The organism is Flavobacterium sp. ABG, assembly GCF_001027725.1.
Classification (GTDB): Bacteria; Bacteroidota; Bacteroidia; order Flavobacteriales; family Flavobacteriaceae; genus Flavobacterium; species Flavobacterium cupriresistens.
Genome location: NZ_LEKS01000018.1, coordinates 1 through 110296 on the forward strand (window position 1 = coordinate 1; position 110296 = coordinate 110296).

At 35.2% G+C, this 110296-nt stretch carries 98 protein-coding genes, 3 tRNA genes and 1 pseudogene; 54 read left to right on the forward strand and 48 right to left on the reverse strand.

From position 1 onward, the window contains the following. Positions 1-471 precede the first annotated feature (471 nt). The 5 genes from rpsT to proS all read right to left on the reverse strand — a co-directional run bounded on the left by rpsT (position 472) and on the right by proS (position 2738). Complete coding sequence (gene rpsT, locus AB674_RS16765) at positions 472-723, reverse strand: 30S ribosomal protein S20 (RefSeq protein WP_047778428.1); 252 nt, start codon at positions 721-723, stop codon at positions 472-474. Between the two features lie 155 nt (positions 724-878). Continuing rightward, a tRNA-Glu gene (locus AB674_RS16770) sits at positions 879-950 on the reverse strand. A gap of 44 nt (positions 951-994) precedes the next feature. Continuing rightward, a tRNA-Glu gene (locus AB674_RS16775) sits at positions 995-1066 on the reverse strand. Positions 1067-1109: 43 nt separating this feature from the next. Next, positions 1110-1181 (reverse strand) — tRNA-Glu (locus tag AB674_RS16780). A 78-nt stretch (positions 1182-1259) separates the two neighbouring features. After that, entirely contained in the window at positions 1260-2738 is a 1479-nt protein-coding gene (gene proS / locus AB674_RS16785) for a proline--tRNA ligase (RefSeq protein ID WP_047778429.1), read from the reverse strand. A gap of 102 nt (positions 2739-2840) precedes the next feature. Here proS and AB674_RS16790 point away from each other — a divergent pair, with 102 nt between their 5' ends. From AB674_RS16790 to AB674_RS16810, 5 genes are all read left to right on the forward strand, one after another. Continuing rightward, positions 2841-3935 (forward strand): hypothetical protein, encoded by a 1095-nt coding sequence (locus AB674_RS16790; RefSeq protein WP_047778430.1) that lies wholly within the window; start codon positions 2841-2843, stop codon positions 3933-3935. 50 nt (positions 3936-3985) lie between these two features. Next, on the forward strand, positions 3986-5488 hold the full coding sequence (locus AB674_RS16795) for an OmpP1/FadL family transporter (RefSeq protein ID WP_047778431.1): 1503 nt from the start codon (positions 3986-3988) through the stop codon (positions 5486-5488). Between the two features lie 214 nt (positions 5489-5702). Continuing rightward, a complete protein-coding gene (gene rimO, locus AB674_RS16800; RefSeq protein WP_047778432.1) occupies positions 5703-7016 on the forward strand; it encodes a 30S ribosomal protein S12 methylthiotransferase RimO in 1314 nt (437 codons plus the stop codon). Between the two features lie 42 nt (positions 7017-7058). Then, entirely contained in the window at positions 7059-7610 is a 552-nt protein-coding gene (locus tag AB674_RS16805; protein WP_047778433.1) for a hypothetical protein, read from the forward strand. Positions 7611-7643: 33 nt separating this feature from the next. Next, positions 7644-8549: an N-acetylmuramoyl-L-alanine amidase gene (locus AB674_RS16810; protein WP_047778434.1), complete on the forward strand. Its 906-nt coding sequence runs from the start codon at positions 7644-7646 to the stop codon at positions 8547-8549. A gap of 602 nt (positions 8550-9151) precedes the next feature. On the opposite strand, the gene AB674_RS16815 is transcribed toward AB674_RS16810, so the two are convergent. From AB674_RS16815 to AB674_RS16825, 3 genes are all read right to left on the reverse strand, one after another. Beyond that, complete coding sequence (locus tag AB674_RS16815) at positions 9152-10639, reverse strand: T9SS type A sorting domain-containing protein (protein WP_047778435.1); 1488 nt, start codon at positions 10637-10639, stop codon at positions 9152-9154. Positions 10640-11950: 1311 nt separating this feature from the next. Further along, complete coding sequence (locus AB674_RS16820) at positions 11951-13024, reverse strand: outer membrane beta-barrel protein (protein WP_047778436.1); 1074 nt, start codon at positions 13022-13024, stop codon at positions 11951-11953. Between the two features lie 719 nt (positions 13025-13743). Continuing rightward, positions 13744-14700, reverse strand: coding sequence for an aldo/keto reductase (locus AB674_RS16825; RefSeq protein ID WP_047778437.1), 957 nt, complete (start codon positions 14698-14700; stop codon positions 13744-13746). A gap of 110 nt (positions 14701-14810) precedes the next feature. Between AB674_RS16825 and AB674_RS16830 the strand changes: the two genes are divergently transcribed. After that, a complete protein-coding gene (locus AB674_RS16830) occupies positions 14811-15041 on the forward strand; it encodes a DUF433 domain-containing protein (protein WP_047778438.1) in 231 nt (76 codons plus the stop codon). Positions 15042-15137: 96 nt separating this feature from the next. Further along, the gene (locus tag AB674_RS23105; protein WP_316931893.1) at positions 15138-15350 is read left to right on the forward strand and encodes a DUF5615 family PIN-like protein; all 213 of its coding nucleotides are present in this window, start codon (positions 15138-15140) and stop codon (positions 15348-15350) included. Between the two features lie 80 nt (positions 15351-15430). Here the strand turns inward: AB674_RS23105 and AB674_RS16835 are convergent, their stop codons facing one another. After that, a complete protein-coding gene (locus AB674_RS16835; protein ID WP_047778519.1) occupies positions 15431-17014 on the reverse strand; it encodes a murein L,D-transpeptidase in 1584 nt (527 codons plus the stop codon). Positions 17015-17180: 166 nt separating this feature from the next. Then, positions 17181-17597, reverse strand: coding sequence for a DUF1573 domain-containing protein (locus AB674_RS16840; protein WP_047778439.1), 417 nt, complete (start codon positions 17595-17597; stop codon positions 17181-17183). Between the two features lie 162 nt (positions 17598-17759). Here AB674_RS16840 and AB674_RS16845 point away from each other — a divergent pair, with 162 nt between their 5' ends. The 3 genes from AB674_RS16845 to AB674_RS16855 are packed head-to-tail and all read left to right on the forward strand — an operon-like array spanning position 17760 to position 20521. Next, positions 17760-19022 carry a sensor histidine kinase gene (locus AB674_RS16845; RefSeq protein ID WP_047778440.1) on the forward strand — a complete coding sequence of 421 codons (1263 nt, stop codon included), beginning with the start codon at positions 17760-17762 and terminating at the stop codon, positions 19020-19022. Continuing rightward, positions 19019-19702 (forward strand): response regulator transcription factor, encoded by a 684-nt coding sequence (locus tag AB674_RS16850; protein ID WP_047778441.1) that lies wholly within the window; start codon positions 19019-19021, stop codon positions 19700-19702. The genes AB674_RS16845 and AB674_RS16850 overlap by 4 nt, the downstream gene beginning before the upstream one ends. Before the next feature lie 54 nt (positions 19703-19756). Further along, positions 19757-20521 carry an MBL fold metallo-hydrolase gene (locus tag AB674_RS16855; protein ID WP_047778442.1) on the forward strand — a complete coding sequence of 255 codons (765 nt, stop codon included), beginning with the start codon at positions 19757-19759 and terminating at the stop codon, positions 20519-20521. Here the strand turns inward: AB674_RS16855 and AB674_RS16860 are convergent, their stop codons facing one another. Then, complete coding sequence (locus tag AB674_RS16860) at positions 20522-22726, reverse strand: B12-binding domain-containing radical SAM protein (protein ID WP_047778443.1); 2205 nt, start codon at positions 22724-22726, stop codon at positions 20522-20524. 144 nt (positions 22727-22870) lie between these two features. Here AB674_RS16860 and AB674_RS16865 point away from each other — a divergent pair, with 144 nt between their 5' ends. Beyond that, positions 22871-26932, forward strand: a complete 4062-nt coding sequence (locus AB674_RS16865; RefSeq protein ID WP_047778444.1) for a T9SS type B sorting domain-containing protein — start codon at positions 22871-22873, stop codon at positions 26930-26932. 197 nt (positions 26933-27129) lie between these two features. Here the strand turns inward: AB674_RS16865 and AB674_RS16870 are convergent, their stop codons facing one another. The 5 genes from AB674_RS16870 to AB674_RS16890 form a co-directional block, all read right to left on the reverse strand. Continuing rightward, a complete protein-coding gene (locus AB674_RS16870) occupies positions 27130-28410 on the reverse strand; it encodes an MFS transporter (protein ID WP_047778445.1) in 1281 nt (426 codons plus the stop codon). A 586-nt stretch (positions 28411-28996) separates the two neighbouring features. Further along, the gene (locus AB674_RS16875; RefSeq protein ID WP_047778446.1) at positions 28997-29515 is read right to left on the reverse strand and encodes a hypothetical protein; all 519 of its coding nucleotides are present in this window, start codon (positions 29513-29515) and stop codon (positions 28997-28999) included. A gap of 36 nt (positions 29516-29551) precedes the next feature. After that, on the reverse strand, positions 29552-30241 hold the full coding sequence (gene prfH / locus AB674_RS16880; protein ID WP_047778447.1) for a peptide chain release factor H: 690 nt from the start codon (positions 30239-30241) through the stop codon (positions 29552-29554). Between the two features lie 15 nt (positions 30242-30256). Further along, positions 30257-31648 (reverse strand): RtcB family protein, encoded by a 1392-nt coding sequence (locus tag AB674_RS16885; protein WP_047778448.1) that lies wholly within the window; start codon positions 31646-31648, stop codon positions 30257-30259. Then, the gene (locus tag AB674_RS16890; protein WP_131701555.1) at positions 31648-32322 is read right to left on the reverse strand and encodes a hypothetical protein; all 675 of its coding nucleotides are present in this window, start codon (positions 32320-32322) and stop codon (positions 31648-31650) included. Before AB674_RS16890 ends, AB674_RS16885 begins: the two co-directional genes overlap by 1 nt. 892 nt (positions 32323-33214) lie before the next feature. Between AB674_RS16890 and bshC the strand changes: the two genes are divergently transcribed. From bshC to AB674_RS16905, 3 genes are all read left to right on the forward strand, one after another. Beyond that, positions 33215-34804 carry a bacillithiol biosynthesis cysteine-adding enzyme BshC gene (gene bshC / locus AB674_RS16895; protein ID WP_047778450.1) on the forward strand — a complete coding sequence of 530 codons (1590 nt, stop codon included), beginning with the start codon at positions 33215-33217 and terminating at the stop codon, positions 34802-34804. Positions 34805-34922: 118 nt separating this feature from the next. Next, positions 34923-36194: an acyltransferase family protein gene (locus AB674_RS16900; RefSeq protein WP_047778451.1), complete on the forward strand. Its 1272-nt coding sequence runs from the start codon at positions 34923-34925 to the stop codon at positions 36192-36194. A gap of 231 nt (positions 36195-36425) precedes the next feature. Next, entirely contained in the window at positions 36426-36845 is a 420-nt protein-coding gene (locus AB674_RS16905; protein ID WP_047778452.1) for a nucleoside-diphosphate kinase, read from the forward strand. Positions 36846-37129: 284 nt separating this feature from the next. Here the strand turns inward: AB674_RS16905 and AB674_RS16910 are convergent, their stop codons facing one another. From AB674_RS16910 to AB674_RS16920, 3 genes are all read right to left on the reverse strand, one after another. After that, positions 37130-37849, reverse strand: a complete 720-nt coding sequence (locus AB674_RS16910; protein WP_047778453.1) for a hypothetical protein — start codon at positions 37847-37849, stop codon at positions 37130-37132. A 176-nt stretch (positions 37850-38025) separates the two neighbouring features. Beyond that, the gene (locus AB674_RS16915; RefSeq protein ID WP_047778454.1) at positions 38026-38322 is read right to left on the reverse strand and encodes a DUF721 domain-containing protein; all 297 of its coding nucleotides are present in this window, start codon (positions 38320-38322) and stop codon (positions 38026-38028) included. Then, on the reverse strand, positions 38303-38746 hold the full coding sequence (locus AB674_RS16920) for a lipocalin family protein (protein WP_047778455.1): 444 nt from the start codon (positions 38744-38746) through the stop codon (positions 38303-38305). Before AB674_RS16920 ends, AB674_RS16915 begins: the two co-directional genes overlap by 20 nt. Before the next feature lie 222 nt (positions 38747-38968). Here AB674_RS16920 and AB674_RS16925 point away from each other — a divergent pair, with 222 nt between their 5' ends. Continuing rightward, positions 38969-40033 carry a serine hydrolase domain-containing protein gene (locus AB674_RS16925; protein WP_047778456.1) on the forward strand — a complete coding sequence of 355 codons (1065 nt, stop codon included), beginning with the start codon at positions 38969-38971 and terminating at the stop codon, positions 40031-40033. Positions 40034-40220: 187 nt separating this feature from the next. Here the strand turns inward: AB674_RS16925 and ftsY are convergent, their stop codons facing one another. From ftsY to AB674_RS16980, 11 genes are all read right to left on the reverse strand, one after another. Next, on the reverse strand, positions 40221-41174 hold the full coding sequence (gene ftsY / locus AB674_RS16935) for a signal recognition particle-docking protein FtsY (RefSeq protein WP_047778458.1): 954 nt from the start codon (positions 41172-41174) through the stop codon (positions 40221-40223). 242 nt (positions 41175-41416) lie between these two features. Next, positions 41417-41569 (reverse strand): DUF4295 domain-containing protein, encoded by a 153-nt coding sequence (locus AB674_RS22390; protein ID WP_082210668.1) that lies wholly within the window; start codon positions 41567-41569, stop codon positions 41417-41419. Positions 41570-41576: 7 nt separating this feature from the next. Continuing rightward, the gene (gene rpmG, locus AB674_RS16940; RefSeq protein ID WP_047778459.1) at positions 41577-41759 is read right to left on the reverse strand and encodes a 50S ribosomal protein L33; all 183 of its coding nucleotides are present in this window, start codon (positions 41757-41759) and stop codon (positions 41577-41579) included. Positions 41760-41786: 27 nt separating this feature from the next. Beyond that, positions 41787-42023 carry a 50S ribosomal protein L28 gene (gene rpmB, locus AB674_RS16945; protein ID WP_008468080.1) on the reverse strand — a complete coding sequence of 79 codons (237 nt, stop codon included), beginning with the start codon at positions 42021-42023 and terminating at the stop codon, positions 41787-41789. Positions 42024-42094: 71 nt separating this feature from the next. After that, entirely contained in the window at positions 42095-43348 is a 1254-nt protein-coding gene (locus tag AB674_RS16950) for a CinA family nicotinamide mononucleotide deamidase-related protein (protein ID WP_047778460.1), read from the reverse strand. 208 nt (positions 43349-43556) lie between these two features. Then, complete coding sequence (locus AB674_RS16955; protein ID WP_047778461.1) at positions 43557-43901, reverse strand: Hpt domain-containing protein; 345 nt, start codon at positions 43899-43901, stop codon at positions 43557-43559. After that, the gene (locus tag AB674_RS16960) at positions 43901-44512 is read right to left on the reverse strand and encodes a fumarylacetoacetate hydrolase family protein (protein ID WP_047778462.1); all 612 of its coding nucleotides are present in this window, start codon (positions 44510-44512) and stop codon (positions 43901-43903) included. The genes AB674_RS16955 and AB674_RS16960 overlap by 1 nt, the downstream gene beginning before the upstream one ends. 235 nt (positions 44513-44747) lie before the next feature. Further along, on the reverse strand, positions 44748-45518 hold the full coding sequence (locus AB674_RS16965; protein WP_047778463.1) for a 3'-5' exonuclease: 771 nt from the start codon (positions 45516-45518) through the stop codon (positions 44748-44750). A gap of 164 nt (positions 45519-45682) precedes the next feature. Further along, positions 45683-47032, reverse strand: coding sequence for a dihydrolipoamide acetyltransferase family protein (locus AB674_RS16970; protein WP_047778464.1), 1350 nt, complete (start codon positions 47030-47032; stop codon positions 45683-45685). A gap of 84 nt (positions 47033-47116) precedes the next feature. Further along, positions 47117-48280, reverse strand: a complete 1164-nt coding sequence (locus AB674_RS16975; RefSeq protein ID WP_047778465.1) for a glycosyltransferase family 2 protein — start codon at positions 48278-48280, stop codon at positions 47117-47119. A 30-nt stretch (positions 48281-48310) separates the two neighbouring features. Then, complete coding sequence (locus AB674_RS16980; protein WP_240478104.1) at positions 48311-49495, reverse strand: hypothetical protein; 1185 nt, start codon at positions 49493-49495, stop codon at positions 48311-48313. A gap of 238 nt (positions 49496-49733) precedes the next feature. Between AB674_RS16980 and AB674_RS16985 the strand changes: the two genes are divergently transcribed. Then, entirely contained in the window at positions 49734-50297 is a 564-nt protein-coding gene (locus AB674_RS16985; RefSeq protein WP_047778467.1) for a hypothetical protein, read from the forward strand. Between the two features lie 7 nt (positions 50298-50304). Then, positions 50305-50706: a hypothetical protein gene (locus AB674_RS16990; protein ID WP_047778468.1), complete on the forward strand. Its 402-nt coding sequence runs from the start codon at positions 50305-50307 to the stop codon at positions 50704-50706. 117 nt (positions 50707-50823) lie between these two features. Here AB674_RS16990 and AB674_RS16995 read toward each other — a convergent pair whose 3' ends face one another. Next, positions 50824-52014 carry a DUF5009 domain-containing protein gene (locus AB674_RS16995; protein WP_047778469.1) on the reverse strand — a complete coding sequence of 397 codons (1191 nt, stop codon included), beginning with the start codon at positions 52012-52014 and terminating at the stop codon, positions 50824-50826. 136 nt (positions 52015-52150) lie between these two features. Here AB674_RS16995 and AB674_RS17000 point away from each other — a divergent pair, with 136 nt between their 5' ends. Then, the gene (locus AB674_RS17000) at positions 52151-52888 is read left to right on the forward strand and encodes a tyrosine-protein phosphatase (RefSeq protein ID WP_047778470.1); all 738 of its coding nucleotides are present in this window, start codon (positions 52151-52153) and stop codon (positions 52886-52888) included. On the opposite strand, the gene AB674_RS17005 is transcribed toward AB674_RS17000, so the two are convergent. Further along, entirely contained in the window at positions 52889-54307 is a 1419-nt protein-coding gene (locus AB674_RS17005; RefSeq protein ID WP_047778471.1) for an undecaprenyl-phosphate glucose phosphotransferase, read from the reverse strand. Positions 54308-54904: 597 nt separating this feature from the next. On the opposite strand from AB674_RS17005, the gene AB674_RS17010 reads away from it, so the two are divergent. Then, positions 54905-55873, forward strand: coding sequence for a hypothetical protein (locus AB674_RS17010; RefSeq protein WP_047778472.1), 969 nt, complete (start codon positions 54905-54907; stop codon positions 55871-55873). Between the two features lie 205 nt (positions 55874-56078). Here the strand turns inward: AB674_RS17010 and AB674_RS17015 are convergent, their stop codons facing one another. After that, entirely contained in the window at positions 56079-56810 is a 732-nt protein-coding gene (locus AB674_RS17015; RefSeq protein ID WP_240478105.1) for a DUF4386 domain-containing protein, read from the reverse strand. 43 nt (positions 56811-56853) lie between these two features. Further along, the gene (locus AB674_RS17020) at positions 56854-57288 is read right to left on the reverse strand and encodes a DUF6326 family protein (RefSeq protein WP_047778473.1); all 435 of its coding nucleotides are present in this window, start codon (positions 57286-57288) and stop codon (positions 56854-56856) included. 209 nt (positions 57289-57497) lie between these two features. Here AB674_RS17020 and AB674_RS17025 point away from each other — a divergent pair. The 4 genes and pseudogenes from AB674_RS17025 to AB674_RS17035 all read left to right on the forward strand — a co-directional run bounded on the left by AB674_RS17025 (position 57498) and on the right by AB674_RS17035 (position 61730). Continuing rightward, positions 57498-58075 (forward strand): annotated as a pseudogene (locus AB674_RS17025) (zeta toxin family protein). Next, complete coding sequence (locus AB674_RS22870; protein ID WP_165579390.1) at positions 58072-58227, forward strand: hypothetical protein; 156 nt, start codon at positions 58072-58074, stop codon at positions 58225-58227. Before AB674_RS17025 ends, AB674_RS22870 begins: the two are co-directional and overlap by 4 nt. A 424-nt stretch (positions 58228-58651) precedes the next feature. Beyond that, a complete protein-coding gene (locus AB674_RS17030; RefSeq protein ID WP_047778474.1) occupies positions 58652-60514 on the forward strand; it encodes an ABC-F family ATP-binding cassette domain-containing protein in 1863 nt (620 codons plus the stop codon). 286 nt (positions 60515-60800) lie between these two features. Beyond that, positions 60801-61730, forward strand: coding sequence for a DUF898 family protein (locus AB674_RS17035; RefSeq protein ID WP_047778475.1), 930 nt, complete (start codon positions 60801-60803; stop codon positions 61728-61730). Between the two features lie 464 nt (positions 61731-62194). Here the strand turns inward: AB674_RS17035 and AB674_RS17040 are convergent, their stop codons facing one another. Next, entirely contained in the window at positions 62195-63745 is a 1551-nt protein-coding gene (locus AB674_RS17040; RefSeq protein WP_047778476.1) for an SDR family NAD(P)-dependent oxidoreductase, read from the reverse strand. 221 nt (positions 63746-63966) lie between these two features. Between AB674_RS17040 and AB674_RS17045 the strand changes: the two genes are divergently transcribed. Both AB674_RS17045 and AB674_RS17050 read left to right on the forward strand, forming a co-directional pair. Then, positions 63967-64746 carry an O-methyltransferase gene (locus tag AB674_RS17045; protein ID WP_047778477.1) on the forward strand — a complete coding sequence of 260 codons (780 nt, stop codon included), beginning with the start codon at positions 63967-63969 and terminating at the stop codon, positions 64744-64746. Between the two features lie 193 nt (positions 64747-64939). Further along, on the forward strand, positions 64940-65341 hold the full coding sequence (locus AB674_RS17050) for a helix-turn-helix domain-containing protein (protein WP_047778478.1): 402 nt from the start codon (positions 64940-64942) through the stop codon (positions 65339-65341). A gap of 83 nt (positions 65342-65424) precedes the next feature. Here the strand turns inward: AB674_RS17050 and AB674_RS17055 are convergent, their stop codons facing one another. Continuing rightward, positions 65425-66081, reverse strand: coding sequence for a DUF6565 domain-containing protein (locus AB674_RS17055; protein ID WP_047778479.1), 657 nt, complete (start codon positions 66079-66081; stop codon positions 65425-65427). A gap of 309 nt (positions 66082-66390) precedes the next feature. On the opposite strand from AB674_RS17055, the gene AB674_RS17060 reads away from it, so the two are divergent. The 13 genes from AB674_RS17060 (at position 66391) to AB674_RS17120 (ending at position 81417) form a co-directional block, all read left to right on the forward strand. Continuing rightward, the gene (locus AB674_RS17060; protein WP_047778480.1) at positions 66391-67077 is read left to right on the forward strand and encodes an ABC transporter ATP-binding protein; all 687 of its coding nucleotides are present in this window, start codon (positions 66391-66393) and stop codon (positions 67075-67077) included. A gap of 135 nt (positions 67078-67212) precedes the next feature. After that, a complete protein-coding gene (locus AB674_RS17065; RefSeq protein WP_047778481.1) occupies positions 67213-67782 on the forward strand; it encodes a cob(I)yrinic acid a,c-diamide adenosyltransferase in 570 nt (189 codons plus the stop codon). 206 nt (positions 67783-67988) lie between these two features. Continuing rightward, positions 67989-68210, forward strand: coding sequence for a DUF2795 domain-containing protein (locus AB674_RS17070; protein ID WP_007138072.1), 222 nt, complete (start codon positions 67989-67991; stop codon positions 68208-68210). Between the two features lie 87 nt (positions 68211-68297). Then, a complete protein-coding gene (gene secA, locus AB674_RS17075; RefSeq protein WP_047778482.1) occupies positions 68298-71639 on the forward strand; it encodes a preprotein translocase subunit SecA in 3342 nt (1113 codons plus the stop codon). A gap of 268 nt (positions 71640-71907) precedes the next feature. Further along, positions 71908-72252 (forward strand): hypothetical protein, encoded by a 345-nt coding sequence (locus tag AB674_RS17080; RefSeq protein WP_047778483.1) that lies wholly within the window; start codon positions 71908-71910, stop codon positions 72250-72252. 111 nt (positions 72253-72363) lie between these two features. Beyond that, a complete protein-coding gene (locus AB674_RS17085; protein ID WP_047778484.1) occupies positions 72364-73173 on the forward strand; it encodes an MbnP family protein in 810 nt (269 codons plus the stop codon). 150 nt (positions 73174-73323) lie between these two features. Then, a complete protein-coding gene (locus tag AB674_RS17090; protein WP_047778485.1) occupies positions 73324-74370 on the forward strand; it encodes a cytochrome-c peroxidase in 1047 nt (348 codons plus the stop codon). An 11-nt stretch (positions 74371-74381) separates the two neighbouring features. Continuing rightward, positions 74382-75341 carry a transporter gene (locus AB674_RS17095; protein ID WP_047778486.1) on the forward strand — a complete coding sequence of 320 codons (960 nt, stop codon included), beginning with the start codon at positions 74382-74384 and terminating at the stop codon, positions 75339-75341. Between the two features lie 71 nt (positions 75342-75412). After that, positions 75413-75757: a hypothetical protein gene (locus AB674_RS17100; protein WP_047778487.1), complete on the forward strand. Its 345-nt coding sequence runs from the start codon at positions 75413-75415 to the stop codon at positions 75755-75757. A gap of 94 nt (positions 75758-75851) precedes the next feature. Continuing rightward, positions 75852-78011 (forward strand): TonB-dependent receptor, encoded by a 2160-nt coding sequence (locus tag AB674_RS17105; protein ID WP_047778488.1) that lies wholly within the window; start codon positions 75852-75854, stop codon positions 78009-78011. 2 nt (positions 78012-78013) lie between these two features. Next, positions 78014-79618, forward strand: a complete 1605-nt coding sequence (locus AB674_RS17110; RefSeq protein WP_047778489.1) for a PepSY-associated TM helix domain-containing protein — start codon at positions 78014-78016, stop codon at positions 79616-79618. 321 nt (positions 79619-79939) lie between these two features. Further along, the gene (locus tag AB674_RS17115; RefSeq protein ID WP_082210669.1) at positions 79940-80506 is read left to right on the forward strand and encodes a DUF2306 domain-containing protein; all 567 of its coding nucleotides are present in this window, start codon (positions 79940-79942) and stop codon (positions 80504-80506) included. After that, positions 80503-81417 carry a YARHG domain-containing protein gene (locus AB674_RS17120; RefSeq protein ID WP_047778491.1) on the forward strand — a complete coding sequence of 305 codons (915 nt, stop codon included), beginning with the start codon at positions 80503-80505 and terminating at the stop codon, positions 81415-81417. The genes AB674_RS17115 and AB674_RS17120 overlap by 4 nt, the downstream gene beginning before the upstream one ends. A gap of 583 nt (positions 81418-82000) precedes the next feature. Here AB674_RS17120 and AB674_RS17125 read toward each other — a convergent pair. The 5 genes from AB674_RS17125 to AB674_RS17145 all read right to left on the reverse strand — a co-directional run bounded on the left by AB674_RS17125 (position 82001) and on the right by AB674_RS17145 (position 85269). Beyond that, on the reverse strand, positions 82001-82663 hold the full coding sequence (locus AB674_RS17125; protein WP_047778492.1) for a TrmH family RNA methyltransferase: 663 nt from the start codon (positions 82661-82663) through the stop codon (positions 82001-82003). A gap of 53 nt (positions 82664-82716) precedes the next feature. Continuing rightward, positions 82717-83691 (reverse strand): sulfotransferase family protein, encoded by a 975-nt coding sequence (locus AB674_RS17130; protein WP_047778493.1) that lies wholly within the window; start codon positions 83689-83691, stop codon positions 82717-82719. Positions 83692-83693: 2 nt separating this feature from the next. Continuing rightward, positions 83694-84263 carry an adenylyl-sulfate kinase gene (gene cysC, locus AB674_RS17135; protein ID WP_047778494.1) on the reverse strand — a complete coding sequence of 190 codons (570 nt, stop codon included), beginning with the start codon at positions 84261-84263 and terminating at the stop codon, positions 83694-83696. A 104-nt stretch (positions 84264-84367) separates the two neighbouring features. Beyond that, positions 84368-84928 carry a helix-turn-helix domain-containing protein gene (locus tag AB674_RS17140; RefSeq protein ID WP_047778495.1) on the reverse strand — a complete coding sequence of 187 codons (561 nt, stop codon included), beginning with the start codon at positions 84926-84928 and terminating at the stop codon, positions 84368-84370. Next, positions 84925-85269: a type II toxin-antitoxin system HigB family toxin gene (locus AB674_RS17145; RefSeq protein WP_047778496.1), complete on the reverse strand. Its 345-nt coding sequence runs from the start codon at positions 85267-85269 to the stop codon at positions 84925-84927. Before AB674_RS17145 ends, AB674_RS17140 begins: the two co-directional genes overlap by 4 nt. Positions 85270-85498: 229 nt before the next feature. Between AB674_RS17145 and AB674_RS17150 the strand changes: the two genes are divergently transcribed. The 3 genes from AB674_RS17150 to AB674_RS17160 all read left to right on the forward strand — a co-directional run bounded on the left by AB674_RS17150 (position 85499) and on the right by AB674_RS17160 (position 90419). Further along, the gene (locus AB674_RS17150) at positions 85499-86188 is read left to right on the forward strand and encodes an SIR2 family NAD-dependent protein deacylase (RefSeq protein ID WP_047778497.1); all 690 of its coding nucleotides are present in this window, start codon (positions 85499-85501) and stop codon (positions 86186-86188) included. 429 nt (positions 86189-86617) lie between these two features. Next, positions 86618-87964 (forward strand): adenylosuccinate lyase, encoded by a 1347-nt coding sequence (gene purB, locus AB674_RS17155; protein WP_047778498.1) that lies wholly within the window; start codon positions 86618-86620, stop codon positions 87962-87964. Positions 87965-88184: 220 nt separating this feature from the next. Further along, positions 88185-90419, forward strand: coding sequence for a cation:proton antiporter (locus tag AB674_RS17160; RefSeq protein ID WP_047778499.1), 2235 nt, complete (start codon positions 88185-88187; stop codon positions 90417-90419). A 175-nt stretch (positions 90420-90594) separates the two neighbouring features. Here the strand turns inward: AB674_RS17160 and AB674_RS17165 are convergent, their stop codons facing one another. The 3 genes from AB674_RS17165 to AB674_RS17175 form a co-directional block, all read right to left on the reverse strand. Next, positions 90595-91233 carry a peroxiredoxin gene (locus tag AB674_RS17165; protein WP_047778500.1) on the reverse strand — a complete coding sequence of 213 codons (639 nt, stop codon included), beginning with the start codon at positions 91231-91233 and terminating at the stop codon, positions 90595-90597. Between the two features lie 87 nt (positions 91234-91320). Beyond that, positions 91321-92535 (reverse strand): MFS transporter, encoded by a 1215-nt coding sequence (locus AB674_RS17170; RefSeq protein WP_047778501.1) that lies wholly within the window; start codon positions 92533-92535, stop codon positions 91321-91323. 18 nt (positions 92536-92553) lie between these two features. Beyond that, positions 92554-93465 carry an AEC family transporter gene (locus AB674_RS17175; RefSeq protein ID WP_047778502.1) on the reverse strand — a complete coding sequence of 304 codons (912 nt, stop codon included), beginning with the start codon at positions 93463-93465 and terminating at the stop codon, positions 92554-92556. A gap of 117 nt (positions 93466-93582) precedes the next feature. Here AB674_RS17175 and AB674_RS17180 point away from each other — a divergent pair, with 117 nt between their 5' ends. The 4 genes from AB674_RS17180 (at position 93583) to AB674_RS22630 (ending at position 96581) form a co-directional block, all read left to right on the forward strand. Further along, positions 93583-93990 carry an RrF2 family transcriptional regulator gene (locus AB674_RS17180; protein WP_047778503.1) on the forward strand — a complete coding sequence of 136 codons (408 nt, stop codon included), beginning with the start codon at positions 93583-93585 and terminating at the stop codon, positions 93988-93990. A gap of 57 nt (positions 93991-94047) precedes the next feature. After that, a complete protein-coding gene (locus tag AB674_RS17185; RefSeq protein ID WP_047778504.1) occupies positions 94048-94689 on the forward strand; it encodes an NAD(P)-dependent oxidoreductase in 642 nt (213 codons plus the stop codon). Between the two features lie 543 nt (positions 94690-95232). Continuing rightward, positions 95233-96330 (forward strand): methylmalonyl Co-A mutase-associated GTPase MeaB, encoded by a 1098-nt coding sequence (gene meaB / locus AB674_RS17195; protein ID WP_053004312.1) that lies wholly within the window; start codon positions 95233-95235, stop codon positions 96328-96330. Positions 96331-96416: 86 nt separating this feature from the next. Further along, complete coding sequence (locus AB674_RS22630) at positions 96417-96581, forward strand: hypothetical protein (RefSeq protein WP_410471212.1); 165 nt, start codon at positions 96417-96419, stop codon at positions 96579-96581. Positions 96582-96659: 78 nt separating this feature from the next. On the opposite strand, the gene AB674_RS17200 is transcribed toward AB674_RS22630, so the two are convergent. The 3 genes from AB674_RS17200 to AB674_RS17210 form a co-directional block, all read right to left on the reverse strand. Next, positions 96660-98594 (reverse strand): LTA synthase family protein, encoded by a 1935-nt coding sequence (locus AB674_RS17200; protein WP_047778506.1) that lies wholly within the window; start codon positions 98592-98594, stop codon positions 96660-96662. Positions 98595-98703: 109 nt separating this feature from the next. After that, positions 98704-98931 carry a hypothetical protein gene (locus AB674_RS17205; protein WP_047778507.1) on the reverse strand — a complete coding sequence of 76 codons (228 nt, stop codon included), beginning with the start codon at positions 98929-98931 and terminating at the stop codon, positions 98704-98706. 143 nt (positions 98932-99074) lie between these two features. Further along, entirely contained in the window at positions 99075-100460 is a 1386-nt protein-coding gene (locus AB674_RS17210) for an MATE family efflux transporter (RefSeq protein WP_047778508.1), read from the reverse strand. A 189-nt stretch (positions 100461-100649) separates the two neighbouring features. On the opposite strand from AB674_RS17210, the gene AB674_RS17215 reads away from it, so the two are divergent. Continuing rightward, positions 100650-101183 (forward strand): hypothetical protein, encoded by a 534-nt coding sequence (locus AB674_RS17215; protein ID WP_047778509.1) that lies wholly within the window; start codon positions 100650-100652, stop codon positions 101181-101183. Between the two features lie 276 nt (positions 101184-101459). Here AB674_RS17215 and AB674_RS17220 read toward each other — a convergent pair whose 3' ends face one another. Further along, positions 101460-102335: a PPK2 family polyphosphate kinase gene (locus AB674_RS17220; RefSeq protein ID WP_047778510.1), complete on the reverse strand. Its 876-nt coding sequence runs from the start codon at positions 102333-102335 to the stop codon at positions 101460-101462. 131 nt (positions 102336-102466) lie between these two features. Between AB674_RS17220 and AB674_RS17225 the strand changes: the two genes are divergently transcribed. The 8 genes from AB674_RS17225 (at position 102467) to AB674_RS17260 (ending at position 110024) form a co-directional block, all read left to right on the forward strand. Next, positions 102467-103306 (forward strand): DUF6929 family protein, encoded by an 840-nt coding sequence (locus tag AB674_RS17225; RefSeq protein ID WP_047778511.1) that lies wholly within the window; start codon positions 102467-102469, stop codon positions 103304-103306. Between the two features lie 154 nt (positions 103307-103460). Continuing rightward, the gene (locus tag AB674_RS17230; RefSeq protein WP_047778512.1) at positions 103461-104072 is read left to right on the forward strand and encodes a hypothetical protein; all 612 of its coding nucleotides are present in this window, start codon (positions 103461-103463) and stop codon (positions 104070-104072) included. 147 nt (positions 104073-104219) lie between these two features. Further along, a complete protein-coding gene (locus tag AB674_RS17235) occupies positions 104220-104720 on the forward strand; it encodes an RNA polymerase sigma factor (protein ID WP_047778513.1) in 501 nt (166 codons plus the stop codon). Positions 104721-104722: 2 nt separating this feature from the next. After that, a complete protein-coding gene (locus tag AB674_RS17240; RefSeq protein WP_047778514.1) occupies positions 104723-105694 on the forward strand; it encodes a hypothetical protein in 972 nt (323 codons plus the stop codon). A 35-nt stretch (positions 105695-105729) separates the two neighbouring features. Next, a complete protein-coding gene (locus tag AB674_RS17245; RefSeq protein ID WP_047778515.1) occupies positions 105730-107892 on the forward strand; it encodes a vWA domain-containing protein in 2163 nt (720 codons plus the stop codon). Between the two features lie 74 nt (positions 107893-107966). Continuing rightward, positions 107967-108554: an LURP-one-related/scramblase family protein gene (locus tag AB674_RS17250; RefSeq protein ID WP_047778516.1), complete on the forward strand. Its 588-nt coding sequence runs from the start codon at positions 107967-107969 to the stop codon at positions 108552-108554. A 111-nt stretch (positions 108555-108665) separates the two neighbouring features. Further along, entirely contained in the window at positions 108666-109382 is a 717-nt protein-coding gene (locus AB674_RS17255) for a 3-ketoacyl-ACP reductase (RefSeq protein ID WP_047778517.1), read from the forward strand. Positions 109383-109514: 132 nt separating this feature from the next. After that, complete coding sequence (locus AB674_RS17260; RefSeq protein WP_047778518.1) at positions 109515-110024, forward strand: hypothetical protein; 510 nt, start codon at positions 109515-109517, stop codon at positions 110022-110024. The last annotated feature ends 272 nt before the right edge of the window (positions 110025-110296 follow it).

The following is a 110296-nucleotide window of genomic DNA, read 5'->3' on the forward strand; positions in this document are numbered from 1 at the left end:
TTTGCTGAGCTTGTTTTTACGGAGTTTCTTGCGGAGATTTCTCCTTCGTCGAAAGGACAAACTGTGTGTGTGTGTGTGTATGTGTGTGTGTGTGTGTTAGATAAACTAAATTCTCACATCTATTCGTCCTTTTTAGATTAACGAATATATAAGCTTAATTTTTGATACTCCACAGGTTTTCGTGTCGATCCATTATTTCTTTGCCACAGATTTTTAAGATTAAAATGGATTTCTTTTTTTTTATTTAATTCAACAATCTTTGTGTTTATGTAGCGCAAACTAAATCTAAAATGAACTTACATCACTTATATGGTTTAGACACACTTTTACTTAATCTCAATTTTCACACCTGATCCATTAAAACTTTGCGATTTTGCGACTTTGCGAGATTTTTACTTTTTTTAAAATTTCACCAAACAAAAAAAAGCCCTCCAGAAGAGGGCTTTTATATTTTTAAAAAATTGTATTTAATTACAATTTAGCAACATGTTTCGTTAATTTAGACTTCAAGTTAGAAGCTTTATTATCATGAATGATGTTTTTCTTAGCTAATTTATCAATCATAGAGATTACAGTTGATAATTTTGAAGCTGCATCAGATTTCTCAGTAGACAATCTTAATGCTTTAATTGCATTACGAGTAGTCTTGTGTTGGTATCTGTTAAGAACTCTTCTTTTTTCGTTACTTCTGATTCTTTTTAATGCTGACTTATGATTTGCCATTTTTTCTTTAATTTTAGATGTAATAATTATTATAAATACTAGTTAAAAAAGAAAAACCTCCCACAATTGTAAAACAATCACTTTGGTTTTAACTAATAAAATAAAAATCGAGACACCAACTCTTATTTTATAAAACTAATTTACAACTAATTTTGTAGTCTGTAAGGGAATCGAACCCCTGTTACCAGGACGAAAGCCTGGAGTCCTAACCCCTAGACGAACAGACCAGCTTCCTTCTAAGTTTTCTCCAATTGTAATCAATTGAAATTTGTAGCCCGTAGCGGAATCGAACCGCTCTTACATGGATGAAAACCATGCGTCCTAACCGATAGACGAACGGGCCATAATAACATCAAGTTAAATAACTTATTTCGCAAAAAAAGTAGTAGCCCGTAGCGGAATCGAACCGCTCTTACATGGATGAAAACCATGCGTCCTAACCGATAGACGAACGGGCCTGCTTCTCTAATGCGGATGCAAAGATACAACTATTTTTAAGTTGCACAATAGCTGAAGCAAAAAAATGTTATTTTTTTTTAATAAGCCTTAGCAAACAGTACTCTTCGGGCCGATTTCTCTCCTGTTAAAACACAGATTCCCAGCTCCTCAACAGCGTCCAAAGGAATACAACGAATTGTTGCTTTTGTCAGGTCTTTTATTTTCTCTTCAGTAGCCGCAGTTCCGTCCCAATGAGCCGACACAAAACCACCTTTACCATCTAAAACTTCTTTAAACTCCTCAAAGCTATTTACTTCCGTAATATGCGTATTACGATATTCTAAAGCTTTATTGAATAAATCGTTTTGAATCTGCTCCAAAAGATCATTTATATAATTCACGATTCCTTCAGCAGCAACCACTTCTTTAGTCAAAGTATCTCTTCTTGCAACTTCAAAAGTACCATTTTCCAAATCTTTTGGTCCTACAGCAATTCTAACCGGAACTCCTTTCAATTCCCATTCTGCAAACTTGAATCCTGGTTTTTGGGTTGTTCTGTCGTCATATTTAACCGAAATCTTTAATTTTCTAAGCTTAGCTGTCAATTCATTTACAGCAGTAGTAATTTGCTCTAACTGTTCATCTGTTTTATGAATAGGAACAATAACCACTTGTATTGGCGCTAAATTAGGAGGCAAAACCAATCCTTGGTCATCAGAGTGCGTCATAACCAACGCCCCCATCAAACGAGTAGAAACTCCCCAAGAAGTCCCCCATACATGCTCTTGTTTCCCTTCGGCGTTAGCAAACTTCACATCAAATGCTTTTGCGAAATTCTGACCTAAAAAGTGTGATGTACCAGCTTGTAAAGCTTTTCCATCTTGCATTAATGCTTCAATACAATAGGTTTCATCTGCACCCGCAAAACGTTCTGTTTCGGTTTTTATACCTTTAACAACCGGAATTGCCATGAAGTTCTCTACAAAATCAGCATAAACAGTCATCATTTTTTCAGACTCTTCTAAAGCTTCTGCTTTTGTAGCGTGAGCTGTATGCCCTTCTTGCCATAAAAACTCAGCTGTTCTTAAAAACAAACGCGTACGCATTTCCCAACGCACCACATTAGCCCATTGATTAATCAACAAAGGCAAATCTCGGTACGATTGCACCCATCCTTTATAAGTAGACCAAATAATAGCTTCACTTGTTGGACGAACGATAAGCTCCTCCTCCAGTTTCGCATTTGGATCAACCATTAGTTTTCCGGGTTTATCCGGGTCATTTTTTAATCTATAATGTGTTACGATTGCACATTCTTTTGCAAATCCTTCTGCATTTTTTTCTTCAGCCTCAAACATGCTTTTAGGCACGAATAGAGGAAAATAAGCATTCTGATGCCCTGTCTCTTTAAACATCCTGTCTAACTCAGCCTGCATTTTTTCCCAAATGGCGTATCCGTAAGGTTTAATAACCATACATCCTCTAACTCCTGAGTTTTCAGCTAGATCTGCTTTTACAACCAGCTCGTTATACCATTTCGAATAATCTTCTGATCTTGTAGTGAGGTTCTTACTCATATTGAATAGTTTGGCACAAATTTTGTTTTATTATTTTTTAACTAAATAGTTTGACAAAACTAACTATTTTTGTAATGTGCAACAATAAAAAACACCACAGATATGAAAACTTCTCTTTCACTCCGCCAAAACTCAAGTTATTTTTACCTAATCGGATTATTGAGTTTTCTACTAACATCGTGTGGTTCTTACCAAAATACGTCTTATCAAGATAATGACGGTGTTTACGGTACTACACGAAGCACCTACGCACAAACAACCACCACTAATACGAATAATCAATATAAAGATTACTTTAAGTCGCTGCAAGACGACAATCAGTCTACCGAAATTTTTACAGACGTAGATAATTATGGTAATTATGCTGAAAATGACAGCACACAAACTGCGGCTACATCATACCCAGCCTGGGGAAGTAGCACCACAGAAGTAGCCATCAACTATTACCCTGACACTACATGGTCATGGGGTCTTTCTATGGGATGGGGTTACCCTTACTATGGATTAGGATGGGGTTATGGTGGCGGTTATTGGGGTTATCCCGGATATGGATGGGGCTACCCTGGATATTGGGGACCTGGTTACGGATGGGGAGGCTATCCCGGATACTGGGGCGGCGGATACGGATATAACAATTATGCTTATAACTACGGAAGAAGAGGTTCTGCAGCTTACTACGGCGGAAGAAATTATGGCGTAAACAGAGATTACACCAACAGAGGTTATACTGACAGAAGCTACAGCAATAGAAACTACACCAATAGAAGTTATACTGACAGAAGCTACAGTAACAGAAACTTCACCAACAGAGACAATAGCAGCCGAAATTTTACAAACAGAAGCTATAACACGGACAGAAGCTACTCTAACACAAACAGACAAAATAACTATACCGACTATAGAAGAAGTTCTACTGTAAACGGAAGAACAACAACGAATCCTACTTTTACAAACAGAACGTACTCACAAGGTCAGAGTAATAGCTACGATAATTCAAACAGAAGATCGTATAACAACAACAACAACACAACAACCCGAAACTACAATTACAATAACGGCAACAACAGCGCTCCAACGAGAAGTTATTCTCCAAGTCCATCACGCTCAACGAATAGTGGTGGTGGAAGCATGAGATCTTCTGGCGGCGGTGGCGGTGGCGGTAGATCGTACGGCGGTGGCGGTGGCGGCAGAAGATAATTTCTCTTCTGTTTTTAACACCCCTTCAAAATCATCTAAAATTAAACCAAATGAAAAAAATATTCTTCCTATTTATAGCAGGACTATCTGTTAGCGTCTCACATTCTCAAGAAGTTTCAGATGCAATGCGTTACGCACAAGACAACATTACCGGAACTGCCCGATTCAGAGCAATGAGCGGCGCTTTCGGAGCAGTTGGAGGCGATCTGTCTTCTTTGACAGTCAACCCTGCAGGATCAGCAATATTCTTAAACAATCAAGCTGGAGTAACTTTCAGCAATCAAAGTAAAAAGAACAACTCCAATTATTTCGGAACCCAAACAAGTGACAACGAAAACTCTTTCATCCTGAATCAGGCTGGAGCTGTTTTTGTTTTTCACGACAGAAATCCTAACAACAACTGGAAAAAAATAGCAATTGGAGCTACTTATGAGAACACAAACAATTTTGACAACAATATTTTCTCTGCCGGAACAAATCCAAGAAATTCAATTGATAAGTATTTTTTAGCTTATGCTAATGGAATTCCTTTAGGAGACATCACAAACATCAACTACGGCGATCAGTTCTATGACGAACAACAAGCTTTTTTCGGATATAACGGTAAAGTTATTTATCCCGTAACCCCAAACAACAGCAACACATTATACACCTCAGGAGTACCTTCTGGTGGTAATTATGACCATAAAAACGAAGTTTACACCAGTGGATACAACAGCAAGGCAAGTTTCAATATCTCGACATCATACAAAGACCGTCTTTATATAGGTGCAAATCTAAATGTACACGTTACGGACTTCAGAAGATCAAGTAGTTTTTATGAAAGCAACCGCAACGCACTACAATCTGGTGAAACAATATCAGACCTGCGTTTTAACAACAATCAGTACACTTACGGGAATGGCTTCTCTTTTCAACTTGGAGCCATTGCAAAAGTTACCGAATCGTTCCGTCTTGGTTTTGCTTACGAATCTAATACCTGGTACGAACTTAATGATGAAATATCTCAAAGTCTATACACTACCAGACAAGCAGCAGGAGGACCAGAAAAATATGAATCTGTTAACCCAAATGTTGTAAACGTTTACAAACCTTATACCTTACAAACTCCGGGAAAAGTAACTTTTAGTGGTGCTTATGTATTCGGAAAATCTGGTTTAATCAGTATTGACTACGCCATTAAAGATTACGGAAACACAAAATACAAACCAACAAGTGATCAAGGTTTTAGAGGTCTAAACAACGAAATGAGCAACACTTTAACCAGTGCCGCAGAATTAAGAATCGGTGCAGAGTACAAAATTAAACAATTAAGTCTCCGTGGCGGATACCGCTATGAAGGCAGCCCTTATAAAAACAAGACAACAATTGGCGACCTAAACAGTTACTCAGGTGGTTTAGGCTATAATTTCGGTAGCACAAAAGTAGATTTAGCCTATTCTTATTTAGAAAGAAAAACAAATCAGGGGTTTTTCGCCACCGGATTTACTGACGGAGCCAACATCACATCGAAACTAAATAATGTTTCTTTGACTTTATTATTTGAATTGTAATTAGAAATAAAATAGAATGCTTTAATTTCCGTTAGGTTTATACTTAACGGTTTTTTTTATTCAAAATTAGAGCTAAATCATTTTTTAAACCTCTATAAGTAATACAGATCCTATTTAAATAGCGCAATCCGGTTCACAAAAATCACCTAAAACAAACCGAAACAAGCGGTGTTTGAATAAAAAAGTGTAATTTTGCACTCCAATTTATAAAAGTATGAGAACCAAGTCTTTAAAAAAGAACAAAATTAACGTAATCACTCTTGGGTGTTCGAAGAATGTATATGACAGTGAAGTCTTAATGGGGCAACTTCGTGCAAGCGGAAAAGAAGTTGAGCATGAGGCTCCTGCAGAGAGAGAAGGAAACATCATCGTAATTAACACTTGTGGTTTTATTGATAATGCAAAAGCAGAGTCAGTAAATATGATTTTGGAATATGCTGATAAAAAAGACAAAGGACTCGTAGATAAAGTTTTCGTAACCGGATGTTTATCTGAGCGCTACAGACCTGATTTAGAAAAAGAGATCCCAAATGTAGATCAATATTTTGGTACAACAGAATTACCACAATTATTAAAAGCCTTAGGAGCCGATTACAAACACGAATTGTTAGGAGAACGTTTAACTACAACGCCTAAAAATTACGCTTATTTAAAAATCGCCGAAGGTTGCGACAGACCTTGCAGTTTCTGCGCTATTCCGCTTATGCGTGGTAAACACGTTTCTCAATCCATTGAAAAATTGGTTAAAGAAGCTGAAGGTTTAGCAAAAAATGGCGTTAAAGAATTGATTTTAATTGCTCAGGATCTAACGTATTATGGTCTTGATTTATATAAAAAGAGAAATCTTGGTGAACTTCTGGAAGCCTTAGTAAAAGTCGAAGGAATTGAATGGATTCGTTTACATTATGCTTTCCCTACCGGTTTCCCGATGGATGTTTTGGAAATCATGAAGCGCGAGCCTAAAATCTGTAATTATATTGATATTCCGCTACAACACATTTCAGATTCTATTCTGAAATCAATGCGTCGTGGAACTACACAGGCAAAAACAACTCAATTATTAAAAGAATTCCGTGCTTCTGTTCCGGGAATGGCGATCAGAACAACCTTAATTGTTGGATATCCTGGTGAAACTCAGGAAGACTTTGAAATTTTGAAAGATTTCGTTCAGGAAATGAAATTTGACCGAATGGGATGTTTTGCATATTCACACGAAGAAAACACACACGCCTATTTACTTGAAGATGATGTACCGGATGACGTAAAACAAGCCAGAGCAAATGAAATCATGGAATTACAATCTCAAATTTCATGGGATTTGAACCAGGAAAAAGTTGGAAAAGTTTTCAAATGCATCATTGACAGAAAAGAAGGCGCTCATTTTGTTGGAAGAACTGAGTTTGATAGCCCTGATGTTGATAATGAAGTTTTAATTGATGCCTCAAAACATTATGTAAAAACGGGAGATTTTGTTAATATCAAGATAATTGAAGCAACAGAATTTGATTTATACGGAGAACCTGCTTAAATTTACATTATATATTTGCTAACTTTTGACAAAAATACTTTTATGAAATCTATTCAATCTTTATTTCTTTTAGTTTTTACGTTACTATGTGTTACTTCTGTTTCTGCTCAATACGGAAATGGATACAACAATGGTTACGGTGGTGGTGGTAATGGTTATGGAAGAGGCGGCGGAATGGGAATGGACAGAAGCATGATGCAGGCAGGCCCGCAAGGCTCTCCCAGCAAACCCAAAGAAATTCCTGCCGAAGAAACTGCAGCTAAAATTACAGAGCAGATGAAACCGGTTGTAAATCTTGATGAACTTCAGGTTATTGCAATTACAAATGTTTTTGCTGACAGCTTGAGAGAGCAAGGGATATTGCTGAAAAACGAAAGCAGTAGTCAAGATCAGAAAATTGAACAAATGAAAGCATTAAAAGAGAGCACAACAAAAAAAATAACTGCTTTCCTTAATCCTGATCAGATTGAAAAATACAACTCCTTTATGACTGATTTTAAAGAGGTTAAAAAATCAAAGTCAAAAAAGAAAAAAGAGGCTAAAGAACAGAAAGAAGCAAAAGAAGGTATCGAAACAGAAAAAGTTCAAGAATAACTAGCTTAACTTAATTCCAAAATGTAATTGATTATGATGAAAAAACATTTATGTTATCTGCTTTTAGCACTTATTATCTGTTCCTGCTCGACAAATCCATATAAAAACACAGAAAAAGCATACGATCAGCAGTTAAAAACTTTAGAAAATCAAATTACAAGCAAAGAAGCTAAACCAATACCTCCGGTTAGCCCGGTAGTGATTGACACCACATATGCGCAACAACTGGGCATTGTAAAAGATACCTTATCAAAAACAGGATCTACAGTTTTACTGAATGGCATCAATACAGAATGGATTGGCACGGTTAATTTTAACTTAAGAAAACCAAGTTTTATAGTTATCCATCATACTGCACAAGATTCTCTGCAACAAACAATTAACACTTTTACGAAGACAAGAACACAGGTAAGTGCTCATTATATAATTTCGGAAAACGGAAAAGTTGTTCAAATGCTGAATGACTATTTAAGAGCTTGGCATGCCGGATCTTCTACCTGGGGAAAAAACACTGATTTAAACTCCAGTTCAATTGGTATTGAACTTGACAATAATGGCTTTAAACCTTTTACAGAAGCTCAAATTGGTAGTTTGGTAGCTCTTTTGACTAAATTAAAAAAAGATTACAATATTCCAACTCAAAATATACTGGGACATGCTGATATTGCACCGGGAAGAAAACAAGACCCAAGCGCCTTGTTTCCGTGGAAAACATTAGCAGAAAAAGGATTCGGAATCTGGCCGGATCAAATACTGGAAGAAGCGCCTTTTGATTTTAAGATTGAACAGGCTTTACGTATTATTGGATACAATACAAAAAATCTTTCGGCAGCAATAATGGCTTTTAAACTACATTATATACAGACGGATACAACTTCTGTTTTAGATAGAAAAACGATAGATACTATTTACTCTATTTACAAAAAACAGATTCAATAATTCATCTTTGTACTTTTCGAATAATTCTCAATAATCAAAATAAACTATTCCTAAGCCATCTAATCAGTTGCCTGAATTACAATAATCTATAAATCAATCATTTAAACTGGTCGCAGATTTCAAGAAAGCGCATTTAGGATTTTGGGGCAAAGAGTTGCTAACTTCACAGGCCTATGAGTAAAAAAAAGCCACAGATTAAAGGATCAAAATGATTTCTTTTCCGCACGAATTACACTAATTTTCGCAAATTGTTTCTTTGTTGTTGCGGGGTAAATCATCCTAATCCTTTAATCTTTGGCAATGATTCTCTACCTATAATTTTAAAACTTAATTCGTGGAAAATACTAAAAAACAAGAAACACTAACGACTTATTCATCACTAACTTTAAAAAAGAGTTAGATAGAATTAAAATGGTTTCTTTTCCGCTACAAATTACATGAATTATTTCTTTGCCTTTGAGGTTAAATCATCCTAATCCTTTAATCTTTAGCAATTCTTCTCCATCAATAATTTTAAACTTAATTGGTGTAATTCGTGGCAAAATGATAAAAAACACAAACGACTTCTTTCATTAACTTAAAATAGAATTAAAAAGTTTAATTTATTTTTTAATTATTTTTATATTTTTTGATTCACCCGCAACTGTAACATTTAGAAAATAAACACCAGGCTTAAAATTTGACATATCAATACTTCCTTGAGTTGAATGAATAAATTTCTCAACAACGACCTGACCCTGCAAATCGACAACAGCTATACTAGTAATTTTTCTATCATAAGAAATAAACAATTCACCTCTAACAGGATTTGGATAATACCTAAGATTAACTAAATTAAAATCATCTGCTCCCAATTCGGAATTACCCTCTGTATAGGTGAATTTACTGGTTTTCAAATCAGATAAATCAAACGCCCTAACCTGACCTACCAAATATAATTCTTTAGTCGTAGTATTATAATGAGGCGACCCAATTGCCAAAGTACTACCATCACTAGAAATAAAAACACTTTGACCGGTTCGATCACTAGGTGTTTTTTCGTTGACAACTCCTTTTCGCCCCCAAGAAGTTCCTGAATTATATTTATACACCTGAACTTGATTTAAATCCGGAGCACCAACAGCCAAAGTGTTACCATTATTAGAAAGCGAAATACTAGAACCGAATGAAGATGTCCCCTCCGTAATAACCGGTCCCATCTGTCCCCAGAATCCTGCAGCGCTGCACTTATACACTTGAACCTGACCAGAACCTGCACCAAAATAGGGTGATCCGACAGCCAAAATAGTACCATTTGCAGAAAGTGAAACACTATAACCGCTTTGAGCATCAGCTCCTTTCCCATCAATATCACCTCCAAGCTGTGTCCAGACCCTTCCTTTGTTTTTAAATACCCGCACCTGACCCGAATTCCTCCCCTTTACACTACTACAAGAGGACCCGATTGCCAGAGTATTACCATCTGCAGAAAGCGAAACACTTTGACCACACAAATCAAACCTTCCCTTTCCATAGATTGGATTTCCAAGAGACACCCAAGCACCTCCCTTATTTTCATATACCTGAACCATCCCCGAAGCAAACTGAACATTATCATCATGGGGCGCACCAACAGCCAAAATAGTACCATCTGCGGAAAGGGAAATACTCGTACCACTCCAACTATTATCACTTCCGTAAATAACATTTCCTATCTGCTTCCAGACTCCTGCATTATTTTTATATACCCGCACCGCACCTGCATTTATCTCTTTTATATCATTACCTGGCGCTCCAATAGCTAAAACACTACCATCTCCGGATAGAGAAACACTAGTACCATTATTTTCATCATCATCAATTCCATAAAAAGAATCCCCTAACTGTGTCCAAACTCCTTCCTTATTTTCATAGACCCGAACCACCCCTGTATAGTCTCCAGCTGCATCTACTCTATCCGGTGCTCCGATAGCCAAAATTCTCCCATTAGCAGAAAGCGAAACACTGGAACCACTTTCACTGGCAATTTCCTTCCCATTAATATCACCTCCAATTTGCACTTGTCCAAATCCAAGTATGGGAAACAATAAAACAAATAATTTGATTTTCATAATAAAAATTTTAAGGTTAATAAAGCTATTTCTATAAATAATTAAAATTGTTCGTTAATTGATTTGTTTAATTGTAGTCCAAATACAAACTGAGTAAGTTTTATAAAAAAACTTCTGAAATTACTGCATGTATGGTTCTTCGAAAAAGTTTCTAAATAGCACTAATACTTGTTTCTGTCCTCTTGGAATATGATTTTCATTAAATCCTCAAAAAACACTTATCTTCTTAAAAAAACAGTATCTCCTAAATAGTAATCTAAATAAAACTATTGTTCTAAATAAAAGCTTCATGAGGTAACTTATCAATCAATTTTCCAAGAACTTTTGCAACGGCTGCTATTCCAGGAGTGAAATTAAAAGCTAATTACTATATCATCTTTTTTTGGTTGCGAACTGCACCTCAACACCCTAAAATTATTTTTTCATAAAACCTGAATAACCACACCATTTTCTATGCTAAACTATATGTGCGATTTTCCTATAATTGCATACAGCAACCGGGAAAAATAGATGACATACTGCATTTCACAGCAGAAGTCTTTAAAACTGAACTTAAAATCTCAAATAAACAGTATTAAAATATACTCATCTTTATGTAGCCAACTGTTAATTCTGTTTTATCAAGCCTATTGGCACTAAATCCATACTACTTCCTGAACTTTATCGCCAAAAAATGCTTACCATAAAAATTGGCTAAAAAACAATTCAGTCAAGATGACTTCACTACACACATACCTGTATTACATGATTTTGTATATGATTAATTCTTTTTTTTAAATATCATCTATTAAACAAAAAATTATATAATTTCATCTTTACAAAACATTGGTAAGATTTATTGGTTCGTAAAACAAGCTTACCATACTTCTCTTGTATTTTTTATGCTTTTGGAACTACCATCTTGAATTAAGTTATCAAAATACATCATTTTCCTACATTAAATTATAATCTTCTTTATTAATGCCTTGAATCGAATTATACTTGTTTATTATTAAAAAACTATCCTCTAATTTATTTAAAGCTAATAAGTACATTTAAACAGTAAGTCTGTAAAGCGCTTGGAAAATCAACAACTAAAAATTTAAAAAAATCAAATTACAAGCAAAGAAGATAAACCGATACCTCCGGTTAGTCCGGTAATACCAAGCGACTTGCCTCATAGAGAAGCAAAAGCTCTATTTTTAACAATCATGTCTTGTAAAATAAGCCAAGTTAATCAAGCTCTCAACACAAATTAAATAAAAAAGCTGCCAAAACATTTGCACGTTTTGACAGCTCCAAAAAAAAAAAAAAAATATCAATCTTTATCTCTTAGAAAGAGTATGTTGTAGCAAGTAGAGCAAAAAACATTCCACCAGTTGGAAGAGCGTCAGTGTCTTTAAAAATATCTTCAGAGGCGGCATCATATCTCAACTCTGGGATAATAGTTAACTTTCCAACTTTATAGTTTAGTGAAACCGTGTTCGCAAATACATTTGACCCTGTAAGTGTTCCTAAACTTGGAGCAGCATCTTTGGCGTTAAAAAATTCCATTCGATAAGCCAAACTTAAAGTTTCCTTGAAAGCATAATTGGCATACCCTACTAATGAAAACCACTCTCCGTCTAATGTACTGTTAAAATCATTTGTTGTTTTAGCATAAGTAGCATTAAAGCCAAGTCCAAAACTGTCGCTTATTGTTTTTGAAGCTACAAAATCAAATTGCGTTTTATTTTCGTCTGATGCTGGATTAGTACTTCCGGAAGTAAAATTCAAATAAGCACTTCCCGTATCGCCTACATATCCCAATTGTCCTATATACGTTTTCTGTTTTGTCCCTGCATCCATTGCTGATTTAAAATCGGTCGGATTTGTTATTCCGAACATAGCCGAAAATTTCCCTGTTGTATATTGCGCTTTTACACCTGTATTGAAAAACGGCCCATAAGAGAAAGCATAAGACATACTGTAGTTTTTATTGTCTACCGCATCTACCAATTCATAACCGATATGAGTACCAAAACTACCTGCGACTACTTTAAATTTATCTGTTATCTCATACGTAAAATACAATTGCTTGATTAAAAATTTAGCCGTAATATCTTTATCTGTTGTTTCATTGTATGAAAATTCACCTGCTCTTTTTCCGAAACCTAAATCTACAAAAACGGATCCTTTTTTGAATGAGTGAGAAGCTTCAATAGAGGCCATCCCTAACTCGAATGAATCTTGAGAGTTGGTGAAGCTTGTTAAGCCATTCAATTGTTTCGAAAAATCATATTTATAATAGGCGTCTGCAGATCCGGCAAAAGTAGTTGCAGGAGATACTTGTTTTTCACTATCATCTTGGGCAAATACAAAGGAACTGGTTAACATGGCGGCTAAAATGTGAAATGTTTTTTTCATGTTTTTAATTGGTTTTTAGTTGTTAATTGATTTTGGTTAGTTATTCTTTTCTATATCTATTTGCTAGTATATGTCATCTCTAAAACCTCAAATTTATCCCTCAAACCTCTTCATTTTCCTTAGCGAATTTATTAACTTTTGTATGAGTAGGAGAATCAAAATCTATTTTTTTGATGTTTTAAAGCAAGAATTACGGATTACAAAAATTTACTTCTCTAAAATCACTATTTGATATTTACAGCGATTTATTTTTAAAAATTCAACAACACAAAAAACACGAATAGCCACTAAAAAATAGCAGTTATTAGAAAATTACTTATAAAAAATATTAAAAATTGACGTTAAAATAAAAATAAAAACACATAACCCCTTAAAAAAATAGGGTCAATTAAATTTTATAAAAAACTAAAGAAAAACAAAACTCAATTACAACACTAAGAAGCGAAAACAAATAAGAAGCAAAAATTCTTACAATTACAAACAACAAAAAAGCCCGTTCAATTTATGAACGGGCTCAAGAATAACGTATAAAAAAGAATCAAATTCTACTTGCTATAGTTTTACAAAATTGCTTAGTTAATTCCGCATTTTTTTCATTATTAAGCGTATCGTTTTTACAGCGACCTTAATCCGACAAAAACAATACATATAAATTTCTACTTATGGTCTTCTATTGCAAATTCATGCTTAAGAGGATCAAACATAGAAAAGCTATTGAATTATTTCAGGACCAATTCGATTGCATTTAATTCGTCTGAAGAGAAATCTTGTTTTTGCAGGCACTCGATATTGTTATTCAATTGTCTGACAGAACTTGCACCGATTAAAACGGAAGTAATTCTTTTGTCTTTTTGGAGCCAGGCCAGTGCCATTTGTGCCAAAGACTGGCCTCTATTTTGAGCAATTTCATTTAACTGAACTAATTTCTGAATGCGTTCCTGAGTCACCTCATCTTCTTTTAAATGTCCGTTTGGATTATGTGCTCTGGAATTTTCCGGGATTCCGCTTAAATACTTATCGGTTAAAAGCCCTTGCGCTAATGGTGAAAATGCAATACATCCTACTCCCTTTTCTTCCAAAACATCCAACAAACCATTCTCTACCCAACGTTCTAACATTGAATATTTGGCTTGGTGAATCAAACAAGGTGTTCCCAATTGCTGCAGGACATCAACGGCAACTCTGGTTTGTTCTGCGGAATAATTACTGATTCCGACATACAATGCTTTTCCGCATCTTACGGCATGATCTAGAGCCATCATGGTTTCTTCAATTGGTGTTTCAGGATCGGGGCGGTGAGAATAAAAAATATCTACATAATCAATATTCATGCGTTTTAAACTCTGATCTAAGCTAGACAACAGATATTTACGGGATCCCCAATCTCCATAAGGTCCATCCCACATGGTATAACCGGCTTTGGTAGCGATCACGATTTTATCACGTAGATTTCCTTGAAAATTATGCCATAGTATTTTACCAAAATTTTCTTCGGCAGAACCCGGAACCGGTCCGTAATTATTTGCTAAATCAAAATGCGTTATCCCTTTATCAAAAGCTTCTTTGGCGATGCTTTCCGCATTTTCAAAGTTATCAACTGACCCAAAGTTATGCCATAACCCTAGAGAGATTTCAGGTAACAGTAGTCCGCTTTTCCCACATCTGTTGTATTTCATTGTTTTGGTTTAATGGTTAAAGTATATAGGTTTTAAAGGTAGAAACAATCTCAATTATTTTAAACGCAAATAGTCCTTTATTTTTGTAAATTTGTTTAAAGCATAAAATTATGAATACTAACTGGCAAAACTTGATTTCTATAGATCCGGATATCCGATTTGGTAAACCTATTATCACAGGAACCAGAATTTGCGTTTCCGATATCCTTTCTTGGTTATCTACAGGAATGTCTTATGATGATATTATAGAAGACTTCCCTGAATTAAAAAAAGAACATATTCTTGCGTCTCTGGCATTTGCGGCCAATAGAGAGAATATAACAAAAATAATTGCTGCCTAATGAAATTACTATTAGATGCAAATATTTCATAGAGAATAATCAAACTAACTTATTGAAAATGATTTTTCTAATTGTTTACATTCTAAAGACATTCAAATAAATCAACCCGCAAAAGATATTGAAATTTGGAATTTTGCTAAACAAAATGACTTTACGATTCTCACTCTTGACGATGATTTCGAAAAATTATCACTTTTAAAAGGAGCTCCTCCAAAAGTTATAATTTTAAAAACTTTTAACAAAAACACAAAAGAAATTATTAAATCATTTATTTTAAATAACGAATTGATGATTTTGGAAGTTTATTAATTATTTCCGTTTGAATAAAAAAACAAACCCAACAGGTTTCAAAAATCTGTCGGGTTTAGATAAACGGTTAGTTCAATCCTTTACCCCTCCGTTAATAATTTCAGAAGGCTTTCGTCTCTTTGATAGACATCTTTATAGAAATTCAATCGTCCTTTTCGATCTACCCATGCGGTAAAATAACCGATATAAACCGGAACTTTCTTTTTTAACGTGTACCAGCTTTCTTTTCCGGCGTGCATGGCTTTCTCAATTCGTTGTGGTGTCCATTTTGGATCATTTTTTAGAAGTTCAATCGCTAGCTCTCTTGGTTTTGCTACGCGAACGCATCCGTGACTGAAGGCTCTGTTTTCTCTTTCGAACAAACTTTTTGCCGGTGTGTCATGTAAATAAATGTTGTTTGAATTTGGAAATAAAAACTTCACCAAACCAAGCGAATTATTTACTCCGGGTACTTGTCGCACCGCGCCATTATTCCATTCTAAGTGTTTTTCAGCCAAGTAATTCTTGTTTTTAGCCATTCCGGGTTTAATCTCTTTATTGATAATACTTTGCGGAACATTCCAATAAGGACTAAAAACAATATTATTCATCATACCGCTAAAAATAACGGTTTTCGTCATTGCTTTACCAACTACCACCTCTGAAACAAAAGTAATTTCATGATCCCGAATCAGATATAATTTAAACTCCGGAATATTAACTTCAATGTATTCTTTACCTTTTTCCAATCCCGGGTCAATCCACCTGCAACGCTCCATATTTACTATAATCGTCTTGATGCGATCTGAAACCGGAAGATTCAATTCATCAATATGTTCTTTTAAGATTGTATTTTTTGGTGTATTGCCATGATGCATTTGGTAATCTTTCATTGCTGAAATTAGAATCGAATCACATACCGCACTTTTATTATTTTCTTTTAATTCTCCGGTGATAGCAAGTCTCTCTCTAATTTGAGCAATTGCAGTTGCTGAATCTCCCACTTTAAAACTTTTAAAATCCTCGTCGACTTCAATCGTTTTCCATCCTCCTTTTTTCTCAATTGATCTGTATTTTTTCAGTGCTTCACGCAGTTTATAATACTGACTGAACATTTTACTTTTATTATCATCATTAATGGTAGCATGTTTGAAAATAGAATCCGAAAAGACCTGATAATTCAGTTTTTTTCGCGGCAAAAGCCATTCTAAAGAAGTTGTTGTTTTTTCATCGACTCCACCGTATACTTTTTCTGCATAATAGAAATACAAATTCGTGATCATTAAGTCCGTATCAACCTGTGATAATTTATTGTCACCCAGACGTTCGAAAATTGGATTTATCTTTTCGTTGTACGGAAAATTGGTTTTCAATCCTTCGTCTCCCAAATTTTTGTATTTATTAAACAAGGTGCTGCCAAACTCTACTACTCCTTTATTATCTAACCACAATTGAGTGTCGTTTTTTTTCTTGTACAACGAGGAAACGTCTCCCTGAAATTTAACTAATTTAGGATACGTTTGATAAAAAATGGCAATGTCTGTACTGTCAATAGAAATCTTAAGTTCGGGCACTTCTGCTTTTAAAGTCTTTTTGTGTTTTTCTTCTTTATCATTTGATTTAGAATTACAGGAAACAGCAATAAAAAGAATGATAACTGCGGCAAGCGGATACAAAATTTTCATAATGATATTTTTAATAAAAATAAAAAAGTTTTCATGAAAACCGCTCTTTTGTAAAAAAATAAATACGGACCTAATCACAACATTATTAACCTTTAAAAACGCAAAAAACTCCGGATACATTACATATCCGGAGTTTTCCTCTTTATAACTAATCTATTTAAAACTCTTAGATAACAGTCCCTTTTAAAGTAAGGACTTTAGGCGTAGTTTCGGCACTGGTAGTTACCGTAACCGTTTTTGTAAAACCACCTTTGTTTGCTGCATTATAAGTTGCCGTTACTTTTGCCGATTTACCAGGTAAAATTGGCTCTTTAGTATAATCTGTTGCAGTACAACCACAAGATCCCTGAACATTAGTAATAACTACTGCAGTTTTTCCTGTATTTTTAAATTCATAAACAATTGCTTTTGGAGTTCCTTGTGGAATTTGACCAACATCAATTGTTTCTGCTTTCCAAACAATTACTGAAGCTGTAGCTTCCTCCATTTTTGGAGTAGAAGTTAAAGATTCAACCGGTGCGATTGCAGAAAAAGACATTAATCCTAAAGCTAAAACTAACATCGAAATTTTAATTATTTTCATAGTATTTTTATTTAATGGTTACTGGTTCAATTTTACATTTCAAAAGTACTTTAGAAGAAAACAATTCGCTGTTAAGCGGTTTCAAATCTTTGTTAACAACTTGTTAATGGGTATTTTTGATTTAATTTTTGATTAATATTACACTTGTAAATTGCATTTCCCTTGAAAATAAACAAACTAAATAGTATCATCCTTCTTGGATTAGTTGCCATCATCAGTATATTGGTAGCACAATTACTATGGACAAAAGAAGCTTTTAGCTTGGAACAAAAAAAACTGAGCCAAAAAACGCATATTGCTTTATTGGAAGTTGCCAAAAAACTTTATGAAGGTACCAGTCACGACTTACCTTCTCAAAATCCGGTTCAGAAAATTGCGAATGATTATTATATTGTAAATGTTGAAAATGATTTTGAACCTGATATTTTAGAGTTTTACTTAAAATCAGAATTCAAAAAAATGAATATCACAACTGATTTTGAGTTTGCCATGTACAATTGTCAAAGTGATGAAATGGTTTACGGAAATTACATATCTTTAACTCAAAAGGGAAATACGAAACAAACCGTTCATTTTCCGAAACATAAAAATCTGGTTTATTATTTTGCCGTTCGTTTCCCAAATGAGACCACTTACCTATTCAGTTCAATGCGTTTTTGGTTTGTGCTTTCAACTGTCATGATTCTTATATTATTGATTTATGTTTATTCGATTTTTACGCTTTTACAGCAAAAGAAATACTCTGAATTGCAGCGTGATTTCATCAATAATATGACACATGAATTTAAAACACCTTTATCTTCTATTTTAATTGCTTCCAAGTACCTTATCGAACAAAATCCGATTAAAGAGGACAAAAAACTGTACACTTATACAGATATAATTATCAAACAAAGTCACAAACTGAACAATCATATCGAGAAGATCTTAAACGTAGCCAAGTCGGATCATACACCTTTGGAACTAAAAACGGAATCTGTTTTGATCGTTCCCATTATAGAAGAAATCATTACGAATATTCAGTTAAAATGTCCGGAAGCCGTTATTAAAATTGAGACAGCTTCTGCCGATTATCAGTTAGAAACAGACATTTTTCATTTTTCTAACTTAATATACAATCTGTTGGACAATGCTGTAAAGTATTGTAATGAAAAACCTGAAATCCTAATCCGGATTTCGAAGGAAAACCAAACTTTAAAATTAGAATTCATTGACAATGGAATTGGAATTGCGTCTAAAAATATCTCTTCTATCTTTGATAAATTTTACCGCATACAAAATGAAAAGAGTAACGAGGTAAACGGTTTTGGTCTTGGTTTGTATTATGTGAAAGAAATTTGTACCTTACAATATTGGAAAATAAACGCCACAAATAATACAGAGAAAGGCATCACCATAACGTTGACAATTCCATATAAAAAATGAAAAACTTTAGAATTCTGTACTCCGAAGATGATGAAACATTAGCGTTTCTGACTAAAGATAATTTAGAGCAAAACAACTATGAGGTTACGCATTGCTCTAACGGAAAATCAAGTTTAGAAACTTTCAAAGAGGAAGATTTTGATATTTGCATTTTTGATATCATGATGCCAAAAATGGATGGTTTTGATCTGGCAACTGAAATCAGAAAAATTGATACTGATGTTCCTATTATTTTTCTTTCTGCGAAAACATTAAAAGAAGACCGCATAAAAGGACTGCGTCTGGGCGCTGATGATTATCTCGTTAAACCCTTTAGTATTGAAGAATTACTTCTGAAAATTGAAATTTTCCTCAAACGATCGCAAAAAAACAATGTCATCAAAAAATCTGTTTATGAAATTGGTAAATACCAGTTTGATACCGAAAATTTCATTCTTTTTAATGAAACCGAAAAAATTAGTCTGACACAACGCGAGGCAGAACTTCTGAAACTTTTTGTCGACAATAAAAACTTAGTTTTAAAAAGACAACAAATCCTTACGTCACTTTGGGGAGATGATGATTATTTTATGGGGCGTAGTTTGGATGTTTTTATTTCGCGACTGCGTAAAATTTTGGTTAACGAAAAAGGAATATCAATTGAAAACCTACACGGAATAGGTTTTCGGTTTACCATGTAATCCACCAAATTAAATTTATATAATTTTGTATTTTTAATATCAAATCTATTCGATATGAAATTACATCATTTGCGCAACGCTACTTTAGTTATTGAAACAGAAAAGCATGTCATCTTAATTGATCCAATGTTGGGCAAAAGGAAAACCATTGCTCCTTTTACGCTTTTCCGTTACAAGCCAAAAAGAAATCCGCTTAAGGCACTGCCCAAAAACAGTCGTGAAATCCTTAGTAAAGTAACCCACTGTTTAATTACACATTTGCATCCGGATCATCTTGATAAAGCCGGAGAAGTCTTTTTAAGAAGAAACTCAATTCCGGTAATTTGCAATGCCAAAGATGAAAGTGTCCTGACAAAAAGAGGCTTAACTATTGTTCAAACTTTAGACTACTGGCAACCTCAAGATTTCCTGGACGGAAAAATTACCGGTATACCAGCCCTACACGGCTACGGATTGGTTGCCAAACTAATGGGGAATGTAATGGGTTTCTATATCGAACTCGAAAACGAAAAATCGGTTTATATTAGCTCCGACACTATTTTTACAAAAGACGTAGAAAAAGTGCTGAAAGAACTAAAACCTGATATTGCAACTGTTGCCTGTGGAACTGCAAGATTAGATTTCGGACAACCCTTATTAATGAGAATGAGCGACATTTTGAAATTTACAGCTTTAGCACCGGGAAATGTTTTTGCGAATCATTTAGAAGCTTTAAATCATTGCCCTACTACAAGGGAGGAGTTAAAGTTAGCGTTGGAAAACAGTGATCTTTTATCCAAAACGGCTGTTCCTAATGATGGTGAATGCGTAGAATATTAATTACAAAACCAGCAGACCAAATTCGCGCAACGTATTGATTGGCTTTGAATACCAAAACAATTCGAAATCCTCTAATTCCGTTTCAAAATCATTTTTCACCTCTTGAAAAGTATAATTTTTACCACTTGAAACGGTTATTTTTTTTAGGATTTCGACAAGCCATTCTCCTTCATTTTTATTGGTTTGAATGGTAAAGCTTTCTTTTTTATCATGAAAAACAAACGCTACCATTTCCCAAGTTTGTCCTTTTTTAGATTTTGTAAAATGTTCTACAGCCGGCTTCCCACCTAACCAGACTACTTTTGCATTGGGTTTGGTAGTAAAATCGTTTCCTTCTTCAAGAGCATTAAAAATAAAATCGGGATCTATTTTTGTTTTCGGAATTTTAAAGTCAAACCAATCCTGCAATTCGTAATCAAAACAGATTCCGTGCATGAAATTGAAGAGTGATTTTTTTAATCCAAAACTAAACTTATCGTGATTGATTCCTGTAGAATCGGTATAGTCGATATCATTATTCGCAAAAGTTCCAATGGCTTCTGTTGCTTTGGTTACGCCAAATTTCTCCGGATACAATCCAACGGGACTGTGTGCTGTCATGGCAAACTGATGCCAAAATCCGGATTGCAGAATTCCTGCTTCAAATAACTGTCGCACCATTTCCAGACTGTCAACTGTTTCCTGAATGGTTTGTGTCGGATATCCGTACATCAGATACGCATGCACCATGATCCCGGCTTCCGTAAAATTTCGGGTTACTTTTGCTACTTGTTCTACGGTTACTCCTTTGTCAATTAATTTTAATAATCGGTCGGACGCCACTTCTAAACCACCCGAAACGGCAATACAACCCGAGGCTTTCAGCAATAAACATAAATCGGCAGAAAAACTTTTCTCAAAACGAATGTTCGTCCACCAGGTAACCGCAAGTTTTCTTCGCAAAATTTCCAGCGCTAAAGCACGCATCAGAGCTGGTGGTGCCGCTTCATCCACAAAATGAAAACCATTCTGACCGGTTTGCTGCATCAGATCTTCCATTCGATCACAAAGCAGATTTGCTGCAACGGGCTCATATACTTTTATGTAGTCCAGCGAAATATCACAAAACGTACATTTTCCCCAATAACAACCGTGTGCCATAGTCAGTTTATTCCAACGACCGTCGCTCCACATTCGGTGCATTGGATTTACAATTTCGATCACCGAAATATATTTATCCAAAGGCAAATCCGAATAGTCCGGCGTCCCTACGTAGGCTTGCTTGTAATCGTGTTTCAACGAATTATTCTTGTAAACAACTTTTCCCTCTTCCAACAAAAAAGTTCTCTTATAAGAATTGGAATTTGGATTTTCAAGATTGAATATTAACTCTTCTATTGGCACTTCGCCATCATCTAAAGTAATAAAATCGAAAAACTCAAAAACACGTGCATCAGAAAGCGAACGCAATTCGGTGTTTGGAAAACCGCCACCCATCGAAATTTTAATTTCGGGATGATTTTCTTTTACCCATTGCGCACATCGGAAAGCACTATATAAATTCCCCGGAAAGGGAACAGAAATCAAAAATAAAGTTGGTTGTACCGCTTCAATCTTAGTTTTCAAAAGTGAAATTAAGATCGAATCAATGTAGGTTGGTTGCTGTTGCAAGGCTTCATACAACTCATCAAAGGAATTCGCGCTGCGGCCTAAACGTTCGGCATATCGGCTAAAACCAAAATTCTCATCGACACATTCTACGATATAGTCCGAAATGTCTTCGAGATATAAGGTAGCTAAATGTTTGGCTTTGTCCTGCGTTCCCATGGTTCCGAAAGCCCAATCGAGTTCTTCCAATTGCGCAAAACGAGAAGCTTCCGGCAGAAAATCCTCCTGACAAATCTGTAAAGCCAACGTTGGATTTTTTCCTTGTAAAAACTGAATTACAGCATCAATCGTTTTGATGTATTCGTCTTGCAAAGCAAAAATACGTTTAGAATTATCTGAAATTTCAACACCTGAAACCTCAAACCTGAAACTTGAAAATTCAAACAAATCAACAAGACCTTTCTTCGAAAACAACTCCAGAATCACATCAATCCCCAAATCTGCCTGAACTGATGCTACATTTTTTGTGTTCAGAAACCCTTTTATATAGGCGGTTGCCGGATACGGAGTATTCAGTTGGGTAAATGGAGGCGTGATTACAAAAAGCTTAGTTTTCAAAAGGAAATATTTTCTGCAAAAATACGGGATATTTCTAATCTTTTCAGGAAAAGATTTCGACGGTTTTTCGATTGGCAGGAGCTGGGATTTTTGATTTTATTTTGTAGATAATTAATTACATTTGCCTAGCACTAATAACTCCCCATGAAGCGAATTTTATTTTTTCTGTTGTTACTAATTTTTATTCCTGTATTTTCTCAGAACAAAAACCAATCTATCGGTTTTAAAGAAAACAAGGGTCAGATTTTAGATCAGAAAGGTAAGCCGAACCAGGCTGTGAAATTTTTATTAAACACGGGAGGATTAAATGTTCAATTGAGAAAAAACGGCTTTTCTTATGATGTCTATGAAGTAAAAAAGACACCGATTGTCAGTCGGAAAACATCCAAAACGTTACCATACAGAAATCCAAAGGAAGATATCCCGGAAGAACCGGAATATGGTTTAGAGTATAAATTTCACAGAATAGACATTGACTTTGTAAATTCAAATGCTAACGTTGAGTTCATCACGGATCAGGAAGCAAAAGATTTTGATAATTATTATAATATCCCAAACAAACCTGAAGGCGTTGTTGGCGTGTATCAATACAAACAAATCACCTATAAAAACATTTACCCCAATATTGATGTCGTTTTTACCATTCCAAAGGATCCTAAAAAAACAGTGGAATACAATTTTGTTGTTCATCCAAAAGGGGACATTTCTGCTATTAAATTAAAATTTAGCGGCGCAGCAACAGAACTGGTTGATAACAAAATCCAGATGAAGGTTCGTTTTGGAAAAATGGAGGAAACACTTCCCGCAAGCTGGACTGAGGAAGGCACAACTAAAAAAGAAATAGCTGTTGGGTATAGAAAAATAAAAAAAGATGTTTACGGTTTTGAAACTTCTGATCCTGTTTCTGATAAAACGGTGATTATTGATCCTGTGCCAACAAGACTTTGGGGAACTTTTTATGGGGACCAAACCGGGGTACATTTTACTCTTAGATCATCGAGTATTAGTACCGATTCTTTTGGAAATGCCTATGTAGCAGGAAGTACAAGCGCCTTAAATTCATCATATGCTACAGCAGGAGCACATCAAACGACACAATCTTCTTCCTTTTCAAATGGATTCATAGAAAAATTTAATCCTAATGGAATACGTTTATGGGGTACTTATTACGGCGGACAAAATTACTGTGATATAAATGATATAAAAATAGATTTTCAGAATAATGTTATTGTGACAGGTACCACACAAGATCAGACAAATATAAGTACAACTGGTTCTTACAAACCTAATTTATCAGGATATCAGGACGCTTTTTTGGTAAAATTTAATGGTTCAGGTGTTAGATTATGGGGAACTTATTTTGGTGGAGAATATGATGATCTGGGTCATGCTTTAGATATTGATATTAACAATAATATTTATATGATTGGAACTACTACTAGTACAACTGGCATTGCTATAAATAGTAATTTCCAAACACATATAAATCAAGATCCAAATTTCTCTAATACTATTGACGGATATTTAACTAAATTTGAATCTGGAGGTAATGTAATGTGGAGTACTTATGTAGGAGGTGAAAATCGTGATCAGCTTAATGCCATTAAGGTAAAAAACAATTACTTAATTATTGGAGGTACGACATATAGCTTTAACAATATTTCTACTCCTGGCGTTTTTCAAGAATTACATGATCCAATTACTCATCCGGATGGAGTTATATTCAAATTTTCATTAAATGGCCAAAGAATATGGTCTACCTATTACGGAGGGGAACAGATTGATGACATATATGCGGTTGAAGCTGATGATGAAGATAATATCTATATCGGTGGGCAAACGGCGAGTGATAATAATATGACCACTCCGAATAGTTTTGACAGTGACAATACCTCTTCCTACCGAGGTCTTTTTGCAAAATTAAATACTAATGGGAAAAGAATTTGGGGTACTTATGTTGGTCAAGCCCATGTTTATTCTATTGTTTTTAGAAACAACTCCCTATATCTTGGTGCAACAAATACTGGATTTGATCTTTCTAAATTAACTACTGCTTGCTCCTATCGATCAAACAAAGATTCTGAAAACTATCTTGCCAAGTTTTCTAAAGAAGCCGATTTTATATGGGGAACATATCTGGGTGCAGATGGTCACAATAATCAAACAAAAATAGCGCTTGACATAAATAATGACATATTTATCAGTGGGACCTCAAGTAAAAATGATGGCATTGCAGATGCTAATTCTTATCAATCTAACATTCTCGGATTTTATAATTATTTTTTAATGAAATTTCAAGAAACCACTATACTAGGTATTCCTAAAATAGAAAGTAACTCTCCAATCTGCATAGGAAGCTCATTAGAACTTAAAGCCTCTGGTGGAACTAATTACTCCTGGACAGGACCAAATGGTTTTACATCAACAGATCAAAACCCAATTATAACTGGTGCAGCTACCTTAAATAGTGGCGAATACAGCTGTACAATTACAGGAACAGGTGGTTGTGACGATACTAAAAAAACCACTGTTGTTGTGGGTGATTTTGTAGCCCCAATTCCGGATTTAGCAACTCTACCAACGATTACCGGAGACTGCCATACAACAATAACTGTAACTCCAACTGCTACCGATGCCTGTGCAGGAGCAATTACAGGAACAACTATAAGTCCATTAGCCTATACATTACCCGGAACATATACCATTGTGTGGGACTACAATGACGGAAATGGAAATAATGCAACCCAAAATCAAACAGTCGTTATAAACAGTCAGCCATTACCAACTGTAACTTCCCCTCAGAACTTCTGTATTCAGGATAATGCGACTTTAAATGCCATCAGCATTTCAACTGGTCAAAACATAAAATGGTATGATGCACTCACAGCCGGAACCCTTTTACCCAATACCACATTACTCCAAGAGGGCACAACTTATTACGCCTCACAAACCATAAGCGGATGCGAGAGCGAGAGAACTGCTGTAACAGTAAAAATTTACGATACCCCTGCTCCAACCGGAGATACCAATCAACCTTTTTGCACGGGTCAAAATCCAACTTTACAGGATATTGTAGTTACCGGAGAAAGTCTAAAATGGTATGATGCGCTTACTAATGGAACCAGTCTCTCAAACACTACTACCCTGCAAAACGGAATTACTTATTATGTTTCGCAAACGTTGAATTCCTGCGAAAGTAAAAGATTAGCCGTTACGGTTTCTGTCCAAAATACACCCGGAATTCCTACCGGCGATTTAAGTCCTGAGTTTTGCAAAAGCCAAAATGCTACTTTGAGCGATATCATTCTGAATGAGACAAATTTAAAATGGTACAATACGATGATCTCCGCAGCACCATTACCGAATACTACAGTGTTGCAAAACAATACTACTTATTACGTTTCACAGGCTATAGGGTGCGAAAGTGATAGAATAGCAGTATTGGTAACGATCCATGATACCGCTCTGCCAACAGCCAATACCGCGCAAACTTTTTGTATTGATGACAACGCTACTATAAATGATATTGCAATTCTCACAGGGCAAAATCTAAAATGGTATGATGCGGAAACAGCAGGAAGTGTTTTAACCAGCACAACCACTCTTGAAAACCGCACTTATTATGTAAGTCAAACAAACACGAACTGCGAAAGTCAAAGACTAGGGATTGTTATAAAAATTCAGGATACACAAGCTCCAACTGCCCATGCAAATCAGACTTTTTGTATACAGGAAAATGCTACCATCGGCAAAATAGAAATTAACGGTCAAAACATAAAATGGTACAATGCGATAACAGCCGGAGTAACTTTATCTGAATCAACTCCGCTTAAAAACGGAGTTACCTATTATGCTTCTCAAACCATTAGTAATTGTGAAAGTGAACGAACTCCAATAACCATAAAAATCGATGAAGCCACAGCTACTCCATGTACTAAATATATAAATGAACTTCCTTACCCAAAGTTCTTTACCCCTAATAATGATACTTTTCATGATACCTGGACCATCGATTTTGATTACTTAGCGCCCAACACCGGAATCCGAATATTTGATCGCTATGGAAAATTCATCAAAGAATTAACCGTCAATACTTCCTGGGATGGAACTTATACGGGACAGGACATGCCAGCATCTGATTATTGGTTTAGTGTCACTCGCTTGAACGGTACAACATTTACAGGTCATTTTACCTTGAAACGTTAAGAATAAAAAAGGTTGTCCAAATTTATATTTAGACAACCTTTTTATCGTTTTGATCTTTTGCCAAGAATTGCACCAATTTACATGGATTATTTCTTTGCCACAGATTTTTATAATTAAAATGAATTTCTTTTTTTCTCCATCAATTCAATACTATTTGTGTTTAGTTTTTAGTGCTCCCAACTTTTGGAATTGATTCTTTAAAACTTATGTTCTTTTTTACTGATGACCAATAGCGAGAATAAAGAAATACAGGCTGCACCTGTCAAATAAAAACCTACATAGGTCAAACTGTAATGAGATGCCAGCCAAATTGCAATCATGGGTGCAAAAGCTGCACCAAAAATTCCCGCCAGATTAAAGGTTAAGGAAGCACCTGAATAACGAACATTGGTAGGAAATAATTCCGATAAAAATGTTCCTAAAGGGCCATAAGTAAATCCCATCAGAGTCATTCCGATACAGGTAAAAATCGATACCAGAGCCATACTTCCCGATTTCAAAAAGAAGGAAAAGAAAAAACCAAAAACAGCTATAGCCGCCGTAGCAATAATTAGCATTTTACGACGTCCGATTTTATCTGCAACCACAGCCGATACCGGAATAAAAAGAGCAAAAAACAAGACCGAAAACAACTGTATCAATAAAGCATCTCTTTTTTCAAAACCTAAATTAGACGTTGCCCAACTCAAAGTAAAAACCGTCATCAGATAAAAAACCAAGAAAGTCGTAACGGCTGCCAGAGTTCCAAAAATCAATTGATTTTTATATGATTTTATCAAAGTTAAAAAAGGAACTTTTACTTCTTCCTGTTCTTTTTTTGAATTTTCGAAAGAAGGTGTTTCCGTGATTTTGGTTCGAATATAAAAACCTACTACCACCAAAAGAGAACTGGCTATAAAAGGAATTCGCCAACCATAATCCATAAAATCCTCGTTGCTCATCGAATCGGTTAACAATAAAAAAGTACCTCCCGAAAGCAATAACCCAATTGGAGCTCCCAACTGTGGAAACATTCCATACCAGGCACGTTTGTTTGGCGGTGCATTTTCTATTGCCAGCAAAACAGCGCCTCCCCATTCACCTCCTAATCCGATACCCTGTCCAAATCGGCACAACATTAATAACAAAGGAGCAGCTACACCAATACTGGCATAACTTGGTAAAAAACCAATGGTTACAGTCGAAATACCCATCGTCAGCAAAGCGGCAACTAAAGTAAATTTACGTCCAATCTTGTCGCCGAAATGTCCAAAAAATGCCGAACCTAAAGGACGCGATAAAAAAGCAATCGAAAAAGTAGCTAATGATTCTAAGGTTGCCATGGTCTTATCTGATCCGGGAAAAAATAGTTCCGGGAAAACCAATACTGCTGCATTAGCATAAATATAAAAGTCAAAAAATTCGATCGTGGTACCAATTAAACTACCAAAGAGAACGTGTTTTAAAGAGTTCTTCTTCTGATTTGGGTTATTTTTCATTCAATTTTGATATAGGTTTATTTTTAAGAAAATAGAACACAAAAATGAACCTAATTCCTGAAATCAACAAACATTTATCTGTTAAAATAAAAGATCATTGTGAAAATACAAAAACAGTATTAAATTGAGCTGACGTCGGGGATCGGGTCTTAGGGTTGTGGGATTTCATGCACATCCTTCGACTTCGCTCAGGATGACATTCGAATTTGATCAGGGCGATATTTGAATTTGATCGTGTGATACGCTCCAAAATAAAAATCAAGTTGTTTAGATTCCTCGTTTTCGTGACCTTCTTCATCATTTTGCCACGAATTTCGCCAATTGGCACGAATTATTTTTTTGCCACCGATTAAAAGGATTTACACAGATTTTATAAATCATTTTAATCCTTTAATCTGTGGCTTTCTTTGCTCATAGGCCTGCAAAGTAAGCGACTCTTTGTCAAAGTCGTAAACCCACTTTCTTGAAATCTGTGGCAGAATAAAAAAACAGGCCCGGATATTTAAAATTAATCTGGCCTTTTTTTAATCCTTATCAACTCACCGAAATAAAAAAGGATGTCCTTACAACATCCTTTTTTTCTGTATTATTTTTTCTTTTTGCTTACTTGTTTCTTTTTTTTAGAAACCTTGTTTAACTTTTTAGTCAATCGTTTCTCAGTTTCTTCAATAGTACAATCGTAAGTTGCATTTAGAGTTTCAAGTTGTGTCTCTTTTAATACTTTTTGTGCTTTTTTGAATTTTTTCTGGCTTTCTAAAAGCAGCACTTTCTTTAAGAGAATCTCCACTTTGTTGATTCCTTTAATTGTAAGTGCAAAATCAATTAACTTCATTGCCTCCTCGTAATCTTCATTCAAAACCAACGTATAAATATAATACGAATACACTTCAATTGCATGAATATTAATCGAAATAGCTTGTTGAAAATACTGTTTAGCCTCCTCATATTTAAATAATTGATCGCTTAAAACCTGACCATATAAACATAAAGCCATTGTGTTTTTATCATCATAAGACAAAGCGTATTCTAATGATTCTATGGTTTCTTCCAACGAATAAGGATAGCTGTCTAACGCCTGAAAAAGATATTTATCTACTGTTTTCATCTATTATTTTATATCGGAACTCAAAGCGTACTGTTATTATTCCCGATCGGAATAATCTTCTCTTTTTAACCTTTGTCGTTCCTGTTTGTAATTTTTTGTTTCTTTTTGTTTTTTAAAATCCGAACCCTGAAAAATCCGAATCGGATTTCCTCTCTGAATTTGCAGCTGGTTCATCCATTGCGCCTGAAATTCGGCTTTAAACTGTTTTACCGTTTCTTCTTTAAATTTTTGCAATAACCTTTCCGTTGCCAGTTTTTTATTCTGATGTTGTGAACGGGAGTCCATCGAAACCACACTGATTCCGGTTGGGACATGAGTTGCTCTTACGGCCGAACTTACTTTGTTTACATGCTGTCCTCCGGCACCTGAACTTCTCATGGCTTGGTATTGAATGTCATTCTCGGAAATCTCGGTTGCCGTTGATTTCTCCATTTCAAAGATGCCGATAAACCAGTTTTTACGCTTGTGCAATTTCCTAAACTGACTTTGTCCAATCCATTGAACTGTTCCCACCCATGAATTCACAAAATCATTCAGATTGCTACTTTCCAGTAAAACTGTTGCTGTTTCTACGGTTCCATTTTCAATTCCGGTTTCTCTCTGAAGCATTGTTGTTTTTATGTTCCTCTCTTTTGCCTCTTCTATAAAAGTTTTTAAAACCTGGGCCACAACCCAGCTGCATTCAGCCGGGCCACGCCCTGATGTTATTTGAATTATTTTTTCCATAATTTTTATCTTTTTTTAGCGGTCCATTCTCACGATTTTTGGTGTGAATGTTCCGAGAACATCAACCAATTCGTTTTGGTTTGCCATTACTTTATTAATGTCTTTATAGGCCATTGGAGCTTCGTCAATGTTTCCACCAATCAGACTCACGTCATTTGCTTTCAAGACTTTATTGATCTCACTTTGTGTGAATGATTCTTTGCATTTTCTACGAGAAAAAAGCCGTCCCGCACCATGCGAAGCAGAATTTAAACTCTCCGCATTTCCTTTCCCCTGAACAATAAATCCCGGAGCCGTCATCGAACCCGGAATAATTCCCAGTTCACCAACATTGGCCGGAGTCGCTCCCTTACGGTGTACGATGGCTTCTTTCCCATTTACGATTTCTTTCCACGCAAAATTGTGGTGGTTTTCGATTGTTACAACAACACGTTTTCCTATCGCTTTTGCAATTCGACGGTGAATATCATCATGACAGGCTTTAGCATAATCACCAGCCAAATTCATAGCCAGCCAATATTCCTGACCGTCATGTGTATTCAAATCCAACCAAGCCAAATGCTGTACATTTTTTGGCAACGGACATTGCTTAGTAGCCAGATAGGTATAATGTTTGGCGATATTAGCACCCAATCCTCTTGAACCACTGTGCGATAACACTGCAAAATATTCCCCAACACCTATTTTCCATTCGTTAAGTGGATTGGTAATCTTTGCGATTCCAAACTCAACAAAATGATTTCCGCCACCTGATGTTCCCAATTGTTTGTAGGCTTTAGTCAAAAGGTTTTTCAAAAGTGGAATATCCTGAAACTCGCTTCGGCTAAACAATTCATGATCGGCTCTTATCGTATGTGTTTCATACATTCCAAATTTGGTATTGTCTTTTAAGATGGCCTGCAACTGATGTTCTTTTCCTTTGAAAAAACTGGCCGGAATATCAAAAATGGACAAACTCATTCGGCAGCCGATATCTACACCGACCCCATACGGAATGACCGCATTGTCTGTTGCAAGTACACCGCCAATTGGCAATCCGTAACCTGAATGCGCATCGGGCATTAAAGCTCCGGCTACTGAAATCGGTAATTTTAAAGCATCATACAACTGATACTTGGCCTGTTCGTCGATTTCATTCTCTCCGAATATCGAAAACGGAGCCCTTGTATTATTGAGCTGATGCATTCTTACTTGCACCGGGTTAACTAATCCTTCAGCCACTTTCCCCCAAGTTCCGTGTCCTGTAAATTTTTCAGGAAACAACAAAACTTCTTTGGCTTCGGTTAGGATACTTTCTTTTTTTTCTCTTTTTCTGTATCGGTTGATTTGCCCTAAAGCAATATTGATACTGTTATTTTTTGGAAAGCCTATTTTAATCAGGTCTTTTCCGGATAATTTATTTCCCATTATATATGTTTTTCTTCTAAATACATTTCATATATCGTATTCAGATTTGTTGTTTTTAAGTCATTATTGTGCTTTACTTTTTCCAAGCTCCAATAATAGTAGTCTCCTTTACTCCTCATTTTATAGATCTTCCATCCTAAATTCCAATTCTGTATGTAATTTTCGATGAGCTTTAATTCACTTTCAAGTCCTGCGTCAACAGCTTTTTTATGTGTAATTATGTTTACCTCAATTTTAAATACAAACCTCCATGGTTCATTAAATTTGTAATACCTCACAAAACGATTGTATAGTTCAGACCATTTTTCGATTAGTGTAAAACAGGATTTTTCTTTATCAGTTAATTCGAATTTGTTCGTATTCCAATCGCTGATGCTGATGTTAGCCACAAATTGTTCTCTTGGATAGACGGCTTTCTTCCCAAAACGCTTTTTCTTCGTGGTGAATTCCTTTTGACTAGAAAACTGAAAAGTGTTAATTTTCGCTAGTATCTTTTCATAAAATACACCTTCGGCTGAGCGCAAAACATCAACACGAACTGCAAAAAACCGAACCCAGCCTTTTTGATAAGGCTCTTTCAATTCGATTAAAGGCAAATTTCTAATGGCCAAATAAAGGGCACTTTTTCGTTTTGATAATTGAACAAGTTGTTTTTCAAAATCCTCTTTAACCAATCTTTTTTTTCGCCTTTTAGTTTTTAAACGAGTGCATTGAATGCAATCGTCCAAAAGATAATTGTCCATTAAAAAAAATAGATTATAGATTTCCTGTCCGGTATAAAAAATACAAGACAATAGCATTTTATCTGAAACAGATAAATTAAATTCTGGTAATCGGGAATTTTTTGAAGAGTCTAGAATAAAAAAAAGCCCGAAAGTTATTTTCCTTCGGGCTTGCTCTTATATCTTAAATTGATTTGCTAGGATTGAGAAAAGCCACGAAGACACATGCCAACAGAATCTAATCCTGATGCGATGTTTTGAGAGGTAAAGTTTAATACAAACATTGTCTTCGTTATTAATAGTTAATGATTTATTTTCTGAGGCAAATTTTGTGAAATATTTTCTTAATAAACAAATTATTTTAACAAAATTTTTAGAAAATAATTAAAAAGTACTGATTTACAGCGCTTTAAAAATATTAAAAAAATCAACTTTACTCAAAATTACATGCACAAGAGAACCAATTTTAACAAATTTTACGGCTTTGAAAATGTTTCTATACAAATTTGGTATGGCTATTTTTAACAAAATCAGATTCAAAAAAGAATGCAATTTTTCATTACCAACCAATATCTACCTCCGGAAAACAACAATCTTTATAAAAAATAAATAAACACTTTGTCTAATTTTTCTCTGCTGTTTATGCTAAAAACTATACTTCTTCACGCTATTAACATTTTGTTTACTAAAACGGTTAATTTCAGATCGCAATAAAAAAACAAAACACACTGATTAACAGTGCATTAATTCAAAAATAAAAAATCAAATCCTAAGCAATAGTTAAAACCGTTTTTAACTGTATATTTTCATTAAATTTACAGCTATCAAAAATAAACCTAAAACTATGCCAACCGACTGTATCAGCTACCAAAACTCAGGATATTTCTCTACATTGATACATGATTATTTAGAACAAAAACCGGATCTGAAGCCGCTTTACAATAATTTCCCAACGCTGGAAAACTTTGAAAAACAAATCGTTGAAAAACAACAGAATTTCAACAATCAAAATAGGATTGCTTTGGTTGCTGTTTTAGAAGAACAATATTCGGCTATTCCGACTTCTGATCTGACCAAACAAAACATTGCTCTTTTAGCAGATCAAAATACGTTTACCGTTACAACCGGGCATCAATTAAATCTTTTTAGCGGGCCTTTGTACTTTTTGTATAAAATTATTTCGACCATAAATCTCACCAAAGAATTACAATCGAAGTACCCAACCTATAACTTCGTCCCAATCTACTGGATGGCGACCGAAGATCATGATTTTGAAGAGATCAATTATTTTAATTTTAAAGGAAAAAAATTCAGATGGAATAAGGAAAGTACGGGTCCGGTAGGAAGACTTTCAACAGAAGGTCTCGCTGAATTTTTCGAAATCTATGCTTTAGAATTAGGGTCCAGTACAAACGCCAATACGCTAAAAAAACTCTTTGAAGACGCTTATTTAAAGTACAATACGCTTGCTGATGCTACACGTTTTTTAGCCAATGCGCTGTTTGCTGCTCAAGGTCTGGTGATTATAGATGCTGATAGTGCCGATTTGAAACGTGCCTTCGTTCCTTATATTCAAGAAGAATTAACAAAGCAAACTTCTTTTAAAGCGGTTCAGGAAACTATAGAAAAACTCAAAGCGTATACTGTACAGGTAAATCCGCGTGAAATCAATTTATTCTATATTGAAGATCATTTGCGCGAACGCATTGTTTTTGAAAACGATAAATACATCGTTAACAATACTAAAATCTCCTTTACGAAAGAAGAAATTCTAAAATTAACAGAAAGTAATCCGGAGAAATTCAGCCCCAACGTGATTATGCGCCCCTTGTATCAGGAAATTATTTTACCCAACTTATGCTACATTGGCGGAGGCGGAGAAATTGCGTATTGGTTAGAATTAAAATCTTTCTTTGAGGCAGTAAACGTAACATTTCCAATAATTTTAGTTCGAAATTCTGTATTATTAACTACCGAAAAACAATCCAAAAAAGCCGATCAACTGGGTTTAAGCTGGAAAGATTTATTTACCAGACCAGCCGATTTAGTTAACGCTGTCACCTATAAAATTTCTGAATTTCCAATAGACTTAACGCCTCAAAAGGAAATTTTGGAGAAGCAATTTCAATATTTATTTGAACTAGCTCAAAAAACAGATAAGTCCTTTACAGGAGCCGTAAAAGCTCAGGAAGTAAAACAGAAAAAGGGCTTGGAAAATTTAGAAAAACGACTGCTTAAAGCCCAAAAAAGAAAATTAAGCGACCAATTAGAGCGAATCGAAGATTTACAATATCAATTATTCCCCAACAAAAGTTTGCAGGAACGTCAGTCCAATTTTTCTGAGTTTTATTTAGAAAAAGGAGCCGAATTGATTCCTTTATTAACTCAAAAATTAAGACCTTTAGAAACTGATTTTTCAATCATAATGATCTAATTTCATACTATACGGCACTAATTTCGGGATAAAATAACCACCTGATTCCGAAATTAGTGTTTCTAAACCAAATAGCGACTTTTAAAATTTATTAACTAATCCAATTTACCCAAAACCAATGGTAAAAGAACGCTTAATTTCGCTAGATGTCTTTCGTGGACTGACTATTTTATTAATGACAATTGTCAACAACCCCGGAGATTGGGGTAATGTTTTCCCTCCCCTTTTGCATGCTGAATGGAATGGCTGTACCCTAACTGACTTAGTTTTTCCCTTTTTTATTTTTATAATGGGAGTTGCGGTTCCGCTTGCGATGCCGGACAAAAGATACGACGACACTACTTTTAATAAAATTCTAGTACGTTCGCTACGAATGTTATGTTTAGGGATTTTCTTCAATTATTTTGGAAAAATACAACTCTTTGACCTTACCGGCATCCCTCTTCTTATTGGCAGATTGATCATTACAATTGGCGTTGGATATGCTTTAATGGGTAATTTTAGTTCTAAACTAAAAAACATCTTTGCCTTTTCTATCCTGCTTATTTATCTTTTTTTAGCCTATAGCGGAATCGAGGCTTATCACGACGCACGTCTTCCGGGAGTACTGCAACGAATTGCGGTGGTGTATTTTGTTATTTCTCTATTATATTTAAAAACAACCCAAAAAACCCAAATTATAACAGGAGTTCTTCTCTTATTTGGCTATTGGGCAGTTATGACCTTAATTCCCGTTCCCGGAATTGGAGAAGCCAATCTGGAAAAAGGAACCAATTTAGCTTCTTGGCTGGACGGTATTCTTCTTAAAGGTCATATGTATCGTGGTACTGTAACCTGGGATCCGGAAGGATTGTTAAGTACAATTCCATCAATCGTAAATGGTATTATTGGTTTATTAATTGGTCAATTACTACAACTGAAGGTTGCAAAAAAAGATATTGCACAAAAAATGGCATTAGCAGGGATAGCACTAATTATAGCAGGTCAAATCTGGAATCTTGTTTTCCCGATAAACAAATCGATCTGGACAAGCAGTTATGTTTTGTACACAACAGGGCTGGCCACCACTACTTTGGCCATTTTATATTATGTAATAGATATTGCTTCCTATCAAAAAGGATTTAAATTGTTTTTAATCTGGGGTGTAAATCCGATGATTGTGTTTTTCACTTCACAGATTATTCCGCAGGCTTTGGTGATGGTGGAGTTTGAAAACCCGCATAAAACCGGAGAAAAGATCAATCTTCTGAAATATTTATATGAATACGGAATCGCGCCTTTTTTCAATAATCCGATGCTGGCTTCTTTTGCTGGAGCTTTGGTTTATGTGGGAATCTGGACTTTTATTTTATGGCTATTCTACAAAAATAAACTCATTTTTAAGGTTTAGTGTGTTTATTAAACCATATAAGTTATGTAAGTTCATTTAAACCGGGGCTTAAAAAAGGATTCAAATCTATTTACTGACATGACTTGTATGCTTTAGGGAAATGCTGTGACTTTATAGGCTTTTCATGAAATCAGCGTTTTACAGAAATTAAATAAGTTTTAATTATGAATTAATTAAAATCAATTCATAAAAAAGTCTATTTTTGCACAAAATTTAAAAATCGCAAGAAAAATGGCAACTAATAGAACTTTTACAATGATTAAGCCGGATGCTGTTGCAAACGGACACATCGGGAACATTTTAGCAATGATTACTGACGGAGGTTTCAAAATCGTTTCATTAAAATTAACTCAATTAACTGTAGCTGATGCTCAAGCATTTTATGCTGTTCACGCTGCAAGACCTTTCTACGGAGAATTAGTTGAATTCATGTCTCGTGGACCAATTGTTGCTGCTATTTTAGAAAAAGACAATGCAGTAGAAGATTTCAGAACTTTAATTGGAGCTACAAATCCAGCTGAAGCTGCTGAAGGAACTATTCGTAAAGCATATGCTACTTCTATTGGAGAAAATGCAGTTCACGGTTCAGACAGCGATGAAAATGCTGCAATCGAAGGTGCATTCCACTTTGCTGGAAGAGAGCAATTCTAAATAAAGATTTTAGATTTCTGAAGTTAGACTTCAGATTTAAATCACAAAAAAGAAATCCCGTTTCAAATTTGAAACGGGATTTTTTTATAATCAAATTCAGGTGAAGAACTAAAAATCTCGCAGAGTCGCAAAATTCCTTAAACCTAACAGGTTTTTAAAACCTGTTAGGTTTGTTTTTTTGAGGTATTTAATTAGAAATTCCCACCACAGCAATCAAAAAATTACATAAAAAAACCACTCTTTTTTTAAGAGTGGTTTCTTGCTTTTATATAACTTATAGAATATTAAAGATTATCAGCTGTCTTTTTAACGATTTTAGCTACTTTTTCATCTAAATCTTTTAGCAGTTCTTCTAATGCACTTTCACACATCGGTAGTACTTTCTCAGGCGTTAAAACAGGAATTCCACCTACAATAACTCCCGTTTTCTTAGAGTTTTCTCCTTCGGTGAATGCAAATACTTTTTTACCGTTTTTATCGTACAAAGCAAGTCTTACATTCGCTCTCATTTTAACTGTTCCGGTTCCACCAACAGCGAATCCTTTTTGTAGAGAAAAATGGATTTCTGTAAACAAAACACCATCGGCAACTTCTTTAAAGATGGTAGCTGTTCCAACTTCATTGGCTTCACCTGCCATACCTTCGTAAATATATTTGTATCCAGGGTAATTGATGATCGTTTTTCCTGCATCACCTTCTCTGGCAAATTTTGGTGTAAAATCAATATACTCTTGTTTTTGAGTCACTTCATTCTCAGGAATCAAATCAAACGGAAATTTCTTAGAATACACCTCAAAAAAAGCAGTGTGATATTTCTCTAAAATAGGAGCAAGATTAAAATTCGGGTCATTTCCTAAGTCCGCTATTGCGGCTAAACCATTTAGTCCCAGACTAGAAAGATCAATTGTTTTGTCAGTATAAAAACCGACAACTGCTACTTTTTTCTTTTGTGAATAACCGTTTAAAGTGCATAACACTGTTAAAATAAGTAATGCTTTTTTCATTTTTTGGAATTTGTTTTTTAGGTTTTGATTAATTAAATAAGCACTTTTTTTTATTTATTAAAAAAATACTTACCGGTCAAATGTATCATAAAAAAAACACTTCCAAAACAGAAGTGTTACTTTTATTTTTAAGACTGAAGTCTACTAATCTAATTCCTTTTAAAGATCAAAAAAGCCTAACGTAAAATAACGTCTTTAACCACGTCTCTACCCAATTCCTCATTAATCATCCTGATGATTTTAGACTTTCCGTGACTCAGTTCATCTCTTAAAACAGATGATCCAAGCTCGACATATAAAGTACCATTTTTTAAAACGACGTTTCTGGTATAGGTATTAACACCATTCCCCATCAGCTGTCTCCAGGCCTCCTTTACATCAATCTGATCCATTCCGGGTTGCAATTTATTTACCTGAATGATCTGCTTTAAAACAGCCCCAATCGTACTTTCGTTATTTAGTCTCTTTGCCATCGTTTATGATATTTATTGGTCCTGCTTTTTTATAATGATACTCTTTATTCTCAGCATTTTTCACCACCAATTCATCATCTGATAACGTTAGTAATTCCTCGCTCCACTTTGCATAATCTGTTTTATAATCCAAATAAACTTTATCATCGGTAAAACGAACCGAAACATCTTCAAATGTATCTGTAGACAAAAAAGTACCATCGAGTTGTGGTGCTACTTTTGTTCGTACTCCTTTGTTGTTCTTTTCAATTTTAAAGAAATCAAAAGTTTCATTCATTTTAAAATCCTTTATTTCACCTTTATCAAAAACCACTTTAGTAATTTCCCAATAACCATTTAACTTCGCAATATCTGCCGGTTTAATATCCTGTTTGCATCCTGCAAACAATAGAGACAAAACCAAAATCATAAAAGTGTTTTTCATATTCTAAATTAATTAAAAAATTCAATTGTCGTCATTCTTACTGCCTTGGGACTATAATTAACAGAAGAGCCTGTTTTTAATCCGACACCAGTCCTACATTCAAAAGAAAATCCGTGAACTACAAAGTTAACTTTATAAAGATTCAAAAGAAATAAAAATACACAAAACCCATTAAACTATTTTGCTAATTTTTAGTCAAACTTTAAACCAAAACCTAAAAACATGACCAAAGCCATTTTTAAACTCCTGATATTCTTAAGCTTTATCAGTTGTAGTAAAGAGTCCTCCGATACAGCATCTACACCTGTACAAAATATGTATTTTCCTCCATTAACAGGAACTATCTGGGAAACACAATCGGTCTCAGACCTCAAATGGAATCAAAATGCAGTACAGCCTCTTTTAGATTATTTAGAATTAAAGAACTCCAAATCTTTTATTCTTTTAGTAAATGGGCGAATTGTTTTAGAGCACTACTTTAATGACCACACTGCCACCACCAACTGGTATTGGGCAAGTGCAGGAAAGACATTAACAGCAACCATCGCGGGAATCGCACAACAAGAGGGTCTGATCAATATTAACAATAAAGTCTCTCAATACATCGGCACGGGCTGGACAAGCGAATCAGCCGCACAGGAAGACGCCATTACCTGCAAACATTTACTAACCATGACATCCGGACTTGACGACAGCTCTGACAATGTAGATCCTGCCAGTTTAATTTACAAAGCCGACGTAGGAAAACGATGGGCGTATCATAATGTATATGTAAAATTACAGGACGTTGTGGCGCAGGCAAGTGGTCAAAGCTGGCAAAATTATTTCAACAGTAAATTAAGAGATAAAATCGGTATGAATGGCAACTGGGTTCAACTTGGCCCTAACAGCGTATATACGAGTACCACAAGAAGCATGGCACGCTTTGGGCTTTTAATGCTCAACAAAGGCAAATGGAACAACGATGTGATTCTAAATGAAAATTACTTCACAGAGGCCACAAACACTTCACAAGCGATCAATTTAGGATACGGTTACTTATGGTGGTTAAACGGTAAAGCAAATTACCATTTACCACAATCACAGCTTACCTTTCCGGGAAGTATAATTCCAACAGCTCCAAATGATATGTTTATGGCCTTAGGTAAAAACGACCAAAAAATATATGTCGTACCAAGTAAAAATATGGTCGTAATCAGAATGGGGGACGCAGCCGACAATGTAAACTTAGCCTTATCTGATTTTGACAAAACTTTGTGGGAGAAAATTAATGCTTTGTATCTCTAACTATCTTTTAGTACGGATTCTTTTTAGCATTCCCATAAAGAAGAATCCTAAACCAAGAACCAATAAGACGTAATAAAACGATAAACTTTTATCTTTTAAAACATTCGCTAATACAAAACTTACAACGCTTGCGAAATAAAAAGTAACAGGCGTTATATTTTTTAAAGAAGAAAAACTCATTCTGCTATTATTTAAAAAAACTATCTACAAATTCATATTTATTAAAGACCTGAAGATCTTCAATACCTTCACCAACACCAATGTATTTTACAGGAATCTGAAATTGATCTGAAATACCAATCACAACACCACCTTTAGCAGTTCCGTCTAATTTGGTTACGGCAAGTGAAGTCACTTCTGTAGCGGCAGTAAACTGTTTTGCCTGCTCAAAAGCATTTTGACCAGTTGAACCATCTAAAACCAAAAGCACATCATGAGGAGCGTCTTCTACTACTTTCTGCATGACACGTTTTACTTTGGTAAGCTCGTTCATTAAATTGACTTTATTATGAAGACGTCCCGCTGTATCAATAATAACAACATCGGCATTTTGAGCTACGGCAGACTGCAAAGTATCAAAAGCCACAGAAGCAGGATCGCTTCCCATGTTTTGTCTCACGATTGGCACATCTACTCGATCTGCCCATACCTGCAATTGATCAATAGCAGCGGCTCTAAATGTATCTGCAGCTCCTAAAACAACTTTGTAACCGGCTTTTTTAAACTGATAAGCCAATTTACCAATAGTCGTTGTTTTACCAACTCCATTAACACCAACCACCATCAAAACGTAAGGTTTTTTATCCTTTGGAATTTCAAACTCAGTAGCTTCACCTCTATTGGTTTCAGACAACAAACCACCTATTTCTTCGCGAAGAATTTGATTCAACTCTTCGGTTCCTAAATATTTGTCATCAGCAACTCGTTTTTCAATTCTTGAAATTATTTTCAACGTTGTATTTACACCAACATCAGAAGCTACCAGAATTTCCTCCAGATCATCTAAAACAGCATCATCAACTTTAGATTTTCCGGCAACGGCTTTGCTTAACTTTGAAAAAAAAGTACTTTTTGATTTTTCAAGACCTTTGTCTAAAGTCTCTTTCTTTTCACTAGAGAATAATTTTTTAAAAAAACTCATTTGTTATTTGTTGTTAGTTTTTCAGATTAGCTGATTTTTTGAGGATCTAAATAATCTTAAGATACACAGAAGAGATTTTAGTATTCACCGGTTTAACCACTACCTCATCCATTACTAAAGAAGAGATCGGAAACCTTTTTAAAAGTGCAATACTACTCACTTCTATAAAATTTTAGACAAATATAAAAAATAAAAAAGCTACTTCCGAATGAAAGTAGCTTTTCTATATACTGTGTATGTTATTATTTCTTTTTCAAGAAATTATCAACTTCTTCAGGAGCCATAATAGATTCTACGAATGTATATGCACCAGTTTTAGGAGATTTTATCATTTTAATTGCTTTTGATAATCTCTTAGAAGCTGTCTGTAACGATGCTACGGTTTTCTTTGCCATGACTTAATTATTTAATTTCTTTATGAACAGTTACACGTTTCAAGATTGGATTAAATTTCTTAATCTCAAGTCTATCCGGAGTATTTTTCTTGTTCTTAGTTGTTATATATCTAGAAGTACCTGAAACACCAGAAGTCTTGTGTTCCGTGCATTCTAAAATTACCTGGATTCTATTACCTTTCTTTGCCATCTTGCTATATATTTATTTAGGAAAAGATTATTTGATAAATCCTTCTGACTGTGCTTTTTTCAAAACAGCAGTGATTCCATTTTTATTAATTGTTTTTATCGTAGATGCTGCTACTCTAAGAGTAATCCATCTATCTTCTTCTGGAAGATAAAAACGCTTTTTAACTAAGTTTACAGAAAACTTTCTCTTAGTTTTGTTCATAGCGTGAGAAACGTTATTTCCTACCATCGCTCTTTTACCTGTAAGGTCACAAACTCTTGACATTATACTTTACTTTTATCGTTATTCAAAATCAGGGTGCAAAGAAAAGAAAAATAAACCATTGTAGCAAAAAATTATTGCACAATTTTTAAAATTTCTTTCTGTAATATTTCTAAACTCTTAATACTCGCCCTATCTATCACTTTTTCACGGGGTTGCCCAAAGTTAAACTCTTCGACAATTATATCGTCCGGAGTAGCCAAAGCGATAAAAACGGTGCCAATTTCAGCATCCGAGTCTCCTTTTGACGGTCCGGCGTTACCAGTTGTCGCAATTGCATAATCTGTTTTAAGCAGCTCTTTTACACCCAAAGCCATAGCAGATGCCACCTCTTTACTTACTACCGAAAATTCCTCTACTAATTCCCGCGAGACACCAAGAACATTAACCTTCACATCAGTATGATACGAAACAACACTCCCCATAAAATACTTTGAAGCTCCGGGAACAGCCGACAAAATCGACGCTATTTTCCCTCCGGTAAAACTTTCTGCTGTAGCAATGGTTTTATTTTCTTTTTTAAGCAATTTACCTACCACAGACTCTATTGTTTCATTTTCTTCATAGCCAACTATAATATCATGAATTATAGTGTCTAAAGCCTTTATATTATCTTCTAGTGCCGCTTCAAGAACCTCTTTATCCGTACCTCGTGCCGAAAGACGCAAACGCACTCTCCCGGGATTTGGCAGATAGGCCAGTTTAATAAAATCAGGTAAATTATTTTCCCAATCTTCAATACGTTCCGCGACTAAACTCTCTCCCTGACCGTAAGTCAAAATTGTTTTATGAATAATATAGGGACGTTTATATTCGCGAACAATCTTGGGAACTATTTCATTCTCGACTAAATATTTCATCTCGTAAGGAACTCCCGGAAGCGAAATAAATACCGTGTTTTCTTTCTTCATCCACATGCCCGGTGCTGTACCCACTTTATTAGGCAAAACGGTACACGTTGAAGGTACCAAAGCCTGATCTTTATTCAATTGCGAAATAGGACGCTTGTAAAAACCTTCAATCAATTCCGTTACATGAGCCAATACTTCAGGATTCACAACTAGTTCATCATCAAAATATTCGCAAAATGTTTTTTTGGTAACATCATCTTTTGTTGGTCCCAAACCACCTGTTACAATTACAACATCGACTTTGTTTTGCAGTTGGGCAAAGGTGTCCAAAATATGCTTTTTGTCATCACTTATCGAAATCATTTCTGTGACTTCTACCCCAATTCTATCTAATGATTTAGCAATAAAACCCGAATTGGTATCAATGATTTGACCAATTAATATTTCATCCCCAATGGTTATAATCGTAGCCTTCATATAAATGCTGTTTTTATTTATTGTGATTCAGTTAGTATTAAAAGAAAAAATTAACGTAAGAAGCAGAAAAAGTGCTCTTTCACTACAAAAGAAACACTTGATTAATCCAAAATTCCAAAAAACAAAAAAAGCCAGCATATAATCCGACTTTGATTTTTAATTTTAAGTTACAAACGCAGAAAGAACAAATTCGGGCTAAGCCAAAATTTTACAGGTCAAAGTCTTTTTTAATTTCTTTGACTGCATCTTTTACCTGTTCTCTGATACTTTTGAAAGTTTCGATGATTTCTTTTTTCTTGCCTTCGGCTTTTGTCCAGGCTTCTACTTGAAGAATTTCTTCAAATGCCATATTCAACCCCATTAAATCTAATGTTGGTTTAATCTTATGCGCATAAGAATAAGCGTACTTATGATCTTTCTTTTTAATCCCTTCTTTAATTTGTTTCAAATCTTCAGGGACTTCCGTAACAAATAGTTTTAGAATTTCGTTTACGAATTCAGGATCATTGTCTGAAAGCGCATAAACTTTCGAAAGGTTATACTTTAAAGCCATTATTTTACTTGTATTCTAAATAGTTTTTTATCTTCCAAAAAGCCTTCTAAAACGTCGTTTGGTTTTACAGCAGCAACACCTTCGGGCGTTCCTGTAAAAATAATGTCGCCAATTTTTAATGTAAAATACTGTGACACATACGCAACCAGTTCATCAATTTTCCAAAGCATAAAGCTTGTATTTCCTTTTTGAACCGTCTTAGAATTATTTGTTAATTCAAAAGTAAGATTTTCCATAGAAACAAAATCAGTTTTAGGCAAAAAATCACCAATGACAGCAGAGCCATCAAACGCTTTTGCTTTCTCCCAAGGCAGTCCTTTTGCCTTCAATTTCTCTTGTAAATCTCTGGCCGTAAAATCAATACCTACACTAATTTCATCATAGTACTTATGAGCAAATTTTGGCTCTATGTACTTTCCAACTTTATTAATTTTAACGATTATCTCTATTTCGTGATGAATTTCTTCGGAAAATTCCGGAATCACAAACGGATGTTGCTTTAACAAAACAGCCGAATCCGGTTTCATAAAAACAACAGGTTCTGTTGGTCTTTCGTTTTTTAACTCTTCAATATGATTGGTATAATTTCTACCGATACAGATGATTTTCATTCTTTTTTTTAAGTTACTAAGTTTACCAAGCTGCTAAGTTGCTAAGAAAATGAGCCTAAAAACTCAGGATTTTAAAACCTTAGATTCTCAGAATCTTATTTTGTAATATATGATCTAACTTTTACCTATACAGATAAATTTCTTTTTTTTAGACTCTAAGTCGCTAAGGTTCTAAGCAAATAAGAACGTAAGTCGCAAAAAACTCAGAAACTCAGAATCTTAGCCTCTCAGGACCTTACTTCGTATTTAATCTTCTTAGTTTAATAGCTGTTAATACCTTTTTGGTATATAATGGGAAGTCCGCATTTTGAATCCAGCTAAAATATCCGGGCTCTGTTTCTAACACTTTCTCTACTTTCGCACCTTTGTGCTTTCCGAAAGTAAAAACTTCTTCATTGTCTTTATCAAAAGCAATCATTCCGGCAAAATCAGCGATTTTTTTTCGGGTTGTAAATTCTGACAACACTTTCATATCATTCTCCAATTCCGGATAACGATCTAATTGTGCTTTTAAAATTTCGTAAGTCGCCATGGTATCTGCTTCCGCTGAGTGTGCGTTTTCTAAACTTTTTCCACAATAAAACTTCAATGCAGCACTTAAAGTACGCTCTTCCATCTTATGAAAAATAGTCTGCACATCTACAGAAACTTTATTTTTCATATCAAAATCAACTCCGGCACGAAGCAACTCTTCAGCCAAAAGCGGAATATCAAAACGATCTGAATTAAACCCACCCAAATCACTGTCTTTAATCATTGTATAAACCTGCTGCGCAAGCTCATTAAAAGTAGGCTCATTCGCAACCTTCTCATCTGTTATTCCATGAACAGCAGTAGTTTGAGGCGGAATCGGAATTGTAGGATTCACTAACCAAGTTTTACTTTCTTTATTTCCGTTTGGAAAAACTTTGAATATTGAAATTTCTACTATTCTGTCTTTTCCGATATCAATACCTGTCGTTTCAAGATCGAAAAAACAAATTGGTTTATTGAGTTTGAGTTCCATTTTTGAATTTTATAAGTTTACAAATATAATTTTTAAAGCTGAATTTCACTTCTTTTTTTCATAAAGTTCCCAATTCCCACTTTGACTTTAACACTAAAGTCCAAAGAAAAACCCTTTCAACGTTTAAATGTCGAAAGGGCTTTTTATATATCAAACAGCTACTTTTAGAAATCTCTGTTTACATCAAATGCTTCTAAATATTCTGCCACTCTTTTTACAAAACTTCCACCTAAAGCACCATCTACAACTCTATGATCGTAAGAGTGAGACAAGAACATTTTTTGACGGATTCCGATAAAGTCCCCTTCAGGAGTTTCGATAACTGCCGGTACTTTACGAATTGCTCCAAGAGCTAAAATTCCAACTTGCGGTTGATTGATAATTGGCGTTCCGAAAACACTTCCAAAAGTCCCGACATTTGTAACGGTGTAAGTTCCTCCTTGTGTATCGTCCGGTTTTAGTTTTCCTGCTTTTGCACGACCACCAAGATCATTAACCGCTTTTGCCATTCCAACAAGATTTAATTGATCCGCATTTTTAATAACTGGTACAATTAAATTTCCGTTTGGTAAAGCCGCAGCCATTCCTAAATTTATATTTTTCTTTTTAATGATATAATCACCATCAACAGAGATATTCATTCCAGGGAAATCTTTTAATGCTTTCGCAACCGCTTCCATCATAATTGGAGTAAAAGTAAGTTTCTCGCCTTCTCTTTTCTCGAAAGCGGTTTTAACTTTATCTCTCCATTTCACGATATTCGTTACATCAACTTCAATAAAGGATTGTACGTGAGCCGAAGTCTGCACAGAAGCCACCATATAACCTGAAATCAATTTACGCATTCTGTCCATTTCGATGATTTCATCACCTCCATTTACAGAAACCGGAACTGCTTGTTGACTTTTCTGAACCACTGGTTCTGCCGCTTTTGGAGCCGCAACTTCTTTAACCGGTTCAACAACCGCTTTTGGAGCCACTACTGCACCTGCTTTGCGATCACTTATATACTTAAGAATATCTTCTTTTGTGACACGTCCGTCTTTTCCTGAACCCTGAATACTATCCAGTTCAGCAACAGAAACACCTTCTTCTTTTGCAATGTTTTTTACAAGTGGGGAAAAGAATTTTTCTGAAGTCGAAAAATCCTGAGGAGCAGCAACCGCCTCTTTAGCTCCCTCAATCGTTTTTTCGATTTCAGTTGCCTCAGCAGGAGTTGATTCTTCGTCTGCAATTTTATCAACCAAAAACGACGATGCTGTTTCAACACCACCTTCAGTTTCGATAATTGCAATTACCTGTCCTACCTGAACTAAATCATCTTTGCCAAATAATCTTTCGACTAAAATCCCAGTTACTTCACTCGGTACTTCACTATCAACCTTATCAGTTGCTATTTCCAGTACCGCTTCGTCAGCTTCAATTTTGTCTCCAACCTCTTTCAACCAGTTTGTAATAGTTGCTTCAGCTACACTTTCTCCCATTTTAGGAAGCTTTAATTCAAATCTTGCCATATTGTTAACCTCAAGGGTGATTTTGATTTTCCGATTGCGAAATTACTGAATATTTTATATATAAATTACATTTAATATAATTTTTTACTTGATTTTTATAATTTGCCCCCTTTCATTTCTGGAATTGCTTCCAATAATAAAATTTGCATTTTTGGGGAAAATCTTAAAAGTAATACGCTTATCTCTAATAGTTTCTATGATTTTGATACAATTTCTAAATGAAACATGCTGATTATCTAAAATAATCTCCACTCTTTTACCCTTCAAAACCTGCCACGAATTTACCATTTTTTCTTTTTTGAAATCGAATATATCGACTTTATTTTTCAAAATAACGGACAATTTTTCAGACAAATTTATATCTGAAGAATACAAAACATAACTTTCCGGTCCCGGTTTGACTTTTGATTTTCCCTGAAACATTTTAACAAATGAAAAAAAGAGAATTCCCATTTTTATGAAAACAGAAAAAAACAACGATTTCTTAAAATGTTTTTGGTAAAAAAACGTCATGGCTTCCTGGAAACGTCTCATGTATTTTTCGTCTTTCACGGTACTTTCGCCCTTGTAATGCAGTACCGTTGTGTCGTGAAAATAATAGTTTTCTTTTTCCTTTAACAAAGCCCGATACGAGAGATCAATGTCGTCTGCGTACATAAAACAAGCTTCATCGAAACCTTTCAAATCAAGGTACAAATCTCTTTTCATCAACATAAAAGCTCCTACCAGAATAGCTACTTTTCCGGTTTCATTTTCTGAAATCTGTTGTGCGTAATATTGATTAAAAAGACGCCATTTTGGAAAAACTTTATACAAACCAAAAATCTTGGTAAAAGCTACCCAAGGTGTTGGGATTCCACGTTTACTTTCAGGTAAAAAATTACCTGTTCCGTCAATCAACTTACAACCCACAATTCCTAAATTGGTTTGTTCTTCGGCGAAAGCTAAGATTTTAACAAAACTATCTTCCGCTACAATTGTATCGGGGTTAAGAATGCAAACGTATTTTCCCTGTGCTTGTGCCACTCCAATATTATTTCCTTTCGGAAAGCCGAAATTCTCTTTGTTCTCAATTAATTTCACAGTAGGAAATCGCTCTTTCATCATCAAACAGCTGTCATCTGACGAATTATTATCTATTACTATAATTTCGGCATCAAGAGTGGAGATCGCATTTTGAACACTTAAAACGCATTGTTCCAGAAAATAACGGACATTATAATTGAGAATAATAACTGATAATTGCATGAAAAGAAAAAATATAGATTTTTGCGAAAGTTAGAAATTTTCAGCCAATCCCAGTCGCAATGACCAATCGTTTTTGCTGACTCCAAAATCTAAAACTAAATTACTGCTGTTTTGTTTGTTCCATTTAATCCGCAATCCTGTCCCGACGGCCGGATTCCATTTGGCGAATTGATAGGTATCCAATTTCGAAACGGAAGAAACATTGGCAAAAAACACCGCGCCAATAAATCCGTTTTTGGTTATATCGGTTCTGTATTCACTTTCAAAATAGAGCAGCGCATTACTTCTGTATCTATTTTTCGTGAAACCGCGTCCTGTTTTTCCTTCGCGATCCCAGCCAATACTGGGCAAATCGAGATAATGGGGTTTTCCTCCAAAAGTAGACCAATAAAAGGCTCTTGAAGCCCAAACCCTGTGTTTGGTCTTACTGAACGAATGGTACTTTCTGGCATCAACATACAAAGACCTCCACTTATCCCCTTCCACTCCGCTTGTATTGATTCTTAGATCTGCTTCAACATACAAACCCTGCTCGGGATTAATGGTATTCTTTCTGGAATCGTACAATCCCTGAAAAGCATATCCGAATGAAGTTTCATTAGAAAAATCACCTTTCATATATTTGAAATAATCCGTTTCTTCTTCGATATAAGATTCTTCGGAAAGATTTTGATAATTATCGAATAACAACCCTAATCCCATTCGGAAATTACCAACGACCTTGCGGTTGGCAAATTGATAAAAACGCCACTGCTGATAATCTAAAGTTGACATTTCTTCTTTGGCATTGTGCTCTCCTAAACCATAAGTAAGTTGTGGATAAATCAGATACCGATAATCTCCAATAAAATTCCATTTATCATCTTTGGTATAAATATAAGTCTGAATCGGAAAAACATACTGATTGGAGAAACTGAAATAGGGCGAAAAAGTAACTTGTGACATTTTGGTTTTTTCATGATCGTCGCCCAGATAAAAACTCGTCAAAAAAGAAACCACCAATCCCGTACTTGAATTAGCATCAACAGGAACGGGCAATAAAGAGAAAGCCAATTTTTTGTCTTTACTTTTTTTAACAGAATCGTTTTTATTGAAGAGCTTATAGAGAACATCCCGAATGTCTTTCTTTTCCACAGCAGTACTGTCATTTTGCGAATAACAAACCGACATCAAAAAAAAGAAAAACAAGAGGGATTTTGTTTTCAAACTATTCATTAAAAGCAATTTAAGAATCGATTCTTACAAATTTAAAGTTTTCTTAATAAAATTAGATATATTCGGGAAGAATATTTTCCAGAAGAGTATATTTGGAATTGCTTAAATCCTATAAGTTATTTAAGTTCATTTAACTGGGTATTAATTGAAAAGATCACTGTTAACGAAAATCACTTATTTTGGGCTTTGTGAATTATCCTTGTTTCTTTTAAAAATAATTATCTAATTAACCAAAAACATGATTCGTTTACCAGTTTCATTTCTTATAGTTTTATTTTTTATTTCTGGTTTTACTAATAAGAGAAATACTCGAGATCTGGTAAAAGAAAATGATTGGTACATAGCGGGGCCGGTCAAAGAGAATCAGACAACTCTAAACGAAATTCGGCAGAAAGAAGGGGTTCTTCGCGTAACGACCAAAGACAGTCCGGTTGGGGAAATTGAATTGAATGTGATGATTACAGCATCCGACTCCAATGATGGTGTCGCGACTAATTTATCAGACCATTCAAAATTTGTGAGCATTACCTATAAATCCACCCAACTTATTAAATTGCAGGCTCGCGAAGGAAACAAAGAAGGGACGGGTTGCGTACATGGAGGTTCACACCCAAGAGTTGATTTACCTGCATCTCCGAATAAATTTACAACCTTGAAAATTCCGTGGACCCATTTTAAGCAAGATGGTTTGCCGAACGGAAGACTTTTAGACATACACAATCTTTGCAAATTCAATTTTGTGAATTACAATCCGGCATCAGGATCTGTTCTGGAAATAAAATCGGTTATCCTTCAAAACTAAAATCAATATGAAAAACAAAATTCAGCTCTTTCTTTTCTTCCTTCTGGTATTTTCAAATTTCGGCTTCAGCCAGGAAAAAACTATTCCGGCAAAAACAAATATAAACGGTGTTTGGGAAGACATCAATTCAGGCGTTCAGAATGCTGTGGCCATTATCACCGAACAAAATGGAAAAGTAATTTTTTCTCATTATTTAGAATGGAAAGGACAAAAATTTACAGAAAGCGGCATCGGAAAAAGAACCGGAAATACCATAATCTATACCGTAGATGTGACACTACCGATTGAAGGCTGGGCAACACAAGGCACCCATACCCTGACGCTTTCTGCAGACGGCAATACTCTTGAAGGCACTTATATAGACAATAAAAAAAGAACCGGAGCGATTGCTTTTAAGCGCGTGAGGTGAGGTTTTTTTAGTCCCGGTCGCAGTTATGCTGAAGGGTGAAAAAAGTCGCAGTCTCAGTTTTCAGTCGCGGTTAACCTGGGACCGGAAACTGAGACTGAAAACTGAGACTGAAAACTTTCACAGATGCAACTGAATCTTATATCTGTTGCAGATTTTCATTACCAGTAACATAATTGTCGAAAAAACTAAAGACCAGATAATTCCGGGAAGTCCTTCGCGAAAATAGTCGGGAATTATATGCAGATTAAAAGCCTTACTGAAATAGTAAATAACACCCGGTAAAATATAAATCAATAAGGGATTTGCGGCGGCGGGCATAAAGAAATTACTCCATTTGGTTTGTTTTTTGATCTCCATTAGCCAATAAAGAAAATAGAACAATACTGTGCAAATTGTTGCTGAAAACATAGTCCAGGATGGAGTTCCTTTTATTTTTGAGATTCCGAAATAGGGCCTTAACAAATAGCCGGTTACAAAAAACAAAACCGCAAAACCGATCACAGCCCAGTTCACTTTTGGCGCCACTTTTCGATCAAAAAATAATAACGAAATAACCACACCTGCCGCTACCAGCGAAGCATGCGTTAAATGTCCTGCAATAAAATTAAACAAAGAGTTCTGATGAAGTGCTGATTCGGGCATTAGATTAATTGAATTAGCGACAACACAAACAATCAAAAACAAAATCATTGCTCCTAATTTCCCTGAAACCAACCAATAATAAACTACTGTTAGCAGATACGCCCATCCGATTAAGCCTAAAATTCCCCACCATTGTGGCGTCATCCCTATTGCTCCGGTGTTTTGAACGTATAGAAAATAGAGTGTCACTAACACGGCTATTCCACCATATTGTAAGGTGTTTTTTAGCCACAACGGGAAATTCTTGTCGTACTTATTCCAAATCGGAATTGGCATTGTAAACGCTAAAAGTCCCCAAAAGGCTGGAGTTATAATCATCTTTGCAGCGTCGTAACCGTCACTTGCATTGACCATAAAAACACCAATAATGATTAAAGCCAAAGCCCTTTTTAAAGTATGTGTCCAAATCGTTTTAGAACTATCACCTTTTACTAATCGCGCATTAAAAGCAAAAGGAATCGACATTCCGACAATAAATAAAAATGCCGGAAAAACTAAATCAACAAAGGTCATGGCATCTGCATCTGCGGGCATGTGCTTCATCCATTGCGGTACATTTTTAACGCTTGCCAGTTCATTGACAAAAATCATCACAAAAATGGTGATTCCACGTAAAGCGTCTATCGAAATAATCCTTTGATTGTATAAATTTTCTTTTATTTTCATAAATTATTGCACTTTTAATACCGCCAAATATACTATAAATCTAAAATGATAACTTCGATTATTGCCTTAATTTTGGGGCTTAAAATTCCATTTAACAAATTCTCTAAAAACACCTCTTTTTTTTTACTTTTGCCGCATGTTATCATTTTTAAAATCAAAGCCGTTCCTAAAGGATCTTCTTTCGGAAAACTACGTCGATATTCATTCCCATTTACTACCGGGAATCGATGATGGCGCCAAAACTATAACCGAAACGCTCGAACTTGCCAAAGGGTTTCAGGAAGTTGGAATTTCACAATTTATTACAACGCCACATATCAAACATCATATTTGGGATAATTCGTTTCAATCTATTACTGCAAATCAAAAACAAGCAGCACTTACATTAGAAGAAAACGGTATTAAAATTCCATTTCAGGCTGCAGCGGAATATTTCGTTGATGATTGGTTTGAGCATCATTTTAAATCTGAAAAACTACTGACCTTAAAAGACAATTATGTGCTGATAGAGATCTCCTATATTAGTCCTCCTATACAATTGCATAAAATACTTTTTGACTTACGGGTTGCAGGTTATACGCCCATTTTAGCACATCCGGAAAGATATCTGTATTATCATAAAAACTTCAAAGAATACGAAAAACTAAAGAAAACCGGTTGTTTGTTTCAGCTGAATTTACTGGCTGCTGTTGGCTATTATGGTAGTGAAATTACCCAAATCACAGAAGAGTTGTTAAAAAGAGGAATGTATAATTTTGTGGGATCTGATGTGCATCACCATACCCATATTAAGGAATTTCACAAAAAGGTAAAAGTGCGAGACATTACTGCTCTAAAGGAAGTTATCTCGAACAATCAATTTTTTAGGTTCTAATTAATAAGCGTTCTCTTCTCCATTAAAAACATTAATAATCGTTCTGACGATAATTTTCATATCCAATAATAAACTCCAGTTTTCGATATACCAAATGTCATACTCGACTCTGTTTTCCATATCGATAAGTTCTTTTGTTTCGCCACGATACCCATTAACTTGTGCCCAGCCTGTTATTCCAGGTTTTGCATATTGTCTTACTAGGTAATTATTGATCAGTTCACTGTATTCTTTTGCCAGATTTACCATGTGCGGTCTTGGACCAACAACAGACATATCGCCTAAAAAAACATTAAAAAACTGTGGCAATTCATCAACACTTGTTTTCCGAATAAAAGCGCCAAACCTTGTAATCCTGCTATCTCCCTTTCCTGCTTGTTTATCGTGTGCCAAATCATTGACATACATACTTCTGAACTTAAAACACATAAAAGTTTGATTGTCTCTTCCTGAACGCTCTTGCTTAAAAAAAACCGGTCCGGGCGATTCTATTTTTATAATCAGCGCTACGATTGGCAAAAGCCATGGAAAAATCAACACAATAACGGCTAGTGAGAAACAAATATCAAATACTTTTTTAACAAGTCTGTTTGAAGCGAATTCTAAAGGCTCCGGACGAAACATGAGAACAGGTGTGTTTTCATAGAAGACCACCTCAACTTTACTTGATTTTGTGTACAATTGAAAATCGGGAATAAACTTGATCCGAATCATATTCTGCTCGCAAATTTTGATGAGTTTATTGATTATTTCTACTTTATCGATGTGAAGTGCTACATACATTTCATCCACTTTTTCTTTGACAATAAAATCCTGAATACTATCAAACTCTCCTAAAAAAGGACCTGAAATAGTAGACGAAACGGCCGTTCTATCATCAAAAAAACCTAAAAATCGATACCCATAAGTTAAATCCTTGGCTAATATTTTACGCATTCTTTCTCCGGTATCATTAGCTCCAACAATAATCACTTTTTGAAAGTTATAACCATTGGCTCTGATTTTCTTTAAAATTTTCATCAATATATAGCGGAAGATCATTATGATAAAAAAGAAAAACAAATAAAAGAACAACAGCCGAAGTCTTGAAACATCTTCGTATTTCAGAAAGACAACAAAAATGGAAACTATAGCGGCATGAATGAGGATTTTGTTTATTGTCCTTCTTAATATCGATTCTATGCGTTCAATTCGTACCATTCGATAAGAGTCTCTATAAAGTAACAAACCGATCCAGATTAAATTCATCAGCAAAACAATAGCCCTCTCTTCTTTTGAAGAAAGCTCCTCTAAATTTCCAAATCGCGCCAAGGCAGAAAGATTGATTGCCGCATTTAATAATAAGATATCAAAAAAGACAAACAAAAGTTTGAAATAACGGGAAATACGGTAATTGGAGATCTTTTGTGAAATTGTCATATTTGGGGGATCAAGCTTAATCGTTTTGAATCTAAACTTAATAAAATTTTACTAGCGCAAAGTACCATTTTAATTATATAATTCAAGATGTTCGTTATATTAATCTGTTTAATTGTAATGTGAACAGAAAGCGTATTATAATGACTTTAAAAAACTACTCGAGCAAGAGCTATCACATAGCCTGATTCTTGCAAAAAGGTTTTCACCGGCATTGAAATATTGTTTCTGTTTTTCTTTATATCAACTGTCTTCTATTCTAAAGTAATCCTCATTTTAAAATTTAACAATCAGCTGCTCTCTCTAAAAGCATACTTTAAAACTTATACTACAAATCTAGCCAGAAATTATAAAATAAAACATCTAAAATCACAATGCGTTAATATCCGCATAGTTTTAATTAATAATCACTGAACTGCTGTTCGTAATCAAGCAAAAAAAGTGCGCTACTTTCCGCTTCTGAAAGCATTGATTTTAAATTAGGAGTCCAAAAAAGCAGTTTCTTATCTTACTTCCTAATCCAAAACCAGTTCTTTAAATTATTTTTATACTGTTCTTTTATTTTTTACTTTTAGCTGATCTGATCCTAAAGTTTGCGCAATGATAAAAACATTTTCCTTATTTTTCTTAATCCTATCATCAACATATGGTCAAGTTTCAGGTTGTACAGATCCTCTTTCTAAAAATTACAATCCGTCTGCCACATTAAATAACGGAAGTTGTTTGTATCAAAATTTAAAAATAAAACCGGAATACTCCATTAGATTAAGTGATTCGATAAAAGAAACCTCAGGACTAATTGCTTTCGACAATTTATTATGGACACACAATGACGATCACGATACGACCGTCTATGGATTAGATACTTTGGGGAAAATCAGAAAAAAAGTTATTCTTAAACCTGTAGTTAATCAGGACTGGGAAGAAATTTCGCAAGACAGTACCCATTTATATCTGGGTGATTTTGGAAATAATTTGCACGGAAACCGAACCGATCTCCATATTTTAAAAATCGAAAAAAGAGGTTTTACAGAAGGTAACCCCATTATAGATACTATTTCCTTTTCGTATTCCGATCAAAGTGATTTCAAACCACAGAAAGGAAATACAACTAATTTTGACTGTGAAGCTTTTATAATATCGAAAGACAGTATTTATTTATTCTCTAAACAATGGGGCTCCTCTAAAACCCACATTTATGCATTGCCAAACCAACCCGGAAATCATATTGCCCAATACAAAGAAAGCATTGATACAAAAGGTTTAGTAACAGGCGCCACTTATTTAGAATCCAAAAAACTGGTCGTCCTTTGTGGTTATTCTAAAACCGGAAAAACCTTTTTATACCTTTTATACGATTTTAAAGACCATCATTTCTCCAGCGGAAATAAAAGAAAAATAGCGCTTAAACTCCCCTTTCATCAGATAGAAGGAATCGCTACGAAAGATGGCCTACATTATTATTTAACTAACGAATCTTTGACTCGAAAACCAATTCTGAATGTGCCACAGCAGATGCATTATTTTGATTTGAGTACTGTATTAAATTCTTATCTGAATCAATTATAACAAACCCGTTAACTGCAATTCAGCTAAATGCTATTTAACACATAGATTTAGAATTATCAATTTGAGGTATTTCAAGAAAATTACAATTTCTTCACATAGCACTATGTGATTTATTTAAAGTAAAACGTCTTTTCTAATCTTTGTTAACTATGGCTCTAAGTGTTAAAATTAATTGTAACCAAAGGGTTTAATAATAGTTATGCATTTAATTATTTAAAGCTTCTAATGGCGTTACGGATTGTTTTTCCTTTGCTCCCATTATTAAAAGCCACAAACAGGTTCCAATTTCTCCGAGAGTTGCCGGTAGTTGTATAAAAGATGAAATCCCTAAATCTGAATAATTAGACCCTAAAGAAAATCCTAAAAAATTAATCAGATAGCTAAAGCAACCCAACATTAAAAGAACACCCAAAAACTTAGGAATAACACCCGATTTAAAAACCAAATACCCAAAAGGAAACAGCCATAATCCCCAAAATATCTGAACAATCAAATTGCCATTATCATACTGATTCAAATGAAACAAGACCTGATCCTGCAGCTGCGTGCCGGTGTAAACTTTGGCATTATTATAACCGTTTACAATAGATAGAACCGCATATTTATGTTGTATGTTTATAAAGGATATCGGCACACTGACTACTGCCAAAATAACCATCAGTTTTGCATACGTAGCCTGAACTGACTTTAACAGTCGATATAAAGCAAGAGGTAAAAACAAAAAGAAAGTATAACAAATTAAGCTGCTCACCATACCTAAGCGGAAAAGGAATTCAGCCCCCTTTATGTTATTAAACGTGACTAAAGCATTGTCCCAAACAATTAATTGCGATGGAACATAAGCCAGACTGAAAATACCGGTTAAGACCACAACTAAATACAATAATCCCGCTATTCTGGCCTTCTTTTTATTGGACATCTTTCTTTGATTCTTCATTTTTTGGTGGTTATTTAGTTAGTCATTCTTTTAGGCTCTTTTTCTAGCGGTTTATTCTGGGCCATTTATAGGCATTCCAAACAATTAGTGCTGTAATAAAACTTTCTACGACTGCCAGAAACACATAAAAAGTCCACCATGGCGCAATTGAAGTAACGGCTATTAAAAGCATAATTGCGGTATACAGAATCCCAAAAATAATATTCAGCCCTCTGTTTATTTTAGGTTTTAGTACCACTGACAAAAAAATCATTAGCGCTGGAACTGTCATTAATAGTGTTGCTGCAAATAATTTAAAAGGAGTATCCAACATTGCTTCTCCATCGATAAATTCCTCTACTTTATTGGGTACGTAAAGCGAAAAATAGTCTCCATAAATATAACAAAACATCACCGACGCCCACATTGCCGAGAGTTTGATTTTTATATTGATTTTGAAGTCCTCCAAATTTCCTGATTTTATTTTATTTTCGCTCATTTTTAAGGATTTATGTTTTTTAATAGGTCTAAACTTTTTTGAATTTGTTACAATTTGTTTTACTGCGAATTATTTATTAGAACTTTTACTTTCTGCAAAAGTTACTTTTTGGGGTTTAATTCAAAAAATTATAATTTCGATCCCTTTTAGTCGTATAACGTTAGTACAAATAATTTATACCAACCGTGTGTAAATTATTTACCTTTGTTATGATGAATAGAAATCTTTATATAATTGCAGGTTGCAATGGTGCGGGTAAAACGACCGCCTCATTTACTATTCTTCCAAAAATATTAGATTGTAAAGAGTTTGTTAATGCAGATGAAATTGCAAAAGGATTATCCCCTTTTCAACCTGAAAAAGTTGCATTTGAAGCAGGCAGAATAATGCTAAACAGAATAAAAGATCTCTTAGAAAATAATATAACTTTTGCTTTTGAAACAACTTTGGCAACTAAAAGTTACAGATCAAAAATAGCTTTAGCACAGGAAAAGGGTTATAATGTCGTATTACTTTTTTTTTGGCTTCAGGATGTTGATCTGCCATTGAGAGAGTAAAAACAAGAGTTCAGGAGGGCGGGCACAACATTGAAACCGATATAATTAAACGTAGATACATTAATGGTATAACAAATTTATTTGATATATACTTACCCATTGTTAATGAGGCTATGATTTTTGACAATACAAGTGCGAAAGCTGAATTAATTGCAAAAAAAACATTAGATACTACTATTGACATTATCAATAAAATAAAATTCAATAAACTTAAAAATAATCAAATATGAAAGAGCACAAAACAACACCGACCCAGGAGAAAGTTTTAGAGGGAATGGATAAAGTTTATGAAAATTTAATTGAGTTTAAAAAGAAAGCGAATAGTGATTTGGTGGTTATGGAAAATGGCAAAATTATACGAATAAAACCTTCTACGTTATAAAACTTCCTAAAACAAAGAATCTTCAATCAGAGCCCTCTTCCTAACCCTTTCAAATACGACCTTATATCTAAATTATCGTTCTCCAATAACAGCAGAACACTATCAATTTCAGTCTTTCGCTCAACTCTTTGATTACTAAAAAAGCAGCGTTACAAAATATTCAAAATAATCCTGAAAAGAAAAAACGCACTGAATTGCAAGAAACAACCTTAAAAAATCACCCCTAAGCGGCAATTCATAAAAAGATTTAAAGCCATCAAATCATCAAAATCTCAAAGCAAAAAGATAGTTGCAAAGCTATCTTTTTTTGTTTGCTTCAAAAAGCTATCTTTGCGCCATCTTTTTTAGAGCACTCAAAAGTTAGAGACTAAATTAGTTACCTATTTTTAAACAATAAAAAACTGACTTTCAGTTACCAATTTTCATGAATTACTTATCAGTCGAGAATATATCCAAATCATTTGGCGAAAGAACCTTATTTGACAACATCTCATTTGGAATCAATAAAGACCAAAAAATTGCTTTTATTGCCAAAAATGGTTCGGGAAAAACAACCATTATGAGCATTATTAATGGTCTGGACGAACCGGACACAGGTCAGGTTGTATTAAGAAAAGGGATCCGAATGGCGTTTCTTTCACAAGACAATAATCTTCAGGAAGAATTGACAATCGAAGAAAGTATTTTTGCTTCGGACAATGAAACCCTTAAGGTAATTGAAGCCTACGAAAAAGCTTTAGAAAATCCAAATGATGAAGAAGCCTATCAAAAAGCTTTCGACGGAATGGATCAACACAATGCGTGGGATTTTGAGACGCAATACAAACAGATTTTATTCAAATTAAAACTGGAAGATTTTAAACTAAAAGTAAAAAATCTTTCGGGTGGACAAAAAAAACGTCTTTCATTGGCTATTATTTTGATCAATCGTCCTGATTTATTGATTTTGGATGAGCCAACCAACCACTTGGATTTGGAAATGATCGAATGGTTGGAGAGTTATTTTGCGAAAGAAAACATTACGTTGTTTATGGTAACGCACGACCGTTTCTTCTTAGAGCGTGTTTGTAACGAAATCATCGAATTGGACAACGGAAAATTATACCAATACAAAGGAAATTACTCGTACTATTTAGAGAAAAAAGAAGAGCGAATTACTTCTGAAAATGCGAGTGTTGACAAAGCCAAAAACTTATTTGTAAAAGAATTGGAATGGATGCGTCGTCAGCCCAAAGCGAGAACGACAAAATCAAAATCGCGTCAGGATGATTTTTACTTAATCAAAGAAAAAGCACAAAGCCGTCGTCAGGAGAACAAAGTGGAACTTGAAATTAATATGGAACGTATGGGAAGCAAGATTATCGAGCTTCACAAAATTTCTAAAAAGTTTAAAGACCATGTTATTCTGGATAATTTTAGTTTTGACTTTCAACGTGGAGCGCGTATCGGAATCATTGGTAAAAACGGAACAGGGAAATCTACCTTTTTGAATCTTCTTACCGGAACACTTCCGTTAGACAGTGGTCGTGTAGTAAAAGGAGATACGATAAAAGTGGGCTACTATACACAAACCGGAATCAATCCGAAACCCAATCAGCGTGTCATTGACATTATAAAAGAATACGGTGAATTTATTCCGCTTGCAAAAGGCAGAATGATCTCGGCTTCGCAATTGTTGGAACGTTTTCTTTTTGATGCTAAAAAACAGTACGACTTTGTAGAAAAATTAAGTGGTGGTGAATTAAAACGTTTGTATTTATGTACCGTTTTGATTCAGAATCCAAACTTTTTAATTCTGGATGAGCCTACCAACGATTTAGATATTGTAACCCTAAACGTTTTAGAAAGTTTCCTTTTGGATTATCCGGGTTGTTTGCTGGTAGTATCGCACGATAGATATTTCATGGATAAAATTGTCGATCATTTATTTGTTTTCAGAGGAAACGGAGAAATCGAAAATTTCCCTGGAAACTATTCCGACTTCAGAGCATATGAAGACAGTGCCGATGTGGCCCAAAAAGAAGAAAACAAAGCCGAAAAGAAAGATTGGAAACAAAATAATCCAACCGGAAATTTAACTTTCAACGAGCAAAAAGAATATCAAAAGCTGGAAAGAGAAATTAAAGATTTAGAGATCGACAAAACTAAAATCGAACAATTATTCTCCGATGGTAAAGTTGCCGATGCTGATATCGAAAAGAAAGCAAAAGAGCTTGAAAACATTATCAAGAAAATCGACCAGAAAGAAGAACGCTGGTTCGAGCTTTCAGCTAAAATTGAAGGATAAACACTAATATCCCAAACACAAAAAAGGGAAATTAAAAAACATAAATTCTCCATATCATACCCCGTATTTCTAGATTTTAACATCTAAAAATACGGGCTTATTTTTTATCCTAAAACCAGTCCTTTATTAGCAAGAATAAAATCTCAAAAAAAGCTTTTATTCTATAATTTGTAGCATTGTTTCTTATATATTCGCCACCATAAATTTTTATTTAATCTAATTTTCTATCACCACGCAGTTCCAGCTACTTACGATAGAAAAACAAAACCAATTAACAATTAAAATAATGAAGAACTATTTTGACTTCACCTTAACAGGGAAGAAACTGTTGCCTGTTTGGCTACTTTTTTACGCTCTTTTTATCACTCCCTATGTTTGTTTAATTTTTACTTTGAAAAACATACAACAAGGAAAAATGCCTAACCCTTACATTTTTCCCCTTTTTCTAGTATTATTTTTGACGGCATTTGCGTTAACTTTTTATATTGTAAAACTAATCATAGGGCATTTTGTCTTTAAGGGAAAAAATATAGTTTTTGAAGGATCATTTGGCGGATTTATTGCAAAAATACTATTAGGCTACCTTTTGAGTATGATAACTTTGGGTATATACATGCCTTGGTTTATGCGTGATATGCATAGTTTTTTTATTGATAATTCCTCATACGATTCAGCTCCGTTTAAATTTAAAGGAACTGGCGGCAAATTATTTAAAATCTTCTTACTTACCTTATTCTTACCTATGATTGTTCTGTCGATCATAATGGTAAAATTTGTCTTAAGTTATTCAGGTCAACAAATACCTCTTTTTATATCGTATATCCAACAAGTAATTACTTGGATAATATTGATTCCCTACATGTATTGTTTTTATAAATGGGCTTTAGATATTGACTATAAAAACTACAATATCTCCTGGGAAACAAAATTTTGGGACTCCTGTCTTCAATTTGCTATTCAAATTTTCTTGACGATTATCACTTTTGGTATCTATATGCCAATGGCTATTCTAAAATTATATAAATATTTCGCAGAAAGAACCGTTGCTGCAAATGGTGAAGTAAAAAGAAATTTTGGATTTGATAATGATGATAGAAAAGACTTCCTTTTTATATGGGGTCAAATACTGCTAACTATCGTGACCTTAGGAATCTATTATCCTTGGCATTTGTGCAATATCTTAAAGAGGCTTACTAGTAAAACTTATGTAGAATAATTTTAGTCTATTTTTACAGATTACAGAAAGACCGGAAAGAAGAGTGCTGGTTTGAGCTTTCAGTCTCAGTTTTCAGTTGTATTGCCGAAGTTCTTTAACCATAAAACAAAAAGTCCGTAATGAAACAAGTTTCATTGCGGACTTTTTATGTTCTTAATTTCTCGATTAATTGAAAAGAACGTTAATAGCACATTTTAATCAAAAACTAAGTCTGAGACCGAGATCAAAAACTGAAACTGCCAGGCTGAGCGAAGTCGAAGCCCTTTCTAATTAACCAGCCTTCGACTTCGCTCAGGGTGACACTAAGTACAACTGAAACCGAGGCCGAAAACTCAAACTGTCAGGCTGAGCGAAGTCGAAGCCCTTTCTAACTAACCAGCCTTCGACTCCGCTCAGGGTGACACTAAGTACAACTGAGACTGAAACCGAAGACTGAAACCGTCAGGCTGAGCGAAGTCGAAGCCCTACCACGGAATCGGGTTATAATCTTTCAAAAACTTCCCACACCAGTGTTTTCCTGTATTAATACCATCAAACAACGGATCCATAACTCTTGCAGCTCCATCAACAATATCCAGTGGTGGTTGAAAATCTTCCAATTCTTGTTTCTTTTTGGCTAATTCTGCAGGATCTTCGTCGGTTACCCAACCCGTATCTACCGCATTCATAAAAATACCATGTTTAGCCAATGTTCCGGACGAAGTATGTGTCAGCATGTTTAAAGCTGCTTTCGCCATATTGGTATGCGGATGACGGTCTTCTTTAAAAAAGCGATGGAATTTCCCTTCCATAGCTGAAACATTAATAATATGTTTTTTTCCGGTATTGTCTTTCTTCATTACCTCCGAAAGACGGTTACACAATACAAAAGGCGCCACCGAATTTACCAATTGAACTTCAATCATTTCTGTCGTTTCTATTTGGCCCAAACGCAAACGCCAACTATTTGTTTTTCTTAAATCCACCTGCTGTAAATCGGCATCTAATTCTCCTTCCGGAAAAACTTCATTAGCGACCAAAGCATTATCAAAAGAATATGGGATTTGAGATAATTTGGCTGAAGCACGTAATCCAATACCCGGTTCCGGTCCGTGCCAGGTGACCGGCATATTTTGATTGGAAGAAGCTCCAGAGGTCAGTACTTTTAATTCGTCCAGACAATTGGTATGATCCAGTAATAATTCTTGCGCTTGTTTTGATAAAGAACTTATCTGGCGTTCCTCATTTTCCATTAGATGGGTATAAAATCCCGCAGGACGTCTCACCGTTTGTGCCGCATTATTGATTAGTATATCCAATCGTTCGTATTTTTGCTCTATAAAATTGCAAAAAATCTCCACACTCGGAATATGTCGCAAATCTAATCCGTGAATTTTCAAGCGATGACCCCATTCCATGAAATCATCTTCTTTAGAAAAACGCAATGCAGAATCCACAGGAAAACGAGTTGTTGCAATAACAGTCGCTCCACCTCGTAAAAGCATCAGCGTGATATGATAACCAATTTTTAGTCGGGAACCTGTAATAACGGCAACCTGCCCTTTTACATCAGCCGTTTGAAAACGTTTGGCATAATTAAAATCACCACAATCTGTACACATCGTATCATAAAAATGATGCATTTTGGTAAAACTAGTTTTACAAACATAACAGTTTCTCGGTGTCTCTAATTCTAATTGTTCTTTATGAGCAAGATCATTAAAAGCCAATAATTTTGGAGCAACAAACACACTTGCTTCACGCGCATAACGAATTCCGGTTTCTTTACGAGCTGTTTTGTCTTTCTTTTCTTTTTTGCGTTTGGCAGCTTCTTTACCCTCTTTCACTCGTCTGGAAAATTCCCCACGATCCGGTCTGGAAAACATCCCGGCTTCTTTTAGCAAAGCTATTCTTTGCTCTTTAGGAATCTCAAAGATCTGATTCGTTTCTGCATTCAATTGCGCCAAAACAGCGATGCAACGTTCAATATCCTCCGAAGTTAGTATACTCTTATCCTCTATTTCTTCCTTCAACATCATAAAATGTGTATTTTTTCAAGGCCGCAAATATAGTCTTTTTAGCGCCTTAAATGTGAAAAGCAGAAAGGTCTAGTCAGGCTTAATGACTTTTCATATTACGATTCTCACATTTCATGTTTCGTGTTTCACGTTTCAAGTTTCATGTTTCATGTTTCGTGTTTTACAATTCACATTTCACAATTCTTTAGTATCTTCGCCGCTACTTTGCAACTGTTTCTATGCTATTTCAAATAAAATCATATCTCCAATTTCTTTGGAATTCCAAAAATGAGCATGCTGTTCATTCTCCGTTTGTATTTCATTTATTGACGAAATGTTTTTACGATAGGAAACCAAAACCCGAATATTCGATTTTAAAAAAGTATCGGAAATCACTTTTACAAAACAAAAACTTTATTGAAGTAACCGATTTTGGTGCGGGCTCAAAAGTTTTTAAATCGAATACCCGACAAATTGCTAAAATTGCTAAGACTGCCGGAATTTCTCCAAAACGCGCCGAATTATTATTTCGTGTGGTACGCTATTTTCAACCCAACACGATTTTAGAGATTGGAACTTCATTAGGTTTAGCCACGTCTGCTCTGGCTTTAGGGAATCCGAAAGCGAAAGTAATTACACTGGAAGGCTGCCCAAATACAATGGCAATTGCAAAAAATCAATTACAAGATTTCGACTGTAATAATGTCGAAAGTATCGTTTCAGAATTTCAGTTCTATTTGAGCAACTTGAAACAGGAAACTTTAAACTTCGACTTGATCTACTTCGACGGAAATCATTCTAAAAAGGCCACTTTAGCTTATTTCGATCTTTTATTACCAACCATCACCAACGATACGGTTTGGATTTTTGATGACATACATTGGTCTCCCGAGATGGAAGAAACCTGGGAAATTCTTAAAAATCATCCAAAAGTAAAAGTGACGATTGATACGTTTCAATGGGGATTTGTCTTTTTTAGACGCGAGCAGGAAAAAGAACATTTTATCATTCGCGCATAAAAAAATGACAACCATTTCTGATAGTCATTCTTTACAGTAATTCAAAATTTTTATTTTTTTTGCTTCTTTATTTTATTCGTATTTTGCTTCCATATTCTAAATTCGGATACAATATCTTACAAAAAAATGTTTTATGATTTTTTTTTATTGCAGATAGCTTTATCTTTGAACCTTTAGAAAAACGATACTCATTATGGAACAGAAAATTCATCAAGGAAGAAACGTAAAACGCTTCAGAGAAATGCTTGGCATTAAACAGGAAGCATTGGCTTATGATTTGGGAGAAGACTGGAACCAAAAGAAAATTTCTATACTGGAACAAAAAGACGTAATTGAAGATAATCTGCTTAGACAAATCTCTAATTCTTTGAAAATTCCTGTTGAAGCTTTTCAAAATTTCAATGAAGAACAGGCAATAAATGTTATTGCAAATACTTTTGGAGACAATGCCTGCGTCGGGAAGAATCCTACAATCAACTTCAACCCTATTGAAGAGGTAAAAAAACTTCATGAAGAAAAAATTGTTTTATTTGAGCGTATGTTAAAAGAAAAAGATGAAATGTTAGCAAAGCTTGAAAAATTAATCATCAAATAAATTTCAGGATCATCTCACAATTGAGCATAAAAAAATGACAACCATTTCTGATTGTCATTTCTCGTTTAATATTTACAATTTTTTTATTTTTTAGCTTCTGCGGTTTCTTCCGACTTAGCTCCCATTCTATTTAAGGTATACATTGGAGCAAACTTCAACTTTAAACCGGCAATTTTTCTATTATCTTCACCGGTAAGTCCTTCTTTTTCAACCGTATTTTTGCGACTGTCCAATGCCTCATACATCAATTTAATTTCATCCCAGTCTTCACGGGAGTAACTGTCCTTGTTATTTTCTACTGTATGAACAAATTGTTGGTACACACTGTGAATATTCTTAGCATTTACCCAGGCAAAACTCATATCATCACCAATTTTTCCTTCACCAAACAAGGCATTTCGCAATTGCTGTTTTGGACTGGGCTTTGGAGTAAAAAGGACTGTCATTTCATTTTTAAACTCTTCGTATTTTATTTTACTTGTATTTATTTTTTCGGTCGCGGCCGAATTGTCTTTAATGTCCGCTAACGCTACCTGAGCATCTTGAGCTCTTTTGTCATATTCGGCATCAACTGCTTTCCAATTTTCTTTCAAATCGGCAGCTGCAACCTTTTTCACTGAATCAACATAGGCAACATAGGAGTCGATTTTTTTCTGAGCATTTACTTGTTTTTCATCCTTACATGATGCAAAACTTAAAACAAGCAATGCAATTCCTGATATAATTTGTATATTTTTCATAATCTTGATTGTTTAATTAATAGATATCAAATATACCTATAAAAATGAATAATTATAAATATTTATCATAATTTTAGCATTTTAAATAATTATAATTCAGTAAAAATAATTAAATATGATAATTATGTAAATATCACCTAAAATAATGTAACCCTTTTTCAAACAATTGAAGTATACTTTATAGATAATAGCATCATGATCTGAATACGTCCTTGCCTTTATCCTTTTTTGTAACAAAAATCAAATAATGCCTACTCATTAATTATTGAAAAGCGTTTTGTACTTTTAAATCCAAAATTGTAAACCGAAATGGCAAATCCATTAATTAAAATAACCGACATAAGACGAGACTTTATTCTGGGTAATGAAATCGTTTATGTTTTAAAAGGTATTGACTTAGAAATAAAAAAAGGAGAGTACGTCGCTTTGATGGGACCATCGGGTTCGGGAAAATCGACTTTAATGAATTTATTGGGTTGCTTGGATACACCAACTTCGGGAGGTTATATATTAAATGGTAAAGATGTTAGCCAAATGCGTGACGATGAATTGGCAGAGATCAGAAATAAAGAAATTGGTTTTGTTTTTCAAACCTTTAATTTATTACCGAGAACTACCGCTTTAGACAATGTAGCGTTGCCCATGATTTATGCGGGTCATTCTAAATCGGAACGCGTTGTACGCGCTACACAAGTGCTGAAACAAGTAAATCTTGGCGACAGGATGGACCACCAACCCAATCAGCTTTCGGGAGGACAACGCCAGCGCGTGGCTATTGCCCGTGCTTTGGTCAATAAACCTTCTATTATTCTCGCCGATGAACCAACAGGAAACCTGGACAGCAAAACTTCTGTAGAGATCATGAAGCTTTTTGGCGATATTCATGAACAAGGAAACACTGTCATTCTGGTAACCCACGAAGAAGACATTGCCGCCTACGCACATCGCGTGATTCGCTTGCGCGATGGTATAATTGAAAGTGACACAACTAAGTAATTTTAGATTTCTGAATTTAAACGTTTTATGTTTCAAGTTTTATGTTTCAGGTTTAAAGTTTCAAGTTTTAAACTTTAGATCTACATCGAAAAACTTAGGAACTTAGCAACTCAGAAACTTAGCAACTCAAAAAAAATGAAAGTATATACAAAAACAGGAGATAAAGGCACTACTGCCCTTTTTGGCGGTGATCGTGTCCCTAAAGACCACATCCGGATTGACAGTTACGGAACTGTTGATGAACTGAATTCTTATATAGGACTTATTCGGGATCAGGAAATGGATGCTCATTATAAAACGATTTTAATCGAAATTCAGGATCGTTTGTTTACAGTAGGCGCCATTTTGGCAACTCCGGCGGAAAAAGAAGTTTTGAAAAACGGAGAACTTCGATTAAAAAATCTCGGAATTATCGATACGGATATCGAATTATTAGAAAAAGAGATTGATCAAATGGAAGATAGCCTTCCGCAAATGACTCATTTTGTTTTACCGGGTGGTCATCCAACTGTGTCACATTGTCATATAGCACGCTGTATCTGCCGTCGTGCAGAGCGTTTGGCAGTCCATTTAAGCCATAATGAACACGTTCCCGAAATTGCAATTCAGTACTTAAACCGACTTTCTGACTACCTTTTTGTCTTGGCACGGAAGTTGTCCTCAGACTTAAAAGCGGATGAAGTAAAATGGATCCCCAGAAAATAAATTTTCTGTAAATTCCAATTTTTTAAATTCCAAATTCCAAACCGGAGCTACCGGAAAATATAGGGTTTCAGATTCCTTTTTGGAATTTGGAATTTAATTTTTGGAATTTTAAAACAAGACGTTCTTAAATTTTCTTAAAATAAATCAAAATTTACTTGTCTTTTTCAGTAAAAAATTTATTTTTGCACAAACTAAACAGATAACAGATGTATTGGACATTAGAATTAGCATCTTATTTAAGTGATGCGCCATGGCCTGCTAACAAAGACGAACTTATTGACTACGCTATTAGAGCTGGTGCTCCGTTAGAAGTAGTAGAAAACCTTCAGTCTATCGAAGATGAAGGAGAGATATATGAATCAATGGAAGAAATTTGGCCTGATTATCCAACAGACGAAGATTATCTTTGGAATGAGGATGAATATTAAAAAATAAACCAAAGGAAAAAGTCTCATCACCGAGGCTTTTTTTTTGGTTCAAATACACATTTACATATAATAGAAATACACTAAATCATGAGTTTCATAAACAGTATTATTAAAGTCTTTGTAGGTGACAAGTCACAGAAAGATGTCAAAGCTTTACAACCTTATTTAAACAAAATTAAAACATTCGAAACCAGCTTAATGGGTTTGTCTCACGACGAACTAAGAGCCAGAACCGTGTATTTTAAAGAAACAATTAAAGAAGCAAGAGCAGACAAAGATGCTAAAATTGCAGCGCTTAAAGCTGAAGTTGAAAACATCGAAGACATCGACAAAAGAGAAGATCTTTATGATGCTATTGATACGCTTGAAAAAGAAGCATACGAAATCTCAGAAAAAACTTTATTAGAGATTTTACCTGAGGCATTTTCTGTTGTTAAAGAAACGGCTCGTCGTTTTAAAGACAATACACACATCGAAGTTACGGCTACTCCAAAAGACCGTGAATTTTCTGCTGCTAAACCTTACATCGAAATTAATGGCGATAAAGCGGTTTGGGCTAATAAATGGAATGCTGCAGGTAAGGAAATTACCTGGGACATGATTCATTATGATGTGCAGTTAATTGGTGGAATGGTTTTGCATGAAGGTAAAGTTGCCGAAATGCAAACAGGTGAAGGTAAAACATTAGTGGCTACACTTCCATTATACCTGAATGCTTTGACTGGAAACGGAGTTCACTTAGTAACCGTGAATGATTACTTAGCAAAACGTGATAGCACCTGGAAAGCACCTTTATTCGAATTCCACGGTTTAACCGTTGATTGTATCGATAATCACCAACCAAGTACAGAACAAAGAAAAAAAGCATACGATGCTGATATCACTTACGGAACCAATAACGAATTTGGTTTTGACTACTTAAGAGATAACATGGCACATTCGCCAAGCGATTTAGTTCAAAGAAAACACAATTATGCCATTGTCGATGAGGTCGATTCTGTATTAATTGATGATGCAAGAACGCCACTTATTATTTCAGGACCGGTTCCACAAGGAGATCGTCATGAATTTAATGAATTGAAACCAAAAATCGAAAACTTAGTTGCACAACAACGTCAACTGGCAAACGGATTTTTATCTGAGGCTAAAAAATTAATCAAAGAAGGAAACACTAAAGAAGGTGGATTCTTATTGTTAAGAGCGTACAGAAGTTTACCTAAAAATAAAGCGTTAATTAAATTTTTGAGTGAAGAAGGAATCAAACAATTGCTTCAAAAAACCGAAAATCAATACATGCAGGATAACAATCGCGAAATGCACAAAGTCGATGAAGCTTTGTATTTTGTAATTGAAGAAAAAAACAATCAGGTTGAATTGACTGATAATGGTATTCAATACCTTTCAGGAGATACTGATCCGGACTTTTTCGTACTTCCGGATATCGGAACGGAGATTGCTGCTATCGAAAAACAGAAACTAGACAAAGATTCTGAAGCAGAAGCCAGAGAAAGATTGTTCCAGGATTTCGGAGTAAAAAGCGAGCGTATTCATACTTTGACACAACTTTTAAAAGCATATGCTTTATTCGAAAAAGATGTAGAATATGTGATCATGGAAAACAAAATCATGATTGTAGATGAGCAAACAGGTCGTATCATGGATGGTCGTCGTTATTCTGACGGTTTACACCAAGCGATCGAAGCGAAAGAAAATGTAAAAATCGAAGCTGCTACACAAACTTTTGCAACTGTTACTTTACAGAACTATTTCCGTATGTACAGCAAATTAGGTGGTATGACAGGTACAGCGGTTACAGAAGCTGGCGAGTTATGGCAGATTTATAAATTGGATGTTGTTGAAATTCCAACCAACCGTCCAATCTCAAGACAAGACAAAGAAGATTATATCTACAAAACGACACGTGAGAAATTCAACGCTGTAATTGAAGATGTAACGGAATTATCAAATGCAGGAAGACCAGTTTTAATTGGAACAACTTCTGTAGAGATTTCAGAATTATTAAGCCGAATGCTAAAAATGAGAGGCGTTACCCATAACGTTTTGAATGCAAAAATGCACAAGCAAGAGGCACAAATTGTAGAAGAAGCAGGTAAAGCCGGAGTTGTGACTATTGCAACCAATATGGCTGGTCGTGGTACCGATATTAAATTATCTCCGGAAGTAAAAGCTGCGGGAGGTTTAGCAATTGTTGGTACAGAGCGTCATGATTCCCGTCGTGTAGACAGACAGTTACGTGGTCGTGCAGGACGTCAGGGAGATCCGGGAAGTTCACAGTTTTATGTTTCTCTTGAAGACAACCTAATGCGTTTATTTGGTTCTGAAAGAGTAGCGAAAGTAATGGACAGAATGGGATTACAGGAAGGTGAAGTGATTCAGCATTCTATGATGACTAAATCGATCGAGCGTGCTCAGAAAAAAGTAGAAGAAAACAACTTTGGTGTTCGTAAACGTTTATTAGAATATGATGACGTAATGAACTCGCAACGTGAAGTAGTTTACAAACGTCGTCGTCACGCCTTATTTGGTGAGCGTTTGAAACTGGATATTGCCAACATGCTTTACGATACTTGTGAAGTAGTAGTGAGTCATAATAAAGCAATGAACGATTTCAAAACTTTCGAATTTGATTTGATCCGTTATTTCTCTATCACTTCTCCAATTTCTGAAGCTGATTTTACAAAATTAACTGATATCGAAATCACCGGAAAAGTATACAAAGAAACTTTAGCTTTCTACACTGAAAAAACAGAAAGAAGTGCCAGAGAAGCTTTCCCAATCATTAAAGGAGTTTATGAAGAGCCTAACAATCATTTTGAGCGTATTGTAGTTCCGTTTACTGATGGAATCAAAACGTTGAATGTGGTTACAGACCTTAAAAAAGCATACGATACCGAAGGAGCTCAGTTAATTGCTGATTTCGAGAAAAACATCACGCTTTCTATTGTTGATGAAGCTTGGAAAAAACATTTACGTAAAATGGACGAATTGAAACAATCTGTTCAATTAGCCGTTCACGAACAAAAAGATCCATTGCTTATCTACAAATTAGAAGCTTTCAAATTGTTTAGAGGAATGTTAGACAACGTTAACAAAGAAGTTATTTCATTCTTATTCAAAGGTGATTTACCGGCTCAAAATGTTCCTGAAATTCAAGAAGCAAGAGAAGTTCGTCAGAAAGAAAATTTCAAATTGAGCAAAGATGAAATTGTAAACAGCGAAGATATCAATCGTGAAGCGGGACAAACGCAAGAACGTCAGGTTACAGAAACTATCGTGAGAGATATGCCAAAAATCAATCGTAACGATACTGTAACTGTTCAGGAAGTGGCTACCGGAAAAACGGAAATAATGAAATTTAAAAAAGCAGAAACTTTAATCGCAAATGGCGAATGGGTTATTGTTAAATAATTATTAAGATGAATTAAACCTAACAGGTTTTTAAAACCTGTTAGGTTTGCGAAATATAAAATCTCCAATAGCTTTGTGGCAATTGGAGATTTTTTTTTTAACCTTAAGGACTTCGAATAAGACCTAACAGGTTTTGAAAACCTGTTAGGTTTAAAAAAAATTAAAAAACAACAATAAATAGTCAATCTAAAACGAATAAACTGTATTTTTGCTCCTGAAAACAACGAAACACTCTTTGAAACGCATTTTCATCATATTGCTTTCCTGCATGCTATTAGTTCCCTCTTTTGGCAGTTTCTTTGTTTATACCTCCTTCAAATTAAATCAGGACGAAATTTCAAAAACCATTTGTGTACAGCGTAAAATGCTTTTCAACAATTGTAATGGTCGATGCGAACTTCAGAAAAGTTTGAAAAAATATGCCGACAACGAAAAGAAAATGCAGGACAATCTGAAAGAAAAGGCAGAAATCGTTTACATTCAGAATACCCTTCTAAATACTTTCAAATTAGCAGCCCCAATCGAATCAAAAACAAATCTTTTTGCTTCTTTTGACGGGAAACCAATTTCGGTTTCAAAAACTACTTTCCGCCCTCCCTCCTATTTTATATAATTTTTAAAAATTTATTTCAATTGCTATTGAAATGATTTCTCATTGTTCTTAAAAACAATGAAATAGTGCTTACGCCTATTCTAAATTTAAAATTATATAAAATTCATAAAAATGAAAAAAATAGTATACAAGACTATAGTGCTACTGGTACTTAGTATTTTTATTACAGCCTGTTCTAGCGATGATAACAACGAAAAAAGCACTACAGGAACGGGAAAATTAGGTTTGAAATTTGACAATTCTTTTGGAGACAATGACTTAATCTTAGAAACCCAACCCAATACTACCAAAAACAACGAGGTTTTAAAAATCAATCTCGTTCGTTATATCGTCAGCAATATTGTTCTGACAAAAGCAGACGGAACTACTTTTACCTATCCAAAAGCACAGAGCTACTTTATTGCCGATGAAGGGGATGCTACTGCGGGATACCAATTTAATCTTACTGATGTTCCTGCCGGAGATTATACCAAAGTTAAATTTGGCATTGGAGTAGACAAAGAACAATGGCTTTTGGGAGCTTCGGGACAAGGTGACTTTTTAGCCAAGGCACAAGCCAAGGAGCTGATTTGGAGCTGGTCTGCTGGTTATAAATTTATAGCCTTCGAAGGAACTTTTACCTCCTCTACCGTTAAAACTGCAGTCCCTTTTATGGTGCATACGGGGCAAATTGGTACAGCATATAATTACACAGAAGTAACGCTGGACTTACCTACCAAAGCCTTAGTGCGAACTACTATCACACCGGCTATTCATATCGTAACAGATTTATCTAAAATTCTGGACGGAGAAAACACCATTAAACTATCTGATTATAACAAAGGCGGAATGGGTGCTATGATTATGGGAGGTGAAGCCTTACCTAAAATCACTGCCAACATCTCAAAAATGTTCAGAATAGATCACGTACATAACAATTAGTCCAATTCCGGAAATATAGTACTTATTATTTTTCAGAATACTATTACATCCTGTGCCTTTTTATTTTTCAAGTTTGTTCTAAACTTAAAAAATAAAAAGGACACTGATGGACTGAAATTGTAAAATACTGTTTTCAAAAAGCATCATACCATGCAGAAAATAAAATTTGTTCTCTGGCTGTTTATTCCACTATTTTTAGGTTGCTCCGATAATGAAGAAGATCAAGAATATGTAAATCTTCCTTTAGCGTTTACTGTTCCATCCAATTTTCCGGATATGACCTATAATATTGCTTTAAATAAGCCTACAGAAAAAGGTTTCGAGTTAGGAAAAAAATTATTCTACGACGGACGCCTGGCCTCTGATGGCTTGGTCTCCTGTGGTTTTTGCCACATACAGGCTAATGCTTTCACACACCACGGTCACACAGTCAGTCATGGCGTAAATAATGAGCAGGGTACTCGTAACGCAACACCAATTCAGAATATGGCTTTCCAGTCTGCTTATATGTATGACGGAGCTGCCACTAATCTGGACCTACAACCCATTATTCCGTTGACAAGTATCATTGAAATGAATGGCGATCTGAACGCTATTCTGGCCATGATGAAAGCAGATAAAGAATACCGAAAATTATTTGGTCAGGCTTTTGACGACGGCACAATCAGCACTGAGAATATGCTCAAAGCTCTCTCGCAGTTTATGGTCATGATGGTTTCATCTAATTCTAAATTTGATAAATACAGGCGAAATGAAATTGGTGGCACTTTTACTGCTGATGAAAAAGCGGGTTATGATTTATTCCAATCAAAATGTGCCTCCTGTCATGCAACAGATTTAATGACGGACCATTCCTTTCGCAATAATGGCCTGGCAGTAAATCCTAAAATAAAAGATGTCGGACGTTACAGAGTCACTGAATTAGTATCTGATTATTATAAATTCAAAGTACAAAGTCTCCGTAATATAGAAGTTTCAGCTCCCTATATGCACGACGGACGATTTGGAACGCTGCAAGCAGTACTTAATCATTATGCCTCGGGAGTAGTGGACTCTGAAACTTTAGACCCTATTTTGAAACGAAATGGAAATCTCGGGATTCCACTTTCCGAAAATGAAAAAAAACAAATTATTGCGTTTTTAAAAACGCTCACTGATACACAATATTTAACCGATAAGCGATTTTCGGAATTTTAAAATAAAAAAGAATGAAAAGAATACTCTTAACAATAGTGCTTTTAGTTGGGCTTTCGGCCTATAGTTTTACAGCGAAAGATTCTCTGTCAAGTTTTACCTTTCAGCGTCTGGCCATGCTGGAAGACTTTGATTGTGACGCCTGCGGGTGCTCGGCAAGTGGCGGAAGTATGGGATTTAGTTCTATGCTAAACAATAACTTTGTCGGAGTTCGTTACTTCAAACAAAGTTATACCAGTCGCGACGGGATTTTCAACAATTCTCCGTGGATCGACGAGAATTTCAATACTGTTCAGGCCTGGGCAAGGATTCCGATTACGCAAAAAATCCAGATTTCGGCATTGGTTCCGTATCATTTTCACGAACGTGAATTAACATCAGGTACCGAAAGTATTGCTGGTTTGGGGGATATCACTGTAATGGGATTGTATTCTGTTTATGAAACCAAAAAAGACAGCACCCTTTTTACCCACAAAATAAACCTGGGCGCAGGAGTAAAAATGCCAACTGGAAAATTTGCCGAAGCCAATAATTTAGGAAGTATCAATCAGAGCTTTCAATTAGGAACCGGAAGCTGGGATTATTTATTGGTTTCGGAATATGTAATTAAGAAAAACAATTTAGGGTTGAACACCATGCTGAATTATGTTTTCAAAACAGAGAACAGTAAAAACTATCAGTACGGAGATCAATTTAACTATGCCAGTACGCTATTTTATTTATTTAATCTGGAGGCTTTACAACTGGTTCCGCAATTAGGTTTAGCCGGAGAAGTTTATCAAACCAACAAACAACATGGTTTAGATTTGCCAGATACGGCAGGTGATATACTTTTTGGAAAATTCGGAATTGAGGTCGGAAGAGACAAATTTTCTTTGGGTATAAACGCCATGTTGCCTATCAACCAAAATTTATCCAGCGGAAAAATGGAAGCCAATTACAGATGGGGTATTAATTTGAATTACACCCTTTAAACATTAAAAAACAAATTCATTAAACAACGAAATTTATCTTGAAACGCTTTCTTATCCTATTGCTTTCTTGCATGCTATTAGTTCCCTCTTTTGGCAGTTTCTTTGTATATACTACCTTCAAATTAAATCAGGAAGAAATCTCAAAAACCATCTGTGTACAACGAAAAATGCTTTTTAATGATTGTAATGGTCGATGTGAACTTCAAAACAGTTTAAAAAAGTATGAGGATAACGAAAAAAGAATGCAAAACAATCTGAAAGAAAAAACAGAAATCGTTTACATTCAAAATCTTGGTATTACTCCTTTTGAACTCCTCCTGCCAATCGAAACTGAAGCAAAACTTTACGCCTCTCTCAATGAGAAACCGGTTTCGGTTTCAAAGACTGTATTTCATCCTCCCTCCTGTCTTCTATAAATTTCAGTCCTTTTTTCAATGAAAATTGAAAAAATCTTTCTTGGCATAAAGCCAAAGAATATCGGTTACTCCTTAAAAATTTATAGCATTTAAAATGAAAAAAATATACTTTATCCTACTGATCATAGGACAATGTGTTTTTGCACAAAACAAAGTAGAGAAAGATTCTACCAAATCTCAGGAACTGGAAAATGTTTTTGTAACGGCCAATCGTACTGCCACTTTACGCAAAGAAACCCCTGTTGCCATTAGTAAAATAACGGCCAAAACCATCAATGAAACCAAGGCAACTGCGGTTTACGAAATCATCAATAAAACACCGGGTGTACTGATGGTCAATATAGGAAACGAACAACACATGATGTCGATTCGTCAACCTATGACAACCAATGCCTATTATTTGTATTTGGAAGATGGTTTACCGATTCGCCCCATGGGAATCTTCAACCACAATGCCTTATTAGAAATTAATCAGTTTAACATTCAAAATATTGAAGTCGTAAAAGGCCCCGTTTCTTCACTGTACGGACCGGAGGCTGTCGGCGGAACCATCAATTTAATTTCGCTAAAACCACCTGTTGACCCCGAATTTAAGTTTGGAGTTCAGGCCGATAATTATGGCTACAGGAGATTTCAGGCTGCCGGTGGTGCAACCGTTGGAAAAGTCGGTTTTCATATTGCCGGAATTTCAAGTTTACAAGAAAATAGCTGGATGGCGTATTCTGATTACAACAAAGACAATCTCAATGCCAGAATCGATTACAACATCTCCCCTTCTACCCGATTGATCAGTAATACGATGTACGGAAAATACTATTCGGATATGAGCGGTACGGTCAACGAAGATGCTTTTAACAACAGAACCTACAAAAGCACTTCTAATTTCACGTACAGAAAATCGGAAGCTTTACGAACCCGACTAACATTAGAACACGACTGGAATAACAATTCAAGCAGTTATCTTACAGCCTATTTTCGTGATAATAAATTAGGACAAAATCCATCCTACGGAATCAGATGGAGTCCTACTGTTAATCCTACCACAGCCAAAGGTGAAGTAAATTCAAACAATTTCAAAAGTTACGGGGCAATTGGGCAGCACACCCAAAAGTTCGATTTCCTGAATACTAAAATTGTAGCGGGTGCCTTATACGATTATTCGCCAGTAACCTATTGGTCGTATGTCCTTGATTTGAAAGCCAATCTAAATCCGGGAGAAGCAGGAAAACAAACCGTAGATTCTTATGAAATCATTGCCGAACATCCAGACTCAAAACTCGCGGATTATACCGCCGATATAATCAACACCGCCGGATATGCTCAGCTAAGTATTAATCCGGTAAATAAATTAATCTTTACCGTTGGTGGTCGTTATGACAATATGAAAGTGAAGTATAACAACGCCCTCGATCTTTCCTCCGGGAGTAAGGTTTATGATAAAATAACGTATAAAGCCGGAGCCAATTACAATCCGTTTACATTTGCGGGGATATATGCAAACTACTCACAAGGTTTTGCGCCTCCCGGAATTACCTCTATTTTCAGAACTAAACCCGGTACAGGGGGGACAACAGCTGTTCCTGCCGAGTTTTATTACAATCTGGAACCAGCTACTTTTAATAATGTCGAAATAGGCGGATGGTTTTCGCTCTTAGAAAACAAACTAAACTTGGATTATGCATTCTATTATATGGAAGGCAAGAATGAATTACTAAATGTAAAACTTGCAGATAATACCACTGATTATCGCTCGGCCGGAGAAACCCGCCACAAAGGAATTGAATTTGGTGCTACTTATAAACCTTCCAAACAATTCAACATTCGTCTTGGCGGAACTTACGCACAACATACTTACATTGATTTTAAACTTTCGGACAAACCGTCAGATCCTGTTCAGAATCTAAACGGTAAAGAAATGCCCGCAGCTCCAAGATGGTCCGGAAATTCTGAAGTTAGTTATTACCCCAATTGGCTTCCCAATTTAAGAACTTCAATTGAATGGCAGCTTGTTGGCAGTTATTACCAGGATCAGATTAACACCTTCAAGTACAGCGGGTATAATTTGTTTAATGCCCGAATTGGTTATCAATGGAGAAAAATTGAAATCTATGGAAACGTAATGAATCTTACGGATAAATTATATGCCTATAATGTCTCCAGAGCCAATATAGCAAATGCTCAACCCACCTATACAGCGGCGGCACCGAGAACTTTTGTATTTGGAATTCAGTATAATTTTTCCTTAAAAAAATAACCATGAATAAAGAAACAAACAGAAAAACGGCTAAAAAGAAGGATTCAAAATTCATCAAAAAAATCAAACAACACATGTACAAATGGCATCGTGTTATTGGATTAATTACAATTGTTCCTGTAATTTTCTGGACCTTATCGGGTTTGATGCATCCATTTATGGCACATTTTTTTAAACCGGAAATCGCCCATGAAAAACTGGAACAACAGCATATCGATAAAAATCAGCTAAAGTATTCTATTCAGGAAGTTCTACAAAAAAACGAATTGACACAATTCAAAAATTTCAGAATTGTATCTTTTAATAATGTTACTTATTACCAAGTAAAAACAATCCTTGGTGAACTATGGTATTTTGACACCGCCACTGCCAAAAAACTGGAAAACGGAGATCAGAAATATGCCGAATGGCTATCGCGCTACTTTCTGGAGGATCAAAAAAGCACCGTTAAAAAAAGTGAAGTCGTAACCGAATTTACTTCACAATACAAATATGTCAATCGTTATTTACCGGTTTACAAACTGACATTCGATCGTACAGATGGAATGGAAATTTATGTAGAAACTTCCTCAGGTAAACTGGCTACCTTCAATCCAAATTCAAGGCAAGCTTTTATTTGGTTTTTTGACGTTTTTCATAATTGGTCGTTTATTGATGCCATCTCTAACAACAGTATCCGGATTATAACGATGATCTTTCTTTTGTCTATAATTGGTTTTTCAGCTTTAAGTGGTATTGTAATTTATGGTTTACTGTGGAAACAATTTAAAAAAACAGATAATTTACAACCCAAAAAAGGGCTTCGAAAATACCACCGCCAAATCGGAATCTGGGTTTCTCTTTTTACTTTGACCTTTGCTTTTAGCGGTGGATATCACGCTACAACCAAATGGGAGCCTTACACTTTATCACAAATGGTTTACGAGCCTACTTTTGAAACCAAAGATATTGGCGTTGCAAATAACATTCTGAATTTAGATTGGAGTCGTTTTCAAAACATTGGAATCATTACTTTAAACGACAGCATTTACTATCGTTGTCAGTTGACCGAAAAAGAAACCGGAAAATTCAAAAAACCAAAATCGGACACAAATTCAAAATGGGGCAAAAAAAAGGAGTCCAAATCAGAAGTGGTTTACCTCAATATGGCAACCAATACCATCACACCCAACCTTGATCTGCAATATGCGGAATTCCTTGCGTATTATTTTACAGATGGCGCCCCAAAAGCCGCTTGCTGCGAAATGACCGAAAGTTCAAATGACGAACCTCAACCCACTCTGGAAGATGTAAAACTACTGGAATCAAAAGTCTTAACTGATTTTGAAAGTCGTGAATATGGTTTTGTCAACAAAAGACTACCAGTGACCAAACTAGCCTATGATACCCCTGAAAAAACAACTTATTTTATCGAAACAGCAACTTCAAGATTAGCCGCTGTTATCAAAAATTCGGATAAAGTAGAAGGGTACTCCTTTGCCTTTTTGCATAAATTTTTATTCATGGACTGGGCAGGAAAAAACATTCGCGATCTGACAATGGTACTAGCCGCACTGATTATTTTAGTTGTCAGTGTCTTGGGGTTTGTTCTTTTTTTGAGAAAATAGGTGCTGAGGTAGTAAGGCTCTGAGTTGCAAAGTTTCTAAACCATATAAGTGATTTAAGAAAATATAAGCTTCAATTTAAATGAACTTAAATTACTTATATGGTTAAAAAACACAAACGTTAAGTCCTCTTATCATAGGTTTTCTTCAAAGTATCTAGCTTTGGCACTTAGTTTTTTTCTTTGTGTCTAAGCAACTCAGAAACTTAGCTACTTTTTTCCATACATTTGATCTTGAATCAACCTAGCATCTAAATTGAAAAAGTATCTCAAGCACCCCTTACCTCTACTATTGACACTCTGCTTTAGTTATTTTTTCATATTGATGATCCGGATTACCTGTCAATACATACCATTCAAAAATGATGCGGCTTTTCTTCAGATAAAACAAACTGAGGTTTCTGAAATTCCACTTTATATTGTTTTCTTTTACATTCATGTGTATTCCGCAATTTTTGTTTTGCTTGCCGGATTTACGCAATTCAGTTCGGGTTTATTAAAAAGAAAGCCTGCTATTCATCGAAACATAGGGAAATTTTATGTTTTTATCGTTCTCTTTTTCAGCGCTCCTTCCGGCCTCTTTATTGGCGTTTTTGCCAATGGAGGTTTGTATTCCAAAATATCATTTGTTATGCTGTCCATCCTGTGGTTTTATTTTACGTTGCAAGGTTTTTTATGCATTAAAAATAAAAACATCACACTTCACAAAGCCTATATGCTAAGAAGTTTTGCTTTAACATTTTCCGCCATAACCTTACGCTTTTGGAAGGTTATTCTTGTATATTTGTTTCACCCTTCACCAATGGATGTCTATCAGATCATTGCTTGGGTTGGCTGGATTCCAAATTTGTTAATCATCGAATATTACCTTTATAACCAATCAAAAAAATGAAAAACTTTTTTTATTTATTGTTAGCTGTCCTACTTTATTCTTGCAATTCAAAAGAAAAACAAATTGCTCAAAATGAAAATTTAAAAAATGAGAACAAAGAAGACACAGAAATAAGAACAGACTTATATGGTTCATGGGTTGGGGATTTTATGATTGAGGAAAGAGACACTACTAGAGAAGCAAAAGAAGGAATTAATAAAATCAATATTTTAATCAAAAAAATTACGGAATCTGAAGTTATAGGACAAAGTATTGTTGCCGGAAACAACAGACCGCTAAAAGGCAAAATAATAAAAAAAGAAGACAGGCTAATTTTTACGCTAGATGAACCAGGGGATGATAAAAATGACGGTGCTTTTGTTTTTGAAGTAATAAATGATACAATAGTAGGAATATGGACCGCTTATAACGATAAAAAAGAAGTAACAAAAAGAAGTTTTAAACTCACTAAAAAAGAGTTTAAATATGACCCAAATGTAATGCTTCCGGATTATGACACTTATATTGACTTTCAAAATCCGAAAATCGAAAAAGAAAAAAGCTTACCACTTCCCGATGATACTATTGCGAGAAAAGAGGAGGAGTACGATGAGTACGATACCCCCTCTTTATACCGACAAGCCTCAGAGAGCGTATATCAAATTAACTCCTCAACAACAAAACTAAAAGAAAGTCAATTAAAAAATCTAAAAAAACTAGATTTAGAAATTCTGCGAAATACCATTTTTGCCAGACATGGTCTTACTTTTAAAACAAAAGGAGTTCGTCAGTTTTTTGATTTTGTCGATTGGTATATTCCGATTTCAAGTAATGTAGACGATCAATTAACTGAAACAGAGAAACAAAATATTGTCTTATTAAAACGTTTTGAAAAATACGCAACCGATAATTATGATTCTTTTGGAAGATAGACAAACACTAAACAAATAGTATTACAATTTAATCTTTTACACAAAGCTTCTAAACCATATAAGCCATTTGAAAAAATATAAGCTTCAGTTTAAATGAACTTAAATCACTTATATGGTTAACAACTCATATTAAATCCAACAAAAGATCCCACATAGAAAATTGCCAACCTTTGTCGAATCGCTAGTGTGATTTCTCGTACCTCGAAAGGACAAACTAAACCTATTAAGCTTCAATTTAAATGAACTTAAATTACTTATATGGTTTAACCACTCATATTAAATCCAACAAGAGATCCCACATAGAAAATTGCCAACCTTTGTAGAATTACTAGTGTGATTTCTCGTACCTCGAAAGGACAAACTACACCTATTAAGCTTCAGTTTAAATGAACTTACATCACTTATATGGTTTAACCACTCATATTAAATCCAACAAGAGATCCCACATAGAAAATCGCCAACCTTTGTCGAATCACTAGTGTGATTTCTCGTACTTCGAAAGGACAAACTACACCTATTAAGCTCCAATTTAAATGAACTTACATCACTTATATGGTTAAAAAAACAAAACCGTCAAGCCTTCTTATCGTGGATTTTCCTCAAAATATCTGGCTTCGATTCTCTTAATGTCTTTGATTGAACTTTTAGCCCAAGCTAATCGCTTTTCAAGGATTTCTTCATCAGACAATTGCCAGTTTATAGTTGAATTGCGTAATCGATTGGTAAGGTTTTGAATGATGATTGCTGCAGAAACAGAAATATTTAAACTTTCTGTAAAACCAACCATTGGTATTTTTAGGAAACCATCGGCTTTATCTAATACTTCCTGAGAAAGTCCGTCGCGTTCTGTACCAAAAAACAAAGCACTTGGTTTGGTAATATCGAAATCTTCCAACAAACAGTCGTTTTCATGCGGTGTTGTAGCGATAATTTGATACCCTTGATTTTTTAAAGTTGAAACGCAATTTGCAATCGAATCAAACTGATTGATGTCTACCCATTTCTGGGCACCCATTGCAATTTCTTTATCAATTCTTTTTCCGTAACGCTGCTCTATAATATTCAGTTCCTGAATCCCAAAAACCTCACAGCTTCGCATAACAGCGCTTGTATTATGCATCTGAAAAACATCTTCTACAGCAATTGTAAAATGCTTGGTACGGTTAGATAAAACTTTTAGAAATCTTTCCTTGCGGTTGTCGGTTAGTATATTTTCAAGAAATGCGAGGTAATCTAAATCAATCATTTTGGTTGTATTTGCCGCAAAAATACTAAAAAAGAATTAGTAACAAGGAGCCGTTAATTCCTTCCGGCCAGTTGTCCGGTCAATTTCTCTTGTAGTTTTTCATATAAATGATTCACCTTAACCATGTCAATTGCTAAATTTTCACCTAGAAAAGAATCTCCGTTAAAAACGTTTGTTTCATTTTTAGAATGTTTTTTTAGACGTTCATACATTTGGTCAACCTCTTCGATATAATAATCCACATCTATAATATCCATTACTTTTTCCAGAATTTCCCTCATTCCTTCTTTGTAATTATACACTGCAACATTTTGATCCTTTTCATAAAAATCAGAATACGCCTCAAAATATTTTTCCAGAACCACGGCACCATATTGCTGAAAAGTAAGTTCTTCCATCTGTTGATCATTTATTCCAAAAACTTTAGACGGAAGCAAATTGGGAACCATGTGCATTCCTTTTAGTTTTGAATGAGATTTTAGTACTTCTGTTGGATTTCTATACAGTAGAATAAAAGGCAATTCAGGAAAAATGGCTCTTAATTCATTCGCTTCAAAGATGTGCCAGGAATCTAATTTCACAATCAGATTCTTTTCTTCCGAGAATCTTTTTTGTCCCAACAAAGCAATTACCGCTTTGATAAGAATCTTTTTTTTATCCAAATCAAAAAGGTCACTTCTTATAATTGCATCAATAATCGGAGCTTCTGCAATTACAATATTTTGCGGAGAAACCGCCAAAGACTGCGACAACATTGTAGAACCACAGCGTGATACATGAAAAACAAATGCTTTTAAATCAGTAGAAACTAACTGTTCCGACCAATCAATAAGATTTTCAACTGTGCTTACCAGTTTAAATCTTGTTGAATTATTAGAATATCCCACGCATTTCACCAGTGTTTCTTCAAAAAAGGGATCTAAATATCTTTTATCTCCCAAATAAATCCACTCAAAATAGACCTCGTCCTCTTTTTCAATTAACTTATTCGGAATCCAATGTAAAAGGGGATGATCGCTATTTTCCATGTCTAAAGATTTATTTTATTTATAAGACGGTATTGCTCCTGAACAGAATCCGTTAGGTTATCTACTATAAAAGTATAAAGTTTGTTGGTTGAAACAGTTTCAGATTCGGAATCTGTTTTTATTATTAAATCAGCTTTTACGGGGACTTCGTAAACAGCACTGATTCCTGTAAAATTATTGATCTTGTTGCTGTCAGTATCCGGCAGCAGTGCTTTTTTGTATAATCCTTTCGGGTCTCTTTTTATGAGGTTATCTATTGAACAGTCCAGAAATACGGTTCTTACAAAAGAAAATTGACCGATTTCGTTTCTTAACTCTTCATAAGGATTGATGACTGACATTAAAACAATTACTTTTGACTGCACAAAATCCTGCCCTACCTTAAATAAGCGTCTGACGTTTTCACATCGATCCTCTTTCGAGAATCCTAGGTCTTTGCAAAGTGTTTGTCTGTAAACATCGCCATCTATTATTTCTACTTTGTGTCCTTGCTCGGCCAGCAAATACGAAACATTCTTTGCTAATGTAGTTTTTCCGGAACCTGACAAACCTGTAAATTGTATTAGTATCATTTTTAGCTTTTACATAAAAAAAACAGAGCTATATAGATCAGTAGCTTGTCAATTATTTATAGTAAAAATACTAAAAAAAGAAAACGAAAAGACGAATAATCATTTTAAGATAAAAGTAAATCCTCTACGTTTAATTTCACTTTTGGTTTATCTAACTTTTTGACTGCCTCCTTCACTCTTAGTTGCTCTTCATTAGAAAGAAAAAGCGGAATTAATAAGCTCACATCAATTTTTAGTATTCTATTAATAATTACCAAATCTTTTAAGGTAAAGGGCTTTATTCCATTAACGAGCTCAGACATATGAGTCTTACTTTTATGACCTAAGAGCGTAGCCAGATTTTCTTGAGTCAAATCAAGTTCTTTTAGCTTTTTTCGAATAGATTGTTTTCGATTTTCGATAAAAACTCTTTCCAGTTCTGCTATTTGCTCAAACTTTTCAACTTCTAAAAGTTTACTTTCATCAATTAAATTAACATCACCCCATTCCGAACTTTCATATTTCGCGATTAAATCTCGAAGTTTTGATCTCAGATTTTTAAAGTGAATACTCTCTTTTGCCAAAAGTCTTAATTTTCTATCAGCAATAAGCGCTCTCTCATAGTCTAATTCATTTGAAATGAACCCGCTATCAATTATACTTTCAATGTCAAAATTTGCTTTCATTGTGTTATATATCCATTTTTTCTCAACCACTTTTCTATAGTTGATTTGTTATTTTTAAAAACAACTTCATACTCCTGATGCGTTCCTGCCCATGCAATTGTAGCTTCTCCCTCATCATCTAACTCAACTAAAATTAATGTTCTATGAAAGTGAATATTGAAAAAGTAAAATCCATCCTTATGAACACAATCTGCATCAGTCCAAACTTCCCTGAACTTCCCAGTTTTAGAATCAAAGTTTTCCAGATCAGTAATGAGTTTATCAATCGCACTGCATAACTTTTTATTTCCTATATTTTTAATTTTAATCTTTAAGATTATCTTTTTTCCTATAATTCTCATTGCAATGATTTTACAAAGTAAATAAAAAGTTCTGATAAAAACCGAACTTTAACATCTCTTTTTATAATTTGACTTAAAAAAATAAACAAAGTTGCCATATATTACAGCAATACACAATACAAATATATAAGATTTTACTTACTTCTAAATACTTTTGTAAAGAATTGATATCACAAATAAAAACATCTAATACAGCAATTTCCTTATATTTGAAATTCAAAAAATCAAAATGAAAAAGAAACTAGTCGTTTTAACCGGTGCCGGAATTAGTGCCGAAAGCGGAATAAAAACTTTTCGCGACAGCGATGGTTTATGGGAAGGACATGATGTTATGGAAGTGGCTACACCGGAAGGCTGGTATAAAAATCAGGAACTGGTACTGGATTTTTACAACAAAAGACGCCGACAACTCAAAGAAGTAAAACCCAATTTAGGCCATGAGATTCTAGCCGAATTAGAGCAGGATTTTGAGGTACATATTATTACCCAAAATGTTGACGATTTACATGAACGTGCCGGAAGCACAAAAGTCCTGCATTTGCATGGCGAATTGTTAAAAGTAAGAAGTACTCAAAATAAAAACCTGATTTTAGACTGGACAGAAGATTTATATACGGGTGACTTTGATGAAAACGGACACCAACTCCGCCCCCATATTGTTTGGTTTGGCGAGGAAGTTCCCGCTCTTGAAGAAGCTATTGACATAGTGGAGAAAGCAGATTATCTTGTTGTAATTGGAACTTCACTACAGGTATATCCTGCTGCCGGACTAATTTCGTATACCTACAGCACAACGCCGGTCTTTTACATTGATCCAAAACCAATTGCAATTCCTAATATCAGTAATAAAGTAGAAACGATTGCCAAAATTGCTTCAGAAGGGATGCTGATTTTAAGAGAGCGATTAAACTCAATTTAAAAGCACAATAGAGATCATGTTCAAAAGTTGTGGAGCAGTAAAAATTAAATAGCACGCAGATTTTGCAGATTTTTGCAGATTTTCGCTAAAACAATGAAAAAAAATCTGCAGCCCGAATGATAAGAACAGACGAAGCAAATTCACACAAAAAAGATCAAAAATACTCAAAAAACACGCTATAAAAACTATCTATTTACCAAGAGCAAAAAAGGGTTCGATAGAATTAGATAATCCGGCGAATCTTTTAATCTGTGGCAAAAAAATAATTCGTGCAATTTGTGTAATTCGTGGCAAAAAGATCCTAATAATCAAAAAACACGAAATAAAGACACGACAACTTTTAGATTTGATCCCACAATTGCCCCTTTTGATTACTTTTTATCCCCAAATTCTGTTTATATTTGCTCCTTTCGAACAAACAACATAACAATGACTACTTTAAACGAATTGAATGCTATATCACCAATTGATGGAAGATATAGAAATAAAACCCTTTCATTAGCGCCTTTTTTCTCAGAAGAAGCTTTAATCAAATATCGCGTATTAGTTGAAGTTGAGTACTTTATCGCCTTGTGCGAAGTGCCTTTGCCACAGCTAAAAGACGTAAATTCTAATTTATTTGACAGCTTACGTGACATTTACAAAAACTTTTCTACTGAAGATGCTCTTTGGATCAAAGAAACAGAAAAAGTAACCAATCACGATGTAAAAGCAGTAGAGTATTTTATTAAAGATGCTTTCGAAAAGTTAGGTTTATCGCAATACAAAGAGTTTATTCACTTCGGATTAACATCACAGGACATTAACAATACTGCTATCCCGCTTTCTACAAAAGACGCATTTGAGCAGGTTTATATGCCCTCCTTGATCACTTTAATTTCTAAATTAAAAGAATTAAGTGTTGAATGGGCAAACATCCCGATGTTGGCGCGTACACACGGACAACCGGCTTCTCCTACCCGTTTAGGAAAAGAAATCCTGGTTTTCGTAGAGCGTTTAGAAGAGCAAATGCGTTTGTTGTTTAATATTCCTTTTGCTGCTAAATTTGGCGGAGCAACCGGAAATTACAATGCCCACCACGTAGCTTATCCACAAATTGACTGGAAACAGTTTGGAAATAAATTTGTTGAAACAGATCTTGGTTTACACCATTCTTTTCCAACAACTCAAATTGAACATTACGATCATTTTGCAGCCTTTTTTGATGCTTTAAAAAGAATCAACACTATCGTAATCGATTTAGACCGTGATATCTGGACGTATGTTTCGATGGATTATTTCAAACAAAAAATCAAAGCAGGTGAAATTGGTTCATCGGCTATGCCACATAAAGTAAATCCGATTGATTTTGAAAATTCGGAAGGAAACTTAGGAATGGCAAATGCTATTTTTGAACATTTAGCTGCTAAATTGCCGGTTTCAAGATTACAACGTGATTTAACAGACAGTACTGTTTTGCGTAATATCGGAGTTCCAATTGGACACACCATTATTGCTTTTGAAGCTTCTTTGAAAGGTTTAAACAAATTACTTTTAAACGAGGCAAAATTTGCTGAAGATTTAGAAAAAAACTGGGCAGTTGTGGCTGAGGCAATCCAAACGATTTTACGTCGCGAAGCTTATCCAAATCCTTACGAAGCGCTAAAAGGTTTAACAAGAACCAACGAAGCAATTGATAAAAAGGCTATTCATAATTTTATTGCCACTTTAGAAGTTTCTGATGCTGTTAGAGCTGAATTAATGCAAATAACACCTGCTAATTACACAGGAATTTAAAGAAAACCTAAAATATTTTACCAAAAAAAGCTATCTTTAACGGTAGCTTTTTTTATTTAATCCGATTGGAAGTTAGCCCAGATTATTTCACTTAATTTTTATTTCATAAGAGTTGAGTGAATTTCATTTGAAATAAAAAGCTTTGTGCAAAAAACTACATTTTTTTCACAAAAGCCTGAAATGGAAAACTGGATTAAACTCCTGAAAAAACATTCCCTATATGATTGCCATAAACGCCGCCGCAGCAACTACACACCACTTACAACCTTTAATCAGCGACTTGGGATTAATCCTGATCACCGCCGGAATTGCTGTGCTCCTTTTTAAAAAAATGAAACAGCCTCTTGTTCTGGGCTATTTAATTGCAGGTTTTTTGGCAGGAAATCATTTTGATTTTTTCCCTTCGATTACAGAAATGAAAAGTGTTGAGGTCTGGGCTGAGATTGGTGTAATTATTCTCCTTTTTAGTCTCGGACTCGAATTTAGTTTCAAGAAATTAATGAAAGTCGGCGGTACCGCATCGATTACGGCTATTACCCAGATTATCACTATGGTCATCATGGGGTATCTCGTCGGGCAATGGATGGGTTGGTCCCAGATGGACAGTATTTTCCTCGGAGTGATTTTATCGATTTCGTCAACGACCATTATCCTGAAAACTTTTGATGAACTGGGTGTAAAAGCGCAAAAATTTGCCGGAATTGTTATTGGTTCCCTGATTGTACAGGATCTCGTTGCTATTTTAATGATGGTTTTACTTTCAACAATTGCAGTCAGTCAGCAATTTTCGGGTAGCGAATTGATGATGTCTGTTCTAAAATTAGTTTTCTTTCTGACCGCCTGGTTTGTTGGTGGTATCTTTTTTATTCCGACACTTCTAAAAAAAGCCAAACATTTACTGACAGACGAAATGTTACTTATTATCTCCCTAGCTTTATGTTTGATGATGGTAAGTTTTGCTGCAAATGTAGGTTTCTCTCCGGCATTAGGTGCCTTTATAATGGGTTCAATTATTGCCGAAACTACACAGGCTGAACATATCGAACATTTAATAAAACCAGTAAAAGACCTCTTCGGAGCGATCTTTTTTGTATCGGTCGGAATGTTAATCGATCCTAAAATGCTTTACGAACATGCTGTTCCCGTAGCGATTTTAACGATTTTAACAATCGTAGGGCAATCAGTAAGTTCTACTATTGGTGCTTTACTGGCCGGTCAACCCTTAAAACAGTCTGTACAAACCGGAATGAGTTTGTCGCAAATTGGGGAGTTCTCCTTTATTATTGCCACTCTCGGGATGACACTAAATGTCACAAGCTCCTTTTTATACCCAATCGTGGTAGCGGTTTCTGCTGTTACTACTTTTACGACTCCGTTTATGGTAAAATACGCAGTTCCTTTTTCGGAACTTTTAGAGCGTAAACTTCCAAAAAAATGGGTTAAAAACATCAACCGTTATAGTGTCAACGCACAAGCTATAAAATCGGTCAGCACTTGGCAAAAAGTACTTCATGCCTATATTATTCAAATTATACTGCATACGATTATCATTGTTGCTGTAATTCTATCGTCGTCAAAATTTATAGCGCCACTAGTAGCCGATACGCGATTTGGAAACACTTTAGCTGCCCTTATCACTTTGGTTGTAATTGCTCCGTTTTTATGGGCACTTTCTTTGCGACGTGTGGCAGTAGAAGAAGTCGAAGAGTTATGGGCAGAACGCAAATACAGAGGGGCTCTTTTAATGTTGATTTTAATCAGAATGAGTCTTGGTTTGTTCTTTGTCGGATTTCTGTTGAATATCTTCTTTTCGCCCCTAATCGCATTTATCGCGTTGATTATTGCTATTGGAGCTTATCAAATATTTCCTAAAAAGTTAAACGAACAATATCATAAAATCGAAAATCACTTTTTGAAGAATTTAAACGATCGCGAAAACAAAAAAATCGACAGAAGATACGCCAACTTAATGCCCTGGGACGGTCACATGTCGTTTTTTGACATTGGAAAAGAATCCAATTTAGTAGGTAAAACTCTGGAAGAATTAAGAATTCGTGAACAATTGGGAATCAACATTGCGTATATAAAACGTGGCGATGTAACCATTCCAATTCCAACCAAAAATGAACGTTTATTCCCAAGCGATGAAATTTGTGTCATCGGTACCGATGCCCAGGTTACTGAGTTTGCCCAATATCTGAATCAAAATGAGGTAGAGGCTCCAAAAAAAGCAGAAGAAACAGATATTGTATTGCGCCAACTGGAAGTTTCACAAGACGAATTTATACAAAAAAGCATTGGACAATTCCGAGTAAAAACCAACGGTCTGGTAGTTGGTATAGAACGAAACGGTAACAGAATCCTAAATCCCGAATCCCAATTAATCTTAGAAAAAAATGATATTCTTTGGGTGGTTGGAGACAAAAAAAGAATGTCGGATTTATTGAAATCCTAAGATTCTGAGTTACTAAGGCTCTAAGTGGCTAAGTGTACTACTTTAAAAAAAAGAAAGCCCTTAAATCTCTAAAACTTTATTTTAGGGACTTAAGGGCTTAATAAATTACTAATTAAATTCACCCGGCAAAAAAACTCCTATCTTAGAAACTTAGTACCTCAGAACCTCAGCAACTTTATTTATTCGGTTGCGGAGTCATACGCAAATAAGGCTTTATCGGTGTGTGTCCTTTTGGGAACTTTGCAGGGATATCGCTGTCCGGAACTGCCGGAGTAATAACCACATCTTCTCCATCTTTCCAGTTTGCCGGAGTTGCTACACTATAATTTGCTGTTAATTGCAAGCTATCAATAACACGTAACAATTCGTCAAAATTTCTTCCTGTTGATGCAGGATAAGTTAGCGTCAATTTTATTTTTTTATCAGCACCAATTACAAATACCGAACGCACTGTAAATTTATCACTGGCGTTTGGATGAAGCATATCATATAACGTTGCTATTTTTTTATCTTCGTCCGCAATAATAGGAAAATTAACCGTTGTATTTTGAGTCTCGTTGATGTCTTTTATCCACTCCAAATGAGATTCTAAACCATCTACACTCAAAGCGATAACTTTTGTATTTCTTTTTGTAAATTCCGGAAGATAATTGGCAACTGTTCCTAGTTCAGTTGTACAAACCGGAGTAAAATCGGATGGATGCGAAAATAAAACACCCCAGGAATCTCCGAGCCACTCATGAAAATGAATGGGTCCTTCGGTTGTTTCAGCCTGAAAATCGGGAGCTATATCGCCTAATCGTAATGTTGACATAATTGTACTTTTTTTAGTTCCTCTAAAATTACTCAAAAAAAGAACAAAGAAAACATTGATTTTCACAAAAATAGTTAAAAAACGCCCCTACTTTTTCGTTTGAATGTTCGGTAAAAAGTAAGCCAAAACTCCAATTAAAGGCAAATAGGAACTTATCGTATAGACATATTCGATACTTGTTTTATCTGCAATATAACCCAAAATAGCCGATCCTAAACCGCCCATTCCAAAAGCAAAACCAAAGAACAAACCAGAAATCATTCCGACTTTTCCGGGTTTCAATTCCTGAGCATAAACTAAGATTGCCGAAAATGCAGAAGCGATAACAATTCCGATAATTACGGCCAAAACTCCTGTCCAAAACAAATTAGCATAAGGCAAAAGCAGGGTAAATGGCGCTGCTCCTAAAATAGAGAACCAAATAATATATTTTCTTCCAAAATGATCCCCTAATGGACCACCTATTAAAGTTCCTGCCGCAACAGAAGCTAAGAAAATAAACAGATAGTACTGCGATTCCTGAATGTCTAAAGAAAATTTACTCATTAAATAAAAAGTAAAATAACTGGACATACTGGCCATGTAAAAGAACTTAGAGAATATTAACAACAATAAAACCATAATCGAAATAGTGATTTTTCTATTGGATAATGGAACAGCTTCTTCTAAACCTACCTTTTTTGCAGCTCTCAAACTCATGTGATTTTCATACCAAAGTGCAATTCTCGACAGAATCATGATTCCTAAAACTCCAGCTATTACGAACCAAATCACATACGATTGCCCATAAGGAGCAACTACCAAGGCAACCAACAAAGGTCCGATGGCACTACCGGCATTTCCTCCCAACTGAAAAATTGATTGCGCCAGACCACGCTTCCCTCCTGATCCCAAAAAAGCAACACGGGAAGCTTCGGGATGGAAAATAGAAGAACCGACTCCTACCAAGGCCACCGAAGTCAAGATCATCCAAAAGGACGTTGAGATAGACAATAAGCCTAATCCAAGAATAGTAAAAAGCATTGCAGCCACTAGTGAGTATGGTTTTGGCTTTTTATCGGTATAAAATCCAACAAAAGGCTGTAACAAAGAAGCGGTTAACTGAAAAACAAACGTAATTAATCCGATCTGTGTAAAACTCAGATTGAAGTTTTCTTTTAAAATCGGGTAAGTAGATGGAATTACAGATTGCATTAAATCATTCAGCAAATGGGCAAATGCAATGGAGAATAATACCGAATAAACGGTTTTTTGAGCTAAAGCACTGCTATCAATTGTAGCAGTCTGAGTAGATGAATTCATATTATGGTAACAAAAAAATTATATATAACTAACTATAAAATACCAGATGGTAAGGGTGATGAAGGAAGCCGGTATTCCGAAACCAATCATCATGCTGCTGAGCTTCGGTTTTAATCCGTAAGTCGAGGCCAAAATTGCACCGGTTATCATGGGTGCCATTGCCATTTCCATAAGGGTGATTTTGATCGCTTCTGAATGTTGTTTTAAAATAAAAACATACAAAACCAGAATGATAAAAGGAGCCAGAATAAGTTTGTAAAAAAGCCCTAATTGCAAGAATTTCCAATGTCGGCTTCTTCGGTCAAACGTAAGTTGCAACCCTACAGAAAGCAAGGCTAAAGGAGTTACAAAACTTCCAATCTTCAACAAAATGGCTTGCAGGCTTTCGTCAAACTCCACTTGAAAAACATTCAGCAGACAGGCGACAACAAACGTGATAAATGGAGGAAAAAGAACAACCTTCTTTAAAATCCCTAATGCATCAGGACTTCCCTTTGAATAAAATGCAGCCACAAAAATCCCTAAAGTCGAAACCACCACAAAGGTTCCCGGCTGATCGACAAGAACGGCGGTTTCCAAACCTTTTTTTCCAAATAAAGCCTCAATAATCGGATAGCCAAGAAAGGAACTGTTGCTCAATCCTGCCGTCAGAATCAAACAACCGATCAATTTATTAGACCAGCCTAACTTTTTTCCCAGAAAATGAAAAAACACAAAAGCAAGTATAAAACTAATCCATCCTGATCCTATCGGAAACAGTAAGTCAGCATTCCATTTTATTTTCGGTATGTGATACAAGGTAATGGCCGGCAGACAAACGTAGATGACTATTTTATTCAAAAGCTTATAAACAGAAGTCGGAAACTGCTTTACTCTTTGTAAAAGCAAACCCAAAGTCAAAAAGAAGAATATTAGAATAAAATTGTTCATAGCGCAGAATGATTGCAAAAATAAGGTTTTATAAAACATTGAATACTATTAATTTTCAGTTAAAACTTTTTTTTATTGAATAAAACCGCATACATTTGTAACATATTTTATTACAGTATGATTTCAGGTAAGTTTGCCATAACGATTCACATTTTAACTTTACTCACTAAATTCCCAAATGATTATTTGTCTTCCGAATTTATTGCAGGAAGCATTAACCTCAACCCGGTTTTGGTTAGAAAGGAAATTGCGAATCTAAAAGCGCATCATATTGTAGAAAGTAAAGAAGGCAAAAACGGCGGTACAAAATTGTCTAAAGCGGCTTCGAATATTACTTTGAAAGAAGTATTTGAAATGACCCTTGACACGATCAATTTAGGTTATGCGAAAAATCAGCCTAATCCCGATTGTCCGGTTGGAAAAAAAATCAACCAAAATTTAGCCGAATTATATGCCGAAATGAATGAAAAAGTTAGTCTGCAACTGAGTGGTATCACCTTAGAAGATTTTTCAAATCAGTTCTAAAACTTTTTTTTACGCAAAACTGTAACATTTTTTATTACTAATAAAAATAGATATATTATGAAAATTGCAATCATTGGAGCTACCGGATTTGTTGGCTCCGCTATTTTAAACGAACTGGCTTCACGAAATCATGAAATTACAGCCATTGCCAGAACTCCAAAAGAAACTCCAAATGTAAATTGGGTTGCTGCGGATATTTTTAACACGGCTGCATTGGCTGATGCCTTAAAAGGAAATGACCTTGTAATCAGCGCGTACAACTCCGGTTGGACCAACCCAAATATTTACGATGATTTTATTGCCGGTTCAAAAGCCATTCAGGAAGCAGTAAAAAAATCGGGAGTAAAACGTTTTATTACCATTGGCGGAGCCGGAAGTTTATTTGTAGCTCCCAATCTACAAGCAGTGGACACCCCAGATTTTCCAAAAGAATACCATGCAGGTGCAACAGCTGCAAGGGATTACTTAAACCTCATCAAAGAAGAAAAAGAGTTGAATTGGGCCTTTTTCAGCCCTGCTTTTGAAATGCATCAAGGCATTACAACAGGAAGAACAGGTAACTATCGTTTAGGACTGGAAAATCCGGTTTTTAATGACGAACAAAGAAGTATCTTATCGGTACAGGATTTAGCGGTTGTTATCGCTGATGAGGCAGAAACTCCAAAACATCATCAAGTACGTTTTACGGCGGCATATTGATTTTTTTAAGTTGCTGAGGAACTAAGATTCTAAGGTTCTGAGTTTTTCTTATAGCCACGAATTACACTAATTTCCGCTAATTTTTTTTCTCACTTACAGCAAAAAACGATTCGTGAAAATTCGTGTAATTCGTGGCAACCAAACTCAACAGTTTCAAAAGCTAAATTGCCTCTTGAAACTGTTTTTGTTTTCTGAGTCGTTAAGTTTCTATTTTTTTATAATCATGAATTTTTACAAGTTTTTCGTTCTCATCATACAGCAAAAAAACAATTCGTGAAAATTCGTGTAATTCGTGTTACTAACCTCAACAGTTTCAAAAGCCAATTTGCCTTTTGAAACTGTTTTCGTTTTCTGAGTCGTTAAGTTTCTATTTTTTTTATAATCATGAATTTTCACAAGTTTTTCGTTCTCATCATACAGCAAAAAAACAATTCCTGAAAATTCGTGTAATTCGTGTTAACCAACCTCAACAGTTTCAAAAGCTAAATTGCCTTTTGAAACTGTTTTTGTTTTCTGTACTTTTACACTACCAAAAAGAATGTTTTGTCGAGTTCAAAAAAACAAGTTAGCAGTCTGCAAGAAAAAGCCGGAATTTCACCTCCTGAAATTACCAGCATATCTGCCATTCATCAGATTCAGAAAAACAGAAAAATACAACCTTCCGCCGAAGAATTGATTGATGGAATTCTTAACGCCAACAGAACTTCCTTAAGTCGGGGCATTACTTTGGTTGAAAGTACCAATCCCGAGCATGCCGAAAAAGCAAATGAAGTTATCAAAGGTTGTCTTCCTTATGCCAATAAATCGATCCGAATAGGGATCACAGGCGTTCCTGGTGTTGGAAAAAGTACTTTTATCGAAACCTTTGGAACTTTTTTGACTGGCTTAGGTAAAAACGTAGCGGTTTTGGCCGTTGATCCCAGTAGTTCACTTTCTCACGGCAGTATTCTAGGCGATAAAACCCGAATGGAAGAACTCGTAAAAAATGAAAATGCTTTTATAAGACCCAGCGCATCAGGAGATACTTTAGGCGGAGTGGCCCGAAAAACAAGGGAAACAATTATACTTTGTGAAGCTGCTGGATTTGATACTATATTAATCGAAACAGTTGGTGTTGGACAAAGTGAAACTGCTGTCCACAGCATGGTTGACTTTTTTCTTTTATTAAAAATCTCGGGTGCCGGCGACGAACTTCAGGGCATCAAACGGGGTATTATGGAAATGGCGGATGCTATTGTCATCAATAAGGCTGATGGTGATAACATCAAAAAAGCTACTCAGGCCAAACTGGAATTTAATCGGGCTTTGCATTTATTTCCACCAAAAAAATCAACCTGGCAACCCAAAGTAACTACCTGCAGTGCCATTACCCACGAAGGAATTTCGGAAATCTGGGAGACCATTTCCAATTACTTCGAAATGACAACCAATACGGGCTATTTTCACGAAAAACGAAAAGATCAGAATCATTTTTGGATGATGGAAACCATCAACGAACAACTCCGATTGAACTTTTACAACCAACCCGAAATAATTTCACAACTGGAACAAAACAAAAAAGCAGTGCAAAATGATGAATTATCACCTTTTGCAGCTGCTCAAAATTTGTTGGCGTTGTATTTTGGAAAAGATACTAAGTAACGAAGTTGCTAAGTTTCTAAGAAAATCAAACTTAGAATCTTAGTCACTCAGAACCTCAGCCACTTAAAGATCAGCATCATTTTTAGATGATGGAAACCATCAACGAACAACTCCGATTAAACTTCTATAACCAACCGGAAATAATTTCACAACTGGAACAAAACAAAAAAGCAGTGCAAAATGATGAATTATCACCTTTTGCAGCTGCTCAAAATTTGTTAGCGTTGTATTTTGGAAAAGATACTAAGTAACGAAGTTGCTAAGATTCTGAGTTACTAAGAAAATCAAACTTAGAATCTTAGTCACTCAGAACCTCAGCCACTTAAAAATTACTTTTTTCGAAGCTTATACTTATTCTCCTTATATAAATTTCCTGCTGTAATAACGTGTGCCAAAGCATCTTTGGCTAATTCTTCGTTTAGTTTCACAGGAACTAAAGTTGTATCATTTTTGATCTCAAATTGAAGAGGCTTTAAATTGGGCTGCATGATTACAACTTGATTCTCTACTCTGAACGCATTGATATCATTAAACTGCATAATAGATCTTCCCTGAACTTTAGTATCCAATTTATTTAAATTTCTTCCTACCATCGGTGTCTCAAACGGAATTCCTAAATACCCTAACAAAGTTGGAGGAATATCGATCTGACTTGCCAATTTGCTGTAAACACTTCCTTTCTGAACTCCAGGTCCCATTATCAAAGCCGGAATATGAAATTTATTGATCGGTACTAAATTCTTTCCGTAAGTTCTTGTATTATGATCTGCAATGACAATAAAAATGGTGTTTTTAAAATACGCTTCTTTTTTAGCCATTTCGAAGAATTTTCCAATTGAAAAATCCGCATACTTCATGGCGTTATTTACCGTTGCCGGTTTTTGATCGTAAGGTTTTATTCTTCCGGCCGGATATTCAAAAGGCTCATGATTGGAAGTCGAAAACATTAAAGAAAAGAACGGTTTATCGCCTTTAGCTTTAAAATAATTGTTTGCTTTTGTTACCAGATCTTCATCTGAATACCCCCAAGTTCCTTTGAACGCATATTTGTTTCCATCCGATTCAAAGTCTGCCTGATCTACAATGTCCTGAAAACCATTTCCGTTGAAAAACGAAGCCATATTATCAAAATTTGCCATTCCACCATAAATAAAACTGGTATCGTAACCTTTTTGTTTTAAGGCATCAGCCAATGTAAAAAAGCCTTGTTGCGAATTTCCTAATTTCACCACACTTTCAGATGGCGATGGTAAAAATCCTGTTACAACCGCTTCGATACCACGAACACTACGAGTTCCTGTACAATACAAATTGGTAAACAACAATCCCTCTTTTGATAGTTTATCAAATTCCGGTGTCAGGGGTTTTCCTCCTAAAATTCCAACGTATTCCGCACCTAAACTCTCTTGTAGAAAAATAACCAGGTTATACGGTTTTGCTACAGCAGTATCCGGTTGTTGCACATGCAGAAACGGAATTTCAGCATCAGTAAAATCTGTTGGTCCGGCAATCATGTATTTTTTCACACGGGCAATAGCTTCCGCTTCCTCCATTTTTCCGTACATCTTGGTGTTTCCTTCGTTTTTAATCGAATAGGCCGCAAAAGCAACCGTATAAAAAGAATTCAACCCCAAAGTATTGGTTAATTGATCGGTAGAAAATACTGCATTACTGGCATTGATTGGTCGTTTTGAAGTCAAACTGGAACGTGCTCCAAAAAACAATAAAAAAGCCACTAATGGAAAAAGCATCAATTTGAATTTATATTCGGTATTGGTGGTGTGAAAGAAACGTTTTCCTTTTTTGAAAGCAAAATAAAGTACCACTCCCAAAATTAAAAACGTAACGATAATAGACATCAGATAACTTTTCAACAACATTCCTACTACTTCTTTTGGGTAGATCAGATAGTCCAGAAAAATTTTATTGGGACGTGTGTCGTATTGTTTTACAAAATCAGGTGTTGCTAATTCTACGAAAAGAATTAAAAACAGAAACAAAAAACTATAAATCACCAAAAAGTTATTCGTGAATTTTATCCATTTAGCAGGCAAAAATGTAATTAAAACAGCCGGAAGAAAAGACAAATAACACAATAATATTAAATCCATTCGCAGACCGATTGGGAAAATATACCAGAAATTTGGCGTTTCGACCACTCTGTCTTTAAAGATAAAAAATAAAAATAGTCGGCTTAAAGTACTAATTAGCAATCCGATTGCTATAAAATTAAAAACGGGTTTTAAAAAACTTATTTTTTTCATTAAAGATAATTTAAGGTGGAATTTTTGGGTAGACACATCGTAGAGACGCACAGTAGAAACGCATTGTAGAGACGCACTGCTGTGCGTCTCTACCAATGTGTGTGTGTGTCTATTCTTCGTAACGATTTATTTCTCTGTCGTAAAAGTCGTTGGCCAAAACAATCAAACCTTCCATTTCGGCATTTAATTCTGCTTCATCAAGGTCTTCGGCTTCTTCCATAAACTCCACCTCATCATCTTTTAAATTGATTATAAATCTTGGATAATCAAGGTGAATGATAAAAATATCATCCGGGAAATCAGTATTGTCTCCGAGTAAAAATTTAGGTAATTCCATATTATTTATTTTATTTTTTTAGTCTTTGTAATAATCTATCAAACGATTATTAGTTTGCCACAGATTACACGGATTAAAAAGATTTTAAAATAATCCTTTGAATCCGTGTAATCTGTGGCATTATTTATTTTTAAGTTTCAAATTTAGTTATTTGCAACTGAATTATTAATTAATTTTTTGGTTAAGTAGTGAAAACGTATGTACAGGAATACGGCTGCTGTGGTTAAACCTGCCAAAAGTCCAATCCAAACCCCCTGTGCCTTCCAAGGCGTGTATTCTGCCAAATAATACGAAATCGGAAAACCAATTACCCAATACGCCACAAACGTAATGTACATGGGTATTTTTACATCTTGCAAACCACGTAAAGCTCCTAAAACAACCACCTGAATTCCGTCAGAAATTTGAAAAACGGCTGCAATTAAAAGCAATTTCGAAGCGATACTTATCACTTCGTTGTTATCCAGCAATTGTCCTCCATTTTCCATATTCAAAAAGAGATGAGGCAGATAATTATGAAAAACAACAAACAGAATAGCAAAGAAAGTTTCTAATATAATAGCCAGCAAAAATATAGAACGGGCCACCACGACTAATTTTTTAAAATCATTTAATCCTCTTTGGTTACTAACTCTAATCATCGAGGTTACGCTTAATCCCATAGCAAACATAAAAGTCAGAGAAGACAGACTCAATGCAACCTGATTTGCTGCCTGACTTGTTTTACCGATATTACCACAAAGCCAGATCGAAGCCGTAAACAAGACCACTTCAAAAAGCATTTGCATAGCCGAAGGAAAACCAATACTTACGATCTTTTTTATGGTTTCTTTTTTAATTTCATTGAAACTGAAACCGTTGAAAAAACGCTTTAAATCATTTCTTCTTGAAAGCATAATATGCATAAACATCACCAAAAAGATTCTGGAAATTACGGTTCCGAGCGCTGCTCCAATAATTCCCATTTTAGGAAAAATCCAGATACCGTAGATCAAGAGATAATTTATCCCTACGTGCAGCACATTTGCCATTACCATCGCATACATCGAATATTTAGTCATCGACATTCCATCGGCAAATTGTTTGTATCCCTGATACATAATTAAAGGAATCAATGAAAACGCCACCCAATCCAGATACGGTTTTGCAAGTACAATTACTTCCGCTGGCTGATCTAACATTTCCATTATTGGTTTTGCCAAAACAATCACACCGAACATCACCAATCCTAAAATAGTACATAAAAATAGACCGTGATGAAATGCAGAACGAATTTTGGTATCATTTTGCTCCGCATCACCTTCTGCAACAATTGGGGTTATTGCGGTCGAAAATCCAATTCCTAATGACATTGCAACAAAGATCATACTGTTTCCCAGCGAAACCGCCGCCAGCTCTGTACTACCTAATTTCCCAACCATAATATTATCGACGATACCTATTAAAGTATGTCCAACCATTCCCAAAATAATTGGGTAGGCTAATCTAAAATTATAAGAGAACTCTTTTGTGTATTGTTTTATATTCAATTTTAATGTTTTTAAGTGAACAAAGATACTCAGAAGCTTTGAATTCTCTCCTATTATCAGAAATATAAGCCAATGTTAAGAATATCCTTAATAACGCTAAGATTATATAACAATTCCTGCGAATTGTATAACAACCTCCGAGCGGTTAGAATCTACTTTTACCTTATTAATAATTCAAAAAAAAGGATCATGAAAAAATCTGAAAATCTAAAAATGTTATGCGTAGCGGTTATGGCATTTTTATTCGCCAATACAACTTTTGCCCAAGAGACTGAAGCAGTTAAAAACGAGGGTGAAATCAAAACTTACAAGCCAGGTTTTAGATTAGGTTTTGGTTTAAACGGTGGTCTCCCGACAGACAATGCTTACGATTGGTCGCTTGGAGGAGATGTGCGTTTGCAATATGATTTATCTAAAAGAACTTCACTAACCCTGACTACAGGTTTTACAAATTTATTTATCGGAGATGATGTAAAAGACCTTGGATTTATCCCTGCAAAAGCGGGTTTTAAAGCCTTTATCTGGGAGGATCAATTTTATGTATTAGGAGAAGTTGGTGCTGGTTTTGCGGTAACAAACGGATACAACGACACCACTTTTTTATGGGCTCCGGGAATCGGATATGCCAACAAATACATTGACATCAGTGTACGATACGAAGATTACAACAAATTCAAAACCAATCAGGTGGCGCTTCGTTTAGCGTACGGTTTTGATTTGTAAAAATACATTCATTATTGATCCGTTGGGTGTAATTAGATAAAGGATTATTTAACACATAGAAACATAGACTTTTAATTCACAATTTGAGATGCTTCAAGAAAATCATATTTTTTTCACATAGTCTCAAGTAATTTATTTCAAGTAAAACGTCTTTTTAGGCCCTGTTAGCTATGCCTCTATGTGTTAAAATTAATTGCACCGAACGGATTCATTATTATTCTTTTGTTTTTGGTAAAACCCGGCAGTTTCTCATGGACTGTCGGGTTTGTAATTTTATTACGCTCCCAATTCCTTTTTGTACATTTCGAAATTGGCTCTTATTTTATCGTCTAGTTCGGGTTCTTTGATATCGGTGTGTTTTTGCATTTCTTCCCAAATAATTTTGGCTACAATGTAACGGGCCATTTCTTTATCGTCTGCCGGAACAATATACCAGGGGGCATGCTCTGTCGAAGTCTTATTTATTGCTTCTTCATAATATTTCTGATATTCATCCCAACGCTCACGCTCTTTCAAATCAGCAGGAGAAAATTTCCAGTGGTGTCTTTCTTCCTCCAAACGACGCAGTAAACGCTGGCGCTGTTCTTCTTTACTCAAATGCAGAAAAAACTTTAATACGATCGTTCCGTTTTGTGCAATGTGTTTTTCGAAATTCGTAATCTGTTCCATCCTATTTTCCCAAAAATCGGGTGTAATATCATCAATCGTATTAATTCCGGGTAAATTCTCCCCTAAAATATATTCCGGATGCACCCGTGTTACCAAAACATTCTCGTAATGGGTTCTGTTAAAAATTGCAAACTTTCCTTTTTCAGGTAATGCGATATAATGTCTCCACAAATAATCATGCTCTAATTCTGCCGAGGTAGGCGTTTTAAAACTATGCACCACTACTCCACGCGGATTAAATTCTTTAAAAACCTCGCGAATCAAACTGTCCTTTCCCGAAGTATCCATTCCCTGCAGGCATATCAAAACACCGTATTTGTTGTGGGCATACATCACATCCTGCAAATTGCTCAATTTTGCCTGAACCTTATCGAGCTTATGTTCCTTTTCATCCTCATCTGCTTTTATGTCCAACAAAGTCGGAATATGCTTTAAACTTATTTTTTTTACAACTTTAAAATTATTCGGATCTATAGATTTCATACTATCAGTTTTATCATATAAGTAAATATACTACTTTTACGAAGCATATTTTTGCTATTTATGGTAATACTTTTTCAATACATTATTTTCATTTTTAGCACGATTAAACTTTAGTTTTCAAAACAACATTCATGGAAAAATTCACACTGGAAATATTATTTCAAATCATCGGAATCGGGTCTGCTTCGGGATTATTCTTCAATAACAATTCTCTTTATGTCATTGGTGATAACAGTGGATTCTTGTACGAATACAACATGCAGAATCAGCAATTAAATCAACATGCTTTAATCGATAATCCGACGCAAAACATTCCAAAAAATATAAAACCGGATTTCGAATCGATCACCAATCACAATGATACTTTATATGTATTTGGTTCGGGCTCTACCGAAAAACGAAATAAAATGATCTCGTTTGATCTCAAAACGAAATCCATACTTCAAAAAAACAATCTGGTTGATTTATACGGCTTAATGCAAAGTTTTGGTGAAATAAAACCGCAAGACTTCAATCTGGAAGGGGCTATTTTCGATGGCGAAAACTGGTATTTATTCAATCGTGGTAATGGGATTTCAAACAAAAACACCATTTTTACGATCCATGCGAAAAACCTGGGCGAAGAATTTGCTTTGGTCGCTGTCAATTATAAACTGCCCAAAATAAAAGGAGTTCGTTCCAGTTTTACAGATGCGATTTTAGTCGAAGATAAAATTTATTTTCTCTCTACTGCCGAAGACACCAAATCGACTTACGACGACGGAGAAATCCTCGGAAGCTTTATCGGACGCATCGATCTTAAAACTATGAAAATCGACTTCACACAGAAAATAACGTCAACCAATAAATTTGAAGGTCTGACCTTCTACCAAAAAGCAAACGGCAAAATCGATTTTTTGCTATGTGAAGACAATGATACAGAGGTTTTAGAAACGAAAATCTTTAAACTTAGCTTGCCTTTAAAAGACTAGTTTTTCTTGTAAAGTAAAGGTTTAGAGAAGCAAAGGCCCAGAGCTTTCCTATCCGGTCGCACAAAAACAATTCGTGAAAATTCGCGAAATTCGTGGCAAAAAAATAAAAAATAATTCACTCCCAATCCAGTATCGGATTGCACTTTTTACAAGAATGAAAAAAACCATCAAAAGCTTACTTATCTTCTTGCTCTTTCTTAGTACTTCAATTTATGCACAAGATCGGGAATGTATCATTTTTTTTCACGAAGGAGATTCTATTGAAGGTGTTGGCCAAATTAAAAATAATAAAGTAAAATTTAAAATTACTCCGGACAGCAAGGCCGATTCCTGGGATTTCGAAACTATTTCCAAAATTAAATTCGTTGGCTATGGTTTTGAGGAAACTTACGAATATGTAAAACTAAATTCGTTCGACAATCCGAAACTACTGGAACTTGTACTTGATGGAGAAGTTTATTTATACCGAATGGCAAAACTGCAGTATTATACAACGATGAATTCGAGCCCAGGATCTTTCCCGCAAGGTGGTGCAAGCTATTCGAACACTACAGAGCAATTTACGGAGTTTTACTACCTGAAACGAAAAAAAGAACAATACCCTACTTATATCAATCTTGGAATTCTTTCTAATTGGAAAAAAACAGCTACCAATTACTTTTCCGATTGCGATATTCTTATTAAAAAAATAAAAGACAAGAAATTTAATTCTACTCAAATTAAAGAGATCGTCGAATATTACAACTACATTTGTCACGAGCAATAAGAAGCATAAAATCAACCACTTACAACCAATCATAAATTATTTTTACTTTTTTTTAATAATCGTCCCAACCTTTTTATCTTTTTATCTCTCTTTAGTATAAAGACAACAATTGTGATAAACGAAACTCAAATTTCTAACTGTAAAAAAATGAACCGCGATGCACAGCGTCAGGTTTATGAGTATATGGCTCCAAAGCTGTATCGCCTCTGCAAGCGCTATCTAAAAAAGGAGGAAGAAATCGAAGAGGCTATGGCCGACGCTTTCTATACCATCTTTACAAAAATGGATCAGCTTAAAGAAGTTCAGGCTTTTGAGGCCTGGGCCAGAAAAATAACAGTGAATCATTGTTTGGCAACCATCAGGAAAAATACTAATTTCAATATGTATCTTGATGATGTCAAATTGCAATCTCAGCCTTTTACAGACGAAATCAATCACTTAGAAGAAGAAGATTTACTCAATTTATTAAACCATATTCCAGACGGCTGTAAAACGGTCTTTAACCTTTTTGTAATTGAAGGTTACGGACATAAAGAAATAGCCAGCATGCTAAACATTTCGGAAGGCACCTCCAAATCACAATTGAATGCCTCTAAAACCAAGCTAAAGGATTTAGTAAATAAGTTGTATTATCAAAAAGCAAAATAGTCATGGACAATCAAGATAAATTATTCGAAAAAATAAAACAAGCTTCGCATAACGCCGAAAGCAAAGATTTTCCGGCAATGGAAAAAGTCTGGTCGCGCGTTGAAGAGAAGCTTGACAAAAAAGAAGCTAAAAAAACAATCGCGTTATGGAAAAAGATTGCAATTGCTGCTTCTCTTTTACTCGTGATTTCTTTAGGATCTCAGTTTATAAAAACAGACAACAGTCAAACTATTCAAAACACCAATAAAGTAGTCACAACCGAAACTAAAACAGAGCCTATTCAGAAACCAATTTTAGAAGAAAGTAAAGTCGCTGTATCAGAAAACTCAAAAATAGTTCCCCAAAAAGAGGCTGAAAAAATCATAGACAACCAAATTAAGCACCAAAAAGAGGTTGTACAAAACGACATACAAAGTCCAAATGCTGCAGCGGTAATTGCTCATGAAACAGTAAAGGCTGAAGCTTCTGCTAAAGCTTACATTCCGGCTCCGGTAATGGCACCCGCTTATGCAACAGAAGAAAGATCTTATCTAAAAGACAAAGCTTTTGCAACTGAAGAATTATCAAAATCGGCAAAAAGTGAATCTTACCGAATTGCAGATGCTGAGGCGTCCCCGCAAATGGCTAAAAAAAGCGCTCCATTAGTCATCATGAACGGAAAAGCACTTTCTCACAATGACGATATTAAAAGAGATAAAATGATGCAGGCCGAACTTTCGAATCTGAGTCCTGAAAATGTAGAGTCTTTGGTAGTACTAGCAGAACCTTTGTATATCATTGATGGAAACTACTATTCTGAAAATGATTTATTCGGGAAGAATCCGACAAGTCCTTACGCTCCTTTAAACAAACAGGAAATTAAAACCATCACCATCCTTCAGGATCTTGAAGCCACTTCAAAATATGGCGAAAAAGGAAAAAAAGGAGTCATAATCATCACTACAAAAACGGGGAAACCAGCTTCGCAGCACTAGTTAAAACCTAAAATTCAATCTTAAAATTTACTATCATGAAAAGTCTAAAACTTATTTCATCAGCCATTACTATGCTTATATGTTTCGTATCTATGGCGCAGGAAAGAACAATTAAAGGAACGGTTTCAGATTATAGTTCTGTCGCACTTCCGGGGGTTAGTGTCACCATTAAAAAAACAAAAACGGGTACTGCAACAGACTTTGACGGGAAATATTCTATTCGTGCTCAAAAAGGCGATATTCTTATTTTTAGTTATATCGGATTTAATACGGAAACTGTTGTCGTTAATGACAAAGACCTTATCAATGTAAAGATGAAAGAAGCTTCACAAAATCTAAATGAGGTTGTCGTTGTGGGATACGGAACAAGTGATTCCGAATATACAACTCAAAACTACACCCGCTCGGAAAGAAAAAAAGATAAAAAGTCAGTTACCGAAATGCTTCAGGGGAGAACTCCTGGTTTGCAAGTTCAAACTAACACGCAATATGTCGCTCCTTCGAACATCAAAATTCATGGATCCCAGTCTCTTCCATCATCAAATGAGCCTTTGTATGTTCTAGATGGAGTTCCTGTAAAATCGCAGCAAATAGCGAGAATAAATCCAAATGACATTCAGGACATGAAAGTCTTAAAAGAAACATCGGCTACTTCTATTTATGGAAGCAGAGCAGCAAACGGTGCTATCATAATTGCTACTAAAAACAACATTTACAAAAATCTTACGGAGCAGGAAATTAACAAAAAACTAAACATAACCGTTCCTGTTCAGCCAGAAGTAACTAATGAAGATTACGATACTTTCACAGAAAATGCATTCGAGAGCCCAAAAGCAGCGCCTTTGTCTACTTTCTCAATAGATGTTGATAATGCTTCTTATACGAATATCAGACGTTTTATAAACAATGGTCAGGCGGTTCCAAAAGATGCCGTTCGTGTAGAGGAAATGATCAATTTCTTTAAATATACCTATCCGCAGCCAAAAGATAAAGATCCGTTTTCTATCAATACCGAGTTAAGCGAATCTCCATGGAATCCTGAAAGCAAAATTCTAAGAATTGGTTTACAGGGTAAAAATATTCCAACCGAAAATCTACCGGCATCAAATCTTGTTTTCTTAGTAGATGTTTCGGGTTCTATGAATAACGCTAATAAGTTGCCTTTATTGAAACAATCTATGAAAATATTGGTAAACGAACTTCGCTCAAAAGACAAAGTAGCCATTGTAGTTTATGCCGGTGCAGCCGGATTGGTTTTACCTCCAACTTCTGGAAACGAAAAAGAAACAATTATTAAAGCGTTAGATCATCTAAGCGCCGGAGGAAGTACAGCCGGAGGTGCCGGAATTGAATTGGCTTATAAAGTTGCGGTCGAAAATTTTATCAAAGGCGGCAATAACAGAGTGGTTTTAGCAACAGACGGCGATTTTAATGTGGGAAGTTCATCTAACGCTGATATGGAAGCTTTAATTGAACAAAAAAGAAAAACGGGTGTTTTCTTAACTTGTCTTGGTTACGGCATGGGAAATTACAAAGACAGTAAAATGGAAACACTGGCTGATAAAGGAAACGGAAACTATGCCTATATTGATAACATTCAGGAAGCGAATCGTTTTTTAAGCAAAGAATTTAAAGGTTCTATGTTTGCTATCGCGAAAGATGTAAAAATCCAGATTGAATTTAACCCAAAACAGGTTCAGGCGTATCGATTGATTGGGTATGAAAATAGAAAACTTCGCGCAGAAGATTTTAAAAATGACGCTATCGATGCCGGCGAATTAGGAAGTAATCATACGGTTACGGCTTTGTATGAAATTATTCCGGCCGGAGTTAAAAGTGATTATTTAAATCATCAGCCGGATGCCTTAAAATATACTCCCGTTGAAGAAAACACAACTAAATACAGCACGGAATTGGCGACGATAAAATTCCGTTACAAAAAACCCGACGGAGACAAAAGTATTGAAATGGTAGCTATAATTGAAAATAAAACCATCTCACTACAGAGCTCAAGTACCGATTTTAAATTCAGCACAGCCGTTGCCTGGTTCGGATTAAAATTGAGAGATTCAAAACTAATAACGAACAAATCTTCTGATGCTATTTTAAAATTGGCGAAACAAGGAGTAGCGAACGATACTGACGGATATAAAGCAGAATTTATTCGTCTTATTGAAGGAGCAAAGTTAGCTTATTAATAGCGGTTTTATTACATTTGGTCTCGCTTCAAAATTGAAGATTTCCATTTATAACCTAATTTTAAAAAATTAAAATGAACCCTATTTTAAACCAGAATTTATTTCTTGTAAAAGAGCATGTTGGGATGTTTAAAGCAGCTAACAATTACGACATTTACGATCCGGAAACCAATCAGATTGTTATGAATTGCCGTGAAAATAATCTTGGCTTTTTCACAAAAGTATTGCGTTTTACTGATTATAAAAGAATGACTCCTTTTAATGTTGAAATTACAACTGCCTCAGGAGAAAAATTAGTAACCGTGAGACGTGGCATCGCTGTTTTTCGTTCAACAGTAGAGGTTTTAGATGAAAAAGACCGTTTGATTGGAACTTTCAAACAAAAATTCTTTTCTTTTGGAGGCAGATTCGAAATTCTAGATAAAAACGAAAGACCATGTGCTACCCTTCAAGGAAAATGGACGGGTTGGGATTTTAAATTTTCGCATGAAAACAAACCATTGGCTCAGGTAAGTAAAAAATGGGCAGGATTAGGGAAAGAGTTTTTCACAAGTGCTGACAATTATGTCCTTCAAATCGAAGAAAGTGTAGCGGCAGACAGTCCACTTAGACAATTAATCCTTGGCGCGGTAATGTGCATTGATATGGTTCTTAAAGAATAACAAAGTTGTTAAACTTAGATTAAGAAAACGGCGGAGAGCATCATTTTAGTACGCAAATGAATTATTTTTGTATGACTAAAATGATGCTTTCTGCATTTCAAAAATACTATCATGACAGATTTAAAAAATAAAAATGCTCTTATTACCGGAGCTGGAAAAGGAATCGGAAAAGCCATTGCAATTGCTTTAGCCAAAGAAGGCGTAAATGTAATTTTAGTTGCAAGAACGCAATCTGATGTAGATCAATTAAGTACCGAAATCTCCGCTTTTGGTGTAAAAACTTTGGCATTGAGTGCTGACGTTTCGGACATTAATTCCATAAATACAGCGGTAGAAAAAGCTTTAGCTGAATTTAAAACTATCGATATTCTGATCAACAATGCCGGTATCGCCGCTTTTGGTAAATTCCTTGACTTAGAACCAGCAGCCTGGGAAAAAATCATTCAAGTGAATCTTATGGGAACGTACTACGCTACCCGTGCTGTTTTACCTAATATGATCGAAAGACAAACCGGAGATATTATCAATATATCCTCTACAGCCGGATTAAACGGAAATGCTTTGACCAGTGCTTACAGCGCTTCTAAATTTGCTGTTCTGGGTCTAACAGATTCCTTGATGCAGGAAATGAGAAAACACAACATACGTGTCACCGCTCTAACCCCAAGTACTGTTGCAACCGACATGGCAAAAGACCTGAATCTGACGGATGGCAATCCCGACAAAGTAATGCAATCGGAAGATATTGCAGAATTGATTATTGCTCAACTTAAATTAAACCGCAGAGTTTTTATTAAAAACAGCAGTATCTGGTCTACAAACCCTTAAACTTACAGTAAATTTCAAATTTTAAAACTCCAAATTCCAATTCTTCTTTGGATTGAATTTGTTTCTTTGAAATTTCAATCGCATTGATTGGAATTTGGAATTTTCGGATTTGGAATTTAAAAAAATAATATTATGGAACAGTATTTAAGACAATTAATTGCAATAGAATTTACCGATAAAAAAGAAATTTTTACCGGATTTCTTATCGATTATTCTGATGACTGGATTTTATTGAGAAATAATCCGGTTGACTATATCCTTGATGGTTTTGTGATTTTGAGAAACAAAAATATCGAAGCCGTTCACAGAGATCAGGATCTTGCTTTTACCGAAAAAGTAATCCGAATGAAAGGCCTGAAGACAAATGCCGAAGACATTATTCCGATTAGAGACCTTGCAGCTATCATAAACTTCTTAACGAATAAATACGAGATTTTTCAGATTTCAAAAAAATCAGCCAAATCTGCTTATTTAGGCAAACTAATCGAATTAACGGACGAAGAACTCACCATCGACTTCTTAGACACAAGAGGTAAATTTGGAGGCGAATTGAGCTTTAATCCGCAAAAAATTAGAGTCATTGAGTTCGACACCGATTATATCAATTCCTTGAAATTGGTTGTTCAGGAAGATGTGAAGTAATATTTCACTTTATAAAACAGAAAAGGCCTTTGTAATAAAGGACTTTTCTGTTTTACATTGTCATTTCGAGCGAAGTCGAGAAATCACACAAGAGACTCCGTACAGTTTGTTATCCTGAGGAACGAAGGATCTTCGTTTGCTGAATCGATACTGTTGAACTTCACTTGACGGAATTACTTATGAAGATTCTTCCTTACTCCGTATGACAAAACTGCGGAAAATAGAAACGGAATACCTGGTGTGATTTCTCGACTTCGCTCGAAATGACAGAC

What these genes read in the sequence shown, in the direction of transcription:
- rpsT (WP_047778428.1), bottom strand. Translation starts at nt 723, where the DNA reads ATGGCAAATCATAAGTCAGCATTAAAAAGAATCAGAAGTAACGAAAAA.
- proS (WP_047778429.1), bottom strand. Translation starts at nt 2,738, where the DNA reads ATGAGTAAGAACCTCACTACAAGATCAGAAGATTATTCGAAATGGTAT.
- AB674_RS16790 (WP_047778430.1), top strand. Translation starts at nt 2,841, where the DNA reads ATGAAAACTTCTCTTTCACTCCGCCAAAACTCAAGTTATTTTTACCTA.
- AB674_RS16795 (WP_047778431.1), top strand. Translation starts at nt 3,986, where the DNA reads ATGAAAAAAATATTCTTCCTATTTATAGCAGGACTATCTGTTAGCGTC.
- rimO (WP_047778432.1), top strand. Translation starts at nt 5,703, where the DNA reads ATGAGAACCAAGTCTTTAAAAAAGAACAAAATTAACGTAATCACTCTT.
- AB674_RS16805 (WP_047778433.1), top strand. Translation starts at nt 7,059, where the DNA reads ATGAAATCTATTCAATCTTTATTTCTTTTAGTTTTTACGTTACTATGT.
- AB674_RS16810 (WP_047778434.1), top strand. Translation starts at nt 7,644, where the DNA reads ATGATGAAAAAACATTTATGTTATCTGCTTTTAGCACTTATTATCTGT.
- AB674_RS16815 (WP_047778435.1), bottom strand. Translation starts at nt 10,639, where the DNA reads ATGAAAATCAAATTATTTGTTTTATTGTTTCCCATACTTGGATTTGGA.
- AB674_RS16820 (WP_047778436.1), bottom strand. Translation starts at nt 13,024, where the DNA reads ATGAAAAAAACATTTCACATTTTAGCCGCCATGTTAACCAGTTCCTTT.
- AB674_RS16825 (WP_047778437.1), bottom strand. Translation starts at nt 14,700, where the DNA reads ATGAAATACAACAGATGTGGGAAAAGCGGACTACTGTTACCTGAAATC.
- AB674_RS16830 (WP_047778438.1), top strand. Translation starts at nt 14,811, where the DNA reads ATGAATACTAACTGGCAAAACTTGATTTCTATAGATCCGGATATCCGA.
- AB674_RS16835 (WP_047778519.1), bottom strand. Translation starts at nt 17,014, where the DNA reads ATGAAAATTTTGTATCCGCTTGCCGCAGTTATCATTCTTTTTATTGCT.
- AB674_RS16840 (WP_047778439.1), bottom strand. Translation starts at nt 17,597, where the DNA reads ATGAAAATAATTAAAATTTCGATGTTAGTTTTAGCTTTAGGATTAATG.
- AB674_RS16850 (WP_047778441.1), top strand. Translation starts at nt 19,019, where the DNA reads ATGAAAAACTTTAGAATTCTGTACTCCGAAGATGATGAAACATTAGCG.
- AB674_RS16855 (WP_047778442.1), top strand. Translation starts at nt 19,757, where the DNA reads ATGAAATTACATCATTTGCGCAACGCTACTTTAGTTATTGAAACAGAA.
- AB674_RS16865 (WP_047778444.1), top strand. Translation starts at nt 22,871, where the DNA reads ATGAAGCGAATTTTATTTTTTCTGTTGTTACTAATTTTTATTCCTGTA.
- AB674_RS16870 (WP_047778445.1), bottom strand. Translation starts at nt 28,410, where the DNA reads ATGAAAAATAACCCAAATCAGAAGAAGAACTCTTTAAAACACGTTCTC.
- AB674_RS16875 (WP_047778446.1), bottom strand. Translation starts at nt 29,515, where the DNA reads ATGAAAACAGTAGATAAATATCTTTTTCAGGCGTTAGACAGCTATCCT.
- prfH (WP_047778447.1), bottom strand. Translation starts at nt 30,241, where the DNA reads ATGGAAAAAATAATTCAAATAACATCAGGGCGTGGCCCGGCTGAATGC.
- AB674_RS16885 (WP_047778448.1), bottom strand. Translation starts at nt 31,648, where the DNA reads ATGGGAAATAAATTATCCGGAAAAGACCTGATTAAAATAGGCTTTCCA.
- bshC (WP_047778450.1), top strand. Translation starts at nt 33,215, where the DNA reads ATGCCAACCGACTGTATCAGCTACCAAAACTCAGGATATTTCTCTACA.
- AB674_RS16900 (WP_047778451.1), top strand. Translation starts at nt 34,923, where the DNA reads ATGGTAAAAGAACGCTTAATTTCGCTAGATGTCTTTCGTGGACTGACT.
- AB674_RS16905 (WP_047778452.1), top strand. Translation starts at nt 36,426, where the DNA reads ATGGCAACTAATAGAACTTTTACAATGATTAAGCCGGATGCTGTTGCA.
- AB674_RS16910 (WP_047778453.1), bottom strand. Translation starts at nt 37,849, where the DNA reads ATGAAAAAAGCATTACTTATTTTAACAGTGTTATGCACTTTAAACGGT.
- AB674_RS16915 (WP_047778454.1), bottom strand. Translation starts at nt 38,322, where the DNA reads ATGGCAAAGAGACTAAATAACGAAAGTACGATTGGGGCTGTTTTAAAG.
- AB674_RS16920 (WP_047778455.1), bottom strand. Translation starts at nt 38,746, where the DNA reads ATGAAAAACACTTTTATGATTTTGGTTTTGTCTCTATTGTTTGCAGGA.
- AB674_RS16925 (WP_047778456.1), top strand. Translation starts at nt 38,969, where the DNA reads ATGACCAAAGCCATTTTTAAACTCCTGATATTCTTAAGCTTTATCAGT.
- ftsY (WP_047778458.1), bottom strand. Translation starts at nt 41,174, where the DNA reads ATGAGTTTTTTTAAAAAATTATTCTCTAGTGAAAAGAAAGAGACTTTA.
- AB674_RS22390 (WP_082210668.1), bottom strand. Translation starts at nt 41,569, where the DNA reads ATGGCAAAGAAAACCGTAGCATCGTTACAGACAGCTTCTAAGAGATTA.
- rpmG (WP_047778459.1), bottom strand. Translation starts at nt 41,759, where the DNA reads ATGGCAAAGAAAGGTAATAGAATCCAGGTAATTTTAGAATGCACGGAA.
- rpmB (WP_008468080.1), bottom strand. Translation starts at nt 42,023, where the DNA reads ATGTCAAGAGTTTGTGACCTTACAGGTAAAAGAGCGATGGTAGGAAAT.
- AB674_RS16950 (WP_047778460.1), bottom strand. Translation starts at nt 43,348, where the DNA reads ATGAAGGCTACGATTATAACCATTGGGGATGAAATATTAATTGGTCAA.
- AB674_RS16955 (WP_047778461.1), bottom strand. Translation starts at nt 43,901, where the DNA reads ATGGCTTTAAAGTATAACCTTTCGAAAGTTTATGCGCTTTCAGACAAT.
- AB674_RS16960 (WP_047778462.1), bottom strand. Translation starts at nt 44,512, where the DNA reads ATGAAAATCATCTGTATCGGTAGAAATTATACCAATCATATTGAAGAG.
- AB674_RS16965 (WP_047778463.1), bottom strand. Translation starts at nt 45,518, where the DNA reads ATGGAACTCAAACTCAATAAACCAATTTGTTTTTTCGATCTTGAAACG.
- AB674_RS16970 (WP_047778464.1), bottom strand. Translation starts at nt 47,032, where the DNA reads ATGGCAAGATTTGAATTAAAGCTTCCTAAAATGGGAGAAAGTGTAGCT.
- AB674_RS16975 (WP_047778465.1), bottom strand. Translation starts at nt 48,280, where the DNA reads ATGCAATTATCAGTTATTATTCTCAATTATAATGTCCGTTATTTTCTG.
- AB674_RS16980 (WP_240478104.1), bottom strand. Translation starts at nt 49,495, where the DNA reads ATGAATAGTTTGAAAACAAAATCCCTCTTGTTTTTCTTTTTTTTGATG.
- AB674_RS16985 (WP_047778467.1), top strand. Translation starts at nt 49,734, where the DNA reads ATGATTCGTTTACCAGTTTCATTTCTTATAGTTTTATTTTTTATTTCT.
- AB674_RS16990 (WP_047778468.1), top strand. Translation starts at nt 50,305, where the DNA reads ATGAAAAACAAAATTCAGCTCTTTCTTTTCTTCCTTCTGGTATTTTCA.
- AB674_RS16995 (WP_047778469.1), bottom strand. Translation starts at nt 52,014, where the DNA reads ATGAAAATAAAAGAAAATTTATACAATCAAAGGATTATTTCGATAGAC.
- AB674_RS17000 (WP_047778470.1), top strand. Translation starts at nt 52,151, where the DNA reads ATGTTATCATTTTTAAAATCAAAGCCGTTCCTAAAGGATCTTCTTTCG.
- AB674_RS17005 (WP_047778471.1), bottom strand. Translation starts at nt 54,307, where the DNA reads ATGACAATTTCACAAAAGATCTCCAATTACCGTATTTCCCGTTATTTC.
- AB674_RS17010 (WP_047778472.1), top strand. Translation starts at nt 54,905, where the DNA reads ATGATAAAAACATTTTCCTTATTTTTCTTAATCCTATCATCAACATAT.
- AB674_RS17015 (WP_240478105.1), bottom strand. Translation starts at nt 56,810, where the DNA reads ATGAAGAATCAAAGAAAGATGTCCAATAAAAAGAAGGCCAGAATAGCG.
- AB674_RS17020 (WP_047778473.1), bottom strand. Translation starts at nt 57,288, where the DNA reads ATGAGCGAAAATAAAATAAAATCAGGAAATTTGGAGGACTTCAAAATC.
- AB674_RS22870 (WP_165579390.1), top strand. Translation starts at nt 58,072, where the DNA reads ATGAAAGAGCACAAAACAACACCGACCCAGGAGAAAGTTTTAGAGGGA.
- AB674_RS17030 (WP_047778474.1), top strand. Translation starts at nt 58,652, where the DNA reads ATGAATTACTTATCAGTCGAGAATATATCCAAATCATTTGGCGAAAGA.
- AB674_RS17035 (WP_047778475.1), top strand. Translation starts at nt 60,801, where the DNA reads ATGAAGAACTATTTTGACTTCACCTTAACAGGGAAGAAACTGTTGCCT.
- AB674_RS17040 (WP_047778476.1), bottom strand. Translation starts at nt 63,745, where the DNA reads ATGTTGAAGGAAGAAATAGAGGATAAGAGTATACTAACTTCGGAGGAT.
- AB674_RS17045 (WP_047778477.1), top strand. Translation starts at nt 63,967, where the DNA reads ATGCTATTTCAAATAAAATCATATCTCCAATTTCTTTGGAATTCCAAA.
- AB674_RS17050 (WP_047778478.1), top strand. Translation starts at nt 64,940, where the DNA reads ATGGAACAGAAAATTCATCAAGGAAGAAACGTAAAACGCTTCAGAGAA.
- AB674_RS17055 (WP_047778479.1), bottom strand. Translation starts at nt 66,081, where the DNA reads ATGAAAAATATACAAATTATATCAGGAATTGCATTGCTTGTTTTAAGT.
- AB674_RS17060 (WP_047778480.1), top strand. Translation starts at nt 66,391, where the DNA reads ATGGCAAATCCATTAATTAAAATAACCGACATAAGACGAGACTTTATT.
- AB674_RS17065 (WP_047778481.1), top strand. Translation starts at nt 67,213, where the DNA reads ATGAAAGTATATACAAAAACAGGAGATAAAGGCACTACTGCCCTTTTT.
- AB674_RS17070 (WP_007138072.1), top strand. Translation starts at nt 67,989, where the DNA reads ATGTATTGGACATTAGAATTAGCATCTTATTTAAGTGATGCGCCATGG.
- secA (WP_047778482.1), top strand. Translation starts at nt 68,298, where the DNA reads ATGAGTTTCATAAACAGTATTATTAAAGTCTTTGTAGGTGACAAGTCA.
- AB674_RS17080 (WP_047778483.1), top strand. Translation starts at nt 71,908, where the DNA reads ATGCTATTAGTTCCCTCTTTTGGCAGTTTCTTTGTTTATACCTCCTTC.
- AB674_RS17085 (WP_047778484.1), top strand. Translation starts at nt 72,364, where the DNA reads ATGAAAAAAATAGTATACAAGACTATAGTGCTACTGGTACTTAGTATT.
- AB674_RS17090 (WP_047778485.1), top strand. Translation starts at nt 73,324, where the DNA reads ATGCAGAAAATAAAATTTGTTCTCTGGCTGTTTATTCCACTATTTTTA.
- AB674_RS17095 (WP_047778486.1), top strand. Translation starts at nt 74,382, where the DNA reads ATGAAAAGAATACTCTTAACAATAGTGCTTTTAGTTGGGCTTTCGGCC.
- AB674_RS17100 (WP_047778487.1), top strand. Translation starts at nt 75,413, where the DNA reads ATGCTATTAGTTCCCTCTTTTGGCAGTTTCTTTGTATATACTACCTTC.
- AB674_RS17105 (WP_047778488.1), top strand. Translation starts at nt 75,852, where the DNA reads ATGAAAAAAATATACTTTATCCTACTGATCATAGGACAATGTGTTTTT.
- AB674_RS17110 (WP_047778489.1), top strand. Translation starts at nt 78,014, where the DNA reads ATGAATAAAGAAACAAACAGAAAAACGGCTAAAAAGAAGGATTCAAAA.
- AB674_RS17115 (WP_082210669.1), top strand. Translation starts at nt 79,940, where the DNA reads ATGATCCGGATTACCTGTCAATACATACCATTCAAAAATGATGCGGCT.
- AB674_RS17120 (WP_047778491.1), top strand. Translation starts at nt 80,503, where the DNA reads ATGAAAAACTTTTTTTATTTATTGTTAGCTGTCCTACTTTATTCTTGC.
- AB674_RS17125 (WP_047778492.1), bottom strand. Translation starts at nt 82,663, where the DNA reads ATGATTGATTTAGATTACCTCGCATTTCTTGAAAATATACTAACCGAC.
- AB674_RS17130 (WP_047778493.1), bottom strand. Translation starts at nt 83,691, where the DNA reads ATGGAAAATAGCGATCATCCCCTTTTACATTGGATTCCGAATAAGTTA.
- cysC (WP_047778494.1), bottom strand. Translation starts at nt 84,263, where the DNA reads ATGATACTAATACAATTTACAGGTTTGTCAGGTTCCGGAAAAACTACA.
- AB674_RS17140 (WP_047778495.1), bottom strand. Translation starts at nt 84,928, where the DNA reads ATGAAAGCAAATTTTGACATTGAAAGTATAATTGATAGCGGGTTCATT.
- AB674_RS17145 (WP_047778496.1), bottom strand. Translation starts at nt 85,269, where the DNA reads ATGAGAATTATAGGAAAAAAGATAATCTTAAAGATTAAAATTAAAAAT.
- AB674_RS17150 (WP_047778497.1), top strand. Translation starts at nt 85,499, where the DNA reads ATGAAAAAGAAACTAGTCGTTTTAACCGGTGCCGGAATTAGTGCCGAA.
- purB (WP_047778498.1), top strand. Translation starts at nt 86,618, where the DNA reads ATGACTACTTTAAACGAATTGAATGCTATATCACCAATTGATGGAAGA.
- AB674_RS17160 (WP_047778499.1), top strand. Translation starts at nt 88,185, where the DNA reads ATGATTGCCATAAACGCCGCCGCAGCAACTACACACCACTTACAACCT.
- AB674_RS17165 (WP_047778500.1), bottom strand. Translation starts at nt 91,233, where the DNA reads ATGTCAACATTACGATTAGGCGATATAGCTCCCGATTTTCAGGCTGAA.
- AB674_RS17170 (WP_047778501.1), bottom strand. Translation starts at nt 92,535, where the DNA reads ATGAATTCATCTACTCAGACTGCTACAATTGATAGCAGTGCTTTAGCT.
- AB674_RS17175 (WP_047778502.1), bottom strand. Translation starts at nt 93,465, where the DNA reads ATGAACAATTTTATTCTAATATTCTTCTTTTTGACTTTGGGTTTGCTT.
- AB674_RS17180 (WP_047778503.1), top strand. Translation starts at nt 93,583, where the DNA reads ATGATTTCAGGTAAGTTTGCCATAACGATTCACATTTTAACTTTACTC.
- AB674_RS17185 (WP_047778504.1), top strand. Translation starts at nt 94,048, where the DNA reads ATGAAAATTGCAATCATTGGAGCTACCGGATTTGTTGGCTCCGCTATT.
- AB674_RS22630 (WP_410471212.1), top strand. Translation starts at nt 96,417, where the DNA reads ATGATGGAAACCATCAACGAACAACTCCGATTAAACTTCTATAACCAA.
- AB674_RS17200 (WP_047778506.1), bottom strand. Translation starts at nt 98,594, where the DNA reads ATGAAAAAAATAAGTTTTTTAAAACCCGTTTTTAATTTTATAGCAATC.
- AB674_RS17205 (WP_047778507.1), bottom strand. Translation starts at nt 98,931, where the DNA reads ATGGAATTACCTAAATTTTTACTCGGAGACAATACTGATTTCCCGGAT.
- AB674_RS17215 (WP_047778509.1), top strand. Translation starts at nt 100,650, where the DNA reads ATGAAAAAATCTGAAAATCTAAAAATGTTATGCGTAGCGGTTATGGCA.
- AB674_RS17220 (WP_047778510.1), bottom strand. Translation starts at nt 102,335, where the DNA reads ATGAAATCTATAGATCCGAATAATTTTAAAGTTGTAAAAAAAATAAGT.
- AB674_RS17225 (WP_047778511.1), top strand. Translation starts at nt 102,467, where the DNA reads ATGGAAAAATTCACACTGGAAATATTATTTCAAATCATCGGAATCGGG.
- AB674_RS17230 (WP_047778512.1), top strand. Translation starts at nt 103,461, where the DNA reads ATGAAAAAAACCATCAAAAGCTTACTTATCTTCTTGCTCTTTCTTAGT.
- AB674_RS17235 (WP_047778513.1), top strand. Translation starts at nt 104,220, where the DNA reads ATGAACCGCGATGCACAGCGTCAGGTTTATGAGTATATGGCTCCAAAG.
- AB674_RS17240 (WP_047778514.1), top strand. Translation starts at nt 104,723, where the DNA reads ATGGACAATCAAGATAAATTATTCGAAAAAATAAAACAAGCTTCGCAT.
- AB674_RS17245 (WP_047778515.1), top strand. Translation starts at nt 105,730, where the DNA reads ATGAAAAGTCTAAAACTTATTTCATCAGCCATTACTATGCTTATATGT.
- AB674_RS17250 (WP_047778516.1), top strand. Translation starts at nt 107,967, where the DNA reads ATGAACCCTATTTTAAACCAGAATTTATTTCTTGTAAAAGAGCATGTT.
- AB674_RS17255 (WP_047778517.1), top strand. Translation starts at nt 108,666, where the DNA reads ATGACAGATTTAAAAAATAAAAATGCTCTTATTACCGGAGCTGGAAAA.
- AB674_RS17260 (WP_047778518.1), top strand. Translation starts at nt 109,515, where the DNA reads ATGGAACAGTATTTAAGACAATTAATTGCAATAGAATTTACCGATAAA.